Raw genomic sequence first — 115,343 nt, 5'->3', positions numbered from 1 at the left:
AGCAATATGAGCGAGGTAAGCCGCGATAAGCGCTACTTCCTGCACTGTGCAGGGGGCTACCGCTCCATGATCACGGCTTCCATTCTGAAGTCCCGCGGCTACAACGATGTAGTTAACATCAAGGGCGGCTACAAGGCACTGGTGGAAACCAATCTGCCAATGACGGAATTTGAAGAGCAAATCACAGAACTGTAAGGCAAGCTTTTTAAAGATTGTTTTATTGTGAATTAGCTATGGCCCGGTGCAATCCTTTTGTGCCGGGCCTTTGACATTTTTATTGCCCATATAATTATCGGTTTTCTTAATTTTGTACAAAATGAACACCGGTAAACTATGGAAAATTTTCTCGCATTTTTTGAAACGATGCCCGCCTGGCAAAAGCTGGCCTGGGTTTTCGCCTGTTTGTCTGTCAGTTGGGTACTGGAAGGTGCCGTACCGCTGGTCACCCTCAATTATAAAAAGTGGAAGCACGCCGGGGTCAACCTGATCTTCCTCAGCACTTCCCTGGTGATCAATTTGTTGTTTACGATTGCCACAGCAGGGGTGTTTATCTGGGGCGCACAGTATGAGTTCGGGCTGCTGTACTGGCTGGATTTGCCGGTTTGGGCGGAGCTGCTCCTGGCGGTGATGCTCCTGGACCTGGTCGCACAGTACGTGGCCCACTACCTGCTGCACAAGGTGAAGTGGATGTGGAAATTCCACCTGGTCCACCACAGCGATACGAAAGTGGACGCCACCACAGGCACCCGTCATCATCCGGGCGATTATGTGATCCGGGAGGTCTTTGCGTTGTTTGGTGTGATCGTCTTTGGCATCCCCCTGGCATTCTATCTGTTCTACCGCATCGCTACCATCCTGTTTACTTATCTCACGCATGCCAATATCACCGTGCCGGCCTGGTTGGATAAGCCGTTGAGCCTGCTGTTCATTACGCCCAATATGCATAAGTTCCACCATCACTTTGAGCGGCCATGGACCGACTCCAACTACGGCAATATCTTCTCGCTTTGGGACCGCATGTTTGGTACTTTTGTCTATGATGACCCCCGCAAGGTACGCTACGGCGTGGATGTGCTCAGCGATGATTTGGATGAGAATGTGGGCTATCAGTTCAGAGTTCCTTTTGACAAAACCATCAAGACTGACTATTAAAGCCGTTCAGGTGTGGCAATAAGATCAAATGCCCGGGGTGTTTTGCCAAACATTCACCGGGCATTTGCAGTTCGGGATAGTATGAAGACACTAAACTTTTCCCACAACGACAAAATGCCCATCATTGGACTGGGTACCTGGAAATCCAAGCCCGGAGAGGTATACAAAGCGGTGCTGACCGCCCTGAAAACCGGGTATCGCCACATTGACTGTGCACCCATCTATGGCAATGAGAAAGAAGTAGGCAACGCGATTAGGGATGCGATCAAAGCGGGCGTCCTGACCCGTAAAGAACTTTGGGTGACTTCCAAGCTTTGGAATGATGCCCACCGCAAAGACGACGTCATTCCGGCATTACGGAAGACCCTGTCTGACCTGCAGCTGGATTACCTTGACCTTTTCCTTGTGCACTGGCCTGTTGCCTTGCAGCCGGGGGTGATGTTCCCAAAAGGCAGCGATGATTTTCTGAGCCTGTCCGAAGTGCCGGTAGCCGAAACCTGGCAGGGCATGGAAGCCGCAGTAGATCAGGGGCTGGTACGCCACATTGGCGTATCCAACTTCAAATTGGAGCGGGTGAAGCACCTGGTGGAGAACAGCCGGATCAAGCCCGAGATGAATCAGGTAGAATTGCACCCTTTCCTGCCACAGGATGAACTGTTGAAAGGCTGCAAGGAACTCGGCCTGCACCTGACAGCCTATTCGCCCCTGGGGTCTAAGGACCGTTCTTCAGCAATTAAGAAAGACGACGAGCCTCTGCTGCTGGAGCACCCGGCAGTAAAGAAAGTAGCCGAAAAGCGCGATTGTACGCCCGGGCAGGTCCTGATCAGCTGGGCGGTGCACCGTGGCACTGCAGTTATCCCGAAGTCGACCAACGCAGGGCGCATTGCGGAGAACCTGAACGCTGCTAAGGTAGAACTGAGCGTAGAGGATATACAGTTTATTGCCCAGATTGGCCCGGAGTACCGCTTTGTGGACGGGAGTTTTTGGGCTATGGAAGGCAGCCCTTACACGCTGTCAGATTTGTGGGGGTAGTCTGTGCACTATTCCAGAATCATCCTGGCCTCTTCAAAAAGAACCCTTGCTGAATCCAATTGGCTGGCCCAGGCTTTGGCCTGTTGCTGGCCTTCCTGTTTGAGTTGCTGCAGTTCCTTCAGGTCGGACGCAGAGAGGGTTCCGTTTCCGCTTTCTTTGATGGCATTTAGGCGGGTAGCGCCTTCCTGCCAACGGTTGACAAAAGCAAATGAAGCTTCAGATGCTTCGCCAAGTGTTTGCAATTCCTTTTCAAGCCGCGTTTTAATATCCGTCACAGGAGCCTCCGGCAGCGAATCAAGTGCCATAAGTAATTCCTGAGCGCTTTCCTGAGCTTTAAGAATCCCCGTAACCTGATCGGTTACCAGGGCTGTCGTGCTATCCCAGTCTGATGAAAACAAAGTCACCTCATCCTCTTTTGGGGGCTTTTCTCCTGAGCAGGCGCTCAAAATCAATAACGTCAGGCAAGCAATCAAAAAGCGCATAGGTAATTTTTAAGCTAAGATAGGGAATTGGTGCCCAATCGTGGAACACTTTCTTTATTGTAGATATTACACTAAGTTCTTACCTTCGTTGGGATCAACTCAAGCTATTAAGATGACCACCTCCAAAAGATACGTGTGCATTCACGGCCACTTCTACCAGCCACCCCGGGAAAACCCCTGGCTGGAAACGGTGGAAGTACAGGATTCGGCGGCCCCCTTCCACGACTGGAACGAGCGCATCAATTTTGAGTGCTATGCGCCCAATGCTACCGCCCGCGTGCTCAATGGTGATCAGCGCATCATTGATATCGTCAATAACTACGCCCGCATCAGCTTCAATTTTGGGCCTACCTTGTTATCCTGGATGGAAAAAGCCGATCCTAAGACCTACGCCCGTATCCTGATGGCGGACCGCGAAAGTCAGACTATCTTTGGCGGGCATGGTTCCGCTATGGCGCAGGCGCACAGCCACCTCATCCTGCCGCTCTGCAACCGCCGCGACAAGGAAACGCAAATTGCCTGGGGCATCGCAGATTTTAAGCACCGTTTTCAGCGTATGCCTGAAGGAATGTGGCTGGCCGAAACCGCGGTGGATACGGAAACCTTGGAGGTCTTAGCGGAGCAAGGGATCCAATTCACTGTCCTGGCGCCCCGACAGGCCAAAGCAATCCGGAAAATCGGCGCAGCAGACTGGGAAGAACAGGGGCATGCAGCTGTGGATACCCGCCGGCCTTACCTTTGTCAGTTGCCTTCCGGCAAAACGATCACCTTATTTTTCTACCACGGTGGTATTGCGCAGGGCGTAGCGTTTGAAGGGTTGTTGAATAACGGTACCGCCTTTGCGAACCGCTTTCGGGAAGCCTTTACAGATACCGAAGAGCCACTGCTGGCTCATATCGCTACCGATGGCGAAAGTTATGGTCATCATCACCGGCACGGCGAAATGGCGCTGGCTGCCTGTCTGCGCTCTATCGAAGAGCAGGGCATCGCCACTGTGACCAACTACGGTCAGTATATGGAGCTCCATCCGCCCACTTATGAGGTGCAGATTCATGAGAATAGCTCCTGGAGTTGTGTGCACGGGGTGGAGCGCTGGCGGTCCAACTGTGGCTGCAATACCGGCGGACGGCCTACCTGGACACAAGACTGGCGGGCACCCCTTCGGGAAACACTCAACTGGTTGCGCGACCAGTTGATGCCTGTCTACGAAGCAGAGGCCGGGAAACTGCTCAAAGATCCATGGGCAGCCCGCAATGACTATATTCAGGTGCTCCTGGACCGCAATGCGGACTCAGTGGATGCTTTTGTAAGGGCACACGCCAAAAAAAGCCTGGACGAGGAAGCATTGACACAACTGCTCCGGCTGATGGAGCTGCAGCGCCACGCCATGCTCATGTTTACCAGCTGCGGTTGGTTCTTCGATGAGGTATCAGGTATTGAAACCAATCAAATTCTGCAGTATGCCAACCGCGCCATCCACTACGCCATACAGGTGGCAGCAGTAGATTTGCACGATGAATTTGTCTCCAGACTGGAGCAAATACCCAGCAACGTTTACAAAAATGCAGCAGAAAGTTACCAAAAGTACGTGGCTCCTGCCCGGGTTGACCTTATGCGGGTAGGTATGCACTACGCTGCTTCCTCTATTTTTGAAGAGTATCCGGAGCACCTGGAGTTCTTCAACTACATCGCGGATAGCGAAAGTTTCTACCGGCTTTCTGCCGGGAAATACCGGCTGGCTGTGGGCCGGACGATGGTGCAGTCCAAAACTACGCTGTCCCGAAAACACTTCAGCTTTGCGGTGCTTTACCTGGGGCAGCAAAACATCATCGGCAATATTTCCCTGGACATGAGCCTGGCGGATTTCGATCAAATGGCAGAGGCTGCCAAAGCAGCCTTCCGGAGCACCAATCTGGGTGAAGTGATCGGGCTAATGCAGACCTACTTCGGGCAAGAGAAATTCTCTATCTGGGAACTTTTTACCGATGAAAAGCGCAAAATACTGCAGCAAATCACCGAGGATAGCCAGGGGCAGGTGGAAAAAGCGCTTCGCGATATTTACGAAGACAATTATCAGTTAATGATGGGTATGGCGGTAAGTGATATTCCGGTGCCCGAATATTACCGGAGCGCAGTTGCTTTTGTGCTTAATCATGACCTCCTGGAGGTTTTTGAGAATGGAAGCCTTAACCGCCGGGAATTGCGTCGTATTTATGCCGAGTTCCGTCGTTGGAACATCACTTTGTCTAACGAGCAGGCTTTCAAGCTAGTGGTGGAAGAACGCGTGTTCCGTGAGCTGCAGCAGCTGCAAAGTGGAGAAACCGGTTTGGATCAATTGCAAACCCTGGTAGCTGTTTTGCAAACCATCAGTCAGCTGGATATTTCCATGGAATACTGGCAAAGCCAAAACCTGTACTTCTCACTACTGAAAGATTATCAATCTGGGGCCCGTTCCTTCCAGGACGAAGACTGGGAAGGCGCTTTTATGGCTTTAGGAGAACTACTGAGCGTGGAGGTTTAATTCAGCTGCAACGGACCGTATTTCAGCCCAGGCTGCTTCCACATGCCGGGCTTCAACGTAGGTTTGCCCGATGACCATGCGCAAAACGTACCGGTCCTCAATTTTGGTGTGGGTCAGGAATAGCTTGCCCCGCTGATTCACCCTTTCCACCAATGCCTGGTTGAGGGCGTTGAGGGCTTCTTCCGTCTGACCATCCGGCCGGAAGCGGAAGCAGGTGAAGTTGAGAAAGGGGGGGAGAAGCAGCTCAAAGTTCTCTGACTGTTCGACCCATTCTGCAAACTGGGTATTGAGTACAATATGTTGCCGTAGCCGCTCCTGCATGCCTTTTAGCCCAAAGCTGCGCATGACAAACCACAGCTTCAGTGCCCGGAACCGCCGCCCAAGTGGAATACCCCAGTCCCGGTAGTCATTGACCTGCCCGCGGGTGCGGGTCTTGAGGTACTCCGGCAGGATATCAAAAGTACGCACCAGCATATCGGCATCTTTCACATAGTAAGCCGTGCAGTCGAAATTGGTAAACAGCCATTTGTGCGGATTGAAGACAAAGCTGTCGGCCTGTTCCATCCCCTCAATCATCCATTGGTACTCTGGTAAAATGAGGGCAGAACCAGCATAGGCCGCATCAATGTGGTGCCATACGTTATGCCGGGCGCAGATAGCGCTGATCTCAGGGATGGGGTCTACGGCAACGGTGCCGGTAGTGCCAACAGCAGTGACCACACAACAGGGAAGGTAGCCCGATTCCATATCTTGCTGAATCTGTGCATCAAGGGCATCCGGCCGCATCCGCATTTGCTCATCCACAGGGATTTTGACCAGGTTTTTACGGCCGATACCGGCGATTTTTACTGCCTTTTCAATCGAGGAGTGGGTTTGTGTGGAGCAATAAACGCGCAGGTTGGGCGGCACACCATTTTCATTGGCTTCGAAGTTGGTCACCTTTTCCCGGGCCGTCAGAATAGCCACGAGGGTCGCGGAAGAAGCCGTATCCTGAATGACCCCTTCCCAGTCTTTTGGGATGCCCATCGCTCGCTGCAGCCATTCCATCATACGCTCTTCCAGTTCCGCGGCAGCCGGGGAGGTTTCCCAAATCATACACTGTGCGCCCATGGCAGCGGTCATCATTTCGGCATAGACCGACTCCACTGAGCTGTTGGCGGGGAAGTAAGCGTGGAAGTTGGGGTGTTGCCAATGGGTCATACCGGGCAGGATGATGCGGTCCATATCTTGGAGGATGCTCTCCAGCGGCTCCCCGGATTGAGGCATTTGATCCGGGATTTGCTTATAAATAGCACCGGGAGCTACCTGTGACTTTACGGGCAGTTCCTCCAATTGGTCGAAGTACTGCTGTATCCATTTGGTAATATCAGGTGCGTGGCGGTGGAAGTCTTTGCGGTCGATCATGTGTTTCGAAAAGCAGATTTTAGAAAGCACTATTATACGGAAAAGCGCGCTACACGGTGGTGTTAACGATATGGTAATTGTGACTTTTTATCCGCCTGGTGGGTGGCAGTAGTCTATTTTTATCCCAAAATCACCTGACATGAAAAACTACCTTACCCTGGCTATCCTATCCGCCAGCCTTTTCGCTTGTAAAACGCCTTTACAGGAGTACGATTTTGAAACTATACTCTGGACTGCCGCGTGGAGCCCGGACGGGCGATATGTAGCCTCGGGCGGGAATGCTGAAGCCCTTACGATCTGGTCTGCTGACACCTGGAAAGTCGCAGAACAGCATTCCTTTCCGCAGACCATCACGAATACGGCCTGGCACCCCACACAGCCCAAACTGGCCGTTACCCTGCACCTAACGAACAAAACCAGCGTGATCATTGATATGGAGACCAAGCAGAAGACCGAATTGCCTAGCGTATCACCTGAAGGCGCAAGAGCCATTGCCTGGAGCCCGGATGGCCGATGGCTGGCACTGGGTGACAATGAAGGTTACCTGAGTCTATACACGCCTCAGGGCGGCTTGGAGCGACAGGTCAAAGTCGACCCCAAAGCCATTACGGGTTTAAGCTGGCATCCGGATGGACATCAGGTCGCTACTGTAGGTTCTAAACTGGGCTTCTACAACCTGGAAACTGAAGGTGTGGAAACGATAGACCACCGCGATACGCCGGTATTAATGCTATCTGTAGCCTGGCATCCTTCTGGTGCTTTCCTGGCATTGGGGGACTATGGCGATGCTGAGCAAAAACTGGCCCCATTGTTGCAATTCCGTAAACCCAATGGAGCATTAATAAAATCCATCCAAAAAAGCCGGGCGGAATACCGCAATCTGCGCTGGTCGCCTGATGGTAAGATGCTGGCTTCCGCAAGTGATGGTATCCGCCTCTGGTCTGTTGATGGGAAATTGCTCGGTCATGCCCTGAAAGACCAATACCTTTGGGGTTTGGACTGGAGCCCTGAGGGGGAACAGCTGGTGGTGACTACCGCTGGGGGATTAGTGAAGGTATTGGGCCAGGACCTTAAAGTTTTGTTTAGCCGGCCCTAATATGTTGAGTGGGAAACAGATTGGACAGATTCCCGGCAGGGGCGGGCGCGGAGGAGCCTAATCAGTACAGCCTTGTTGTGAGAAGAGGAAACAGCCGCCGGTTCGTCTCAGCTGTTAAGAGAAAGCAAAGAGGAGTGGCCTTTTAAGCGGGATTCAATACCTTTACCGCAAAAAGCATGCGCCAATTATTACTGGGCTTAGCGGCCCTGGCTATTTTCTCAGCCTCCGGGTGCTACTCCTTTAAGGGTATAAGCATCGACTATTCGCAGGTGAAGACCTACTTCGTAGACCAATTTGACATTACCGCACTCAACGCGGAGCCTACGATTGCCATACGCCTGACGGAAGACCTGAAAGAAAAAATCCGGACCGAATCCCGCCTTACACTGGAGGAAATCGATCCGGATATCTCTTTTGAAGGTACCGTGACGCGCTATACGGTGACGTCTGAAGCCCCGCAGCCCGGGGAAGTAACAAGTATCAACCGCTTAACTATAGAAGTAGCGGTGCAGTACATCAATAATGTCAATGAAGAAAAAAGCTGGGAACGCAAGCGCCCCTTCTCCTTTTTCTTCGACTTCGGTACTTCCCAGGCCCTGGCAGATGTAGAGGAAGAGGCCATCAGCACCATCAGTCAGCAGATGATGGAGGATATTTTCAACGCTGCCTTTACGGACTGGTAGTTAAGCCGTCACACTGGCATACAGCTCGTCCCGTTGCGCATGTATCGCATCTGACCGCAGGTAGTCATCGAAGTTCATCAGGCTGTCGATAATGCCGTTGGGAGTGATTTCGATGATGCGGTTGGCTACGGTCTCCGTCAGTTTATGGTCGTGAGAGGTGAAAATCATATTGCCCTTGAAGTCTGTCATGGCGTTGTTAAGTGCCGTGATGGACTCCAGGTCAAGGTGGTTAGTCGGCTCATCCATGAGGATAAAGTTAGGGTGGGTGAGCATGATCTTGGACAGCATGCAGCGTACCTTTTCCCCGCCCGATAGGACCGAGGCTTTCTTAAGCACTTCTTCACCTGAGAACAACATGCGGCCCAGGAAGCCCCGGATAAACTGCTCGTCCGGATCTTCAGAGTATTGCCGCAGCCAGTTGATAAGGTCGAGGTCGCCCTTACCGGTGAAGTACTCGTCGTTTTCGTTAGGCAGATAGCCTACGTTGATGGTTTTGCCAAATTCAATCGTGCCGCTATCCGCCTGCGCTTTACCTGCCATCACATCGAAGAAAGCCGTCAGCGCTGTGGCATTGCGGCCCAGGAGGGCAATCTTCTCTCCTTTGTTCATCGTGAAGCTGACGTTGGCGAAAAGGGGGGTGCCATCCGTACCCTGAAGGCTTAGGTTCTCGACCTTCAGGATTTGGTCGCCCGGCTCGCGTTCCATTTTGAAGTTGATGTAAGGGTATTTTCGGCTCGAAGGCTGAATGTCTTCCAGGTTGAGTTTTTCCAAAGCCTTTTTACGAGACGTGGCTTGCTTGGATTTTGAGGCATTAGCGCTAAAGCGCTGAATGAATTCCTGCATCTCCTTGCGCTTCTGTTCGATCTTCTTATTCTTATTGGCCATCTGCTGCGCCATGAGCAGGCTGGACTCGTACCAGAAGGTGTAGTTGCCGGTGAAGATTTTGATGCGCTTGAAGTCGATATCCACCACATGCGTACAGACCATGTCCAGGAAGTAACGGTCGTGGGATACCACGATCACCATATTCTTAAAGTCAGCCAGAAAGTCGGCCAGCCAGGTAACGGTTTCCGCATCGAGGTCGTTGGTAGGCTCATCGAGCAGGAGGATGTCCGGATTGCTGAACAGGGACTGCGCCAGAAGGACCTTCACCTTTTCCCCACCGCTGAGGTCTTTCATTTGCCGGTAGTGGAGGGACTCGTGTATGCCCAGGTTGCTCAGCAGTTCTGCCGCATCGCTCTCGGCATTCCAGCCGCCCATTTCCCCAAACTTGTTTTCCAGCTCAGCCGCCAGCAGGCCATCGGCTTCTGTGGCATCGGGATCCATGTAGATAGCATTCTTGCGCACCATGATGTCGTACATCTCCCGGTGGCCCATGATAACGGTATCGAGCACTTGCTCTTCCTCGTATTCAAAGTGGTTCTGTTTCAGAACAGCCATACGGTTGCCCGGCTCAATATCCACACCACCCCGGTTGGCAGCGATTTCCCCGGAGAGGATTTTAAGGAAAGTGGATTTGCCGGCGCCATTAGCACCAATGACACCGTAGCAGTTGCCACGGGTGAATTTGAGGTTGACCTCATCAAAAAGGACGCGCTTGCCGTATTGCAAGCCAAGGTTATGTACGGTCAGCATGAATGTTACGCTTGGGGCATAGAGGTATGCCATGAAATAAAGCCGCAAAGGTAAGGGTATTTTCTACTTTAACCCCCCTTGGGCAGCTTCTTTTAATATTGGAAGGTGTTTTTTGACAATTGCCCAGACGATAGTCATATCTATACCATCATAATTGTGGATCAACCGGTTCCGGAATCCAACAATTTCATTGGTATTGGGTAGTTTTGGCTCAATTTCCAGCTGGCGATGTTTATTCACCGCTTCTCCAATTATACCTAATTGTCGCTCAACTGCACTTTGCGTTTTTTTATCATTGATATAATCTTCAAAGGTTGTTGTCTCAGCCAGGAAGTCTTCAACCAGACTGATGGCTAGCAAAATATCAGCAAGATACTTCTTTCCTTTGTCCATCAAATATCAGTTGGCGTGTTGAAAAAACTTCAGATCTAAAGTAAGGATTCTGAATAGGTTGGTCTGTTAGCAGGTCGACCTTTCTTCCGAATAGTTGTTCTAATTCATTCCAGATTGCCATTAGGTATTCTCCTTTCTGAATGGGGGGCATATGCTCAAGTTCTACCATGAGGTCCAAATCGCTTTTGTCATAATCGAAGCGAGCCGTCGTCACTGAACCAAAAGCAAATAGTTTCGATACACGGTACTTTTCGCATATCGATTGCAAGGCTGTGCGGTTGGTTTCGAAGATTGAATGTTCCATATCAGGTAGTAATATAGATAATTTCCTTTGCAGTATGATGGTTCACATACAACTATTTCAACCGCTCGAACATCTTCTCCGTTCCCGCTTTCCTTAGTAAAAGACTACTTTGACGCTTAGCACTGCCATTTTTGCCTTACTGGGGCTCGCTGCCCTCATTGCTACTGCCGGTACTGTCCTTACCCGTGCCGGGGACCGGATTGCTGATCTCACCGGACTGGGAGAGGCCCTCATTGGTGGGGTGCTGCTGGGGGGTATCTCCTCTTTGTCCGGCGTGATGACCTCTGTGACGGCAGCCTGGGACGGGCACGCGCACCTGTCGTTCAGCAATGCTGTGGGCGGTATAGCCGCTCAAACGGTGTTTTTGGCGGTGGCTGACCTAACCTACCGGCGGGCGAACCTGGAGCACGCCTCGGCCTCACTGTCCAATCTGATGCAGGGCATTTTGCTCATGTTGATGCTCACTTTCGTACTCCTGGTGGTGGCGGGCCCGGATCTTACACTTTGGCATATACACCCCGCTTCGGTTTTGCTCCTGTTGATTTACGTCCTGGGTACCCGCCTGGTCGCCAAAGCCAGCAAGTCGCCCATGTGGAAACCCATCCACACCCGGGAAACCGTGGAGGATGAGCCGGATGATGACCTGGAGCAAGTCAATAAGCCCCTGCTTTTTACCCGGTTTTTGCTCTCGGCGGCTGTGGTCGGGGTAGCGGGGTATTTCGTGGCGAAGGTCGCTGTGGTCATTGCCAATCAATCAGGACTGTCGCAGTCTTTTGTGGGGGCTTTGTTTACCTCGGTAGCGACTTCCCTGCCCGAGCTGGTTATTTCCATTGCGGCCGTACGTCAGGGGGCGCTGACTTTGGCTGTAGCCAATATCATCGGCGGTAACAGCTTCGATGTGCTGTTTCTGGCTTTTGCCGATACGGCTTATCAGGAAGGCTCTATTTACCATGAGGTGGGCAATGCGGAAGCCTTTGTGTTGTCCCTTGGGATTTTGCTCGCCGGCACCCTGCTTTTGGGTATGCTGCACCGGCAGCGGGAAGGGCTTGCCAATGCGGGATGGGAAAGCATCACGGTGATCGGGCTGTTTCTGGGGGGATATATAGTGCTTTATTTTATGTAGTTTAGGTGCTCAAATACGAGCACTATGCGACACCTGTTACTGCTGTTTTTTATCCTGCCCCTTGGTCTTTCCGCACAATCTACCTTTCAGCATCAGGCGCCGAGCCTTCAGATTGGGCTGGGCGGGCTGAGTTTTGGAAAGGGCACCCTGGACGCTGAGGTCATCGCCTCGGTCATCGCTGACAAGCAGGCCGAAGTGCGTGTCCGGCTGATCAAAAATATGTTCCTGGGGCGGATAGAGGAAGCAGGCGGATTAAATTACATCTACCTCGATAACATCATCAATACGGTACTGGAAGAGCGCAATGCCGAGACCCGCACCCGCAATATTTATGAGAATACGGTCAACCTGGTCTTCGTCTACGCGCTTTCCGACTACTATTTCGCTCTCTGCGATCCGGAGTTGGTGGCTTTGGCCGAAGCCTACGGTGGGCAGAAGACCGGGGCGGCGATGGCCGGGCAGACCTTTGCCCGTTTTCAGCTGGCGGCCTCCGGGGAGCGGCCCGGACAGGGACTGGTAGCCAGGTCTTCCGCTATTACATTTTCGGAGGATAGCCTGACCACAGCCTTCAAGGCACTGTTGCTGGATATCGTCAGCGAGGCTGTCCGCAATGAACCGACTTTGCAGGAGTTGGGGCTGCTCCGCACTATGTATCGCAATTCCGGCAGTGAAGCGCTAAATACTTATCTCACTCTAACCGATACGGTCAGAAAACCATTAGCAAATGCGGTATACGATCGCGTGCAGGGTCGGTTATCCAATCTGATTGACTACATCGGCCTGATCAATTACCTCTTCCGTACGACCAACTTTAAGGTAAACGGAGCTTCCATGGGGTTGGATTTGGAAAGCGCTGCCGGGCTGCGCAACAATGATGCTATTGGCGCGCAGCTCGATAGTGTGCGGCAGTACATTCGGCGGGCGATAGGCGAACAAGGCAGGGCGGAGCTTTCGGCAGAGGAACTACAGGTCTTGCTGTCCTTTCTGGGGCAATTGCAACAGCTCGATTTGGATAACATTAGCCCCGGTGCGCTGTCTGATCTCATCTTTGAGCTTTACAACGACGTGCTGCCGGTCCTGGAGCGCCTGGCCAAAAACTCACAATACTTCATTGACACCTACTTCGAGCTGAACACCCTGCTGCAGTCGCTGGTCAAAACCGCCTTTGAGCAGGGCTTCCCCTTTGATTACGAAGCACTGCGCGACCATCTGCTGTTCCGGCTCATGGCTAAGTTGTACGAATTTGATCAGGCGGCCACCTACGATGACTACCTGAATGCCCTGGCCGGGCTGAGCGATATCTTTCCCAATCAGGACACCAAAGCCGCCCTTAACAAAATTATCAGTCTGTTGCGCAGCTATACCGAGATCATCGAAGGATTTCAGGAGAATGAAGCCCTGGATTTTGATGTGGAAAGCTTTCTGGTCTCTTTGCAAAATATTAATTATGACCGGTGGCGGCCACTGTCTTTTATCTTCAACGTGGGGGTGAACAATGCCCACTTCCCGGACGGGCTATCACTCGGGAACGGAGAAAGCCTGCGCAATTACACCTTCGCCGGCGAGAAGATCGGCCTCAAGGTCAATCTGCTGGATTGGGCTTACATCAACAGCTTTGGGCGGCAGGAGACTTTCCGGTACTGGGGTAAATCCTACGTGCGCCTGGAACCAGCCACGGAGCCAACGGTGAGTAACCTGCACCTGCTGCTTTACGGCACCGGCCTGCTGTACAATCTGGCCAATACCGGCACCACTCCGGATTTCAACCGCCCCATGATTGCCGGTGGCCTGGGGCTCACCTTTTTCAATCAGCTGGACCTGAATGCTTCGGTAGGGGTTCCTGTCAATGCCACCGCTGCGCAGGCCACGCCACTTTTCCTGAATCTCGGCTTTGACATCCGCTTCGATGAGTACCTGCAGGCTTTGAATGAACGGCGCCGACAGCGCCGGTATGAGCGCCGGGTGGATGCGTTGTTGCTCGCCCCTTCGGAGGATTAATGCTGGGGATGGGGTTGGGAAGTAGTAGTTTTTATCAAAAGTAAAAGCTTTTGATGGCGTTGCTCGTGGGTTTCGGCGAAGGGTAAAAATTTAATCTGGTTAGAGGCAGATCCGCTGTATCTTAAGGCAGGAGTAAAAAAAAGTGCCTCCTGATATTTTCAGAAGGCACCCATTAGTATTTATTCTGTTATCATGAAAGGGAAAGCCTGTGCTTTATCCTTTCTGTTTGTCACGCCGAATGACTTCCTCAATCTGGTTGACCTTGATGTTTTTAGCGATAATCTTGCGGTCAGGTCCGATGACGTAGATTTCAGGAGTGACATCTACGTAGTACTTGCCGTAAATAGAGCGATTAGTAGGGTCGAAAACATTGGTCCAGTTCATGCCTGTTTTCCTGATGTAATCTGTCCATTCCTGTTGATCGGTATCCAATGCAATACCGTAGACATCAACCCCTTTACTTTTCCACTCCCGGTAGAAGTTGACCAGTTTGGGGGTTTGCTCCATGCAGTGTTCACAGGTAGGATTATACATATAGACAATCAGGTAAGGCGCTTTAAGGTCAAGCAGTGTTTTCTCGGAACCATCAGGAGCAAAGGAAGTCACATTGGGCGCTTTATGGCCAACCAGACTGCCTGCCATTTCCTCGGCCCGCTGCTGCAAGCCGTATATATTCATGGAGTCTGACCAAAATGCCCGCTCCCTGGTAAAGTAGTTTTGTACCATAAAGACGTACATTGCCTCCGCATCCATAAGGGTGGTTTTGGTCGGCTCGTACTTCAGTGTAATCCAGTTGGCGAAGAATTTGAGGTATTCTTTGGTGGCCTCATTATCTACCACTTTCTCCATCAGATATTTGGTTGCGGCTTTGAGTGAATCCGGGTTTTGGGCCGTCAGTTCTGTGATGTACCGGTTGAGCTTGTTGAAAATGACCGGTGTGCGCAACAGTCGTTCATCGGTGAAATCCACGCCATTCCAGAAGTCCTGCCGGAAGTAGTATACCTGTGCTTCGGTGTCAATGCTGCCATCCGGGCGTTTGGGCTCGCGGAGGTCCGGGTTTTGGCCGGCACGTTTGTAGCTGGTGAAGAAGGTGTTGGGATATTGCTCAAACAGGCCTTGCAGGTGTGCTTTACGCTCCTGTATCAGTGCGCTCCGTTCGGCGGTAAGGCGTTCGTATTCTGCAGACCCTTTCTGCAGCCCCTGCAGTTGACTGGAAATCGCATCAAACTTTGGCGATTGATTCTGCTCAAACTGCAGGTTTTGGTACAAAATCTCATTTTCGAGATTCCCTTCCACCTGCATGGTGCCAATCACATCCGTAGCATCAGCCTGCAGCTGCATCGTCTGGTCCTTGTCAATCAGGAGTTGGACCACTGCCTGCTGGGGAATAAGAATGTAGTAGAAGCCAGGCAGATAGGGTTCTGATCTTTGAAAATGAATGACGCCACCCTGGCCCACCACTGTAGAGTCGGCGCGGAAGCGTTGTTCGTTGAGGTGACCGATGAGTGATACCGGGCTGCCGACCTGTACGCCGGAAAGGGTGAGCGTAATATCAGGGGATTCGGCAGGAGAATTATCCCGGACCGCTCTTGGAGTGGCTACGGGTGTATTACTCTCACTATTGCTGGCCCCCTGTGAGTCAGGAGAGTTACAGGCTATAGCCAGAAGGGCCATGGCTGCTACAAGTAGTTGTTTCATATTTTGCGAATTAGGTCCGTCAATAATTTGCAGGGCAAAAGTAATAATATCCATGCAGGAAAACCCAAAATCCAGGGTTGGTAATCTAACATCACATCCATCACTACTCCAGTTAGGGGCATACCGCCCAGTGCGATGCTGATTTTTGAGATTGATCTTGTGGATTTTAAGCAGTTTAGAACAGTATTCTCAGCTACTCTTTGCCGGAAATAACCCAGGCAGTAGCAAGTTCTTAATAGAATAGGTGAACAAGACCGATCGCCCTGCCCACCTTTTCTGTTTTACGTTCTTTAATAACTTATTGTTTCAACAACTTCAGCGTTTCCTGATACCCATCACTTGTGGCAGTTCGGAGGAAGTAGAGCCCCGGAGGGAGCCCTGAGAGGTCGCCATCAATTTCCAGGTCGCCTGCATACAGGTCAAATTGCCGAACCCGCTGCCCCAGTTCATTAAGCAAGGTTGCGGTGCCGGCTACATGCAGCGGCTTGCTGAACGAGAGTGTGAACTGCCCGGATGCCGGGTTAGGGAAAATCGTTGCACTACGCACAGAAACTGCGGTCACCTCATTGCCCCAGTCCGGAATGGAAAAGTTGCTGCTGACCTGGCTGCGCGTATTTACATTGCTGAATACGGCACTGGCATCCCCATTGGGATCGGTAGTGAATACCGCCAGCCCCATTTCGACACACTCGTCTATGGGGAGGTATGCCTTATGGAAAAGTTGCCAGTTACCAGTGTTTGTGTTGCGGTAAAGGGCGCGGATATAATCGCCATTTCTTCTTAAGCGTAGCCAGGTAGCGAAAGGTGCCCATGAAGTGTTGGAAGTGCGCGGCCCATTATCCACGGTGCGCAGCTCCCGCCGGAGAAGGCTGGACAGATTGGAATATGCTGCTCTCAATGGCATCAAAGACGTCGCTTTCCTGCAGCGTGTAGGTACCGTTGGGCCCTAATTCTACAGTGGATTGGAGGCAGGCCGCAACTGGCGGCACGGCATCTACCAAGACATTATCGGTCGCTCCCACGCCCGATAGAGCCAGGTCTGCATCAGACCCCCAAACGCCTGTCATAGTGCCTTCGTTCAGGCCCAGGGTAGGGGTAACGGTGATGCCGTCTGTGTCTTCATCACCGTATGCGACCATGTAGGTAAAGGTCAGTGCTTTGGTGCCTGTCCCTGAAGCATAATCTGCCTGTACTGTTGAGCCATCCAGGCTAATGGATAGCTGAGGCGTGCCCGATACGATGACGATCCTGTTGAAATTCACAACAAACTCCAGAACGGTACCTAAACCGTATGTAGAATCGGCAGGAACGCTTACAATTATCACCTTTGGATTACAGGAAGTGCCCCAGTCTGGCTTATTGGAATCGGTAAGGGCTCCGTTGAAGGCTGAAGCCTGGAAGAACATGCCCGCCATGTTGGTGACATTTGCGACGTTCCAGTCCCCGATGTCCTGATCAAAGGCAGAGGCCCCCTGGAACATGCCAAACATATCGGTTACATTCGATACCTCCCAGTTGCCAATAGGTTGATCAAAGGAGGAAGCCCCCAGGGACATGCCAAACATAGTGGTAACGTTAGATACATCCCAACAAAAAAATGTCAGGTATGGAATAATCCTGGCCGTAGCTTTTAGTCTCTTCTCTGTCAGATTTGCAGCTACTACGGTTTTTGCAAGTACCTGTCCGGCACCTTTACTATTTTTGTAGTTTTACATTCAAACTTATCATTTTGAAGATGAAGCTAAAATATGTGTTCGCGATGCTTTTAGGCATTGCGCTGATCGCCTGCAACAAGGAGACCGATGACCGGCCTGATGAAGAGAAAATCCTGGACTTCCTGGCAGAGAATAACCTGACGGCTGACCGGCACGAGTCCGGCTTGTACTACCAAATTCAGACGCCGGGTTCGAGTGAACGGCCTGAGCTCACGGATTCTGTCACCGTGCGCTACAAAGGCACCCTGCTGGACGGGCACGTTTTTGATCAGACACCGGGCAGCAGTACCATTACTTTTCCGCTTAGAAACTTAATTCCCGCCTGGCAGATCGGCATCCCACTAGTAGGGAAAGGAGGAGAGGTTACCCTGTATTGCCCATCCAATCTGGGCTACGGCAACCGGGCTGTCGGGACTATCCCGGCCGGGTCTGTACTGATTTTTGAGATTGACCTTGTGGATTTCAATTAAGGAACGTTAAAAAAATAGATTCGACATTTTGAGTCGGTTATTTTTGTGCTGGGCAAGGCGCGAAGAAAGAAGATAGCCAAAGCTACCTGACTGATGAGCAACGCAGACCAGCGCAAAAAGAAGCAGTCATAAATGGTGAAGTTATTATTTAAACGTTCCTAAGATAGTCTAACCGGGAAAACGTCTTGTCTTCTCAGCCCCATCATTGATATGGCAGTAGGCTTTTTGCCAATAAACCTAAATAATATTGTCGCCAAAACCAGTATACCAGGAATTCTGCCAGGACCAGGCCGTTCCTGCCTTCAATCACCCCTGGTGGCTGGATGCGGTATGCGGCCCGGACAACTGGGGTGTAGCGCTCGCTGAGGATAAGAAAGGCGAATTGGCAGCAGCATTGCCCTACCATATCCGGCGTGTTAAAGGCATACCTTTCCTGCTAACGCCACCACTGACGCCCTACCTTGGCTTGTGGCGGTATCGGGCGTATGATTCCCTTGCTCCGGCGGATCAGTTCACCTTCGACCGGCAGGTCATTCCGCAACTCCTGGAACAACTGCCCGGGCACTGGGGGCACATTCAGAAACTGCACCATGGGACCAAAAACTGGATGCCCCTGCTTTGGAAAGGCTTTCAGGCTCAACTGCGGTATCACTTTGTGGTGCCGGGACTTTCGGATAGGGAAACGGTCCGCCGCCGCTTCAACCGCTCGGTAAAGTACAGCATCAAGGAAGGAGAGAAGGTCTTGGAGTTGGAAGAGAGTTCAGATCTGAATGCATTGGTGTCTATCATCGAGCATACCTTTGACCGGCAGGGGCTGTATGCACCGGTCACCTTGTCTTTGCTGCAGCAAATGGATGGGCCCGCCCGGAAGTTTGGCGATGTGCAATTGCTCCTGGCACGTCATCAGGACGGAACGGTCCACAGCGGGGTGTACCTGATGCATACCGAAGGCGTTACTTACCCCATCACCGCGGGTAACGGGAAAGGTGCCCGGGAGAGCGGGGCATTTCCCTGGCTGATGTGGCAGGCTATACAAGCCGGTGCTGAGCAGGGGAGTGAAGCCTTTAATTTTTGCGGTAGCACCATGCCTAACGTAGCCCCGGTCCTTAATGGGTTTCGGGCGCTTCCTGTTCCTTATTTTGAAATCTATCGTGCCCGTTACCGCTGGGCGACGCCTTTTTTGCAGTGGCTTTTGTAAATTTGCCATAAAAAAAGCCATGAAAACACTGCTTGTCTTTCCTGCTCTGATTCTTCTCCTGTTAAGTTGTGGGAATAACCCTCAGCAGGCACCGCTCCCGCAGGCATCAGCGCTGCTGGCCCTGGAGACCATTCAGGAGACCGTTCAGGAGCCAGTCCGCAAGGTGACGCCGGTTGCCGCCGGGCGGAACGAAAAGTCGGCCTGCATTTTCACCATGCCTGCACGGGCAGAGATCCAAATGCTGCATTTCTATCTTTACGATCCGGCACCCGCACAAGACATTCCACAGTTGCAAATCATTGCCGGGGAATGGCAGGAGCACAATGCCGGCGCTGGCTATGAAATCCTGCAGGGGACTAGTGTGCCAATGGCCTGGTTTCCCGGTGAAACCGGCGTTTATCCAGCTACTACGATCGCGCTGTTCCGGCAGGCTACACTGGTCCTTACCGGTGTAAGTCAGGAACATGCCAAATCTCTGATCTATCAGATCATGCTGCAACATAACTGGAAATAATTTGTAGCGCACCTTCAACACTTGACAACACCAATTCCATGAAGCAATTACTACTCTCTACACTTGTTACGCTCTTTTTTGTCGGTCATCTTAACGCTCAGCTGGGAGAGTTCCGCGTGGAATGCACTACAGGGGATTCCGTGCGGGCTTTGGCGGCGACAGCCGGGCCCGACGGTAGCATTTACGTGCTTAGCTCTGTTGCCAATGGCTTCAATAACCCTGCCGGCAATGCCAACGATGCAATAGTCACCCGTATCGATAATACCAACCAAATGGTGTGGTCGCGGGAATATGACCCCGGGACTTTTCAGTCCATTACCGATATCAGCTCAACGGAAGATGGCGGCTTCATGCTTTCCGGCACGTCCACAACCGTCTATTTTGATGGCTTTCTGGCCAAAGGCAATGCTGATGGTACCCTGCAATGGTCACAGTTCCCGGGCAATCCTGACCTTTTGGAACGGGGGTTTGCCGGGCTTCAGACCTCTGATGGTGGCTATATCTTTGCCGGTCATCACAGCCCGAGTTTTGAAACAGCGCTTTATCTGGTCAAGTATGATGCCTCAGGAGCTGTGGAATGGGGGCAGTATTATCCGGTAGCCGGACAGGGTGCTACCGGGTATGATGTGGCGGAGGTGCCTGCGGGTGGATATCTGGTTACCGGGAGCATCGGAGGGATTGCTGTAGGCGATAAAGCATTTGTACTTCGTCTCAATGAGCAAGGATCTCAACTCTGGGCCAATACATACCAATATCAGGATTTTGTTGGGCAAGGAGTAAGTGTTGTTGCGCTAGAGGACGGAACATTTGCTCTTTTGCAGACTACCTTTGTTGATGATCAGTTTACTGGAGCTAGAGGGGCGTTAATTTCACGAATCAATCTAGATGGAAGTGTGATATGGTCTCGTTTAGTCGTTCTTTCTAATCAGGCAGTTACAGTTGAATATAATGGGCTAAACTTTGTTCTTTATTCTCAGCCTGAAGATTTAGTGTTTACTCCTGATGGAAGCCTGCTATTCGTAGGAGCATCGGATGTGGACAACTCCGGCGACATCCGCCCCGCGCTTGCAAAAATTAGTAAGGATGGGGAAATGCTGTGGGGGCTTGAGCTTGCAGAAGAGGGCTTTTTGAGCGGCCCTTTCCGGTTTGGTGGAAGCCCGCTCACGGTCACTTCCGAGGGCTACTATGCTTACGTTTATGAGGATCTCTATGACCGCGATGGGTTCCGTTTGGTGAAGGTGGACGAACAAGGGCAGGGCATCTGCGCCGATCCTCTGCCGGATGCTTTTCTTACTCCTGTCAACCTGGACGTGGCCCCAATCTCCTTCGTTGGCAGTACGTTGACAGCCTCTACCGACCTTGATGTGAATGTTTCCGATCAGGATTTTTCCATCAATCCAAATAACAGTTCCTTTACGCTGGACCTTGGCAACGACACGCTAATTTGCAGCGGTGCGAGCTTGTTGCTCGATCCGGTGCTGGACAGCACCGCCGTCTATCAGTGGCAGGATGGTTCTACGGATTCCACATTCACCGTGAATGCCTCTGGAATTTACAGCGTGACGGTCACTCAGGACGAATGTACTGCTGTAGATTCCATTTCGGTGGTGACGCCGGAAGATGCTGTAGCACTGGGGCCAGATTTGGAAGTGTGTGACGGCGAATCTGTGACGCTGGGCCCTGTCTTTGAAGTGCCGGGTGACTATACCTGGAGCAATGGGGCCACTACGCCGCAAATCATGGTGACTGAAGATGGCACCTACACATTGGAACTCACCACCACATGTGGAGTAGTCACCGATGAGATCAACGTGAATATTCTCGAATTACCGGATGTCGGGGCGGAAGTTGTGCCGCCAAATTGTGGGGAAAACAATGGTGCTATCACCATCAATCTGTCAGGGGGGGATCCCGCGAGCGCTATTGAGTGGTTCGATAGCGAGGGTAACCTCATTGCAGAAGGCGTACAAACAATCGAAAACTTATCAGATGGAAGTTATGAGGCCATCATTACAGTAGGAGCGGATTGTTTTTCGACCTCCACTTTCTTTTTGGCCGCTCCTGATGTACCTCAGGCTGAAGTAAATGTGAGCCCGCCTAACTGTCAGGGGCAGGCATCTGGTATTTTGACACTGGATGTAACTGGCGGCATCACGCCTTATCAGTTCGAATGGTCCCGCAACGGGCAACCTTTCAACGAAAGTACAGCGACCATAAACGGGCTACTGCCCGGCTTGTACGCCTACACCGTAACAGACGCTACCGGTTGTGCCATCTCGCAGGATAGTATCGCTTTACCCGATGTGCCGCCCATTAATTTTCAGGTGGAAACGGTGGACCCGGCTTGCCCGGGAGAAGCTACGGGCCTTATCGAATTCTCAGGGCTTAGTGGCAGTACTTCGCCTTATACCTTTGCCCTCAATGGCAGTACAGAACAAACCGAGCCGGTATTCGAAGGCTTAGCGTCGGGGCTGTACGAAGTAACCATTACCAACAGCAACAACTGCGATACAACAGTCTCACTGACCCTGGCAGAGCCAAATGCCCTGTCAGTTGACCTGCTGGCTCAGCCTAATCCGGCTTCCTTTGGAGATTCCGTACAGTTGGAAATTATTTCCAGTGCACCAATTGATCCTGCCTTATCAACTTTTCAGTGGGTGGCGGACTCCGGTGCTGTGTTGAGTTGTACAACCTGCCATGACCCCAGGTTGCTGGCTACTAGCTCTGTTGATATTGAGCTGACCTTAACGCTGGACGGTGGCTGTACCTACTCCGCTGAGCTGTTCCTGCAAGTGGATGGCACCCGGCAGGTATACATTCCCAATGCCTTCTCCCCGAATGAAGATGGCATCAACGACCGCTTCGAAATTTACCCGGGAGCTGGACTGGCTGAGGTGCTCAACTTCCAGGTATACAATCGTTGGGGCGGGCTGGTCTTCGAAGCCAAAGATGGCGTATCAGCATGGGATGGCACCACGAGGGGGGAAACGGCAGCGGCAGGCGTTTACGCTTACATCGTACAGGTCCGCTGGGTGGATGGATTTACCACACTTTACGAAGGAGATGTTCAATTATTCCGATAAAATCAAGCCATGCATCTTTCAATAAAAACACTAGTCTGGGCATTCCTGAGTGTTGCCCTTATAGCCTGCTCAGGAGGAACAGGTCAGGATGTGTCAAAGGCACCTGCAACCGACACAGATACCGCCGAAATCATTCAGAAGCAGCCTGAAACCACTTTGCCGCCAACCAATGAAGCTCCGGAGCCTGAAATTTCAAAGCGCAAGAACGTCCTGGACTACTACCGCAGCCTGGAGCCACCCTACAACAGTCCCTACGAACTGACTCAAAAGGGGAATAAATGGATAGCAGAATCCAGCCTGGAAATGGAACTTGAGGCAACGGTAGACCTAAAGAATGGCTTTATCGAAATCATTGACGAAGGCACCGGCGGCGGCACCTATCACGTACAGGTCGTCCTCTTTCGCCTGGCCAACGGCAACCCCATGATCGCGGTGAGCAAAAAAGCCTATGATGGGTTCGGCGCTACCCAGGAATACCACTTCCTACGCCCGGAACATCCCGATCAGTATGACTGGACGGAGTATACACTCGGGGCGCTATCGGTTTTCGATTTCCTGGAACCGGACTACGCCGAGGAGCCGGCAATCCTGGAAGAAGCGATGCCGGTCTTGCTGGATTTACCGCAGCGGGGCACCACGCTTACCGCCTCCGTCTTTACCGGTAAGCGGTTTTACTACTGTGGGGATTCGGCCAGCCCGGAGGAGCAAATCGCCTGCCCGGCCTTTGACCGCCTTCGCCGGGGGGAGATCAAGCTGCACTGGGACCGGGCGTCCGGGCAGTTCCTGTTCCCTCCTGAGGAGTAATCCTACAGAAAAGTTTCCCGGATGTTACAGCTCGATGCCACGCCAACTTGATCGCTGTGCCGGGCAAGCCAGGCTTCTGCCTTTTCCCGGCCAATGGCTTTGAGCCGCAGGAGGAACTGCCAGTTGGCATTGAGCTTGCTGGAGAGGTTCAGCCCCTGCACTTCGGCTTCCGGATTGATGTGGTGGATGAAGACTTTGTGGAAGGGCGCTCCGAGGTCTACACCAGATGACAATAGTTTGTCCACAAACGCGATGCGCCGCATCTCCAGCATCAGGCTGGAATTAAAACTCAGCTCGTTGACCCGGTCCCGGATTTCTGAGGAGGTCTGAGGCGTCCGGTCGATATTGATAGGATTGATCTGCACCAGCAGGATATCCTGACAGCCGGCATCAATGAGAGGGTAAATGGGGGGATTACCCATGAAACCGCCGTCCCAGTAGTCTTCGCCATCGATGGTAACGGCTTTGAAAACTTCCGGCAGACAGGCTGAAGCCATTACGGCATCCACCGAGATATGGGGCAGGTCGAATACCTTGGCCCGCCCCCGCCTTACATTTGTTGCACAGACAAACAACTGCGTGACCTTGCAATGCCGCAGGGCTTCAAAGTCGACAATATCTGCCAGGATATCCCGCAAAGGGTTGATGCCCATCGGATTGAACTGATAGGGCGAAACAAACATACTTGCGGCTTCTGCTGCCATAAAGCCCGGGGAGTAATCCATATTTCCACCACCAAAGAGCAAATCCCAGAGAGCAGGCTGTACCGGAGACAAAGCCGCTGATTCCGCTACCCGGCGCCAAAACTGGTCGAGCAGGGATTTCGCCTTCTCCCGCCCGGAGATGTGGAGCCCGTAGGCCAGCACTGCCGCATTCATGGCCCCTGCGCTTGTGCCCGAGAAGCCTTCCAGGTCTATATGCTCTTCTTCCAGCAGCCGGTCCAGCACGCCCCAGGTTATGGCCCCATGCGAACCGCCACCCTGCAGGGCTAATGCTAACTTCTTCCCTTCCATATTGTGTCGTCTTTATCTTAGTTTCCTGATGTCCTGTTACTTTGCCGCCCAGCCTCCATCTACCGGAATGGCGGTACCGGTAACGGTGGCTGCGCCTTCACCCGCCAGAAAGAGAGCCAGCGCGCCCAGGGTTTCCACCTTTACAAAGTCTTTGACCGCATGAGCTTTGAGGAAGACCTTTTCGGTGACCTCTTCCTCCGTCATGCCGTGGGATTTGGCCTGCTCCGGAATCTGCTTTTCAACCAGCGGGGTCTTGACGTAGCCGGGGCAGATGGCGTTGGCGGTAATGCCGTGTTCTGCTCCCTCTAATGCCAGCACCTTGGTCAGGCCGACCATGCCATGCTTGGCTGCTACATAAGCTGTTTTGAAAGGAGATGCCTTAAGCCCGTGCACAGAAGCGATATTGATAATCCGCCCGAAGCCCCGGCTTTGCATACCCGGCCAGACGGCTTTGGTGGCATGAAAGGCCGCACTGAGGTTGACCCCAAGGATGAGGTCCCATTTGCTTTCCGGGAATTCCTCTATGGGGGCGACGTACTGCACACCGGCGTTGTTCACCAGGACATCCACTCCGCCGAAGCGGGACTCCGCCTCTTCAACCATCTTCCTGATGGCTGCAGGGTCCATTAAATTGGTAGGGGAGAAGTAGGTTTCAATACCAAACTCCGATGCAACGCCGGCGGCAATTTCTGCGCCATTGTCTTCCAGCCCGTTAAATATGAGATTGTACCCTGCCTCCGCGAAGGAGCGGGCAATACCGAGACCGATACCGCTGCTGCTGCCGGTAATCAATGCTGTTTTTGCCATGTCTACGCTTTTCAGAAACGGAAACAAAACGGTCTGGCTTATTTCCGTCAAACTACTCTGTTAAAAAAGCGTTAGGGCTGAGCAGGAAAGAATCCTGATCGTTTGTTAAGTAATCCTGGTTGCCTGCATCAACCGATATACTGACGATTAAGTGGTTTGCCACAGCAAACCTACTCAATGTCAGCATTTACACTGGGAATGTGGCTTGCGCCTACCCTGACAAGCTATGCTTCGTCATGGGCCGATGTCGCAAATCCAAGATCCCGACATTTATCGTCGGTGACAACTTCGTATTGCGTATATACAGTCTTGCAGGCAGCCCGAAGATAGTGGATTTACTTCGCTTTTTCTTTTTTAGTCGCCTTTTTAGTGGTTTTGGGTTTGACAGCGGCTTTGGCAGGGGCCTTCTTTTTAGCCGCCGTTTTTGTTGCTGTTGGTGCAATAGCTTTGTCCAGTTCCAGCACAATAATACCAAGGGGCGGCAGGGTCACTTCCGCACTGTAGGGCCGGCCGTGGTACGTTTCCTGCGTTGTTTTGATGATTTTGGTATTGTGGTGGTCTCCTGATCCGCCGTAGGCCTTAGCATCACTGTTCAGGACTTCCTTCCAGTTGCCATGCAGTGGCAGACCGATTTTATACCCCGGGCGGGCTACCGGCGTGAAGTTGCAAATAACGGCCAGTGGCTGATCCTTGTCTTCTCCGTAGCGGAGGTAGGAAATGGTGCTGTTTTGATTGTCGTTGTGATCAATCCACTGAAAGCCTTCGGGACTGAATTGTTTCTGGTGCAGGGCAGGGGCATTGCGGTAGTAGCCATTCAGTGCTTTGATCCAGGCTTGTACTCCTTTGTGGAAATCATGCTCCGTTAGCCACCACTCCAGGCCTCTTTCAATATTCCACTCGCTGGTTTGCCCGAACTCATCGCCCATAAACAAGAGCTGTGTGCCCGGGTGGGTGAACATGTAGCCGTACAACAGTCGCAGGTTGGCAAAGCGCTGCCATTCATCGCCCGGCATACGGTCCATGATGGGGCCTTTGCCGTGAACGACCTCATCGTGGGAAAGGGGCAGCATGAAGTTTTCACTAAAGGCATAGACCAGGCTGAAAGTAATCTCCCCGTGGTGGTATTGCCGGTGTATAGGATCGTTTTTGAAATAACTGAGGGTGTCGTGCATCCAGCCCATCATCCACTTTTGCCCAAAGCCTAGTCCGCCATCAAAAGTAGGCCGGGACACGCCCGTCCAGGCGGTTGATTCTTCAGCGATGGTAATCGTATCCGGAAATTCCTTGTAAACCGTTTCGTTAAACTCCTTGAGGAAGGCAATCGCTTCCAGGTTCTCATTGCCACCGTGAATATTTGGAATCCATTCACCTTCTTCCCGGGAGTAGTCGAGGTAAAGCATGGAGGCCACCGCATCCACCCGCAGCCCGTCTATATGGTAACGGTCCAGCCAGAAAAGGGCATTGGAAATCAGGAAAGCCTTAACCTCGTGCCGGCCGTAATTGAAAATGGCGCTCTTCCAGTCAGGATGGAAACCCTTGCGCGGATCGGCATGATCGTAGAGGTGCGTGCCGTCAAAATCGGCCAGTCCATGGGCATCAGTTGGGAAGTGGGAAGGCACCCAGTCGAGAATCACCCCAATGCCCGCCTGATGGAAGGCATCCACCAGGTGCATAAACTCCTGTGGCGTACCGTACCGGCTGGTCGGAGCAAAGTAGCCCGTGATTTGATAGCCCCAGCTCGGGAAGTAGGGGTGCTCCATGACCGGGAGGAATTCCACGTGGGTGAAGCCCATTTCCTTTACATAGCTGACCATCTCATCAGCCATTTCCTTGTAGCTCAGGCTGCGCAGCCCCCCGTGGGTCTTTTTCCAGGTACCCATGTGGACCTCATACACGGAGTAAGGCTTATCCAGCCCGGAGATGTCTTTGCGCTTGTCCATCCAGGATTTGTCCTGCCAGGCATAGTCGCTGATGTCCCAGACCACGGAAGCGGTATTCGGTGGGATCTCCCACAGCAGCGCAAAGGGGTCGCCTTTTTCAAGATGACGCCCGTCTTTGGCGTGGATGTGGTACTTATACAGTTCTCCCTTGCCGATACCCGGGACGAACCCTTCCCAAATGCCGGAACCATCCCATCGGGGCATAAGCGCGTGGCTGTCCCGGTTCCAGTAGTTGAAATTCCCGATCACGGAAACCGCCTGTGCATTGGGTGCCCAAACGGCAAAGTAGGTGCCAGCTTGCCCATCCACTTCAATGGGGTGGCTGCCCAGTTTTTCGTACAGCTTAAAATGTGTGCCGCTTCGGAACAAATGGATGTCAAATTCGGTAAAAAGGCTGTGGGTAAGGACGTTGGCCATGTGGGTCAGTGGTTTGTTGGTTGGCACCCAAAATAGGAATGTTTTTTTGAATCGGAAAATCCTATTCATCTAAAGCCGGAGCCAACGTCCTTACAGCCTGATTTTATACCTGTCTCAGGGCATTCAGCCGCCGCCAAAATACCATCAGTAAACCAGAACCTGTGGCAGCTACCCCAGTGGCAACTATTGCGGAAGCAGTATTGCCGTAAATCCAGAATCCAGTGGCAAAAAGCGCGGCATAAACAGTGAAGCAGGCAATGACCATAGCTGCAATTTCCATAGGCAGTTTGCTTGGCACAACATCGGCTTCCGTCAGCGCACCCTCAGCTTTGGCCTGATCGATGACCGGGCGCCAGCCACCGGGGGAGGGCTTGATGAGTTGGTAAAAAGATAACAACGTCTTATGGTCAGTAGGTGGCGTAAGGAACGTAACGATTATCCAGCTTGCCGTTGTCACACCTACTCCAAGCAGTAGTTTGGTATGGCTGGCCAGCTCACCGGGGTGCAAAACTTCCAGATAAATGGCCATTAGGAAAGAGACGACCATCGCTGCAATTTCGCTGTATGCATTGATCCGCCACCAGAACCAGCGCAGAATGAAAATCAGACCGGTGCCTGCGCCAATTTGCAAGAGAATATTGAAGGCCTGAAGGGCATTTTCCAAAACCAGTGCAAAAAGCGCAGTAAGCACCATCAGCCCCACGGTAGACCAGCGCCCCAGGCGGACCAGTGTTTTTTCGGAGGCTTTCTCATTGATGAACCGGCGGTAAAAGTCGTGCACAATATAAGAGGCGCCCCAGTTGAGATGGGTGGATAAAGTCGACATAAACGCTGCAATCAGTGAGGCAATAACAAGCCCTAAAAGGCCACTGGGCAGGTAGGTCAGCATGGCTGGAAAAGCCAGGTCGTCTTTGACAACTTGCTCATTTATATTGGGGAACGCCTGACGAAGGGATTCCAAATCAGGAAAGACAATAATTGAAGCCAGTGCAATGAGAATCCAGGGCCAGGGGCGCAGGGCGTAGTGGGCAATATTGAACAACAGGGTAGCCCCTACGGCATTTTTCTCATCCTTGGCAGAAAGCATACGCTGTACGATATAGCCGCCCCCGCCTGGTTCTGCACCAGGGTACCAAACGCTCCACCACTGCACAGCAAGTGGAAGAATGAATAATGGGATAAGCTGGCTGCTGTCGTTGAAATCGGGCAGCAGGTGCAGCTTGGTGCGCACCTCCTCATGGCTGAAAAGCTTGTCCAGCCCGCCAACTTCAGGCAGGTTGACGATGACTATAGCCGCCCAGATGATGCCTACCATCGCCAGGATAAACTGGAAAAAGTCGGTCAGAATCACTCCGCGAAGTCCGCCCAGTGAGGTATAGACCACCGTCACAGCTGAAGCAATCAGCACGGTCTGAAGCGGGCTCAGCCCCAGCATGACGCCACCAATCTTAATAGCCGCCAGCGTCACCGTAGCCATGATCATAATATTGAAGAATACCCCCAGATAGATGGCTCGAAAACCTCGTAGGAAAGCAGCTGTTTTGCCGTGATAGCGCAGCTCGTAGAATTCAAGGTCGGTCATGATACCAGACCTTCGCCATAGCCGGGCATAGACGAAGACCGTGAGCATACCGGTAAGCAGAAAGGCCCACCACACCCAGTTGCCGGCTACGCCGTTGTTGCGGACGATGTCCGTGACCAGGTTGGGGGTATCTGCCGAGAAAGTGGTAGCAACCATAGAGATACCGAGCAACCACCAGGGCATGCCCCTGCCCGAGAGAAAAAATTCCTTGTAATTCTTGCCCGACTGCCTTGAAACAATCAGGCCAATAGCTAGTGAAATCACAAAAAAGGCACCAATAATGCCCCAGTCAAGTCCTGCGAGATTCATAAGTCGTGTGCGTTGGTTTCGTTTTGAAAAATAGAGGGCAGCCCGGTTTTTGTCCGGGCTGCCCCCTTTGGCTAATCTATTCTGATTTCATCGACGAAGAGCCAGGCTTCGTGGCCGGCGCCTTGCTTGCCGGCTTCGATTTTGCCGTGGTTCCTGATTTCCACCCGGAGCTTTGAGGTACGTACCGACCCCAGGTCGATTTCGACCGTGGCGATCTTGCCGTCCGGAGCCTTAACGGTACTGCTGCCTATCGCTTTCCAGGTTTGGACCGTTTCATCCCAGGTGCTGATTTTTACGCTTTCGGGCACATAGATCCATTGGCCGGGACCATGGAAAAAGCGGAGGCTGGCGCTATTAAGCAGTTGCAGTTTTTCCCACTCGATGGTGCCAACAAAGTCTTCTCCCTCGAAGCCCAGCCATTCTGAATCGCCATATCGTTCGTCGCTGCCATTCACGCCATTGAGGACCACTTGTGGTTGACCGCCGTTGTATTTGGGGTGTGGCTTGCTCTCCAGCGTAAGCTTCTGGCCGGCTGCGAGGTGCCCTTCAAACTGAAGGGTTGCGGGGCGGCCTGTCTTAACGCCCTTCACGTAGCCCTGTACGGTATACATTCCGGATTCCGGTTCAAAGGGCTCCGTGTAGGGGAAGTCGGCATTGCCAGTTGCTGGCGCTTTGGTAACCGCAAACCGGCCTTCTTCCGCCGCATTACTTACCGATATTCTGAGGGGGGCTCCCTGGCCGCCTACCACCTTCAGGTCTACATCGTAAATGTGGTTGGCAGCGTTGATGCCTTCTTTTTCCATCCATTTGAGATGGTGGCTGAGGCGCTTTACGAAGTTGCTGTAGCCTGGCTTTTTCTTACCCGTCCAGACCACTTCAGACAGTGCCTGCATCCTGGGGTAGGCCATGTACTGCAGTTTGGAAGGCGTGGGGATGTACTCCGTCCAGACATTGCCCTGCGCACCAAGTATGTGCTTAGCCTCCTCCTCGCTCAGTTCTTCCGGTACCGGATAGTAGTTGTATACTTTATCCAGGGGCAAATATCCGCCGATGGCCAGGGGCTCATCCGGATGGTTAGACTGATAGTAGTCGAAATAGCAATAGGTAGTAGGCGTCATCACCACGTCATGCCCCTGCTTAGCAGCTTCGATTCCGCCAGCTTCGCCCCTCCAGCTCATGACAGTGGCATTAGGGGCCAGGCCACCTTCCAGAATCTCGTCCCAGCCGATGATCTGCCGGCCCTTGCTGTTGAGGAAGCGTTCAATCCGTTGGATGAACCAGGACTGCAATTCGTGTTCGTCCTTCAAGCCTTCCTCACCGATGATTTGCTGGCAAAGCTCGCTCTGTTCCCACTGTGTCTTAGGGCACTCATCGCCGCCAATATGGATGTATTCGCTTGGGAAAAGGGCCATGACTTCTGTCAGGACATTTTCGAGAAAGGTGAACGTCTCTTCGGAGGGGCAGTACACATCTTCAAAAATCCCCCATTTGGTAGCGACTTCCACCGGTTTGCCCGTACATCCCAGTTCGGGGTAGGCCGCAATGGCAGCCTGAGCGTGTCCGGGCAGTTCAATTTCCGGAATCACGGTGATAAAGCGTTCCTGAGCATAGCGGACAATTTCTTTGACTTCTTCCTGTGTGTAGAACCCGCCGTAGCGCTTTCCATCAAACTGATGGGGCTGATCGCTGTAGTGCCCTTTCAGCGTTTCCTTGCGGTAAGCAGCTACTTCCTGCAATTTGGGGTACTGCTTGATTTCAATACGCCAGCCCTGGTCTTCGGTCAGGTGCCAGTGGAAGCGGTTCATCTTGTAACGGGCCAGCATGTCGATGTAAGACTTGACTGACTCAACGGGGAACATATGCCTGCCAACATCGAGGTGCATGCCCCGGTAGCTAAATGCTGGTTTGTCCTGTATAAATGCCATGGGAAGTTTCAGCAGGCGTGTCCGCATGATTTCCCAGGGCTCGCTGAGTTGTATGAGGCTTTGAATACCGTAAAAGACCCCTGTAGCATCAGAGGCTGAAATATTGACGCCATTCTTATTGACTAACAGGCGGTAAGCCTCCTGTTGTTCCAGGGAGTCAACAATCCGTATTCTGATTTTTGCTGCCTTCTGCCCGCTGGGTGTAGGGTCCAGGCGCTGCCCGGTAAGCCACCGCTCCAGATGTTGCACAGCTGTAGCAAGAGCTTTGTCTTCTTTGTCAAATTCGATCGTAACGTCATTGCCGATGATCGCAGCCTGGTTTTTAGTCACCTTTATGGTTTGCGGTTGTGGAATGACTGTGGGCTCCACAAGCTGCTCCGGGGGGATGTTTTTGATCCGTTCCCGCATTGCTTTTTCTTTTTCTCTTCTTTTATCTTCCTGAGTGGTTTTATCCTTGTTCTTCTGGTCCTGCGCAGAAGCCGGCAATGCTATAGCCAGCATGAGGGCAAGGAGAGGGATAAAAATGGGAATAGTACGTTGCATGAAATGTTATTTTGTTTCGTGCTGCCAATTTACAAAAGAAGGAAGGCGCAGGGCCTTCCTCTCTGAAAAATAGTGTATGAAACTTAAATTCTTAATAGTGACTTAGACCTTTGCTTTCGCTTTTTTTCGCTTTGAATCCGGCTCAGGGGCTTCCCTGGCCGCTTTGACAGGCTTTTCGCCAGTCTGCCAGTCAAACTTCCAGCGGCTAAAGGCTTCCATGGCTTCATACTCTGCCAGGCCCAAAGCGCGGTACTGATTGGCCAGGTGCTTGTTCCGGTCTTCGGCACGCTGCCAAAACTCCCGGGAGTCATTGCCGGGGAATGGCGGGCGGTCTTTTTGGGACTGATGCATGAAGATGGCATCCCGCTTCTTAAGAAGTTCCACCGGGCTGATAGGCACGGCCATTTCGATTTCATGTACCGGCCATTCATGCCATGCGCCGCGGTAGAGCCATAGCCATGCGTCCTGCGCCCAGTCTTTTTCCTTGATCCGGTCATAAGCCTGGAAGATGGCCTCCAGGCAGGTGGCATGGGTACCGTGTGGGTCTGCCAGGTCACCTGCAGCATACACCTGATGGGGCTTAATCTTTTCCATCAGGTCTACGATAATCTGAATATCCTGTTCGCCCAGAGGCTTTTTACGAGTACGGCCGGTTTCATAAAACGGCATATCCAGGAAGTGGATTTGCTCATCCTCCAGCCCGCAAAGGCGGGCCCCTGCACGGGCTTCCCCTCTTCTGACGAGCCCTTTGACCAGGCGGGTTTCCTGCGCAGCAATGCTGTTGATATCTTTGGTGATCACCTGCTTCAGCATCTGCCGCACCCGGGTGTCGAGTTCTTTGTAGTCGCCATTTTCAGCGTCCATCAGCTCAATGCAGAATTCCAGAAAGTGGCGGGCATGGTGATCGTGCACGGCAATATTTCCGGATGTCTGGTAGGCTACATGCACTTCATGCCCCTGCTCAACAAGCCGCTGAAAAGTACCGCCCATTGAAATGACATCGTCATCCGGGTGTGGGCTGAATATAATGACCCGCTTTTTGGAAGGCGTCTTGCGCTCGGGGCGGGTGGTATCGTCTGCATTCGGTTTTCCACCGGGCCAGCCAGATATGGTATGCTGCAGGCGGTTGAAAATCCGGATGTTGATGTTGTAAGCCGAAGCGTGTTCTATCGTGAGGTCGCTCAGGCCATTCTCAGCGTAGTCTTCTGTAGTGAGTTTGAGAATAGGCTTTTGCACTTTTCTGGACAGCCAGGTTACGGCTTTGCAAATGAGGTCTTCGTCCCAGTTGCAAATACCAATGAGCCAGGGTGCCTCAAAACGGGTCAGCAGTTCTGCTGCGCCGTAGTCCAGGTGTACGCTGACATCCTTGTGCTTTTGCAGGAAGGTGGAAGGGATATTTGGCGTGATTTCCTCCTCGACGGCTTTCTGAAGAATGGCAGCTTTGTGCTGCCCCCAGCCCAGCAGGAAGATTTTGCGGGCTTCCATGATGGTCTGAATGCCCATGGTGATAGCCCGGTAGGGAATGTCTTCTTCCCGGTCGAAGTCCTTCGCGGCATCCCGGCGGGTCAGGGCATCCAGGCGTACCATGCGGGTAACAGAGGTCTCCCAGGAGCCCGGCTCGTTGAACCCGATATGCCCCGTCCGTCCTATACCCAGAAGTTGGATATCAATGCCTCCGTAGTATTTTATTTTACGCTCGTACTCTTCGCAATAGGATTCCACATCGTCCATTTCAAGGGTGCCATCCGGAATGTGGATGTTTTTCTTTTGGATGTCAATGTGGTCGAAGAGGTGTTCATTCATGAAGCGCACGTAGCTCTGCCGGGCATTGGGCGGCATAGGATAGTACTCATCCAGGTTGAAAGTGATGACATTTCTGAAGCTCAGGTCTTCTTCCTTGTGCATGCGCACCAACTCCCGGTATACCTGAATTGGGGAGGAGCCGGTTGCGAGCCCGAGCACAATGTGCTTGTTCTCCTGTTGGCGCTGCCGTATGGCGAGGGCAATCGACTTAGCTACATGAACGGAGCCATCTGTAGCTTTGGGCCAAACCGTAGTCCGCATCTTTTCTACAGATCGCAGCTGGTATTTCAGAAAATTCCTCATAAGTGAACTTGAGTTTTCGGTTTTGATTTCTTCTATTCTGTTTGTCTGTTTAGGTGACCGGGGCGCCAAGATAGACTTGTGCTGCTGCTCCCAGTGTGCCTGCGGTATCTGCGCCTAAACGGGAAACTTCTACTTTCACCTTGCCCCGGAAGGCTGGCAATAGCTGTGCATTCATATGGTGCGCCACCCGCTCAGCCAGCATTGGGCCGGCATTGGAAAGCCCTCCTGATAAAAAAATGCCTTCGGGGTCAGTTTGCAAAACTATAGCCGCCAGAGCATTGCCCAGTCGCCGGGATAAATCCTCTAGAGCCATTTGTGCCAGGGGATCACCTTCCTTTGCTGCCAGGGAAATAGTCTTGGCGGTCAGTGCCGATTGGGGCAGCTCCCGAAGGGCACTGGGGATGATTTCCTGGCCCATTAGAGCCTGGCAGGTCCTGCGCAGGCCCGTTGCGGAGACGTAGGTCTCCAGGCAGCCGTGGCGCCCGCAGGAGCACTTCCGGCCATCTGGCACTGCTATGGTATGGCCCAGTTCGCTGGCCAGCCCGTGCCCGCCTTCCACTATTTTTCCGTTGATATAAAAAGCACTGCCCAGCCCAGTGCCCAGTGCCACCAGGACGAAGTTCTCCATTTGCCGGGCACCGCCCCACATTTTTTCGCCCAATGCAGCTGCGGTAGAGTCCTTTACTAATACTGTGTGCGCACACAGTTTTTGGGACAAAAAATCCCTTATTGGGAAGGGCGTAGAAAAAGGAAGGTTGACCGCATAGCTGATATAGCCGGAGACGGGATCGCAACCGGGAGCACCTACACCAATACCTTCAAGGGGATAAGGCGCGTACTGCAGCAGTTTTTGCATAGCCTCTACCAAAGTAGTTGGGTAGTCTGTTTGCCCGTTACTTTGCGTGGGAAATACAGCACGCTGTAAGATGACGCCCGAGCGGTCCACCAAGCTTAGCTTGGTGCTCGTTCCTCCTATATCTACGCCTAGCGCAAGAGTGCTCAAGATGCTATTGGATTAACTGCCCAAACATGAAGGGCAATACTTGAAAAATTATGCTTACGTCTACAAAAGTATAATTTTTTCTAGTTTTAAGCGAGTAATTTGAAATATTTTAACGCTGTGTTCGGACACATATCCAATTTTATACGTATTATAGCCCCTGCGCCTGCTCACCCGGCTGTTGAAATTGCAGCGATTGCAGTTACACGTTTTAATAGGCTACAACCTAATAGGACTAATGGGAAATCGAATTCGAATAAAGGACATTGCTAAAAAAGCAAAAGTCTCCACGGGCACTGTTGACCGGGTCATTCACAACAGAGGGAACGTTTCGCCGGAGAAACGGGCAAGAGTGAAAGCCGTGATGGAAGAGTTGGGCTATGAGCCCAATATCATTGCCCGTACCCTTGCCACCCGCAAAATTATGCGTATCGCGCTGTTAATGCCGGACCCCAGCATTGACCCTTACTGGGAGTTGCCCAATGTTGGGGTGAACAAAGCCTGGCATTCAGTAAAGCATTATGGGGTGGAGCTTGAGCATTTTTATTTCAACCTTTTTGACCAGGCTGACTTTGCCCAAAAAGCCAAAGTCGCGCTCAAAACCATGCCCGAAGCTCTTGTCTTTCCTCCGGTATTCCTCAAGGCCGCCAACGAATTGCTCGAGGCCTGTGCCCGGCTTGGAATTACGGTGTCTCTGTTCAATACGGAGCTCTCGGGTGAGAACGTGCTGACTTACGTTGGCCAGAATTCCTACCAAAGCGGGGTGCTGGCAGGCAAACTGCTGAGCTTCAGCATGGGGCCGACCGGACGGGTAGCTGTGGTCAACCTTTCCAAGGAACCCGCTAACGCAAAGCATCTTTCTGACAAGGCTCAGGGGTTAGAAGATTACTTTCAGGCGCAGGGCATGGGCGACCGTAACCGGGTGGAAAAGGTGGTTTTTGAGGCTTTTGAAAACAAAAAAGCCCTGCGGGCTTTCCTGCTTGAACTCTTAAGAGAACAGCCTGAGCTAAAGGGCTTTTTTGTCACAAACTCCCGGGCGTATAAAATTCTGGACGCATTGGGGCAGGAGGCACTTCAGGATATCCGTATCGTAGGCTTCGATCTGCTGCCGGAAAATATCGCTTACCTGAAAAAAGGCGCCATACAGTTCCTGATCAACCAAAACCCGGTGGAGCAGGGCTATCTCAGCCTGACGAGCGTCGTACAGAAACTCATTTTCGATAAGGAAGTGGATGCCATTCAGCACCTGCCCCTGGATATCGTAGTGGCCGAGAACGCCAGGTATTATCTGGAGCGGGAGGATAAGTACGCACTCGTGGTCTGATCAGGCTTTAATAGTGATCAGGATGGCAGTGGTTTCGGGTGGTGCTTCCCAGACGAGCCGTTGCAGGCGGGCCGGCAACAGCACAACTTGACCAAAGAGCAGCTGGTAACGGTCGCCATCACCGTAAGTAAGCCATGCTGTAGTGCCTTCCACCACGCATATTGCCCGCACTTGGTTGGCAGCTGCCAGTTCCAGTCTTTCACCCCCCGACAACTGTTGCAGTTCCAGGAAGTGGTCTTCATAGGGAGCACTTTCCATTGAAGCAGGCTGAGCCAGGGCAGGAGCCAAGGGGTAGAGGTGTCCGGTCATATCTTTCTCGGGCGCGCTCAGGTGCGGCCTTTTACCCGTCTTTTTGCTGATCAGGTGTTGCCTGAAAAAAGGAGAAGCGATCCCGATATTAAGTAGCTGGCAACCAGTACCTGTGCTATGCACCACACCCGCTGCAATACAGGCAACCGAACCTTTTTCGAGAGGGAAGGCTTGGAGTAATTTTGCCCACTCCTTGGCGTCTATATATTGTTTTTGGTCGGCAATCGCTTCTGTGGGTATGGCTCCAGCCAAAAGTGTGGCATTTTTGCGCGCCTTTACCACATAGTAGTAGTCTTGGTGCCGGGCAGTTTTGCCAAAATACCGGGCCATGGCCGAAGGGTCAGGATAGTAATTGATATCAGGGAGTTGCTGCTGAAGGTGGTCGAAAAACTGAATGTAAAAGGGCAGCCGGTCTCCATAGATTTGGCGGATGCCGGCCCCGAGGAATTCTTTGGACTTGTAGAACAAGAGATTAACAACGGGAGCTTCGATCAACTGGTCACATATTTTAAAAAGCAGATTGTCCTCTTCTACCCGCAGGTGGAAATTGACGCCCAGCTCACCCGGTTGTTGTCGTGGGCTGGTTTCATCCCATAGCTCCGGGTCGAAAAAAGGAGAAGGATAAACCGGGCGCTCAAGGGCCAGCTCAAATCCTCTTCTGATGGCATCTCCTGCCACCATTTTCGGTCGTTGCCAGTTGTTGGTCTCCAGTATGTAGTCGCAGGCAGGTAAAAGTTGCTGCTTGATGTGGTCGCCCAGGGACCAGTCAATGAAATAGCTCCAGGCATATTGCAAATCGTAGCCCAGCTCCCGGTTATCCACGCCGATATTGGTGATGTCTTTCCGCCTGAGCCGCTGAATCAGTTCGTAACGGGAAACATCCGAATAGACCAGCACATCGGGCTGCGCGATCAGGTGGGCCCCCACACCGTGGACGAGGATGATGCCGGTTTCAATCTCCGCAATGGTCTCCTGAATGGAGGTCAGCTTCTGAGGGTCAAAGTAGGAAGCAATGGTTGTTGGCAGGTTGGCATCTGCTCTCGGTGTTTTGGCAAAGCCCGGCCCTATGCGCTGCCGGATTTCATTTTCCTCCAGGAAAAGGTCCTCTGCCCGGCACACCACATTGGGCGAAAGCGTTGACTTCAGGAAGCCCATATCTATATTGGCGTAGGTGCCGGGGTAGCACTCTACAGCCAATATGGTTTTAGCCTTGTCCAACTGCTGAAGATGCTGCTTCAGTGCCTTGCCAATGGCAGGCCAGCTGCCCCAGCAGGCGCCTTCCGATTCCGGTACTTCTATGTAGGGCGATTGTAGCATTCGTGGTTCGTTTATTCCTCGTCTTCCTTTGGCTGTATATGGTCCAGTTTTCCATCTTCCCGGATCCGCAGTTTCAGGTCGCCCAATTCGTAAGTGGCCAAAAAGAAGTCCGCTCCGGCGACAACCTGAATGGGCTCGCCTTCCAGCCCGAGCTGAGCAGGGTCATCGGTGAAAGTGCCATTGGCTTCCTTCCAGGCATGCTGTTTATAGTACAGCTGCCGCAGCTGCCAGCGGATGGCTTCCAGATTGGGCTGCCCGTTGAATCGTGCCCGCTTGCCTGCAGGTGTAGAGGAAAACTGTACCAGCCCCCAGGTTTCCGGTTGATGCATGGCAATAGCGCCCTGTGGGGACCACACCCAGTTGTGCTCCGGGTAGGGCTGTCCGGTGGCCGGGTCTTTTTCCTTTACATATTGGCCATCTTTCGCTTCGGTGCGCCATTGCACTCTTGAAAAGTTGACCCGCCAGATTTCCTGATCGTTGGGGGGGCCAGGGTGTGGAGCCAGCTCTTCAAGGACCGACCATGGGAAGGCCAGTTCCACCGTCCAGCCTTCATCTTCATCATCCGGGTTGTTAAGGGTGCCGTTCAGGTGTACGCCGGATTGCAGCCCTTTGATATCCCAGGCATCAACAGGCTGTCCGCCATCGCGGTAGGGGCGGGTGAGAATGAGGTCCCACAGCGTACCCAGAGCGTTGATTTCCAGCTCATAGTAGTGATGAGTGTCCCCATCCGGATCAATGAACACTTCAAAGTCATTCTCATGAAAAATGACCATGTCTCTTTGGTCGTAAGTCGCCCAAAGGTGGGGCTCCTCCAGCTCTACGGCAATGTAGAAATACTGGGAGTCCCAAAGCATTTTTGCCTTCGTATCGTAGTAGGGCAGGGGCCTGATGGTGCCTTCTATGTCCATGAACTTATCCGTGGACTCGGCTTGCTTCCAGGCTTTCTCATCCAGTTTGCCATCAATGGTAAGCGGGCTTTCCACGTATTGGCAAACGTACTGCCGGGGGCTGAATTGGTAGAGTTCGTGCTGTTGTGCCAGCAGACTGGCAGGCAGGATTAATGCGGCTATCCAAAAGTAAATGTGCTTTATCATTATTGTTTCTTTTTAGGTTTGGTCGTAAGGTCAAGTTGGAGCGTACCGCCTTCCACCAGCTTCTGGTGGCTCAGGAACAGCCGTTCGAGCGGTTGCCCTTCAAAGCGGGCTTTTTTGATGTAAATGGCGCCCGGTGTTTTGCGGGGCGCCTGTATCACCAGTTCCCGGCCCGGGTAGTAATCCGGGTGTAATTGCAGGCGGACTTCCTCCATAGCGGGGGTGAATACCGCGTAGTCCATATCGGCAGGACAGACCGGATAGAGCCCTATCATGCTAAACACGAGCCAGGTGGAGAGGGTGCCGGTATCGTCGTTGCCGGGAATGCCGCCGGGTGTATTGGTGTAATGCTTGTCAATGATGTCCAATACTTGCTTTTGGGTACGCCATTCGGCACCAGGCACATAGTTGTAAAGGAACGGGTAGGTAATATCCGGTTCGTTGGCCACATCGTACTGATCATCGGCAAAGCAGGCCGTCAGGGCTTTAACAAAGGCATCTCTTCCGCCGAGGGTGTCAATCAGGAAAGGGATGTCATGGGGTACATAAAAGCGGTACTGCCAGGCGGTGCCCTCTACAAAGCCTGTCACTGGCTCGAAGTTTTTACCTTCTTCGGGATCAAAGTTTTCGTAGAAGCGCCCATCTGCATATTTGGGACGCAGCATGCCGGTTTCGGGGTCGAAATAATGCAGGTACCCTTTTGCCCGGTTTTCCAGCAGGCTGGCATCGGCTGTTTTGCCCAGAGCTTTAGCCAGTTGGGAGAGTGTCCAGTCTGAAAGATAATATTCGAGAGCGGTAGACACACTGCCACCGTACAGATCTTCCCCGTCCATAGGCACATACCCCAGCCGGGCATAGGCATCAAAGTCCGGGCGCAGCGGGTTGTCCGCTTCCGGAGTGGTGGCGGCTTTCCAGGCAGCGGCATAGGCTTTCTCAATATCAAACCCTCGGATGCCCCGCAGATAGGTATCGGCAATCACGGGGGTGCCGGGGTCGCCTACCATTACATTGGTTTCCATGCTCAGGAGCTCCCATTTAGGCAGCCACCCGCTTTCTTCGTACATGTCCACCATCGTCTGTACCATCTCTTCCTGCAGGTCAGGATAGAGGAGGCTGAGCAGAGGATGGACATTCCGGTAGGTATCCCAGAGAGAAAAAACAGTGTACCTGTTTCGCCCTTCTTCCATTTTGCCCACGCCGGGCTGCTCCATGAGGGGGTATTCCCCGTTCACGTCCTGCAGGATATTGGGGTGGATAAGGCTATGATAAAGAGCGGTGTAGAACAAAGTTTTCTGCTCATCTGTGCCTTTCACCTGCGCTCTGCCGAGGAGTTCGTCCCAGCGGTCCCTGCTGGCTTTTCGGACGCCCTCAAAGTCAAAGCCAGGTTGTTCGGCTTCCAGATTGGCCCGGGCATTCTCAATGCTGACGTAGGAAATACCCAGCTTGACCTCGATGGTCTCGCCTGCCTGCGTTTCGAAGGAGAAGTAGGCACCAACATCATCGCCGGCCATTTCCTGTGTAAAGCCTTCATAGGGTTTCCAGGTGTTGTTGTACTTGGTCCACGCGCCTTCGGGCCCCTTGTATTCAGGCATTTTCTTCCAGGTACCAAAAGATTGTGCAGGCCGGCTGAGCTGTGCTACGAAATAGACCGGGCGCACGTCTTCCGGGTTATAGCAGAAGGTACCAATCATGCGGTAGCCTTCCACTTCCTGAGGGGAGTTGACTTTGACCATGCCGCCGGTTTCGTTAGTCAGCCCGAGGCCGAGGTTGAGCAGGATGTGCGATTCTCCTACAGGGAAAGTATAGCGACTGATGCCGGTACGTAGTGTGCTGCTTACTTCAGCCTTGATGTCATATTCATTAAGGTAGCAACTGTAGTAGCCTGGAGAGGCTTCCTCGTCCTGATAAGTACTGCCGTATGCTGCCGGGTCGAAACGGCGCTCGCCGGTGGTGGGCATCAGGAGCAAAACACCCAGTTCCGGGCAGCCCACCCCACTAAGGTTGGCGTGGCTGAAACCGGTGAGGAAGCCATTTTCCTGAATGTAGGACCGGGAGTTCCAGCCTGCGTCCTTTTCGATAGGGTTTTCGGCCCCTTCGCGGAAGGCTACATTGAAGGGAGTGACGGAAGCCAGTGCATGCGGGTACTGTGCACCGGGGTGAGTGGCACCAAAGTTAGAGGTGCCAATAAACGGATTGACCCAGTCTGACGGGGATTGTGCAGTCGTGCTTATGGCCCCGGGAAGAAGAGCGATGAAGCAAATGTATTTCAGGAGGTACCGTTTCGTATACATGTAGCAGGTGGTTTTTAGTAGATTATAGCATTTGCAAGTTCTGCCCATTCATGCCCTCCAGGGCGGAATCTTCGGGCAACAGATCAGTGATCAGGGTTGAAAACCCATTAAGTTTGGCTACTTTAAAAGGCTGTATCTGGCCCAGGTGCTCAGAGGGGCAGCATACTGCGGTGTGGGCAGAGGAGGCGATCATGGCTCGTTTGACGGTTGCGATGTCCCGGTTGTTGCTCGTTAGGCCTATTGTTTCGTGCAGGCTTGAGGCATTGATGAGGCAAAGGTGAGCGTGCAATTCTTCAATAGCCCGTACGACTTCCACACCTGCGGTGAGCCGGTTGCGCCCCGTGATTTTGCCGCCCAGGAGGTAGGTGCTGATGTTGGGAAGCGTTGCCAGGCGTTCGGCAGCAGCGATGGAATTAGTGAAAATCGTGAGTTCCAGTTCTGCCGGGATTTGGTCGATGAGAGAAAGGGTAACCGGCCCTCCGTCCATGAGCAGCACCATGCCATCACGAAGCAGGGTGGTTGCTTTCTGAGCAATAAGCGTGGCTTCCGGGCTTGGAGTGCCATTTTGACGATGGACAGCCTCCGGCGTTTTAGGATTGGCCAGTGCACCGCCGTGCACCTTTTTTATAAAGCCGCCTTCTGCCAGTTCACGGAGATCACGCCGTACAGTATCTTCTGAGACCCCCAGGTGTTCACTCAGCTCCGTTGACTTGATTTTATTCCGCAGATTAATGATTTCCAGAATCATGCTCTGCCGTTCTTCCTTTAGCATAGTTTCTGTGGTTGCGGCAGGTTTTGTTTGGTTGGTGGGGCTGCCGGTTAGCACGGACTAAAGTACGTAAAAACTTGCGGTTTTTTTCTTGTTTGTGCATTTTTGAGTTAAAATCGGCAAAAAATATGCGCTTTATTGCTGGTTTTTACTTTTTTTAGTAATTTCAGAGCCCAAATATCTCAAACTACGCAGTGGGCCTAATGAAAGCTGTAGCTGGCTATCGGACCGATTGCACTACTACTTAAGAACGACATGCCTCACACAAACTATCAACATCAAACAACCTCTTCATCAAGGCTGGTGCGCACCCCCTTGTTTCAGAACTGGGCTTTTCGAAAAGCAGGTGATATGGAGTGGCTGCCTGCACAAGTGCCAGGGAATAACTTTTCTGACCTCCTGCGGCAGGAGCGTATCCCGGACCCCTTTTATCGTACTAATGAAAATGAACTGCAATGGATAGAGAAAGAGGACTGGGAGTACCAAACCACTTTCGAGATAGAGGAGGGCAGGCTTGAATTGGGCCGGCATATGATGGTCTTTCATGGATTGGACACTTATGCAGATGTTTTCCTGAACGGGCAGCTCATCCTGAAAGCACAAAATATGTTCCTTGGTTACGAGGCAGAGGTTGGCACTATACTTCAAATCGGTACCAATGAGTTGCATATCCGCTTTCGTTCGCCTATTCGGGAGGTGCAGGCAAAGGCAGAGGCAGTTGGTTTTACCTACCCGGCGGGCAATGATCATGCTGAGGAGAAGCTGAGCGTATTCACCCGCAAGGCACCTTATCATTATGGATGGGACTGGGGCCCAAGGTTTGTGACTTCCGGTGTCTGGCGCCCGGTGGAGCTGATTAGTTTTGATACGGCCCGAATGAAGACGGCCAATCTGGTCACTCAATCCCTTACCGAAACAGGAGGTGTGGCGCGGGCAGAGGTAACGGTAGTCACTTCGATAGCCGGCGCATATACTGTAGCGCTGAATATCGGTCAGGGTCGCTGGGTTTTTGAGCATACCGTTCAGCTGCAGCCCGGTGAGCATACGATTGCTTTTGACGTGGCCTTGCAGGGCGCAGACTATTGGTGGCCCCGCAGTTGGGGAGAGCCGGTGCTTTACGATTTGAACTGGCAGTTGAAGCATGCTGCTGAGACCATCGATCAAAAGCCGGGCCGGTTTGGTTTGTGCACTATACAGCTCATACGAGAGGCCGATGAGGAGGGCCGCAGCTTCCATTTTGAGGTCAACGGGCAGCCTCTATTCGCCAAAGGAGCCAACTATATCCCGCAAGACAGTTTTCTGGACCGGCCCACGGAAGCTCATTACCGGCAGGTATTTGAGGACATGGCGGCTGCCAATATGAATATGGTACGCATTTGGGGCGGCGGTATTTATGAATCTGACCTCTTTTACGACCTGGCCGATGAGTACGGCATTATGGTGTGGCAGGATTTCATGTTTGCCTGCACCATGTATCCGGGCGATCCCGATTTTCTGGACAATATCCGGGCGGAAGCCATTTACAACATTCACCGGCTGAAAGGGCATCCCAGCCTGGCATTATGGTGTGGCAATAACGAAATCGCCGTGGGCTGGCAGCACTGGGGCTGGCAAAAAGAATATGGCTACAACGAATCGGACTGCCAGCTTATGGCTGATGATTACGAGCGGCTGTTTGAAGCAGTTCTGCCTGAACTTGTAGAGGGGAACGATCCGACACGCGATTACCTGCCTTCTTCACCGGTATACGATTACTCTGACCACGATAATTACGATAAAGGCGATGTCCACTATTGGGGTGTTTGGCACGAAGAAGCGCCATTTTCCACCTACAAATGGGCGGTGCCCCGCTTCATGAGCGAGTATGGGTTTCAGTCCTTCCCACTGCTGGATTCGGTCCGGCGTTATGCAGAGCCTGAAGACTGGTCGATTGAGTCGCCGGTCATGCAGCTCCACCAAAAGCATCCCCGGGGCAACGGCATTATACGTAAGTACCTGCTGCAGCACTACCGGGAGCCTAAAGACTTTGAAACCTTCCTCTACCTCAGCCAACTACTGCAGGCGGAAGGAATACGTATTGCTATCGAAGCCCACCGCAAAGCCAAGCCCTTCTGTATGGGCACGCTCTACTGGCAGCTCAATGACTGCTGGCCGGTGGCGTCCTGGGCAGGCATCGACTACTACGGGCAATGGAAAGCCCTGCATTATGCGGTCCGGCAGGCGTTCAGCCCCTTACTGGCGGTATTGGAAACAGATGAAGAGGAATGGTCGGTCACGGTGGTTTCCGATGAGCCTCAGGATAAACGCCTGCGCCTGAGCATCGGGCTCTACCGCCTGACTGGCGAACGCCTGTGGCTGGAGGAAAAAAGCCTGAATGTGCCGGCTAACGGTAAAGCGCTGGTCGGGCTGGAAGACTTGAAAACAGCAACAGCAGACTACGATGCCGCTGATTTGTGGATACGAGTCCAATTGTCTGATACCAAAGGGGTGGCCTACGACCACACCGCCTATCTGGTGCCGGCCCGCGATTTGCACCTGCCCGCGCCCAAGGTTAAAGTAAGTACAGAGGCCAATGGGGCGCAACTCAGCGTTACCTTACAATCCAGCGTGTTGGTGATGGGGCTGTACATCAGCCTGGAAGGCCTGCCGGGCAATTTCTCCGACAACTTCTTTGATCTCTGCCCGGGGGAGCCTAAAACAGTGAAACTCACCTTGCCCGAACCACCGGAGCAGGGCTGGCCGCCGGTCCGCCTGCTGTCCGTCTATGATTCCTATACCGAATAATGCCATACTCAACGATGCAGAAAAATCTAATCCTTCTCTTGCTTATAGTTATGATGGCTGCCTGCAGTGGCAGCTCAAATGAGCAAGCTGCACCATCCGGTGAAAAGTACCTGCCTTTTGTGGACCCCATGATTGGCACGGGCGGCACCGGGCACACCTTTCCAGGAGCGACGACGCCCTTTGGGATGGTACAGCTGAGCCCTTCCAATGAGTATAAGTCCTGGGACTATTGCTCCGGCTATCACTACAACGATACCATCGTTAAAGGCTTTGCACATACGCACATTAGCGGGCCGGGCTTGTCCGGTCTGGGGGATATCCTGGTAATGCCTGCCCGGGAGGCGCATACGAGCTCAGGGGAGGACGGAAAGGCGGATACAGGTTACCGTGCCCGGTTTTCCCACGATAACGAATCGGCCTCAGCCGGGTATTATAAACTGCTGCTGCACGAGGAAGAGGTACTGGTGGAGCTTACAGCGGGTACGCGCATGGGCTACCACCGCTATACCTTCAATGGGGAAGGGGAGGATTACCTGCTCTTCGATCCCAATCATCAAATCAACGAAAACATACAGGACACTTACCTGGAGCTGATCTCTGATACTGAGCTGGTTGGCTACAAAGATTGTGATGGCTGGTCGGCAGGAGACCGGACGCAGTACTTCTATGCAAAATTTTCCCAACCGGTGGCTGGCTTTAGCCTGGTCCGCAAAGGAGAGCTTGTAGAAGGCAAAAAAGGCAATGGGAAAGGCCTGCTTGGGCAGGTCCGCTTCGATCTGGCACCCGGGGAAAGCGTGGAAGTCCACCTGGCGCTGTCCTCCATTTCCATAGAGGGCGCCAAAGCCAATTTTGAAGCCGAAGCGGTGGACGGATTCGATCTGGCCCACGAAAATGCCCGCCGCGAATGGGCGAAGGTCCTGAGCAAAATCGAAATCGAGGGCGCGACCGACCGTCAGATGAAGTTGTTTTACACCGGGCTCTACCACGCCTTTATCTCTCCCAACCTCATCTCTGATGCGGACGGGCGGTACTACGTTGAGGGAAAGGTGCGCCAAAGTGATATCCCGCAGTACAGTAATTTCTCCACCTGGGATACTTACCGCGGCTTACACCCCCTCTTTACCATCATTGAAACGGAAAAGACAGCCGGGTTTGTAAACAGCCTGTCCTCGCGGGTAGCCGTGGATGATGTAGGCCTGCCAAGCTGGGAGTGCCTGGGCTACGACAACCGCTGCATGATCGGTTACAGTGCGGTATCGCCCGTAGCGGATGCCGTGCTGAAGGACATCCCCGGCGTGGATGTGGAAGCTGCTTACGAAGCCATCCGCTATGCTGCTTTTGACCGCACCAAGCACAGTCAGGTGAGTGACCTCAACGGCATGGACGAATACCTCAAATACGGATATGTGACCGCAGAGACCGGCGTATCGGTCTCTAAAACCACAGAACAGAATTATTGCGATTGGGCGATAGCCCGGGTAGCCGAGAAGCTGGGCAAAACGAAAGACCAAACTTTATTTGACCGCCGTGCAATCGGCTACCGCAATTTTTTCGACCCGCAAACGGGCTATTTTATGCCCATCACGGCTACCGGGGAGCACCTGCTGCTGGATACAACGAAGTGGAATTCCCTCAAAGGGCATTACATCTCGGGCAACATCTGGGCGTATTCGGCTTACTCCCCCCACGATATGAAAGGCGTGATGCAGCTTCACGGCGGACGGGAGGCCTATGCGCAGTGGCTACAGGGTGTTTTTCAAAATGAATCGCCCCTTGAAGGGCATCAGCATGTGGATATTTCCGGATTTATCGGGAAGTACGGGCACGGGGATGAGCCCGGGCACCATATGCCTTACCTGTTCAACTATGTGGGCAAGCCCTGGCTGGCGCAGCGCTACATCAATGAAGTACTGACCACCATGTACCACCCCAATCCGCAGGAAGGCTTCATCAACAACGAAGACCTGGGGCAGATGTCGGCATGGTATATGCTCAGCGCGCTGGGAATGTATCAGGTGGCACCTGGCGATGGCGTTTTCCAGCTGACCGCGCCCCTTCATCCCAAAGCGGTCATCCACCTGGAGAGTGGCGATGATTTCACTATTCTGGCCAACAAGGTGTCGCCGGAGAACATCTACGTGCAGTCCGTCACCCTCAACGGGGAGCCCTATGAAAAGAACTACATCGATTACAAAACGATCATGCAGGGGGGCGAGCTGGTCTTCGAACTCGGCCCCGAGCCCAACAAGCAATGGGGCAGGGACCCGACAGCGACCTTCCCCGGCGACTTTGAGGACACCGCTGTGGCGGAAATTCCGGTGGTGGGCACGCCTGCGCCCTACGATGTGGCGCCCGGTGCCTTTTTCCGGACCGAGCGTACCATTGAGCTGGCTTCCAAAAACAAAAACGCTAAGATTTACTACACCCTGGATGGGAGCGAACCGGACAACAATAGCACGCCTTACAACGGCCCATTCACCATTCGGGAAAACACCACGGTAAAGGCCATCGCCTACGAGGAAGGGCTCAATCCAAGTGCCTTCTTTGAAAAGCCCTATTATCAGAGCGTTTTGGCAGGATTGCCGGCCGGTTATCCCAAATACAGCGTAGCGCAGCACGACTTCCCCTACGGAAAGGAAGGCGCAGAGCTGATTTTTGATCAGGAAATTGGTTCCGAGAGCTACAATGACAACCGCTGGACTGGCATCAAAGACAACATCTTTCTGGATATTGACTTCGGGGAGCCTACTAATGTTAAGGAACTGGAAGTGGGCGCCCTCAAGGATACCAAATCTTACATTTTTCCACCGGATAAAATCGAAGTGCTGGCCGGGAATCAGCCCGGCGCCCTGCAGCCCATCGGCAGCCTTGACCTGCCGCCTCAGGAAGAGCATGAGCTTAAGGTTTACCGCTACAAGCTGGACCTCGAACCCGGGCAATACCGATACGTGAAAGTCAAGGTGTACAACTACGGGGCTCCTCCGGAATGGCACGGCGCTCGGGGCAATGAATTGTGGACTTTCCTGGACGAAGTTATTCTCAACTAAACGAATATGAAGTATATCATTTACATCTCCCTTTTTTGTATGGCCGGGCTGGCTTTGATGCCAGCCTGCACTACTTCTGAGGCGGCTGAAAGCCCTGCCAACGAGCCCGTAGACTACGTGAGCTACGTCAATCCGCTCATGGGCACCGATTCCGAATTCAGCCTGTCCAATGGCAATACCTACCCCGCGATTGCGATGCCCTGGGGCATGAACTTCTGGACCCCCATGACCAACAAAATGGGTGATGGCTGGACCTATCAGTACGATGCGTATAAAATCCGGGGCTTCAAGCAGACCCATCAGCCCAGCCCCTGGATCAATGACTATGCGTCTTTCTCCCTCATGCCGGTGACGGGCACGCTGAAATTTCAGGAAGAGGAGCGGGCGTCCTGGTTTTCGCACAAAGCGGAAGTGGTACAGCCACATTATTACAAGGTATACCTTGCCGACTACGATGTGGTGACCGAGATGGCCCCAACGGAAAGGGCGGTGCAATTTCGCTTTACTTTCCCGGAAACAGACTCGGCGTACATTCTGCTCGATGGCTTCTTCCGGGGCTCCATGGTGAAAATCTTACCGGAAGAGCGGAAGATCATCGGTTACTGCCGCAACAACCACGGCGGGGTGCCTGATAATTTCCACAACTACTTTGTAGCGGAGTTCGATAAGGATTTTTCCGTCCACCACACCTGGGGCGATGGCTGGCAGCTCATGCCGAATACCCTGGACAGTGAAGGCGATCACGTTGGGGCAATCGTAGGCTTTGCAACGGAGCGGGGCGAACAGGTAAACGTGAAGGTGGCGTCTTCCTTCATCAGCCCCGAGCAGGCACAGCGAAACCTCGATCAGGAAGTGGGTAAGGCTACCTTTGAAGCCACCAAACAAGCCGGTCACGACCGCTGGCAGGACGAGCTGAGCCGCATCAAAGTGTCAGGCGGGAAAGAAGCCGATATACAGACCTTCTACTCCTGTCTGTACCGGTTGCTCTTGTTCCCGCGCCCTCTGCACGAAATTGATGAAAACGGGCAAATCATACACTACAGTCCTTATAACGGAGAAGTCCGCCCCGGATACCTCTACACCGACAATGGTTTTTGGGATACTTTCCGGGCGGTTTTTCCTTTTTTCAACCTTATGTACCCTGAGCTGAACAGCCGGATCATGCAGGGGCTGGAAAACACTTACGTGGAATCGGGCTGGCTGCCGGAATGGGCAAGCCCCGGGCACCGGGATTGTATGATTGGCTCGAATTCAACGCCCATTATTGCTGATGCCTACCTCAAAGGCGTAGAAGGGTATGATGCGGAATTGCTGCTCAATGCCATGCTCAAGAATGCCAATGAAGCCGAGGGGCGCCCCGTACAGTCGGTGGGCCGGGCCGGTGTGGATTATTACAACAAGCTGGGATATGTGCCCTACGATGTAGGGATCAATGAAAATGCTGCCCGTACCCTGGAGTACGCCTACGCAGACTTCACCCTGGCGGAGATGGCCCGCGCCATGGGCAAGGAAGACGTTGCACAGCGCTTTTATCAGCAAAGTCAGCGTTACCGAAACCTCTTTGACCCGGAAACCGGATGGATGCGCGGTAAATTGGAAAATGGTGCATTCCAATCACCCTTCAATCCGCTTAAGTGGGGCGATGCCTTTACGGAAGGCAACAGCCTGCACTATACCTGGTCGGTCTTTCACGATATTGCGGGCCTGATGGAATTGATGGGCGGGGAGGAAGCCTTCGCAGCCCGGCTCGATGAGGTGTTCACCATGCCTCCTAAATTTGACGACAGCTACTACGGCTTCACCATACATGAAATCCGGGAGATGCAGATTGTCAATATGGGCAATTATGCACATGGCAATCAGCCGATACAGCACATGATTTACTTGTACAATTATGCCGGTCAGCCCTGGAAGGCACAAGCCTGGTCCCGCGAAGTCATGGAAAAGCTCTATCAGCCCGCACCCGATGGGTACTGTGGGGACGAGGACAACGGGCAGACTTCCGCCTGGTTTGTCTTCAGCGCTATGGGCTTCTATCCGGTATGCCCGGGCACGCCTCAGTATGTGCTGGGCAGTCCCCTGTTTGATTCGGTGGAGCTGCAGTTGGAGAATGGCAATACCTTCCAAATCCATGCCCCGGGCAACAGCCCTGAAAACATTTATATACAGCAGGCGAGCCTCAACGGCAAGCCCCACCCTTACACCTGGCTGGACTACGATGCAGTGCAGGCTGGAGGAGAACTGCAATTCCAAATGGGCGCAGCGCCCAACCGGGAATGGGCTACCGATGCTGCCGCCCGCCCGTACTCATTATCTACCGATCCGAAACTGGAAAACTACCTGAAATGATACGCTTGTTTATAGCCCTCCTGGCACTAGGGATTTGGAATACTGCGAAAGCTCAGCAGCGCCCCAACGTCATCCTCATTTACACCGATGATCAGGGTACCCTCGATATGGGCTGCTACGGCGCCCCGGATTTGTACACGCCCAATATGGATGCGCTGGCGGCAAGCGGCGTGCGTTTCACGCAATTCTATGCGGGCTCCTCGGTCTGTTCTCCCTCCCGGGCATCCCTGCTGACCGGGATGACGCCCACTAAAGCCGGGTTGAACAACAACGCCACCTCACAGCCGGGCGCTCACGAAGGGCTGCCCGGCGAAGCCTTCACGCTGGCAGAGGCCCTGAAGGCAGAAGGCTACCAAACCGCCCACATCGGCAAATGGCACCTCGGCTATCAGCCTGATAAAATGCCAAACGCCCAGGGGTTCGACTACTCTTTTGGGCACATGGGCGGATGCATTGACAACTATTCCCACTTTTTTTACTGGAATGGGCCTAACCGCCACGATCTCTGGCGAAACGGAGAGGAAGTCTGGCACGATGGGGAATTCTTCCTCGACCTGATGGAGCAGGAAGCCCACGATTATATCCGGACGCACCGGGAGGTGCCTTTCTTCCTGTACTATGCCATCAATATGCCGCATTATCCGTTACAGGCCAAGTCCCAGTGGCGGGAATACTATGCGGATTTGCCATCGCCCCGGAAAGAATATGCCGCATTTATCAGCACCATCGATGAGAGCCTGGGCCGCCTGATGGATCAGTTAGACCGCTACGGGCTTCGGGAAAACACCATCGTTATTTTACAGTCAGACCACGGGCACAGCACCGAAGTCCGCACCTTTGGAGGCGGAGGCTATGCAGGCCCTTATCGAGGCTGTAAGTTTTCCTTATTCGAAGCAGGCATCCGCGTGCCGGCTATGATCAGCTACCCCAAAGCGGTCCCTGCCGGGCTGGTACGGGATCAAATGGCGGCGGGCATGGACTGGTTTCCGACCGTACTGGATTATGCAGGCGCGGAAAATATTCACGGTCACCTGGAAGGCCGGTCTCTACGAGATGTCCTTGAAAAAGATGCTCCCTCACCCCATGAACATCTGATTTGGGAAGGCCCCCACCGGTGGGCGGTCCGCAAAGGCGACTGGAAGCTGCTGTATGCCCCCATTGACCCGGCAGGCAACACAGATGCGCCCTGGGAGCCGGTTGCGGATGGACTTTTCTTAGTCAATCTGAAGGAGAACATCGGAGAGTCGGAAAATGTGATAGAACAATATCCGGAGAAGGGTAGGGAGCTTGAAAAAATTTACCGGAAATGGTCGGTGGGGGAGTAGCCGGTCTGCGCGGCCCCGGCAACGAAGTTGCAGAAAGAATCACTCAATCGGGCAAGTCCACCGGTACGCTGCACCAGCCCCCTGCCGCAAGGATGACAAATCCCATATAATTCCACCAAATTTCTTTGGGAGCATCGGTAAAATTCATACTTTTGATTAATCGCTAAACCGGTTTAGCAAAAATTAAAGACTGGTTTGGTGTGATGCTAAAGAAGCATCATGATACAAGTCAAAAAAGCCATCCGAAATGTCAACATTGAAATCCTGTTGCTTTGCTGTTTTTTTCACCGTCCTGTTTTTTAGCTGTGAGCAAGCGTCTACTACAGACCCAACGCTGACAACCGCCACCCTGCCGGAAGTAGTAGATTTCAACTTCCACATTAAGCCCATCCTGTCCGACCGCTGTTTTAAGTGCCACGGGCCGGACGAGGCTACCCGGGAAGGCGGGCTGGGGCTGCATACCGAAGCCCATGCTTTCGCAGCATTGGGCAAGGCGCAAGACCACTACGCTCTGGTGCCTGGCAATCCGGAGCAGAGTACCCTCATACAGCGGATTTATACCGATGACCCGCAGGAAATCATGCCGCCCCCGGAGTCTAACCTGACCCTTACCGAACACGAAAAAGCGCTGCTGCGCCGATGGGTGGAGCAGGGGGCAGCGTGGAAAAAACACTGGGCGTTCCTGCCTCCGGAAATGCCCGAAGTGCCTGAAGCCGGGGCGGGCTGGGCGCAGAATGAGATCGATCACTTTGTTTATGCCAAACTACAGGAACAGGGGCTGCAGCCTTCCTCAAAAGCGGAAAAAGCCAAGCTCATCCGCCGTCTTTCCTTTGACTTGCGGGGCTTACCACCTACATTGGAAGAAATCGACGCATTCGTTGAGGACGACCGCCCGGATGCCTGGGCGCGCCTGGTGGATACCTTTCTCAACTCCACCGCCTACGCCGAGCGTATGGCCCTGGACTGGATGGACATCGCCCGGTATGCCGACACCCACGGCTATCAGGACGACTTCGAGCGGGTGATGTGGCCCTGGCGTGATTGGGTTATTCATGCTTTCAAGGAAAATATGCCCTACGATCAGTTCGTCACCTGGCAGCTGGCCGGTGATCTGCTGCCGGAGCCTACCCTCGAGCAGCGTATCGCCACCGGTTTCAACCGCAATCATAAAATTACGGCCGAAGGGGGCGTTATTGATGAAGAATACCGGGTAGAGTATGTGGCGGACCGCGCACAGACCTTAGGCACTGCTTTTCTTGGACTGACTATGGAGTGTGCCAAATGCCACGACCATAAATACGACCCTATCAGCCAAAAGGACTATTTCAGCCTCTACGGTTATTTCAATACCATCCCGGAGAAAGGCTTTGTAGGGCAGCTCAATCAGAACTTCCGCTATGCGCCCAAGCCATCGGTCCGGATCACGCAGGAAGAGATAGAAGGCATTGTCACCTTCATCAACAACCGGGACAGCCTGCCGTACATTGACCTGATGGTGATGGAAGAGCAGGAAGAACCACGCAAGACCTATATCCTTAACCGGGGCAAATACGATCAGTACGGAGACGAGGTACAACCTGCCGTTCCTGAGCAGCTACCCCCAATTCCGGAAGGGGCGCCCAATAACCGCCTGGGCCTGGCGCAGTGGCTGTTTAGTCCGGAGAATCCCCTCACGGCCAGGGTGACGGTAAACCGGCTTTGGCAGCAGCTGTTTGGAACGGGCATCGTAGCCACCCCTTTTGATTTCGGCAATCAGGGCGCGCTGCCTACGCACCCGGAGTTGCTGGACTTCCTGGCCATCAAGTTCCGGGAGGAGGGCTGGGATGTCAAAGCCATGCTTCGCTATATGGCGCTTTCGGCTACCTATCAGCAAACCGCGGCGGCCAGCCCTGAACTGCTGGAACAGGACCCCGAAAATCGCTGGCTGGCCCGTGCGCCCCGCCTGCGGCTCCAAGCCGAGATGATCCGGGATCAGGCATTCGCAGTCAGTGGCCTACTCAATGAGGAAGTGGGCGGCCCAAGTGTCAAGCCCTATCAGCCGGAAGGGTTGTGGGAAGAAACCACCGGTGGCGGCGGCGGAAGTACAGCCCGCTACATGGTCAGCGAGGGCCCCGACCGCTACCGGAAAAGTTTGTACACCTTCTGGAAGCGTACCGTCCCCCCGCCTGGCATGCTGATTATGGACGCCCCCTCCCGTGACCTGTGCTCCGTTAAGCGGCAGGAAACCAATACGCCCCTGCAGGCTTTGCTGCTGCTCAATGACCCGCAGGTGCTCGAAGCCAGCAAAGCACTCGCGCTGCAGGCCTGGGAACAGGGTGGGGCAGATGCTGCAGAGCGGATTGCCTTCATGTTCCGGGCGGTAACTTCTGCGAGTCCGGAAGAGGCTGAGCTCCAATTGCTGCTCGATTACTTTGAAGAAGAGCGGGCAGCTTACGCTGAAAAGCAAAAAGAGGCGAAATCTTATCTGGCCACAGGGGCTTACACCCTGCCGGATACCCTCCCGCTTGCTGATATGGCCGCCTACACCCTGGTGGCGAACACTATTTTTAACCTGGACGAGGCGATCACTCGTGGCTAAAATATTGAATAATGAATCCTTTTGAAGAACGATCCTTACAACTGAACCGCCGCGCTTTCCTCTCCAAAACCGCTTTAGGGCTTGGGTCTGCCGCACTGGGCTCTTTGCTCGGGCTGCGCTGCTTCCGGGCCAATGACAAAGGCATTATTACCGAATCCGGGCAGGGGATAGAAGGCGTATTGAAAGCCCTGCACCATCCGGCGAAAGCCAAGCGGATTATCTACCTGTTCCAAAGCGGAGGGCCTTCACAGCTCGAATTGTTTGATTATAAACCCTTGCTGCAAAAGCGGCGTGGTGAAGACCTTCCGGAATCCGTCCGGCAGGGGCAGCGCCTGACGGGCATGACCTCCGGGCAGGACAGCTTCCCGTTGGTGGGCTCTCAGTTTGGCTTTCAGCAGCATGGGCAAAGTGGTGCAATGATTAGTGATTTATTGCCGTATACTGCTAAAATTGCAGATGAGTTGTGCATCGTAAAGTCCATGTACACGGAGGCGATCAATCACGACCCGGCCATCACCTTCTTCCAAACCGGGTCTCAGCAGCCGGGGCGGCCTAGTATTGGCTCCTGGCTGAGTTATGGTTTGGGCAGCGATAATGAGAATTTGCCTGCCTTTACCGTACTCCTGTCCCGGGGTACCGGCCGCCCGAACGGACAGCCGCTCTATTCCCGCTTGTGGGGCAACGGCTTTTTGCATTCCCTGCATCAGGGTGTGCAGTTCCGGGCAGCGAAAGACCCGGTGCTTTACCTCAATGACCCGGCGGGGCTGGGGCGCTCCGGCCGCCGTAAAATGCTCGATAAGCTGGAAGCCCTCAACAGCATGCACCACGAAGAAACACAGGATCCGGAAATTCAAAGCCGGATCGCGCAGTACGAGATGGCCTACCGGATGCAGACTTCCGTGCCTGATGTGATGAGCGTAGAGGACGAGCCGGACTACATTTACCAGATGTATGGCCCGGATGCGATGACGCCCGGCACCTACGCAGCCAACTGCCTGCTGGCCCGGCGGCTGGCCGAAAAGGGCGTCCGCTTCATTCAGCTTTACCACATGGGCTGGGATCAGCATGAAAACCTACCCACCGCCATCGCCAAACAAGCCAAAGATGTGGATCAGGCATCCGCTGCACTCGTGATGGACCTCAAACAGCGGGGCATGTTGGATGACACTCTGATCATCTGGGGCGGAGAGTTCGGCCGCACCAATTACTCACAGGGCACACTCACCGATACCAACTACGGGCGCGACCACCACCCCCGCTGCTTTACCATGTGGATGGCGGGTGGCGGCATTAAGCCCGGTATCGTATACGGTGACACCGATGATTTCGGCTACAACATCACTGAAAACCCGGTGCATGTCCACGATTTTCAGGCTACGATGCTACACCTGCTGGGCATCGATCACGAACAACTGACCTATAAATATCAGGGGCGGCGCTTCCGCCTCACTGATGTGGAAGGGCATGTGGTAAAAGACTTACTGGCATGATGAAAAGACGGGAATTTCTCAAAAGCAGCCTCTGGGCAGCGGCTGGTATGGGGCTGGTTTCCTGGACGAGCCGGGGCGAGCTTGTACTCGGGCATGGCGACTTCAGGTATAAAGTTGACCTTAACTGGGGCGCGCTGAATGCACAGTTTTACCCGGTTAAAGACTGCCACGAACTGGTACAGGACAAGCAGGGGCGGATCATTTTGCTGACCAACCATACCCGCAACAACATCCTGATCTACAATCGCGATGGCCGGCTTTTAGATGCCTGGGGTACCGATTTTCCCGGAGCCCACGGCCTGACGCTCAAAGATGAGGGCGGGGAGGAGTTCCTCTACATCACCGATACGGAGCGGCACGAGGTGATTAAGACTACGCTGAACGGGAGAGTCGTCTGGGCCTGGGGGTACCCTAAAGCATCCGGTGTTTATGATTCCCCTTCCCAATATATTCCCACGGAAACAGCAGTGGCGGATAATGGCGATGTGTATATAGCCGATGGATACGGCAGTCAGTACATTTTGCATTACAATCAAAAAGGCGAGCTGCTGAATGTCTTTGGAGGCAGAGGAGAAGGCGAGGCGCAGTTCCTGAACGCCCACGGCATCTGCATCGACCAACGCGGGCAGGCTCCGGAATTGCTCATCACCGCCCGGCAGCAGAATCAGTTGAAGCGCTTTGGTATGGATGGCGCGCTGAAAGGGGTCATCGATCTGCCCGGCGCGTACATTTGCCGCCCCGTGGTGCACGGCTCTAATGTGTACCTGGGCACGATCTGGTCGGGCGATGGCAGCAGCGGTACCGGGTTTGTTTCGATTTTGGATGAACATAACCGGCTGATCTCTGCACCCGGCGGCGTGGCTCCCGTCTATGAAGAGGATCAGCTCCGGCCGATGTATCAGGTGCTTCGGGTTTTCACCCATCCCCACGACGTATGTGTGGATGAGGACGAAAATCTCTACGTAGCGCAGTGGAATGCCGGATTTACCTATCCCATAAAACTTACCCGGGTATGAGGCGCATGTACTTTATATTTTTGATGCTATGCAGCGGGCTGGCTTTAGCGCAGCCCCGGATACAACTGAGCCCGCCTCAGGCTGTAGTGGATTCGGTGTTTTTTACTGAAACCACAACGGTACGCCTTGAACTGGATTACCCCGGCGTGGCGCTCCGGTATACGCTGGATGGAAGCCCGGTGGGTTCAAACAGCTCTGTTTACAAAGGGCCGCTTGCCTTATCTCAATCTGCTACCGTTAGCGCAAAAGCTTTTCACCCGGACTTTGAAGACAGCCCGCAAGTGAGTATAGCTGTTCGCAGCCTGAAATATAACCAGCCGCTAAGCATTACGAATGCCACCCCAAAGCCCGCGCCTCAATACACCGGAGCCGGCTTATCTGCTTTGACCGACCGCCAAAAAGGCGCCCTGAATTTTGCAGCTACCCCCAAGGCATGGCTGGGTTGGGAAACAGATACCCTGCGCATGCAGTTGAATGCCCCGGAAGCCGGAAAAGTCAATATGCTGGTATTCAGTCTGCTGGACAATGCCGGTGCCTGGATTATGCCCCCGGCGGTTGTAAAAGTTTATGATGCCGGAGAACAGATTGGGCAGTTTGAAACTGCACGCCCTGAGCCTGGTGGGCCTACACAGTATCACTTTTTGGAGGTGCCACTGAAACCCTGGAGCTCTGATACCCTGGAGGTCCTCGTGCTTGCCCGGCAGTTGCCCGATTGGCACGATGGTGCCGGCCGACCTGCCTGGATTTTCCTGGATGAAATTTTGCTGACTCAAAAGCCCTGATCATGGACGTTCTTTCCATCAATTTAGCCCGTTTGCACCCCCTGATTGTTCACCTGCCTATCGGCTTCCTGTTGCTGGGAATACTAATGGAGGGGCTGCAACGATGGCAGAAACACAATAACTACCAACCGGCCATTGGGCTTTCCCTGCTGCTGGGCACGCTGGCTTCCATAGTGGCAGCGGCTACCGGCTGGTGGCTGGCAGAGGAAGGAGGGTATGAGGAAAACCTCCTGCAGTACCACCGTTGGTTAGGGATTGCAACTACAATCAGTGCCCTGCTGCTTTATCTTGGACATCTGGAATATACCCGATTGCTGACCAAACTGTACCCTTACCTGCTTTGGGTTTGTGGCGTGGTCTTGTTCGCCGCCGGGCACTTTGGCGGAGCAATGACCCACGGTACCGATTACCTTTTCGAAAAACCGGCAGCGCCCCAAACGGTGGAAAACATCGAAGAAGCGCTGGTCTACGACCTCATCATACAACCCATCATGGACCAAAAGTGCACCGGCTGCCATAAGCCTTCCAAATCAAAGGGTGGGCTGGTCCTCACCGATCAGGCGGGGCTAATGGCAGGAGGTGATAGCGGGCCGTTGTTCAATACCGCAGTGCCGGCTCAGAGCCTTTTGCTGGAGCGCGTGCATTTGCCGATGGAAGTGGAGGAGCACATGCCTCCGGAGGGCAAACCTCAATTGTCAGCTGGCGAAATCCAACTGCTGGAATGGTGGATGGGCAATGGTGCCTGTTTCGACTGCAAGGTGAAAGATATGGAGGACAGAGCCGCAGTAGCCGCTCTTCTGGAAGCCTATCAGACCCCGGCAGATCACTGGGCGAAGCTGGACCTGCCACCTATGCCGCTTGAAACGGTCCAACAACTGAAAGCACAGGGCCTGCGCGTGGCAGTAGCTGCGGAAGAAAGCCCCTTTTTGCTGGTGGATATGGCGCGGGATACGGCGATCAGTGCCCGTAGTTTTGCGCCCCTTCGCAAGTATGCTGACCGGGTCATTGAACTTCACTGTGGGCACAGTAACTTTTCGGATGAGCTTTCGGGTCAGCTTGCGGATTTTACCAACCTGAAAAAGCTCCAACTGCAAGGCACCCGGATTACGGATGCGGGGCTGGGATTTCTGGCGGAGCTGCCTCACTTGCAGGTACTCAATCTGTATGGGACGGCAGTGACCGATCAGGGGCTGAAGGCAATCGGGCAATTACCGGAACTGAAGCAAATCTACCTGTGGCAGACGGCGGTCTCTGATGCCGGGCTGACCAAATGGAAAGAGGCGCACCCGCAAGTGGTTGTGCAACAGGAGGCAGACCGGGAAGTCTTCGGGACGGCTGCGCTCAACCCACCTCTGCTGGAGGCGGCTTCCACGCTGTTCCATGACTCCATCGTCGTACGGGCTATCTCCAACTTTAAAGGCGTAGAGGTGCGCTACTCCATTGACGGAACGCCTCCAGGGCCGGATTCTCCCCTTTTTCCGGATTCTCTTATCCTGCGAAAGACCGCAGAGGTGCAGGCCTTTGCCGTAAAGCCAGGCTGGAATGACAGCGAGGTGTCCTCCGCCCGATTTGTGAAAGCCGGGCTACGGGCGAAAACAGGGCGACTGCTCAACCCCCCTTCCGGAAAATTCCAGGCCAATGGCGGAGCATCCCTGGTCGACTTGCAAAAAGGCACAGCGGTATTCACAGCCGGCAGTTGGCTCGGATACGAGGGGGAGCACATGGGCGCGGTTATGGAGCTGCCAGAGCTTACTCCCGTCAACGAAGTGACCATCAGTGCCTTGTCCAGGCCGGCTAGCTGGATTTTCTTCCCGAAAAGCGCCATCGTTTCCGTCTCCGCGGATGGGCAGCAGTTCCGGGAGGTAAGCAGGGCAGACTGGCCAACGATTGATAAGGAAGTGGTTGAAACAGAGCTGAAGTACTTCCCGATTGCATTTGATCCGGTGGAGGCCCGCTATGTGAAAGTGGAAGTCCGCAGCCCCTTGCGCAACCCGGACTGGCACCCTAATCCGGGTGGCAAAAGCTGGATTTTCCTGGATGAGATTTTATTGTCCGGTCCTGAGGAAGTTTTTGACCATGGAGGGATTAGCGCTTCCACCGATTATAAAACCACGAAGTAAAACTACTTTCGGCTAAAAACTTCCGCAACCGGTATCTCCAGTTCCTTCAGGATCTCCGAAGTGAGCTGGCTACCGGGTGCGAAAGGGCGTGACCCCGCGTATCGGCCACTGCTGTCCGGACGGTAAACGGTAATCGTTTGCTCGAAAGGGTGAACAATCCAATATTCCGGGACGCCAGCGGATTCGTAAATGGTGAATTTCTCTTCGGTATCCTCCTTGTTATTGCCCCGGGAGAGGATCTCAATGATCAAATCCGGAGCGCCCAGGCAGCCCCGGTCATCAATTTTTGCGGGGTCGCAAATCACCAGGATATCCGGTTGGACCACAGTTTCTATCTCTTCATCGGACAAGGAGGTGGCGCTTTTTCTTCTCCGGCTGGACAGGGGCGTATCAGACGGGATGATGAGCCGGACATCATAGGGCGCATGCCGGACTTCACATTCCTTTTGCCGCAAGTGATACCAAATTGTGCCATGAAGAAAACTGCTGATCCGCTGATGTTCATCGCTGGGGGCAGGCGCCATTTTGCGTACATACCCCCTTAAGAGCTCCACCCGCTCCCCGAGATTCCAGGTCAGGTAGTCCGCGTAAGAATACTTTTTGTGCAAATCCAGTTGGTCCAATGAGGTAATCATAGGCGTGGGTTATGCTGTTCGCAAGATATTACGATCCTGTTTTATTAGCAATACGCAAATCTACTCCACCTTCAATCGCACCCCGGCTGAATGGCTACTGAATTCCGGCGCGTACATGCACTGCAGGCGCGCCATGCCGTTGGTGAAATCCCCGCGGTGGCTGACCCGCAGCGGATATTCCAACGTAAAGGTGCCCTGTGGTAAATACGAAATAAAGAAGTCCGTAGAAGCATCCCGGGTACTTTGGTAATAGCCGAGTCCCCCCTGCCATTGATACCGGCTAAGTACATTGACCGGCTCCAGGCCACTTGCCCGCATGTCCTGCAGGTGGACGTACTCCATAGCCCGGTCCACCTTGATGTCGATGCGCACCACAAGCTTATCGCCGGGTTGCAGCGCCATTTTGGGCGTGACCGGTACCAAAATGGGGCCGGTGTCGCTTAGCTCTTCCCGGTATAGCGTACGGTTCATCACCAGCGGTGTGGACTTGAAGGTTTCCACTTTATCCAGGTCTTCAAAGTACTGCCAGTAGGCGGCACCCCAGGCAATGCCGGGATTGGGGTTGTCCACCTTAATTTGACGGAAGCCCGGCTGAACGGCTTTGCCATCCCATTGGGTTTTGAAATAACCAGTGCCTGCCTCAGCATTTTTTTGCGCTTCTGTGAGTTGAGCCTGATAGACATCTTTATCCAGCTTCGGGAAGGAGACCTGCACGGGATCGTCGTAAGCCAGCCAGTTTTCGCCGAAGCGGAGCATGGCATAGACCGCACTTGCCGTGGCCTTGGTGGTCTCCCAGTGGTTGGTCTGTTTGTTTTTCAGCAGCCACACTTTGAGTTGCTCCACCGCTTCCTCATCCTTAGCAACGGTAGCGAAGGCCTCGATGAGCATGGCGTGGGTTTCAATCGGCAATTGGTACCAATAGAAGCCATAATCGTACTTCCAGTACATGCCCATTTCCTCGTTGTACAGGGCACGCTCGCGCAGGGACTTCATGATTTTTGTGGCTTGTTTCGGCATATCCTGCTTTTGGAAAACTACCGCCAGCATAGCTTGCTCGTATAGGTTACGCTCCAGCCACTTATCCTCAGCCAGTTTCAGGTAAAAGCCAAACGCCTCTTTTGCAGTCCCAGAAAGCTCCTGATCAGCGGTAAGGGAGCGGGTATAGAGGTAGTGGATGGCAATATTTGGCAGCAGGCTATCCTTTCTGGCCATAGCCTTGGTGTAGTAATCGGCCATTTCTTCATCCACAAAGGCGAGGCCGCGCTCCATGATGTTCCGGGCGTTGCGGTCATTCGCAATGTCTTCTACGCCAAGCAGCTGCAGCCGTGCCAGCCCTTCCATCAGGTACTGCGTGATGTACCAGCTTTCGCGCCCGCCGGGGAACCAGGAGAACCCACCGTTAGCAGATTGGCGCTCTTTGAGTTTATTCAGGGCCTCCGCTTTTTCGTACCCCATGCGGTTGAGGTCGAACAGCAGGCCGATGCGTTTGCGCTGTGCGGTTTCGCTTTGGGCATTGCGTACCCAGGGCGTCTGCTCCAGAATGATGTTTTTCAGGTCCTGGTTTTGCTCCAGTTCGCTTAGCAAGGCATCGGTTGAGCGCCACTGCTCGAACACACGCTGCACTTCCGGGTACTGATTCGCCACGGACGAGGCCAGGCTGTTGGCGTAGTAGCGGCTGAAAATTTGCTCAGTGCATTCGTGGGGGTACTCCATGAGGTAGGGGAGTGCCTTCACTGCGTACCAGGCCGGGTTGGAGGTGAACTCCAGGGTGAACTGATGCTGCTGCAGTGTTTTGGACTGCTGCGCTTTTTTCATGGCGCTAAAGTCGAAGGTCTTGCTTGCTGCCCCACCGATGGGCAGGGGCATCGTTTCCGTGACTAAGGTTCGGTTGGTCAGCACCGGCAGGGCACTTTCTTCCCCATCGGCATAGCTGCCTGCTTCTGCTGTGACCCGGTGGACAATCGCGCCGGTGAAATCTTCTGGTACTTCAAGCATCCAGGATACCCCCTGTGACTGCCCGGCTTCGGCCGTAAAGGGCTGCTCCTGATCGGTATTCCCAAACAACGCATCAATGGGCTCCATGCTCACCGCATCGAACAATTGAAGGCGTGCGGTGCCCTGCAATGGTCCTTCCGACAGGTTGCTCACCTTAGCGGTAAAGGCAATGCGGTCGCCCTGGCGCACAAAACGGGGCGCGTTGGGCTGTACCATCAACTGCTTTTGTGTGACTACCTCCTGCTCCGAAAGAGCATACTGCAAGGAGGTCGTATGGGCAAAGGCCAGGAATTTCCAGCGCGTAAGGGCTTCATTCATTTTGAACTGCAAGATGACATTGCCCGCTTCATCGGTACGCAGTTGCGGAAAGAAAAAGACCGTTTCCTTTAGGTTGCGGCGGATGGCTGGCTCTGGCTTAGGGGCTTCCGGTTCGGCATTAGCCATCGTATCGGCTTCCGGAGGAGGGGGAGCAGCCATCCCGGCGCGTGGGGCTGCTTCTTCTCTTTGAGTTGATTTAGCAGCATAGGACATCAGGGCATCAGCCTCTGCGCTGGCGGCATCATCAAAAGCCTGCGATTCGGCCATTACAGGTACATTCCCCCGGGCAAATCTATACCAGCGGTTCCAATTGTGCCAGTCGAGCTCCCGGTACTGCCGTGCATCAGCGCTAAAGTAAGCCCCTCTGTTGTAGAAAAAGGAACGGCCATAGTCGGCTGAAAAACCCTGCTGTGCCCAGTTCGAACGGCTGTAAGCACTTGGGAAAGGGCTGAAGTGCCAGTTGTGCATGCGGTAAGCATCCAAAGAAGCATCGTACATACCGGCAACTAACTCTGCAGCCACTGCTTCCTTCTCCGGGCCACTGATTTTGAGCTCCCAGGTTTCTTCCGCTCCGGGCAATAGCTTATCCCGGAAGGTCTGATAGGTGATTTTTAGTTCCTTGTTGCTCCAGGGCACCGTGATTTGCTGCTGAATCTTGAAGAAGCGGTTGTACTGCATCCCCTGAATATGGAGGAATAAATTGCCCCGGTCTTTTTCCTCAATTTTCTGGCTGATCCGCTGCCAGCGCGCTGCTTTCAGCCATTCCTGCCGGATCATTCCACTGCGGCCTTCCACTTCGATCAGGTAGGGGATTTCCGCTGTGGCGCTGCCCAGGAGGTGCTGATAGGTTTCACCGGGTTGGAAGGGGCCTTCTTTGGCGGGTCTTTCCCAGGCTACGGCACCATCGGGCAGGTGTTGTTTTTTGCTGTCAAACAGCGCAAAATACTTGATGGACTCTACCATTTCGCCGCTTTCGTCCCGCAGACGTAGCGTGGCGCGGTAGTGGCCGGTCTTCCAGCCGGAAAAATTAAGGAAAAGGGTGTCTTGGCCATTGACTTCTACCGATTCTTCGAAAACGGTACCCGTAGTTTTCCAGTTGCGCTGCTCATTTTCATCTGCATAGGGCAGGTGAGGAAAACGCTGTACAAATTCTGCCTCCTCCAGCAGGTAGTAGTCCGGGCGTTCCCAGTAGCGCTCCACCAGCGCGCGCGGTGGCGGTGCCAGGGCGGTTATGGTTAGATCGCCACCGGCAGCAGTAGGGTTGCCATCGAGGTTTTGGGCATAGAGCTGTACGGCCATCATTGGATCGGTCAGGTCTGCCTGAGCCGGGAGGTCCATTTCAGCCTTGAGCTGCAGGTAGCCCAGGCGCACGGATCGGGTAGCGGATCGGGTTTCGCCATTGGCATCGGTGACATCCACCGTTACGGTATAGGTGTATTCCGGGCGGTTGTCCGGGCTGATGGTGGGGTCAGGCAGAGCAGGGAATTCGATGGAGAAGCTGCCGTCAGGACCTGTTTGTGCAACGCCATTCGCGATTTCCATACTACTGCTGCTTGGCATACGGTACCACCAGGAAGACCAGGGGAAACGTGCATTGCGCTCCACCCGGTAGGTGACTTTCGCTCCATCAATTACGTTGCCGGCGTAGGCTTTGGCCAGACCGGAAACCGTTACAGTATCCCCCAGTTCAGGCTGCCCGTCCAGCGGTTGGAGTTCCACTTCAAACTTGGGGCGTTTGTATTCTTCAACCGAAAAATACCGGGTACTTCCGCCCAGGTTGGACTGTATCGACATTTGTCCCAGCAAGCCACCCTGGGGAGCGATAAAGTTGCCCTGTACAGTACCAAATTCGTTGGTTTCCAATTCCAGGGTTTCCACTTCCTGCCGGTTGGCATCCCGGAATGTCAGCGTGATGGACTGATTGGGCAGGATAGCCGGGAGGTCATTCGCGTCTTTGGTTAAAGCGAGGGCTTTGAAGTAAATGGTTTGCCCGGGCCGGTAAATGGAGCGGTCCAGGAAAAAATGAGTGGTTTCTGTCCGGATATCTCTGTCGTAAGACTGGTAATTAGAGAAGCCCCGGCCCAGGGTTTGCACATCTGCGCCGCGTGTGAGCTGTATGACAAATGACTGCCTGTCGTCACCGGGAAGGGAAGCCATGCCCATGGCGTTGGTTTGGGCTTTGCTGTGGGGGACCAGTTCCTGCTGGTTTTTCCGGCGATTGTACCGGGTGGTGAAGAACTGTAGTTCCACGCCAGCCAGGGGCTGCCCATTCTCCCGGTGGGCGACCAGTATTTGGTTGTCGGCACGTTGATAGAGTGCGCCCAGTTCAGAAATGCTGAAAAAAGCCGCACTAACTTCAGCAGCCTCATCAAAATCTTCATTGGTAGCATAGAGGAGGGCGTAACTGCCGAACCCCTGCCCGTCAAGTGCAAATTCGGTTCGGTGCTGCTGCAGGTCGCCTTCGTCCGGCAGCTTGAAGTGCCCCTTAAGCCGGGGCGCTTTGTTTTTCAGGATTTCGAGCGTTTCTTCCCCCCGGTTGCGCTCTAGTTGGAAGGCATCTTCCGGGGCAAGGGGGATGAGCCGGTAGTATAACGAATCCGTATTTCGGTAGGTGAGGGAGAAGAGCATCGACTGGTTAGGAAGGTAAACTTCTTCAGCCTGTAGGGTAAGTTGTTGGTCCAGAAGCTTGGCCTGTAGGTTTTTAATGGGTTGAGCCCAATAATGGTCGGGGTAGTTCTTGAGCGCCTGGGTTGTCAAATCCAGGGCCTCCTTTGCTTTCCAGCGGTGCGTGGTATCACCAAAGGGTTGGTAACTTTGCCCAAGCTGCTGATAATGCTGAGCTAAAGCATACCAGGCCTGCATAACTTCAGGCGTGCCCTGATATTGCTCAATAGTGCGTTGCAGGGCCTGGGTATACAGCGATTCTTTTTCAGCATTGACCAGCTTTTGGTAAGCAAACTGCAGGCGTTTGAGGTCCAGGTCGAGCAAAGCAGCGGCATTGTCATTCTTCAGCCGCACACGCAGTAAGTCTTGCAGGAGGTGGAGTACCTGAAGGGTGTACGCTGCTGAGTCTTGTCCGCTGAAGGCGGTTTCGACAAAATCCTGGGCAGGAGCGAGGGCGGCTTCCTCCCGGAGTAGATACTTGTACACCGGTTCGTTGAGGTACGACTGGTCGTTGGAGAAGTAGTCAATAGCCCGGTGCATGAGGAAGTCGTAAAGCGTGGGGCGCAGCCCTTCGGTTGCCGGGCTGTTGGGGGTGGTGATGGGCGCCCACTCCTCAATGGGGATGTTGAGTAAGCCCTGGTCCTGTACAGACAAAAGGTACTGTTTTCCGGTTTCATCCAACAGGTCGCGGGTAGTCCATAGGCTGATATCCTCCGGGCGCTCTCCGGCCACGGTTGTCCGCTGACTAATCTGCCAGCGGTTTTCCTCCAGGTAGCGCTGATACAGGCCCGCCAGCAAGGTATGGAGTACCGGTTTTACAGGAAAAGAAGCCGAATCGGCTTCCGATTGCACACGGCGGATGGCTTCCGCCAAGCCTTCCTCTTCGATTTGGCTTTGGAATTTATTGAGGTAGATGATGGTTTTGACCCATTCGGCTGGTTCATCATCCGCTTTAGCTTGCTGGTAGAGTGCTTCGGTGGCCTCAAGTGCCGACCGGGGCAGGCCATTCTGCTCAAGGGAGTCTATTTTGGCCCAGGCATCGGCGTATGGGCTGTTGTCGTTCATAACTGGTTTTGGCGTTTGGGAAAATAAGGGGGCGGAGCAAAGCAGTGCGGCGAAAAGCCCCGAAATGATACGGTTTAGCATAGAATTTGTCTTTTGGGAAGGCGGCGTACTGAATAAGACCGCCCGTTACCTTACTAATACGCAGCAAGGCAGGGTCGAATTACATAAATGTAAGGAAAATGTGGCGAATAGCCTGTGGAAAAGACAGGGAAGGAGGGGAGTGAATGTAAATAACCGGAGCGGCGTAAACCTTTACGCCGCTCCGGTAACCGAGATATTAACGGATCATCGTGACCAATCCGTCAATCATAAAGGACCGGCGCAGGTCGTCCAGGTAGTTTTGTGCAGCTGCCTTTTGGGGGAATGCAGCAATGACTACTTTTTGGAGCCCGTTGGAATCCATGATAAAGACATTGCTTAATCCTTTAGCTTGCAACTCTTCTACCTGGCGGGCAGCATTTTCTGCATTTCGGTAGGAGCCGACTTGTACAGCGTAGCCCTGAGTGCCGCGTGGTAGGGTCGTGGCTGAGGTGCTGCTACCGGAAGAAGTTTGTGCCGCGCCCGGCGCACGGCTGGCGAGTGAGCCACCGACCTGTCCGTATGATTGGGGCTGATTAGTGGGGTAGCCACCCTTTGCAGTCAGGTTCACATTGTTGCTGTAAGGCTCGGTGTAGGTCCTGCCCGATTGTGTAGGCTGGCTGTAAGCCATGTTTTCATTGCTGTAAGCCCGCCCAACCGGTGGTGCGGAATTGTAAGCGGAATAACGGTTAGTACCCCCCTTCGCTGTATAGTCAGAAGTATTGGTACTGCGGCTGGCATAGCTGTTTTGAGTGGCAGTTGCCGGGTACTGAGGCTCATAGGAAGAGGAACTGTAAGCGGGCACACGGTTACTCCGGCTGGCGTAGCTATCGTAGGATTGGGGGGCTGACCGGGCGGTGGTTTGAGCAGTCAGCTGGCCCCCTCTGGGGTTTTGGTCAGAATGGCCGACCGGCTCTATGCGGACCTGAGCTTTACCATCTCTGAGCAGCCCAATATCCATTGCTGCCGCTTTGGAAATATCAATCATAAGGCCCTCTACGAACGGGCCGCGGTCATTGACCCGCACGACGGTAGACAGGCCGTTATCCAGGCGGGTTACCTTTAGCAAGGTGCCTTTAGGGTAAGTTTTGTGCGCAGCCGTGTATTCTTCGCGCCGGTACACCTCACCCATAGCGGTAATGCGGCCGTGGAGATAGTCGGCATAGTAGACCGCTGTGCCGGTCTCGCTGTTGTTGGAGGAAGAAGCGTAACGGCTGCTGTATTGCTGTGCCGATAAGCCTGTCGTGAGTAAAAACAGGCCGAAAATCATGTAGAAGCGCATATGCGTTTTGTTTAGTGGACTTTGTTTTAAGAGCTTGTTTGGATTTTACACTTCGGGCTGCTCTTGCCAAATTTTGTCCTGCTCTTCGTTGTTCTTCGGTCACGTCCGTACGGATTCTCCCTCATCACGCCCCCGACGATGAATGTCGGGATCAAAGACTTGTTCAGAATAAAATTTGGCTTCGTTCGCTCCAAAAGCAAAATCCCAACAAGCTCTTAACAAACAAGAAGTTGGTTAAGATCATATTAACATTCAAAATCGGCAATAAATTGTTGAGGGTCAAGTTTTTTAATACGTTTTATTCCAATTTCAGCGTTTCCTGCACGGTCTGCTCTCCAAATTGAATCTCCACGCTGTAATTCCCCCTGTATAAATAGGCCTTGCCGTTGTCCATGACTTTGATATGGACCGGTTTCTCGTCTGACTTTCTGTCTTTATTTAGTGTTTCATTATACTCATCCAGAATTTCCTCGCTAATTGTAAGACCGTAAGCAATATAGTTTAGCCCTTTTGAAAGTTGAACCTCAAAATTTTGCAGCTCCAGACTGTCCGGGGTGGAGACTGTTACGGAAGCCTTACCTGGCCTGTTGGCATACACCGGAATTTGCGCTTTGGGTATGGTTTGCTCCCAAACCGACTTTTTGCCCCAATTGGAGCGGTACCGGATGGGGTCAGGCGGGAAGGCGTGGAGTGCCTTTGCCATCAGGCTGCTGTCCAGTTGCTGGAGCTCTTTAATGCGCCCGACGTAAATGGACCGGCCGTGGGTGCCCACCACCAATTCCTTAGCAGTATTTTGAATCGCCAGGTCATGGACGGCTACGGCAGGCAGGTTGTTGTCGAGCAGCATAAAGTGCTTGCCTTTGTCCAGGGAAATATACAAGCCATGATCTGTACCTACGTAGAGCAGCTCAGGGTGCTCCGGGTCTTCCCGAATGATATTTACCGGCTCCAGAGGCAGGTCTGTTCCAATACGCTGCCAGATGCTTCCATAGTCTTCAGAGACGTACAAGTAAGGCGTGAAGTCATCCCACCGGTAGCCATTCAGTGCTACATACACCCGGCTTTTCTGATGGACAGAGGCTTGCACCCGGCTCACCCACAAATCTCCGGGCAGGTTACTGGTGATGTTGGACCAGCTAAAGCCTCCGTCCCGGCTCAGGTGCACCAGCCCGTCATCAGAGCCAGTGTACAACAGCCCGAATTGCAGGGGCGATTCATGAATGCTGCTGAGGGTACCATAGGGCACATCGCCGGTAACTCCGCCCTGTGTGAGGTCTCCGGAAATTTCTTCAAACTGCTCACCCTGGTCCATAGAGCGCAGCATTTTATGAGCGCCCATGTACAGAATATCGGGATTATGGATGGACAAGTGGATAGGCGCCTGCCAGTTCCAGCGGTAGGGGCGCTCTCCCAGGTTGGGCTTAGGCGTAATGTAGGTGGTTTTTTCTGTGGAAGTGTTGATGCGGAAATAGTTGCCAAACTGGAACCCGGTATACACGGTTTGGTTGTCTCTTGGATCAATGGCGACCTGCATGCCATCCCCGCCCATGATTTCCTTGTAGGGATACTGCCCGGTGGCGTGCCAGCGATCGCTTGCTTCATAAGTGCTGGGGCCCATCCAAACACCGTTGTCCTGTAGTCCTCCGTAAATCCGGTAGGGCTCGGCATTGTCAACGGCAACCGTATAAAATTGTCCGACAGCCGGGCTGTTACATTTGGCCCAATGCGCACCGTTGTCGTAGGAAATATTGATGCCACCATCGTTGCCCAGAATAAGGTGCTCCGGCCGGTTGGGATTAATCCAAAGGGCGTGGTGGTCGGCATGTACGTTGTCTTGCATGATATTGGTCCAGGTCTTACCGCCATCATCGGAGCGTAGTACGGGTACGCCCATCACGAAAATCTGATTAGGGTCCTGTGGGGCCACCCGGATTTGCCCAAAGTAATAGCCGTAGGAATTATAGACCTGATCGATATAATCGTTGTGGGTTTTCTTCCAGGTCCGCCCGCCATTATCGGAGCGGTAGACTTCCAGCCCGACGACTGGGGTGTCAAAGAGCAGGGAGTTGGCATCCTCCACGTAGGCCACCAGGTCCTGTGGAGTGATTTCATCCGTTTTGACCATTTCCAGTACCGTCTCCAAATCGTATTTTTTAGGGAAGCCATTGCTGCGCAGGTAGGCTTTGATTTGATAGGGTGGGAGTTCGAGGAAAGCTTCTTTGGACATCGTGCGCAGTTCAGCCTTAGTCAGTTCATCTTCTTTTTCCTTTGCGGGGCGGCGGCCGTAGTTGTCGATAGCGGCGTAGAGTATGGTGTTGCTATCTGCCTGTACGATATCAAGGCCGATGCGCCCGGCACCTTCGCCGGTAGGAAATCCGCTGTTGATGTTCGTCAGGCGGGTCCAGGTATTGCCTCCGTCTGTACTTTTGTAAATGGCAGATGCTGCACCGGACTCCACGAAGTTCCAGGCGCGCCGTTCCCGTTGCCAGGTGGCGGCATAAAGTATATTAGGGTTATCCGGCTCCATGATGAGGTCAACCACACCGGTTTCCGGGCCGGCGTAGAGGGTGCGGTCCCAGGATTGGCCACCATCAGTGGTTTTATAAAGACCCCGTTCGGGATTGGAAGAATAGAGATGTCCAAGGGCCGCCACCCAGGCGATATTCGGGTCATCGGGGTGCAGGAGGATGCGGCCAATGTGGTGGGTCTCCGGCAGGCCGAGGTGTGTCCAGGTATTGCCCTCATCGGTACTTTTGTAAATGCCGGTGCCTGCATAGGAAGAGCGGCTGGAGTTGACCTCTCCGGTGCCTACCCAGATGGTGCCGGTTTTCCAGTCCACTGCGATGTCTCCAATCGTCATGACCATTTCCTTTTCAAACAAAGGCGTGAAAGAAAGGCCGTTGTTTTCCGTTTTCCAGAGCCCCCCGGAGGCATAAGCGACGTAAAAATGCGTGGGGTCTTCCTCCCAAACGTCAATATCGGCCACGCGCCCGCTCATCACGGTTGGGCCCACATTGCGAAATTCAATAGCATTGGCGATGGAAGCGTCCCGAAGAGACTGCCGTTGGGCATAACTTTGGATACGGGATTGGGCGGGAGTGGCAGGAACCGGGTTTTGGGCAAACACCACATTGAGGGCAAAAAGGCAGAGGGTGAAAAGGGTAAACCGCATGTTTTAGGCGAAAGATAAATAAAATCTCTGCATTCAGGGGCAAATCAAAATACCCCGGACAACTAAGGTTGCCCGGGGTAAGGGTCGGGTGAATGATCTACAAGAACGGATTACACACGTGGAATATCTTCCTTTTTGTCTGGCAGGTTTTCAAAGTGCTCCATGCCTTCAATGTCCAGATGGAGGTCATTAAGATCGCTGAACTTCAGCAGGCCTTCCAGGCTAAGCAGGATGAAGTTGTCCTGCCCGTGAACGGTCAGCAGGACGTTGGTGACCTTTTTATTTTCCTCCCGGATGTAGAGCCCCACATCTTCATGGCCTTCGCGCACCCGGAAGAGCTCTTCGAAGCCGTTTTTGCGCATATTCTTCAGCAGCTTTTGGTACTCCTTCGGCGTGACGAGGTTGCCATCGTCCATCGTCAGGATGCGCAGCTGAGTGATTTTATCAATGATTTTTTCTGCACCTTCTGCTTCCTCCGCATTGATTTTCAGCTTGAGTAGCCAGCCTTGTATGTCGATATGGCTGACCTGATCCTGGTCTTTGTACTGATCATAAAACTCAGAGATGAAATGAGTTTGGCTCATGCCAAATACCGGAATGAGGGCCAACAGGCACAATAGAATGAAATCTCGCATGATATAGAGTGGTTTCGGGTGATTTAAATAGGGTTATACCCTTGGGATAACAGGGGCAGGCTCGGGTTGCTCTGCTTCTTCCTTTTCCTCTTTCTGCTCGCCCATTTTGATGAAATAATTGATGAGGTCTGAAATCTCCGAGTATTTGATCCGGGACTTCATATCCATAAACACAAAGCCATCTTCATCACGGACCAGTAGCAACAGGTTCTTGATCTTATTCCTGTTGTCTCGTGCCATGATCCGGACGGAAGAGCCTTCACTGTCCACCTGCAACAGGTCTTCGTACCCATTGTCCTGAATGTTCCTGACAAAAGCTTTGAGTTCGGACTCTGGCAGGGCTGCCCCCTTTTCAGAAGCCAGCATACGGAACTTGCCAATCTTACGGGCATAGCGCAGGGCTACTTTGGTCTCCTCGTCTTTCACACTGTTGTAGACAATGCCTCCACCCAGCCACATGACCCAGCCGGGTAGCTTGAAGTTGACTACTCCGGGCTGCTTTTTGTGGGTTTGGTAAAACTGAGCCGTCGTTTTAGGGCTGCTGCAGGAAGTAAAAGCAAAAGCTGCTGCACAAAAAATAAGAATGGGCAGTCTCATAGCGGTCGGGTTTGTGGTGGAGTAAACAGCATTGGTGGGGTACAAGACCCCAACCATGGCTCTGACAGACTAATTTACTGTTTTTGCTCGGCAGGCTCTTCGTTATCATCAAACTCGTTGATGAGCCTGGATATTTTCTCCATGTCGATTTTGCCTACAAAGCTCATGAGTACGAATTCTTCCCCACCGCCGACCAGCAGCAGGAGTTCTTCCATAGTGCCGGCGGCGTCTTCCTTGACCAGGAAGTCGACGTTTTGCTCGTCGGCATTGCGCACAGTCATAAGAATTTCGTATTCGGTGGTGTTGATCTTCTGCTTGGCTTCCTTGTAAAAGCCGGCACCATTTTCCTCTGCGACGAGGATTCGGATGCCCTTGAGGTCGGAGGCCAGGTCAATAATGGCAGCGGTCTCGTTGTCGTCCATTTCCATAGATTCCACATCCAGCTTCCCGAACATGCTCATCAGTTTGGAGCTGATATAGACCACAGTGAAGCGGTCATCATCGAGGTATTGCTGAAAGTACTTATCAATGGCATTAGCGTTGGAGGTCTGTGCTGAGGCGATGCTGACGATGCCCAGCATCAAGGCGGTAAAAATCCACTTTGAGGTCTTCATGATTTAAAATTTACGGATAAACAATCGGATGAGTAAAGGTTGGTTATTCAAAAAAGCGGCTGATCTCTTTGAGGTTGCGCTCAAAGCCCTGAGCAGCCACGTCTGTTCCCTGATTGAGTTCTAAGGAAGCCCTTTTCAGTGCGCTGCTGGTAATCGCAAACGCCTGTTTGGGGTCTTCCACTTCGTATTTGGACCAGTCAACGCCGGCCACTTCCTGATGCTGCGCGGGCTGATAGCCTTCGTACATCCAGAAAGCGCCGATGGCAAGGGCTACAGCGGCTGCTATCCGCAATCCCCAGGTCCTTGCAGAAAGGTACCGGACTTTGGCTTCCTGAGGCTGCAGTTCCGCCAGTAATTTGGCGTCAAAGGCATCACCCAGTTCCGGGGCGGCATTTTGCTCCAGGTACCCAAACAAGGGGCGGTACCCCTTTAGATCTTCCGGCAGGTCTTTGCGCTGAAACGCACGCCGGAGTTGGGCTTCTTCTTCAAGGCTCGTCTGCCCTTCGAAGTAGCGGTCTAGTAATTGCCGTATCAATTGGTGGTCCATAAGGCGGTTAATTTATTTCGGATGCTCTTCCGAGCTCTGAAAATATTCGTTTTTACCTGTGCCAGGGGCATTTCCAGGGTGTCAGAGATTTCCTGATAGGTAAACCCATCCACATCCCGGAGCTGCATGGCCATTCTTTGATTGTCGGGCAGTTCCTGCATCAGTTTTTGAATTTGCAGGTAGCTGTCCGAGAGTTCCGCTTGCTGATCGGGCGTATGTGCTGAGCTGCTCAGCCTGTAGGCACCGTCCAGCCCTTCGTTTTGGTTGAACCGAAGGCGGCGCTTGTCGATGGACCGGTTTTTGGTCAGCTGCATGCACCAGGCTTCGATGTTGCGGACTGTACTCAGCTCCTGGCGTTGTTCCCAGACTTTGATCAGGGTTTCCTGCACCACATCCTCTGCCTCCTGTGGGTTCCCCGTTATGCGAAGGGCGACCCGGTAGAGTTTGTTTTTGATGGGCAGTATGTCTGATTTGAAAGTTTCCAGGTTCATTACGCTCTCTAAGTAGTTTGACGGAAATAAGTTAGACCGCTTTCTCTTTAGGTTTTTGTGTCCCGGTTAACCGGGATCACCTCAGCTTCCAGGTTTTCAGCTGCTAATGAAATTGCCCAAAAACTCAAACGGTCTAACTTATTTTGTTTCCGTCTCTAAGCTGCGTTCACTAAGGTGACGGCAAGGGTTAACGGAAAGTTACAGCCGGGCCGGAAAAAATTTAAAGTTAATATAAAGTCAACCTTTGGCACACCATACAGAGTTGTTATGAGACGTTGTACCTTTGCGCAACGCAGAAAGTCTATTTGTGAATCTATGAAGATTGTCGACCGCTTACTGATCAAGAGTTTTATCCCACCTTTCATCGTAACATTCATGATTGCGATGTTCGTTTTGGTGATGCAGGTACTGTGGCTGTACATCGACGATATAGCGGGCAAGGGGCTGGGGTTGTTTCTCATCCTGGAGCTAATGGGGTATAAAAGCCTCTCCCTGGTGCCAATGGCCCTGCCGCTGGCGGTGCTGATTTCCTCCGTGATGGTAATGGGGAACATGGCAGAGCGGTATGAGCTGTCCAGCTTCAAGTCTGCGGGTGTGTCCCTGGCCCGCATCATGCGGCCCATGATTGGGTTTGGTTTTTTTGCCGTTCTGGCTTCCTTTTTCTGTTCCAACAACCTTATTCCGGTAGCCAACCTCAAATTCGGGTCCCGGATGTACGATATCCAGAAACAAAAGCCGGCACTGCGGCTGGAGGCTGGTATTTTTAATGACGACTTTGACGGATACGCCATTCATATTGGCAACAAGCCAGGCGATGGGAAACGGATAGAAGACGTACTCATCTACGACCACACTGACGCCAACAAAGGCAAGCTGTCTCAGATTATAGCCAGTGAGGGGGAAATGTATGCCACTGAGGATGGGAGCTACTTTATGATGAACCTCCACAACGGCCATCAGTATATGGAAGGGGATCCATCCGGTTCTGGCAACAGCCGGTCCTATCCGTTTGTGCGCACCAATTTCAAAAGCTGGTACAAAGTCTTCGACTTGAGTGAGTTCAACCTTAACCGGACCAACGAAGACCTTTTTAAGTCCAACCGGAGTATGCTGACAAGCGGTCAGCTGGCCGATGCAGTAGACTCGCTGGAGCAAAAGATCCGGCGCCGAGAGGTGGGCATTTCGAATCAGTTTAGTTCCTACTTTGATTTGCTGGAACTGGACAGCACCTTCCTGGATAATCCGGATGAAGAAGATAAACTGGCCGCAGCAGAAGCCGAACGGATCAGAGCGGAGGAGGAAAACCTGGAAGCCAAAGCGAGTGAGGCTGCAGAGGAACAGAATGAGGAGGCTGACTCTACTGAGGCTGAAAACGTTGTCGGGGATGCTCAACCCGATGATCAGCAACCGGCATTCGCACCCGATGAAAAAATCAACCGCAAACCCATAAAGTCCTTTGAAGGGCGGCCTATCAAGCAAGTCATTGAGAAGCCGGTGGAAGATTATGAGAGTATTCTGCTGCTGTTCTCAGAAGCAGAGCGCCTGAGGCTGGTCAATAAGTCCAAGTCCTTTATCCGAAGTATTCAGGCACACGCCGAATCCGCCACCCGATCCATCGACCGGTTGCGGGAAAGCCGGGTCAAGCACATTTATGAGCTTCATACCAAATACAGCATGGCGCTGGTGTGCTTCATCTTTGTGTTCATTGGCGCACCCATGGGCGCGATTGTACGCAAGGGCGGCTTCGGGTATCCTATCCTGATATCGATCATCTTTTTCATGATATTTATTGTGCTGACCATATTCTGCCGGAAAATTGCGGAGACCTTCGTTGTGCCTGCCGCAGTCGCTGCCTGGGTGCCCTGCGCAGTGCTTTTTCCCATAGGAGTATTGCTGACGCGCAAGGCGATGAACGACAGCAAACTGGTCAACATCGATCAGTATGCGAATTTCTTCAAAGCGATCTTCAAACTCTTTAGAAAACGCAAAGCTGAGCATGACCCCGCTGTCTGATTTATGGCAAACGAACCGCTGGTTTTTTTCCGGCATGGTTCAATTTCTTTTATTTGGAGCTGTACTGCTGGCACTGATGGAAACCGGAGCGTTCGTCTGGTTTTTTAGCCGGCACCGCAGCGTGGGGCTGGATTTGCTGTTTGTGAATGGTACCAAGCTTGGCGAACCCGTTGGGTTTATGCTGGCCGGGCTGGTGCTTCTGTTCATCCGGTTCAGGCATGCTATTGCCCTCCCTTTCCTGGGTTTTAGTGTGTCGGTTATTTCTTACCTTTCCAAGTCTTTTTTTGCGCATGACCGCCCCTTCGCCTATTTTGAGAAGCTGGGCATTGCCGGGCAGCTCAACCTGGTGGAAGGAATCAAAGTGCACTCGGGCGCTACCAGTTTTCCAAGCGGCCATACGATGGCAGGCTTCGCTCTTTTTGCCTTTATGGCCTTCTGTGCACCAAATAAAAAGTCTACCGGTGCCTTGTTTTTCCTGCTGGCACTCATCGTAGGCTTGTCCCGGATTTACCTCACTCAGCATTTCTTTAAAGACGTCTACCTGGGGGCATTTTTGGGGGTTTTAATTGCTATGTTTTGGTACTACATTCAGTATCTCCCAAAGGTGTCATGGCTTGATAAAAGCCTTAAAATGCCCTGGGGGGGAACTTCATAACACAGGTGAGGGTTTTTTCAAAAACAATAATGGCATGCCTGATTTGAATTTGCCTGCACTAGAAACCGGGCGGCTCCTCCTTCGTACGCTTAATCCGGTTTCCTTTAAAGCATTGACTTCCAAACATGATGACGAGACGCTGGGGGCAGCCCTCAATTGCCTCACACCAGAAATGTATGCTGGCATTAAAGAGCGCTTCCTGACCTATGGCCTGGACAATCCGCGTCTGAGCATGCACAACTGGTTGTTGTACCGTAAAGATACCGGGAAGCTGATCGGAGACTTTTCCTATCACATTATCTTTCGTCGGCACCTACGGGCAGAAATTGGCTACAGTCTGTACGATACGGAAGACCGTGGGCAGGGATTTATGCAGGAGTTGCTGCCGGTCACCCTGAAGTTTGGCTTTGAAGAACTCGGGCTGGAGCGAATCGAAGCCTTGACTGCGGTTGACAACTGGGCATCTATGAGGCTGTTGGATAAATTTGGCTTTCGCAGAGAAGGCTATGCCCGCCGGCATTACCGGTTCGAAGGTAAGAATACGGACTCATTCAGTTTTTCGCTGGTACCTGAGGAGTTTATCCCGGAACCAGAGCTGCCTCCTGTTGAAAAGTTAGTGCGTGGTTTTGAAAGGCATACCATACCGGAAGAAGGATGGACGCATGAGGCACATTTGAAGGTGGCGCTTTGGTACTTGTTCCATCAAGGAGAAGAGGAGGCGCTTTGCCGGATGCGAACTGGCATTATTGCCTACAATTTATACCTCGGGCATCAAAACACTCCCGAAGCGGGCTATCACGAAACGCTCACTGTATTCTGGATCACTGTTTTGAAGCACTTCCTGGAGGCGCATCCACATCTGAATTATGATGAGGCTTTGAGTGAGTTCCTACAGTCCCCCCAATCGGCATCCGCCTATCCAAAAACCTTTTTTAGCGAAAGTTTGCTACAGTCGGTCAGGGCCAGGTCACGGTGGGTCGCACCTGATTTGCAGCCGCTGTAAAGCAAAAGAGCGCATCAGTTTTAGTAGCTGATGCGCTCCTTGCTATTTTACTTTGTAGTTGCTATTTCGCCGGACTTAATCCGTCTCATATAATCCTTGTAGGCCCGCATCACATTGGGCATGAGTACATAAAGCCCCATCACATTAGGGAAGCACATCGCAAAGATCATCGCATCGCCAAAGTCGAATACGCTTTTGGCAGAGATCGCTGAACCAATTACTACGAAGGCACAGAATATTGCCTTGTAGATCAACTCATTGGTTTTGTTCTCCCCGAAGAGGTAAGTCCACGCCTTCAGGCCGTAGTAAGACCAGCTGATCATCGTGGACAGAGCGAAAAGAATAACCGCCACGGAAAGAATAGGCGGGAACCAGGCCATCACCGTTTCGAAAGCGGAAGAAGTCAGCGTGATGCCATCCAGGTCGCCATTTTGGTCGCTCAGGAAAGCCTGCTCAGCGCCAATGCCGCCGTAGTTGGTGATAACAATAACTAAAGCGGTCATCGTGCAAATGACAACGGTGTCAATAAAAGGCTCAAGAAGCGCTACAACACCTTCCGAGATCGGCTCGTCTGTGCGTACTGCCGAGTGGGCAATAGAAGCAGAGCCCACACCTGCTTCATTTGAAAATGCGGCACGCCGGAAGCCCTGTATCAGCACACCGATGAAGCCGCCGTAGAGGGCATCTGAGTTGAAGGCGCCACCAATGATTTCTCCAAAGGCAGCAGGAATATCTGCGTAATGGTAGGCCAACACGACAATTGCGCCCAACACATAAATGCCCACCATGAATGGGACAATCTTGTCGGTCACCCGGGCAATAGATTTGATACCCCCGATGATAATGATGGCTACAATGACGGCCATAACCGCGCCGAACATCCAGGAGCTGTCCGCAATAAAGCTCTCCTTTCCGCCGGTTACGTCGATGAATTGCTGTGCAGCCTGATTGACCTGCACCATATTTCCTCCACCGAATGAACCACCAATACAGGCAATCGCAAAAAGCACGGCCAGCACTTTACCGATGACGCCCATAGTGGCCCCTTTTTCCTTAAAGCCTTTATCGAGGTAGTACATAGGGCCACCGGAAACGGAGCCATCGACGTTGTAGTTCCGGTACATAACGCCCAGGGAGCATTCCACGAACTTCGACGTCATCCCGAATATGCCGGCAACGATCATCCAGAAGGTGGCACCAGGCCCGCCAACCGATACTGCGATGGCTACCCCGGCAATATTGCCGATTCCAACAGTGCCCGAAAGTGCGGCTGTAAGTGCTTGAAAATGAGAAACTTCGCCTGCGTCATTCGGGTCGTCATACTTGCCGCGTACCACGTTGATGGCGTGACCAAAAGCCCTGATATTCACAAAGCCAGTATAAATCGTGAAAATGAGTGCGCCGGCGATGAGCCAGACGAGCACAAAAGGTATGGTAAAGCCCGCTACCGTAATGGGGACGAACACGACGCTTTCCACCACTTGGGTGAGCGGCTCCATCACAGCGTTGATTTTGTCATCAATAGTTGAGCCACCATCTTGCGCCCAGATTGCAAAAGGGGCAAAAAGGCTGAGGATAAAAAAGAGAAATTTCTTCATGGTTGTGAGTGATTTGCCTTTGCCGGAGAGCCATTTATTAAGGACCAGCTCAGGCATCTTGCTTGCAGGTGTAAAGTTTGGTTTAAAGTCGTTATCGGTATCTACAAGAAGTTTTTAGAAGCACTTAGTTGAATAATGCCGACTAAGGTATTCGATTATTTTTACTTATTCAAAAGATCAAGCTGAATATTTGGCAGCGTTCAAACCAGTACCGTCTATGTTCTGAGGATGTATTATCTTGTGGTTGGGAATAAGTAAGCAGCTTTTGCAGCTGTCCTGGCCAGGTACTGGCTTACTATCTTAAAAGCATGATTTAAATTGCAACAGCAACCGACAGATCAGGCGTTACTGGATTTGCTGAACCAGGGGGACGAAAGAGGCATCGAGCTGATATTCAGGCGGTACTACGCTTATATTTGTAAAGCCGTGTATAAGATTATCCCGGATAGCAATCTCGTGGAGGACTTGGCGCAGGATGTGTTTTATGAGCTTTGGCGAAAGCGGGGCCGTATCCAGGTCGCCTCCTCCCTGAAAGGCTATCTTCGGCGGGCAGCTGTAAATAAAGCCCTGAATTACGTCCGGGACCAGCGTATTAAATTTACGGAGGAGGAGCAGGCGCCCGTACAGAAGAGTACAGAAGCCTCGGCTCCTGAACTTATGGCTGCGGATCATTTGCAATCAAGAATAGATGAGGCTATTGATGCATTGCCAGAACGGTGCCGTATCATATTCATTCTCAGCCGGTTTGAAGATATGAGCTACCGGGAAATAGCGGAGCAACTGGAGATTTCTCCAAAGACGGTAGAAAATCAGATGGCGAAAGCGCTGAAGATACTCCGGGAAATGTTAAAATTCAATCCGGGGAAGGAAGCCTGAAATAGGCAGGAAATATCCCGTTTGGGCGGGCAGATGACATTTTGAGCATTATTCGAAAAAAGGAAAATATCAGATAGGGGAGGGCGGTTATGCCTGTGTCCTATTGACGAATGAATCAAATGAGAATGAAATTATCACAATATATATCATTGTTTCACCGGCAGCAAACTGGTCAGCTGCGACCGGAAGATGAAGATGCCCTTCGCAATCAGCAGGACCCCGGGCTGCATCGGGAGCTGGAAGAGCTGTGGTCGGAGAGCCTGTCCTATCAATCCGGTTATGAGCCGGATGTGGACAAAGGGTTCTCCCGACTGAAATCCCGCATGGATGCTGATCAGGCCAGGGATACCCAAACCGTCCGGCTGACTTCAACGTCCCGAAGTTGGATGAGTATTGCTGCAGCGATCGCATTGGTAATAGCCTTGGGTACGTTCTGGCTGGTCAACCGTGGGCAGGGCGCGTTCGCCCTGGCGTTCACTACCGGTCCGGCAGAACAACTGGAGGTCGCTTTGCCTGATGCCTCCGTCGTTTACCTCAATGAGGACTCTTACCTGAGCTTTGATATTGCTGAAGGCACAAGACAAGTTTCCCTCACCGGTGAAGCTTATTTTAAAGTGGCGCCTGACCCTGATCGCCCCTTTGTGATTCAGTCTAACGGAGTGCGTACAACAGTTCTGGGTACGGCATTCAACCTACGGGCTTATCCGGAAGAACCTACCGTTGAGGTGGAAGTAACCGAAGGCCTGGTGCGCATGGAAAATGCACAAGCCGGGCAGCAGGTGGAACTAAAGCCTAAGGAACGAGGTGTTTTTAGCTCCGATGAGCTAAAGCTGGTCAAGAAGCCTGTGTCAGAGCTCAACGCGCAGGGATGGCATAGCCAGAAACTAGTCTTTCGCAATGCAGAGCTGGGCAATGCCCTGCAGGAAATTGGCCGGTATTATAAAGTCGAATTCAAACTGGGCAGCCAAGACCTGCAATCGTGTGCATTATCTACCGAAATTGCAGGAGATCCTTTGCCAGATTTTCTACAGGTTTTGGAAACCATTTACGGGCTCGACGTTGAGCAAACCGGAGCTTCCAGTTACCACCTGAAAGGAGGGCGTTGCCGCTAAGGATTGCTCTGATACTACGCAATAGGCTCAAGCAGCCGCAGTTCTACTCGGCGGTTGCGCAAGCGTCCGGACTGCGTATCATTAGAGTGGCTGGGGTATTTCTCTCCCATGCCCCGGGAGTTGAGCCGTTTTGGGGAGATGCCTTTTTGCTTCAGGTATTCCGCCACCGCTCTCGATCGTTTTTCTGATAATGATAAATTGGTCGCAGCTGAGCCCACGTTATCGGTATGCCCGATGATGTCCAGCTGCATGTCCGGATGTGCCCTCATAATCCGCGCCAGTTCATCCAGTTCCTGACGGGATGCCGGCGTCAGCTGGGCTCCACCGGACTCAAACTGAATGTGGTCCAGGGTGATAAATCGCCCGCGCATCAGTTCCTTTAGCTTTTGCCCCTGTAGTTCCAGCGTGGGCAGTTCTTCCACCAGCTCAAATTCCAGCTTTTCAAAGCAAACAGCCTGACGGTTGTTGTAATTGCCGGTGGCGGAGGTAACGCCCCAGTACACCTTGTCTTTGCCCCTGAAGATCGTCCTGACCAGGTCACGCTGCAGCGAAATCACCTCTTTACCGTCTATGCGTACACTTAAGGTGCGGGAGTCCGCATTCCAATTGATGTTTAGGTCATGCTCCCGGCAATCTTCAATGTTGGGTATACGGTTGGGGCCAGCCAGGTTGAAGCCATGATTCACACTGCCGTCCCTGAGAATAGCCACATGGTCTTCCCTGGGGTCGCCCAGGTGCTCATTTTGCCAGGTGTCAATTTCGATGCCAATAGCCGGATTCAGCCCCGCAAAGCCCATGCCTTCCCCCCGGTACCCGGTCCGTTCGGCATAAGGGTGGAAAACGAAGACCATGCCATCAGCCCCGTCACGGTCTTTACACCCGAGCATAACGCGTAACTGCATGTCAAAGGAAGACTTGAGACTGATGGCTTTCTTGTACCAAATTGATCCGGAAGACCACTGATAATCAGGGGTTAGGATAATGCAATTGTTGCCTGATTGGCGGGCATCGCCGTCCAGCCTGAAATCTGTAATCTGGGGCATCTGAGCAAGCAAAGGGAAACCCGGACTGAATAAATACAACAGGAAGGTGTAAAGGGCAAGGTATTTCATAGCTATCGGGTTTTGCGAAAACAAATATGTTGTCAAAACGCGAGATTGCCTGCTTTGGTTTTTTAAACCCTGATTTTAGCAGGGGGTGCTTCCGGGGGATAAAAAAGCAGCCTGCCTGAAACTAAGGTTCAGACAGGCTGCAAAGGTTGAAATGGGAATTGTACCTTCGGGTTTAAATAATCATGCCCGCACCCACTGTTTCATTTGTCCCTTCATCCACGAAGATTACGCTGCCGGTAATGCGGTTCTTGCGGTAGGCATCGTAATAGAGCGGCTTGGTGGTCCGTATCACCACACGTGCGATGTCGTTCATACCGATCGTCTTGTCTTCTTCGTTGCGGTGGAGAGTATTGATGTCCAGTTTGTACCGAATCTCCTTGACAATACAGCGCACCTCTTTGGTGGTATGAAGAACAGCGTACTTTCCCCGGGGTTGCAGCGGGCGGTCAGCGAACCAGCACACCATGATTTCCAGGTCCTGCTCCACTTCAGGCTGATTGTTTTCCCGCACAATCATGTCGCCCCGGCTTAAATCCAGGTCGTCCTCCAGCAGGAGGGTCACCGACATGGGCGGGTATGCTTCATCGACTTCCCCGTCAAAGGTGTCAATCTTTTTGATTTTACTGGTGAATCCGGAAGGCAGCAGCATCACATCATCTCCTTTTTTGAAGATGCCACCGGCGATGCGTCCGGCATAGCCCCGGTAATCATGGTAGTCATCAGAGTTGGGCCGTACCACATACTGTACCGGGAAGCGGCAGTCGATGAAGTTGTGGTCGCTGCCGATGTGTACATTCTCCAGGTAATAGAGCAGGGTGGATCCGTCGTACCAGGGGGTGTTTTCGGACTTGGTCACTACGTTATCCCCCTTTAGTGCAGAGATGGGGATGAAGTGGACGTCGTTGACATTCAGCTTGTAGGAAAACTCCTCGAAGTCCTGCTTGATCTTTTCGTAAGTCTCCTCCGAATAGTCGACGAGATCCATCTTATTGATACACACGACAAGGTGCGGGATTTGCAGCAGGGATGCGATAAAGGCGTGCCGGCGGGTTTGTTCCAGTACGCCCCGGCGGGCATCAATGAGGATGAGTGCAACGTTGGCAGTAGAGGCACCAGTCACCATATTCCGGGTATACTGAATATGGCCCGGCGTATCGGCGATGATGAATTTGCGCTTGGGTGTTGAGAAATAGCGATAGGCCACGTCTATGGTAATGCCCTGTTCGCGTTCAGCCTTTAGGCCATCGGTGAGGAGGGCCAGGTTAACGCCTTCTTCCCCCCGCCTTTCACTGCTTTCCCGTACCGCATCGTACTGATCTTCAAAAATAGATTTGCTATCGTACAGCAGCCGCCCGATGAGGGTAGACTTGCCGTCGTCTACACTGCCCGCTGTGGTGAACCGGAGCAGTTCCATATTATCGTAATTATCCATTTCTTTTGTTTTTCTTTGATTGATCGATTAGAGAGTCTAGAAGTAACCTTGCTTCTTCCGGTCTTCCATAGCTGTTTCTGAGCGCTTATCGTCAGTCCGGCCGCCACGTTCTGTTTTACGGGCAATGGAGACTTCCTTGATGATATCCTCAATGGTTTTGGCCTCAGACTCCCAAACGCCGGTGCAGGTCATATCGCCAATTGTCCGGCAGCGTACCATGCGGGTTTCCACTGCTGCTTCTTCTTCCGGGCGCTTGTGGATGTATTCGCAATCTGCGAGCAGGGTACCTTCCCTGGCAAAAACGGGGCGCTCATGGGCAAAGTATAGGCTTGGCAGCTCTACGCCTTCCATAGCCAGGTACATCCACACATCCAGCTCCGTCCAGTTGCTGATGGGGAAGATGCGGAAGTGCTCCCCGTAGTTTTTCTTACCGTTGAAGAGGTTCCAGAGCTCCGGGCGCTGATTCTTGGGGTCCCATTGCCCAAACTCGTCGCGGTGGGAGAAGAAGCGCTCTTTGGCACGGGCTTTCTCTTCGTCCCTGCGGGCACCACCGAGGGCTGCATCGAATTTGCCTTTCTCCAGCTCTTCGAGCAGGACATGGGTTTGCAGGTAGTTGCGGCTGGCGTTGTACCCTTTTTCTTCTACGATAGCGCCGCTGTCTATGGCCTCCTGCACGGAGCCAACAATCAGGCGGGCACCCGTCTCTTCGACCAGTTTATCCCGGTATTCGATCGTTTCCGGGAAGTTGTGCCCGGTATCTACATGCAACAGAGGGAAAGGAATATTAGCCGGGTAAAAGGCCTTTCGGGCCAGGTGCACCATCAAAATGGAATCCTTGCCACCGGAAAACATGAGCACGGGGCGCTCAAACTGAGCAGCGACTTCGCGCATAATGAAGATGGATTCTGATTCCAGTTCTTTGAGGTGATTGAGATGATAACTCATAATATTAAGGTTATTCGCAATGATTGATCAGTGCTCCGGTTGCAGAGCGCCTGCGGTTATGCTTTAGGTAATTCAATATGTGGTTTTAGAAACTGGAAGACCGCCTCCACGCTCTCTTCCAGGGACTGTTCGTCGGTTTTGATTTCAAGTGCCGGGTGGAGGGGGGGCTCGTAGGGCGCGTCAATGCCGGTGAAACCTTTGATCTGCCCTGCTCTCGCTTTTTCGTAAAGCCCTTTGACATCGCGGGACTCACAGACTTCCAAAGGAGCATTGATGTAAATCTCCAGGAAGTCTTCCGGCCCGATAATCTGACGAGCCATCTCTCTGATTTCCACAGTTGGGCTGATGAATGAGTTGAGGGTGATAATACCGCTGTCCAGATACAGCCGGGCTATTTCCGCAATGCGGCGGATATTTTCCTGCCGGTCTTCCGGGCTGAAACTGAGGTTGTTATTAATGCCGCTGCGGATGTTGTCGCCATCAAGCACCTGGGCAAAGAAACCATTATTATAAAGGTAGCGTTCCAAATGCTGAGCAATGGTGCTTTTGCCTGATCCGGACAAGCCGGTGAGCCATAGGACTTTACTCCGTTGGCCAAGCCTTCGCTCCCGGTCACTGCGCTGCAGCAGGCGGTCGAAAATAGGGTGGATATGTTCTGTCAAAACGGGTCCTTTTTGTACCCGGAGTGGCCACCGTACAGGTGTTTCTGGAATTGGCGAGTGCTTGTCAGCCTTGTTGCTGATGTTGGCCGCCCCGGAATACGTTTAACAATTGACACACAAATGAATCGCAAAGAAATAGGTTTTTTACTATTTGCCCAAACCTTTGCCCGCTTGTGTCTGCTGCCCTCGCTTTTGCCGGTGCAAATTTGATAAATTATTTTTACTCTATAGGTTTTATAGGAAATTAAAATCGCTTATGTCCTCTAACCATTTTGAAACCAATGCCATCCGCGGGCAGATGAAGCGCACGGAGCAACGGGAGCACAGTGCGCCACTTTTCCTGACTTCCAGCTTTGTTTTCCCCGGTCCGGAACAGATGGAGCTGGCTTTTCAGGGCGGTACCGATGATAACATCTACAGCCGCTACAGCAACCCGAATACTGACGAGCTGATCCAAAAGGTCTGTGCAATGGAAGGTGCAGAGGATGGCTTTGCGCTGGCTTCCGGTATGTCAGCTGTATTCGCAAGTATGGCCGCTTTTTTAAAGGCGGGCGATCATGTGCTGGCATCCCGGGCAGTTTTTGGCTCGACTCATCAAATCCTTACAGAGCTCCTGCCGCGGTGGGGCATCACGCATTCTTACGTAGACCCGCTCGATGTGGGCAGCTGGGCAGCGCATCTGCAGCCATCCACTAAGATGCTGGTCCTGGAAACGCCTTCCAACCCCGGCCTTCAGCTGATAGACCTTGAGGCAGCGGGCGATTTCGCGAAAGCGCATGGCCTGATTTTCAACGTTGACAATTGCTTTGCTACGCCGTATTTGCAGCAGCCCGGCCGATACGGCGCTGGTCTCATTGTGCATTCCGCCACCAAATGGATGGACGGGCAGGGGAGAGTCCTTGGCGGTATCGTCGCAGGGAAGGCTGACTTAATCGAAGAACTGCGGTTTTTCTGCCGGCATACGGGTCCTGCCATGTCCCCTTTCAATGCATGGGTGTTATCGAAAAGCCTGGAAACCCTAAGTGTGCGCATGGACCGGCATTGCGCCAGTGCGTTGGAAATAGCCAAATGGCTGGAAGCACGACCGGAAGTGGAGCGGGTACACTATCCGCATCTCGAAAGCCATCCACAGTATGCGCTGGCTAAAATGCAGATGAAGCAAGGAGGCGGCATCGTCGCATTTGACCTGAAAGGAGGGCTGGAAGCTGGCCGGCAGTTTCTGAGCCGCATTCAGATGTGCTCCCTGTCTTCTAACCTGGGGGATACGCGCACTATCGTCACCCACCCGGCTACAACGACCCACTCGAAGCTTTCTGAGGCTGACCGGGCATCCGTAGGCATAGGGCCGGGTATGATCCGGATTTCTGTAGGGTTGGAGCATGTGGAGGATATCCGGCAGGACCTGGCACAGGCACTGGAAGCGTAGCTTTTGGCCTACTTTTTTTTCGCTTGGGCAATAGTTCGCCTATGGCACTCGTTAATGCCGTGTTTAGTAAGTGACGCCCAGCATGGCTTTGCGTCTCAAACCTGACACTTCTAACAAACTAACGATTCTATTATGTCAACCACCAATCCAACGCCTAATCCTTCCGGCCCAACGCCTAATCCCGGACCTGGCAAGAAAGATGACGGGCAACAAAAGTTGAAAATTGCAGCAATCGCGACCATCGCAGTGCTGGCCATCGTGTGTATTGTACTGGTGATTAGCCTGGTCAACAAAAACAACGCCAACGACAGCCTGACCTACGAGCTGAATGAATCGGAGCAGCTGAAGGCTGAACTGGAAAAGCAGTACTACGAGGCCCTTTCTGAGCTGGAAGAGATGCGCGGCAGCAATGAAGAGCTCAACGCACTCATCGAAGCCCAAAAGGCGGAGCTTAAGGAGTCGAAAGACCGTATCGATGTACTCCTCCGCGATAGCCGTCAACTGGCAGAAGCCCGTAAGCAGATCAACGGTATGAACGCTAAGGTTGAGCAATATCTGGCCGAGATCAACCAATTGCGGCAGGAGAATGAAGAGCTTACAGAGCGGACTGCCGCCCTGAGCCAGGAGAACTATTCTTTGAACTCCAACCTCGACTCCGCCCGCATGCGCAATATGGAACTGTCCTCCGCCCGTGCGGCACTGGTTAGCGAGAAGGAGGCTGTTGAAGCCGACCGGGCTCGCCTGGCTAAGAAGGTAAATATCGCCTCCGTGGTCAAAGTAACGAATGTAGAGGCAGAAGGCCTGAAGCTTCGGGACAATGGCAAAACGACTTCCCGCCGGAGCGCCAAGAACGTAGATCAGCTACAGGTATGCTTTAATACCACTGCCAATCAGGTAGCGGAATCCGGTGTTGAGGAGTTTCTTATCCGCATCGTCAACCCACTGGGAGAAACGCTTGCGGTGGAATCTATGGGCTCTGGCGTTTTTGTCAACAACGCCAACGGGGAGCAAATCCGTTACACGATGATTAAGGAAGTGGATTACGACCGCGACGAGCAGCGCCTCTGCCTCACCTGGGCTCCAAGCGAAGCATTTCAGGAGGGTAACTACGAGGTGGAAATCTACAACAAAGGCTACCTCGCCGGCACAAGCAGCTTCCAGCTGAGATAGGAACCGCTTATAGACAGAGCAAACTACGCAGCAGCGCCCGGGCATTATTCGGGCGCTGTTTTTACTTGAGGGCAAATGATTTTGAACAATACCCGGACCAAATTGATTTTTACGTTTATATAATCTGAAAAAGCTTGTATGAGCGAAAAGAAGGAAGAATTTGTCAACCCTATTGACCCGGACAAAATTGCGGAAAACCCGCACAACCTGCCCTATGCCCACACCGTAAGCGGTGTGGAGATCAAACCCATCGACAAAGGAAAGGTGAAGGGCAGGGCGGTCAAAGCCATGTATAAGCAATCGGATATGCAACTGGAGCAAATCCGCAAGCAGATAGAGCTGCTGGCGCAACAGGCTAAGGGTATTCAGGACCGCATCTCCATATCCGAGCAAATCTATAATGCTCAAATGAATTTTGAGCCCTTGATTGGCTTTGTTTACCACCTGTACGAGCGCCGGGACGGGAGCGAATACGTGCTCTCTATGGTCAGCCCGGAAGAGTGGGGCCCCAACCCGCCTTATCGTTTTGTAGCTACAGTTGAGCTCCTGGCTGATCATACCTGGGATGTTTTGCGCAAGGCTTCTGAAACGGACGAGGACGAAGTGTAAGTTTCCCCTGACGTTCTTGCTGGTATTCCAGCCCCAAAAAAAATACTTATGCGATTGTCGATACTAATGGTAGCCTGTTTATTCCTCACGGGGGCTGTAGTCGAGTGGGAGGGGGACACTTCCCATGAAATGGGCGACCTGATCCGGAATCAGCCTGCTACTCATGAATTTGTTTTCCGGAACGTTAGCGGTGAGCCTGTGGTCATCGATAATGTCCGGACTTCCTGTGGCTGCACAGTACCGGAATGGGACGAAGTGCCAATCGAACCGGATTCCACAGGCGTCATCGCTGTCACCTACGATGCCCGCGACCTGGGCTATTTCAAAAAGAAAGTCAAAGTCTACTTCAGCAATCAGCGGAAAGCGGAGGTGCTCTTCATTGAAGGGTGGGTGGAAGAACTTTAGTGTGTTTTCAACTGCCTGATCTGATCATAGACCGCTATCCCCGCTGCCATTGCCACATTCATTGAGGTATTGACCCCGTACATGGGCAGGTGCATGGTTTGACGGCATAACTCCAGTATTTCCGGTGGGATACCATGCGCTTCCTGTCCGACCACCAAGACGGTTTCCGCCTGCGCTTCCACCTGCGTATAGGGCAGGCTTTGATCTGTGATTTCCAAACCCAAAAAAATATGGTCTTCGGCGAGAGCCTGAGCGCTTTCGAGGTCCAGCACGCTATGGGGTACATAGTCTAATGTAGCCCGGGCGACCCGCCTCACTTTGCGGTGTTCCAGCAGCTCCGCCGGCCCATAGAAGTAAAGGTGGGCCAGGCGTGCCGCATCAGCCAGGCGGAAAAGGCTGCCGATATTCCGCACGTCGGTAATGCCTGCCAGGAGCAGGCTCAGGGGATGCCGGTTGTTGCTAATATTTCGGATATAGGCTTGCAAATCTTCCGGACGGTCATCGTAAAAGGTAGATTGTTTCGGCATAATCACTGCATCAGTTGGTGCGGAAAGGTAAGGCTTCCTGATTGAAATTAGGTTGGGCGATTGAAATTGGGCTTCTTAACTTTGGCACTACCACTTGGAAATACGCGTTCTTTTTTCGAGCAATACCTATTTCATGAAAGCCCCGTTATTAATTTCCCTCCTGTTTTTTTGTGGTTTACCTGGCTTCGGGCAGACCGATATTCAGGTGCTGGGCACTGAGCGCCCTGAAACGGGTCAGCGAATAGTCTGGCACAACAACGCCTTCTATCTCCTGCTTCAGGTGCAAGCCGAGATTGGTGGGGAGAATGCCGTGCTTCTTAAGCTGGATTCGAGTGGCAATATGCTTTGGGCCAGAGCTGTAGGTACGCCCGGGCGTGATCTTGTCAACGATCTGGCGCCCCATCAGGATGGTGTCCTGGTCCTGGGCCGGATGGTGGAGCCTGGTAATCCCAATGTGATTGATGATGTTTTTTTGCATTATTTTGAATCCGATGGCACCATTGGCTGGAGCCGCTACTTTGGCCGTACCACCGGCGGGGACGATGAACATGCGGATGCTGTTTTTACAACTGAATCCGGCAATATCGTTGTGGTGATGCATGAGGCCGTAGGACAGGACCGCCCGGCATACGTCACGCTGCTGCAGGACAACGGTAGTCCCATCTGGGGGACACAGCTTCGTCATGAAAGTCTGGACTGGATTTTTCCGGCACACGGATTGGAGCACGACGGCCGGTTTTGGATTGCGGGGGCTGCTTCTCTTGCGGATGGCACCGAGGAAGCCTTTTGGGTTACGCTGAATACGGCTGGTCAGCCCTTGTCCTGGTATTCTATGACGGTAACGGACAATCAGCCCTGCAGCTTCCGCCAGATTATCCCGCTGGAAGAGGGGTGCCTTTTGGTGGGCACTGTAGGTGTGGATACCCCTGATTTATTACTGGTATGGGCGGATGAGAATGGCAATCAGGTCCTAACCCGGCGTTTCCACGATCCCGAGGGGGCAAATTTACTGGCGGCCTCCGGAGGGTATCAACGGGCAGATGGGCGGGTAGTAGTTGCCGCCAATCGCTTCGAAGCATCGGGTGGGGTAGAGGGTACGGGCCTTTGGTTGCTGATTGAAGAAGGTGGAACGCTTGCCGAATGCCGAAGAATTGGGCAGGGTAAGGAAGTCATTCTGCAACTGATTCCCGGGCCCGCAGGTACCATCGCTGCAACGGGTAGTACCTTCTCAGTCGGTAGCACTGCCGGTGATGCCGCCTTTTTGCAATGGCCGGAAAACTGGTGGGAAGCCCCTGAAAATTGCTTGTCCTTATCCGGTCAGCTGGAGCCAGCGGCTATAGCCTGGAACAGCCGCTCCGGTGGGGCATTCACGCAGCCCTGGCTGGCAGAAGCCAATCATCAGATGGTGGATGTGCCGTATTTTCCGGATGAAAAATCACCCCTTTGCTGCCCGGATAAGGATACACTCTATGCTTCCATCTGTGCAGGGGAGGCATTTGAAGGCTTCACTACAGCGGGCATGCACCGTTACCAAATTGATAGTGCGGGAGACTGCGGGCTGGACCGGCTTCTGGTATTGGAGGTAAAGGATACAGCGGAGGTTCTGGGGCTGGAAGTGGAACCCTCGGATTGTGATCAGCCGAATGGGGAAATTTGTGTAGCGGCGGTAGGCGATAGCCTTCAATTTAGTTTATCGGGCGGTCCCTTTCAGGCTGAGCCAAAGTTTGAAGCGCTTTCGCCCGGGGTTTATACCTTGGTTGCAGAGCTGCCCAATGGGTGTACGGCCAGGGTGGATTCGGTCGTTGTGGCCGCAGATTGCCCGGTTTATCTGCCCACCGCTTTCTCCCCCAATGGTGACGGGCGCAATGATGTACTTCAGCTATATACCCCCTTGTCCGGAAATGCTGAGGTCCTGATCTTTCAGGTGTTTGACCGCTACGGTGGGCTGGTTTACGAAGCTGCGGGCCCGTTGTCAGCAGTGCAGTGGGATGGGCGGGTGAACGGGCAGCTGGTCAATCCCGGCGTTTATACCTGCGTGGGGCTTGTGCAATTGCCCCTAAAGAAAGTAGAGATCACTCAGGCAGTCACGGTGACGCGTTAAAAAAAGACCCGGAGCAACCATTGGCTGCCCCGGGTTTGTTATTGTTAGTTTGTCATCATTACGCTTGGGGCTAGCCCATGTAAGGATAGCGGTAATCCGAAGGCGGATTAAAGTTCTCCTTGATAGAGCGGGCAGAGACCCAACGGTAGAGGTTGATAATGGAGCCGGCTTTGTCATTCGTACCCGAACCTCTGGCACCGCCGAAAGGCTGCTGTCCGACCACCGCACCGGTAGGCTTATCGTTGATGTAGAAATTACCTGCCGAATGGCGCAGGCGCTCAATCGCCTTGTGTGCCGCGTAACGGTCGTTGGAAAATACTGCACCGGTAAGGGCGTAAGGAGAGGTGCTGTCCACGAGATCCAGCGTTGCCTCAAAGTCCTCATCTTCGTAAACATAGATGGTCAGTACCGGGCCAAAGATTTCTTCCTCCATAGTGGTGAAGTGCGGATTGCCGGTTACGATCACCGTGGGCTCTATGAAGTAACCTTCCGACTTGTCGTAGCCACCTCCCACGATGATTTCGGCTTCATCGCTCTTTTTGGCGATTTCGATGTAGTTGGCAATTTTGTCAAAAGCCCGTTCATCGATCACGGCACCCATGAAGTTGCTGAAGTCCTCCACGGTACCCATTTTCACCGTTTTGATGTCCCTGATCAGGGCTTCCTTTAGCGCAGGCCATTTGCTCTTTGGCAGGTAGGCACGGGAAGCAGCGGAGCATTTTTGCCCCTGATACTCATAGGCACCGCGTACTAAAGCGGTCACCACCTGCTGCACATCAGAGGAAGGATGCATAACCAGGAAGTCCTTGCCGCCTGTTTCCCCAACGATGCGTGGGTAACTGCGGTATTTGGGCAGGTTTTTGCCGATGGTTTGCCAAAGGCTTTGAAAGACTTTGGTGCTTCCGGTGAAGTGCAGCCCGGCGAAGTCCTTATGTTCAAAAATAATATCACCGGCGACAGGGCCGTCTACCAGCACCAGGTTGATGACGCCATCCGGCAGCCCGGCGGCTTCCAGTACTTCCATCAGCAGGCCTGCGGAATAAATCTGAGTTTCTGCAGGCTTCCAGACGACGGTGTTGCCAAGGAGGGCAGGCGCACCGGGCAGGTTGCCGGCAATGGCGGTGAAGTTAAAGGGCGTAATGGCAAAGACAAAGCCTTCCAGCGGCCGGTATTCCACGCGGTTCCAGATTGCGGACTCGGGCTCGCTCAGCGGCTGGTCTTCGTACATTTCGGTCATGTACTGCACGTTGAAGCGGAAGAAGTCGGCGATCTCCGCTACCGCTTCGATTTCAGACTGATGGGGTGTCTTGGACTGCCCCAGCATCGTGGCCGCGTTCATTTTGTAGCGGTAAGGGCCGGAGATCAGATCCGCAGCGCGCAGGAAAATGGCAGCGCGTTCCTGCCAGGGCATAGCCTCCCAGGCTGGCTTAGCTTCCAATGCAGCATCAATGGCCATATTAACATGCTCCGGGCCGCCCTTGTAGTAGTGGCCCAGGGTATGCTTTAGCTCATGCGGAGGGTGCATGGCAATTTTGGTGTCAGTTGTAATTTTTTTCCCGCCGATGGTCATGGGGACATCCCGCTGTTCTGCCTTCATGGCTTTGAGCGTCTCCTTGAGGGCTTCCCGTTCCGGAGTGCCGGGTGCGTAGCTCAGAGAAGGTTCGTTGACCGCAGGTGGCGGTGTGAAATATGCATTAGCCATATCACTGGTTTTATCGGTTATGTAATTTTGGCGCGAAGTTAGGGGTTTCCCTTTGCTATTAAAAATGGATCAGTAGGCCGTTTGGTTGAGGTAGGTCCGGATAAACAAAATGGTATCGTATTCGCCTACGTAAACTTTGGTGTCGCTATCGACGGCTTGCTGCAGGCTGACTTTGTATTCCTTGTAAATAGACCGTACGGCGGCAAAGTTGATTTGGGCACGGTCTTCACCGATGTAGAGGGTGTTTTCATCCTGAATGAGGCCCATGTCCCCGAAGATTTCAATGAGCAGGCGGTATACGGATGCTTTTTCTTCTGCCCGCCAGGCCAGGTTGATGAAGCCGCCGTACTGGCTGATATAGTTACGCAGCTTGGTGATTTTGGTATAAAACTGCTGCCCCAACTGTTTGAGTTCAGCCTCCAGTGCTTCGATTTCGGTATTGGCAGCCTTCAGCAGGGAGTCCCGCTCCTGCAACTGGGCGGCGAGCAGGGCCTGATCGCCCGTTGCGGCATCCAGGACGGACAGGCGTTTGAGTTGTTCCACCAAAAAATCTGAAGCGTCGGCAGCCTGCCCCGCCTGTGCGGTAAGGCCTGACCGGGTGATGACCTCCTCCAGGCAGGGGCCATCTGCTACCGGGCCTGTAAGAAAATCGGTATTCTGAAAGAGTAAGACCACCGCCGCTACGACCTCCAGGATAAGTGCGGTGAAGAGCGCATTCAGGTAGTTTTCCTTGATGGTTTTTATGACACCTGTAATCCCCAGCAGGGTGATGATCGCAGTGAGGGAGAAGATGATGATGAAAATCCAGAACAGTGCTTCTTTCATAAAGGGGCAGTAGTTTTCATCGAAACTACGGAAAAAAATACGAGTTTTGCCAGATAAACATTAATCAGATACCACATTTTCTCCGATATGGAAAATCTCGTTGACCTGTTACAGCGTCGTGCAAAAGAGGCACCTGAGTTCACGCCTTTCATTTTTTTGAGGGATGGCGTGTCTGATGAGCAGCCACTGAGCCACCGCCTCTTTGATGAACAGGCCCGGTGTGTAGCGGCTCATTTGCAGGCAAGGGGGCTGAAGGGGGAGCGGCTGCTTTTGCTTTTTCCGCAGGGGATAGAGTATCTGATTGCCTTATTTGGCTGTTTCTACGCCGGTGTGATTGCCGTGCCTGCCTACCCGCCCCGTAATAACCGGAACCTACTGCGGCTGCAGGCTATTATGAAGGACTGTGATGCCAGGTTTATTCTGGCAGACCAGAAAGGGGTGGAGTATATGGAAGGCATGCGGGAAGATTTCTCCGCTTACACCTTCCTGCCTATGGAGGAATTGACAGGCACGCCTGCCGAATGGGTGCCGCATCAGGTAGGCCTTGACGATGTGGCCTACCTACAGTATACTTCCGGCTCTACGGGTGACCCTAAGGGGGTCATCATCCGGCATGAGAATGTTATGGCCAATGTTTACGGCTGTATGCAGACTTTCATCCCTAACCTGAAGCGAGTGGTTTCCTGGATTCCTATGTACCATGACATGGGGCTGATTTCCATGCTTACCTACCTTGTGTGTGGCCAGGTGAAGTGCTACTTTATGGCACCCGTTCATTTTATACAACGCCCATTACGCTGGCTCATGGCGGCTACTCGTTATCAGGCTGAGTTTACGCTTAGCCCCAATTTTGCCTTTGACTTGTGTTGCGAGAAAATCACAGACGAGCAGCTCGAAGGGCTGGACCTCAGCAGTATTCGCAGTGTGGTTTCCGGCTCGGAGCGGGTACGGTGGCGGACCATTCAGGCCTTCTGTGAGCGTTTTGGCCCGGTGGGATTTCCCAAAACGGGCTTCCTGCCCTCCTTTGGGTTGGCGGAAGCGACCCTTATCGTAACGACTTCTGCCATCGACCAAAAAGCTAAGGTGCATTACCCGGAAGCCGGGCAGTCTCTGCTGGCCTGGGACGATGAGAGGCTTCAGGGCGCTAACCCCGAGCAGGTGCAGGTCAGCAATGGGAATCCCATTAATGGGGCAGAGGTGGTGATTGTAGATGCCGAGACTAAAGCACGGTGCCCGGAAGGTACGGAGGGCGAAATATGGGCGGGTTACCCTGGTTCTATCGCCTCTGGTTACTGGGAACGGCCGGAGGAAAGCAAAAAGACATTTGAAAATTATACAGCTACCGGCGAAGGCCCCTACCTCCGCACCGGTGACCTGGGCTTCCTAATGGATGGGGAGTTGTTCATTACCGGACGGGAAAAAGACCTGATCATCATCCGGGGTACCAATTACTACCCGGATGATATTGAAGAGGTGGTCGAACATGCCCACCCCGCCTTGCAGGACAACGGCTGTGCGGCTTTTGCCATGGAGCAGGCGGGCAGCGAGCGGCTGGTCCTCGTACAGGAAGTCCGCCGTACAGAGTGGCGCAATGCGAATGAGCAAGAGGTAGTGGATGCCATACGGCAGGCCGTGAGCGAGGTTTTTGAAATTCAGCCCTACGCGATCGCGCTGATCCGGCCTATGAGCCTGCCAAAAACCTCAAGCGGCAAGGTGCAACGCTATGCGGCCCGGGAGGATTACCAAAAGGGCGCTCTGAGGATGATGCATGAATGGACGCAGCCTGAAGCAATCGCTTCCGGTGCAGGTCCTGTTCCGGAGCCGGGAACGGCTGAATTTGGCGTACCAGCTATCGTGCAATGGCTGCAGCAGCAAATTGCTGAAAAAGTAAAAATGCCGGCAGCTCAGATCAAAGCCACCGACCCGGTCAAAGCCTACCCGCTGGAATCCGTGGATGCGGTCTTTATCTCCGATGAGCTGTCAGACTGGCTGAAGCTCCGGCTTACTCCGGATACTTTTTGGGCGTTCGATTCTATACAGGAGCTGGCGGAGCATCTGTTCAGGCAATATCAGGAAAACCACGCCTAAGCAGCAGCCATGTTATTTACATCCCTGGATTACTACCTCTTTTTGCCGATTGTTGCCCTGGTGTTTTTCCTTACGCCGGTGCGTTTCCGCTGGGCGTGGCTGCTGGTGGCCAGTTATTACTTTTACATGGACTGGAACCCCTGGTACATTTGGCTGATTGTGGGGTCCACGCTGATTGACTATACAGCTGCCTTGCAGATAGAGGGGGCTGCCAACCGGCAACGAAAAAAGGCATGGCTATGGCTCAGCATCGTGGCCAATCTGGGGCTGTTGTTCACCTTTAAGTATTTCAATTTTCTGAGCGGGGAGGCGGCTAAAGTGGCCCGCCTGTTTCAGCCGGAGTTCGAAGCCTACCATTTGGATATACTCCTGCCGGTGGGGATTTCCTTTTACACCTTTCAGACGATGGCGTACACCATTGATGTGTACAAGGGCTTTACGAAAGCCGAGCGCCACCTGGGGCGTTATGCGCTGTACGTGAGCTTTTTTCCACAGCTGGTGGCTGGTCCTATTGAGCGCTCCCGGGATTTACTTTCCCAGTTTCATTTTAACTACCAATTCGATTATCAACGAATAGTGGGCGGGCTTCAGCTCATCCTCTGGGGGCTCTTCAAAAAACTGGTCATTGCGGACCGCCTGGCGCTCTTTGTGGACGAGGTTTACGGGCACCCGGCGCAGTACGAAGGGTTTACGGTATGGCTGGCTTCGGTCTTTTTTCTGTTCCAGATTTTCTGTGATTTTTCTGCCTACACGGATATAGCCATTGGCAGCGCGCGGATACTGGGTGTGCGCTTGTCGCAAAACTTTGAAAATCGGGTGTATGTCATTACCTCTTTCAATAAGTTCTGGCGGGGCTGGCACATCACGCTGACCAACTGGTTCCGGGACTACGTATTTTTTCAGCTGACCCCTATGGGGCGGGGTATGGCGTGGATACTCGTCGCCACGGTCATTTCCTTTACGCTGAACGGCATCTGGCACGGAGCAGAGTGGACATTCCTGATCTGGGGCGGGTTGAATGGCTTGTTTGTGGCACTGGAAGCCTTGCTGTCAAAACCCGCCGACCGGTGGTTGAGCCAATTCGGATTGTCTAAGGGGAAACCAATACGCTGGCTGGTTGATTTTGCGTTGTTTTTTAACCTGGCGGTGGTAAGCATTATCTTTTTCCGGGCGGTGAATATTCAGGACGCCTTTATGCTCATTGGGCAGTTGCCGAAGATCAGCCCTATTCAACTGCACGAAAGCATAGCCGATATTGTTGGCGTAAGAGATTTTTTAATCGCAGCAGGTATGTTGATATTTATGGATGTGATGCACCGATTGTTTAGGGGGCAGGATATTGATGCCTATTTCCGCCAGATACCCTGGTGGGCACGTTTAGGCTTTTATGTACTGCTCATCAATTTGATTTTGTATCTGAGAGTACCGGAGCAACAGGCGTTTATCTATTTTGAGTTCTAACGAAATTGAAGTATGAAACAAGCATTGACTGTTGTATCTAAATTGACTTTTTTGTTTTGCTGTACCCTGCTTCCCTTCTTGCTGATTCAACTTCGGGAGGTGCCAGAAAATGATCCTTTTTACCGAAAACTAACTCAGCCTGCCGATCATTTTGTTGCGGGCGACTCAAGAGCATTCCGCGGGGTAGCGCCTACGGTAATAAAATCAGCTTTAGAGCTCGAAGGAACGTTTTTAAATCTAGCATTTACAGGGGTACATTCGCCCTATGGACCGTATTACAACCGTTTTCTGAAACGGAAGCTAGCCCGGGGCAACGCTGAATCATTGTTTATACTTGTTGTTTCGCCCTCATCGTTGATGGATTTCAAATTAGCAAAGGCGCCAAGAGAGTCGGATTTTAGGGTTTATGACCTCTACTTTGTCAATATGGACCCCAATCTGGAGTACTTGCTTCGTAGCGCAAATATGGAGGAGCCATTGCTCAATGTTCTGCTTGACAAGGGCAAAGGCAGGGGTGAAGTCAGTAAAACTAAAGAAGATGGTTGGGGGATTCGCATTGACCCTCCCCGGTTACTGGCACCGGAAGAAATAGGGCCGGCTTTTAAAAAGCGCTCAGAACGAAACGCACTTGTGCCCTCGCCGGAGCGCGAAGCAGCGTTTGAGCTACTGGTCCGTGAACTGCAGGAAAAGGGAGAGGTGGCCATTGTACGCATGCCGTTGCCTGGTCAGGTTTGGGCCTATGAACAGACTTTTGCTCCGTTTTTGGACCCGTTTTTGGAAAGGATTGCGGGGCAGGCTAATGTGCATTACCTGAACTACGCGCCTCTGGGCGACGAGTACACTTACCACGATGGACTCCACCATCTGGATAAGAAAAGTGCTATTCGCTTTTCGGAAAAACTGGCATACGATCTAAAGGCTACAGGCTTAGGCTCTAACTAATAACCGTTGTTGATCAAAAGTATGGTTAGTGGCTGTTTAACACAGATCGCCACTTACGTCTTCCACCGCCACCCCCAACGCGTCAGTGCCACCGTAGCCAACAGCGACAGCCCGGTAATGACGACGCCCCGAAGCAATCCCAGCAGCGCATTGCCATTCATACCCTCCACAAAGCCGGCAAGCCCGGAAATTTTTAAGATTGGCCACACCAGCAGCCAGGGAGCTACGTAGGCAATCATCGGGTTGCGGCCCGTTTGGGGCAGCCACTGCCAGCCCCGTGCCCGGTAGTGGTCGAGCAAGAGGAAGAAGGCCATAAACAGGAAGGTGGACAGCCCGGCAGTCACGTAGTAGTAGCTCATTGTGGCGTGATCCTTCCGAATGCCACCTTCGTAGGGCTCAAAAGCCATACCTATGATTAGGAAAGCACTGCCCCAGGCCAGCAATTGGCGCAGGAAGCGGGCGGTGGTAGAGCCGTCTTTTCGAAGCAGTAGGGCTGTAAGAGTCAAAATGCCTAACTGCAGCAGGAACAACGGAAAACCCCAGCGGCCAAATAGACCAGTAAGAGATAAAATGACCAGGGCGACCATCAGCCATCCGGTAGCAGTCAGAGAGGAAGAACCAGCGCCGGTCTCTCTTTTGGCAGCATAGGCTTGTGCTAAATCACCCACAATGGATCCGGCAAGCACGATATGCAGGTACTGTAAAAAGCTAAAATTGAAGAACCAGGGCAGGGGAGAGCCGTTCCAAAGCACAGCAGTCCAGTTGTCGCCGGCAGATTGGCTGAGGCGGAGAGCGAGCAGTACTGCCAGAAGGGCCAGCCGGGGCAGCACGTTGTTGCGGGTCAACAGCCAGGCCACTGCGCCAAAGAAAGCAACGTTGGACAAAATCAGGATGATAATATCGGTCCGTTCCAGTGATAAGTACCGGCTGTCGTCAGGCTTAGGCTCACCGGGTAGCAACAGCAGGTACGCAATGGCCAGTAAGAGCCCGAGGGTATTAACGTGTTCGTGGTACTTCCACTGCCGTATGCGCGGGTGGGTGCCGTAGATGGCAAACAGCAGCACAAAGCCCCCCAAAGCCAGCAGTTGCTCCACGGTGCCCGGGCTGCTTGTCATGTATTGCGGGATCAGATGCTGGTAGAACAAGGCAAAAAAGAACAACCAGCCCCACCGCTTGAAGGCCTGGAAGACGATACGCCACTCCGCCACGCCTTTCCCCAACCGGCTGCGCAGGGAAAACGGAAAAGCCATCCCCATGGCAAAAAGAAACATCGGAAAAACCAGGTCCACCCAGGTTATGCCTGCTATACCAGGATTGAACTGATGATCAGGAGGCGGTACCTGTGCGTGGTGCATCCATGCGGGCAGCACACCGCCGTGCGCAATATGGCCGGATAGGATCATACCGATAATGGCCAGCCCACGGAGGGCATCAAGGGCGGAAGACCGCATTGGAGTTATTGCTGTGCTCAATTTTTGAACTAAAATAGTAAAAAATGAGGCAGTTGCCCCTCTACTTTAGCTGATTCTCAAGCACCACAAACGGGATGCCCTTCTGCACCCAGCCTTCTATTTCTCCCCGATCCGGTACAACTTCAAAGGCGAGGGCTCCCAAAACCAGGTCCTCGTCCCCATCCGAGTCGATATCGGCACTGTCCATGACGATCCATCTTCCCAGTGTCGACTGCGGGAAGGTGGAAGCCCGCATGGTCCAGCCGCCCAGATTTTCAAAAAAGACAAAACCGGCTTCCGGCTGCCGCTTGAAATCCGGGAAAAAAGAGATCGTTGCCAGGTCAAGGTCTCCATCCTGATCAAAATCCCCGGGGATGGCATCGTAAGCACCGGGCAGTGGCTGAAAAAAGGCCTGCTCAAACCCCAACTCTCCATTATTTTCGAATAGATAGATACCATGGTAAGGCTTCAGCACAGGCGGGTAGTCGGCATTATCGCCAGCCGTGTAGAGAATGTCGGTATGCCCGTCCTTATTATAGTCGAGCAAACGGAAGGTGCTTGAGCCGTAGGAGGCCGGCAGGCGAAGGATTGATTTTTCCCGGAAGGTGGCATTGCCCTGATTTTCATACAGCCAGAACCCCTCATCGCCCTGCCCGAAGAGCGCCAGGATATCCGGCTGTCCATCCCCGTTAAAGTCCTGAATGGCGGTTTTGATGGCGCCGGGCTGCGCGCGCAGGGTGTGTGGGGTAAAGGTGCCATCCGGATGTTGTTCCCACCAGGCCAGCCGTCCGGTCCATTTGGCAAATTCGGCAATCACCACATCCATGCGGCCGTCACCGTTCAGATCAGCATAGGCACTATGCACGGGCCGTTGCAGGCTGTCGATGAGGATTTGGGGAGGCTGCCCACCGCCTTTTGGCAATTGAAGCAGAAAACCTTTGGGCGCATCCGTAGGGGAGAAGGAGCCCATGACCGTCAGGAGCAGATCGGTAGGGTTGTCCTGCAGGCTGACTGCCCCTTCCCGGACTTTCGCCTGTTGCCGGAGATTTAGATTTTGGTCGAAGACCATCAGCCGCTGCTTGTTGGCATCACCCAGGTATAGGCCCCCGGGGAAGGCATCGATTAGGGTGGTGGATGGAGGAGAGAGGAAATAGTCCGGAAAGCGGGCCTGAAAAAGTGAGGTGGTGTCCAATGCCAATGGAGCAGGCAGGTCCCATACGGCTGGTGCATTTTCCAGGTAAAAGCCCTGAATAGCCAGCCAGGTTGCCGAATCAATGAGCGGTTGTTCGGGAAAAACCCGGCGGGCTTTCACCGCCTGCCCTCCCGGTCCGCTTTCAATCATTTGCTGCCGGGTGTCGGCATCCGGATAATGCCCCAGAAAGTAGCCCATGCGGGGCAGGACGTGGGTTTCCCAGGTTGATTTGGGCAGGAGCTCCGGCTCCGGGTATTGATGGCAGGCAGCGCAGTGGATGCGGGCCCATTCCGCTCCGGTGAGATTAGATTGGGATGGCCCGGCAGTGGGCCGGCAGGCGTGAAAAACAGCCAAAGAACCAACTGAAAGCAGTAAGGAAAGCAGGTAGCCGCGCATTTTTCCGCAAAGGTACAGGGCTGGAGGTTAACAGTATGTTATTTCTTGGAATATGCCGAAGTGAAGGTTCCCGATCTCAGCTATTGATAAAAAAATATGAAAAGATGAAACATCGGGCTTGCCTACCCGTATCAAACATATCCCTCCCCCCGGTGAATCTCGAAACACAGCCTCCCACTCAGCACCATGAAAGCACAATCAAGACAAACATTAGCAATATTGGTGTTCGCTGTACTTGCCTTTTTTGTCGGCTGTACCAGCGAGCAATTACCTAATCCACTGGATACCCGTTTGGAGCGGCGGTTGGTGGAACTGTCACCGGACGGTTCATTGGATTACTTCCGTTTGCCCAATAGTGAAACGGAATTAGGTGCCGTTCCGGCAGGAGTGGGCAATCCATTAACCAGAGAAAAAATAGAATTGGGCCGGATGCTCTTTTTTGAGACCGGCCTGGCAGCCGATGCCATGCATGAAGGCGGTAAAGGCACTTACTCCTGTGGTAGTTGTCACGTACCGTCAGCCGGGTTCATGCCTGGTGCAAAGCAAGGCATCGCAGATGGAGGCGTAGGGTTTGGCCAAAACGGGGAAAGTAGAGGCAAACTCATTGACTACGCCGAAGAAGAGCTTGACGTGCAAGGCGCTCGTCCACTCAGTGTGCTCAACACCGCTTTTGTTACCAACTCCACCTGGAGCGGTAAGTTTGGCGCTAATCACGTCAACAGAGGCACGGAGCATGCCTGGGTGGGCGACGCCGAAGTCAACGAGCGGGGCCTGGATGGGCTGGAGGCTCAAATTATCGAAGGGCTTGCCCTGCACCGCATGCGGGTGACGATCGGCTGGCTCGACACCCTGGGCTATCTGCCGATGTACGATGCTGCCTTTGCGGATTTTCCGGAAGGGGACCGCTATTCTCCGCTCACCACGAGCTTTGCCCTTTCCGCTTACCTGCGGTCGCTGACCACTACAGAGGCGCCCTTTCAGCGCTGGGTGCGCGGTGAGGAAAACGCCATGAGCGATCAGGAAAAGGCAGGCGCCATGGTCTTTTTCACCAAAGCGGGCTGTTACCGCTGCCACAAAGGTGCCGCATTGAGCAGTAACGAGTTTCATGCCCTCGGAGTGCGCGACCTGTGGGAATCCGGCGCTTTTGCTACCGGCCCCAACGACATCCGGAATTTCGGGCGTGGCGGGTTTACCGGTTTTGAGGAGGATTTCTACAAGTTTAAGGTGCCTCAGCTCTACAATATGAAAAATTCACCCTTCTATTTCCACGGCAGCAGTCGGCATTCCCTGCGGTCTGTTGTGGAATACTTCAATGAAGGCGTACCCGAAAATGACCGGGTACCAGAAGCACAAATCTCCCCTTACTTCCATCCTCTAAACCTGACTGAACAAGAGATGGCTGATCTTGTGGAATTCCTGGAGCACGGGCTTTACGACCCCAACCTGGACCGGTTTGTGCCGGAAGCTGTCCTGTCGGGCAATTGCTTCCCGAATAACGATCCATTGTCTCAGGAGCAGTTGGGGTGTAATTAAGAATTTTAAATAGGCTTCTACAGCCTCGATATAATTGCAACTATACGCAATACGAAGTGGTCACCGACGATAAATGTCGGGCTTACAGTCCAGACATTCATCGTCTGGGATCTTGGATTTGCAACACCGGGGCAAGCCACTTCTTAGCGTGAATGCTGACCTGCCTGCCGAAGTACCGACACGCAGGCAGGCATTGAGTAGGTTTGCTATGGCAAACCACTTAATCGTCAGTATATCTTGGGAAGGTGGCCTTCGGGCTGCCTTTTTTTTGTGGTGTGCTAAACCCTTGCAATTAGTGAGAATTAGTTGTACTTTTCTGATTCATAAGTTTTGTATGCAGCTTAAACAACAACATATCGATATTATTCAACGATACTTCAGCCAACAACCGGTCAAGCGAGCCTATTTGTTTGGCTCTTATGCCAAGGCAGAAGCTGACGCTAATAGTGATGTTGATATATTGGTAGACTTAGAGTATAAAGAAGGTATAGGTCTTCTGTTCATAGAAATGCAACTGGCACTAGAAGATTTGTTAAAAAAGAAGGTGGACTTGGTTTCTACCAAGGCTTTATCAAAACATATTGCTCCGCTAATTGAAAAAGATAAGCGCTTGATCTATGAAAAGTAGATTGGGGGACAAAGTTCGCCTCTTGCACATCAAAGAGGCAATTATCGAAGTGCTGTCATATGTAGATGGCGTTAATTTCGAAGCATTTGAGGCGAACTCAATGATATACAATGCTTCCATCCGTCAACTAGAAGTAATTGGAGAAGCATCAAACCGGCTTTCCGAAGAATTGAGAAAACAGTATCCCAATATACCTTGGAGGCAGATAGTTGGTTTACGAAATATGCTAATACACGAATATTTTGGAGTAGATATTAATATAGTCTGGGATGTTATAAGAAACGAACTCCCACCTTTGCTTATCACAATTAATGAGATGATAGACCTTCTCGAAGAAGAATAATCTAGTGCGACTAGACCGAAATATTTGACAGTCTTTTCACGCTTGAGCGCTTACTGGTGCTGGGCGTAAACTGTCAAGCATCTACGGCTCAATCCACTAGCGGGTCGTAGATAGCTAAGCAGACAGACAGGGAACTCTGTTTCATATGTTCCATGTTACTTGCTGTAGAAAGAGAAGAAATGACCTATAAAGACCTTCAATCTAACCCTAATCTTTTACTCTACGACTGCATCACCGGCAGCCGCGCCTATGGTACCGACCTGCCCACATCGGATACGGACATTCGCGGTGTTTTCATCCTCCCGCAACCAGAATTTTACAGCCTTAGCTACACCCCTCAGGTAGCGGATGATACGAATGATACGATCTACTACGAGCTCGGCCGTTTCGTGGAACTCCTGGCCAAGAACAACCCCAATATGCTGGAGCTGCTCGCCACCCCACCGGCCTGCATCCGCTACCGTCACCCCATCATGGACCACCTGACACCGGAGCTGTTCCTTTCCAAAAAGTGCAAAGATACCTTTGGCGGCTACGCCTACGCACAGATCAAAAAAGCCCGTGGGCTGAATAAGAAAATCGTCAATCCCATGCCCCGGGAGCGGCAGACGCCTTTGGACTTCTGCTATGTGCTCAGGGGCAACGGCTCCGTCCCCCTGCGGCAGTGGCTGGACGACAATGGGCTGGAGCAGTCCCGCTGCGGCCTCTCTGCCATCCCGCACTTCCGGGAGGTCTACGCCATTCATTATGATGTTACCGGCGATTTGGGTTACGCGGGTATCCTCCGCAAGCCCACCTCCAACGACCTGTCGCTCAGCAGCATTCCCAAGGATGCGGCTATTCTTGGCTACCTCCACTTCAACAAGGACGGCTACGCCACCTACTGCAAGGACTACAAAGCCTACTGGAACTGGGTGGAGGAACGCAACGAAGCCCGCTACCAAACCAACCTCGCCCACGGCGCCGAGTACGATTCCAAAAATATGATGCACACCTTCCGCCTGCTGGAGATGGGCATTGAGATCCTGCGGGAGGGCATCATTCTGGTGCGCCGGCCAAACCGGGCCGAATTGCTGGACATTCGCCGGGGAAAGTACGATTACGATACCCTGCTCGGCATGGCCGAAGATAAAATGGCGGAACTGGAGGATGCTTACGCCCAAAGTACCCTGCCGCCGGCGGTGGATATGGAGCGGGTGAATGGGGTGTTGGTGGGGATGCGGGAGCGGTGGTACGCAGGGGCCTAGCACAGCCCGCCGTGCCGAAACTTCTTTGATTTCCAGTATGTAAAGTGGCCGGCAAATGCCACGAAATCTGACTTAAAAGGGATCAGCTCGTCCTGTTGCTTCCTGCGCCTTTCGAAAAGCATACGTTTTCTTTGGAATCTGCAGAAGGAGCGCTTATCGCTAAGCCAACTGAAGTTAAGGCTTTATCAGGTGGTCAGGTCCGGGTGGAAATGACGATGCTACAACCCGATTATCAGGGAGCGGCTGCTTTTATGCTAAAGTGGCTAAAGGAAGCGAGGTATCTGATTTTTTCGACGAGTACCCGGAAAACAGATCTATTTTTTGTCTACAGTTTGGGTTAAGAGTTTGATAAACAACTCTTTAGTTAAATGTGGTGGAGCCGCCTTTTCTTAGGGTATTCTAATATATTCTCCTAGATTTACGGTCTACTATTTGCACCTATACGCAATACGAAGTGGTCACCTACTGGCGCTGACGGCCAGCACGGGGAACGATAAATGTCGGGTCTTGGATCCAGACATTCATCGTCTGGGATCTTGGATTTGCAACATCGGCCCGTGACGAAGCGTAGCTTGTCAGGACAGGCCGCTGATGAAGTCAAGCTTATCAGGGCAAGCGCAAGCCACTTCTCAGCGTGAATGCTGACATTGAGTAGGTTTGCTGTGGCAAACCACTTAATCGTCAGTATATGTACCGTAGGTGTTATATTTTTAATTTCAAACAAATATGCAAAAATGAAAAAGACCTTTTGTAGTATTAATTCATGGGCACTGATTGCAGCTTGTGTGATGGTTTGCCTTCAGGCCCGGCAAGGCAGCGCTCAATCTACCACTTTCACTAAATTCCCTTTTATCATCAAAATTGACACCCGTGGGACATACCAGTCCATTACGGGTGACCCGAGTCAGGCGGAACTAAATAATATTAACTGGTCAGGAACAGGAACTCTTGGTATCGACTGGGAGCGTGACGGCACAATTGATACGTTATTTGAGCACCCACTAGGGTGGGGCTTATCCCTGGGACATGTTTACAGCACTCCCGGCGTTTATGAGGTTGCTTTTTACGGCGATGGTGAAGTAGAATTTCAAATAAAAGATGCCTCGAAACAGCTTGTCAGTGTCGTAGATTGGGGAGAAGTAACATGGAATAACTGTAGCTGGATGTTTTTGTATGCCAATCACTTAACGTCTGTTGATGAATACCATACTCCTGTATTCTCGACTCCAAACCTGGATTGCTCTAATATGTTTGACGGCTGTTCCTCCTTGCAGGTGAGCTCGCTAAATCACTGGGATATGTCCAACGTTGCAAAGATGAACAGCATGTTTGCCAATTCTTCTTTTAACGGAGCCATAGGCGATTGGGATGTTTCTAACGTAACTCAAATGTATCAGGTATTCCAGGATAACACCTCCTTTAATCAGTATATTGGCAATTGGGACGTATCGAGCGTGGAATTTGCTAACTTTATGTTTCAAGGTGCCACCGCATTCGATCAAAATCTCGGAAGCTGGGATATATCCAATATATCCAGTATGTTTAATATGCTTTCTTCAAGTGGCATGAGTACAGAAAATTATGATGCTACGCTCACCGGTTGGGCGAGTCTGTCTTCGCCACCGCAAGGTATTTCACTTGGTGCCTCGGACCTGACCTACTGTGATTCCGAAGCCAGCCGGCAGGTACTGATTGACCAATATAACTGGACGATTAGTGGGGATTCCAAATTTTGTGGCAATCCTCCTGTTGCGGTTTGTAAGGATTTGGATGCAGATATTTATGATGTCTACCCCTTTTGCTTACCAATTCCACCACCATTCGCACTATCATTTTTTGATTTCGATAACAACCCCAATCCGACTATATTCGGTCTTACTTTTTCTCTTTTGGAAGAAGATAGCTTATTTGATGTTGGCAATCATGAAGTCAATCTTGTTGTTGCCGATGAAAACGGTTTGTCAGATACCTGCCAGGCTAACTTGAATGTCACGGCTGATTCTATACCCTTCCCCAACTCTGCACAGGACATTGGTTCTCAAGGCTCTGGCAGTACCTACAGTTTTGATGGCTGCGGAACAGAATGGTATACGATCACGACCGGCGCCCAAACGACAAATGGAGCTGCATTTGATAATTTAGCTACAATAACCCGTTCAGTTTGCCACGGTGGAAATGGCTTTGTATTCACAAATATTGAACATGCAAGTGGTGGCTATGCAGGAGTAGTCGTTAGAGCTGGTGATACCCCTTCCGCCCCGGTTGTGGGTTTTTTTAAGGGTAATGGACTTGTCCATCAAAGAATAGTAAGAGGAACTGAAGGTGCCCCTGTTAGCGTAACTAACCAGATTGCTTCCAACAGTACCATAGTTGGCTCTGTGGGTATCATAAAAGAAGGGAACTACCTTCGGACTTACACTAGAGGGTACGGGAATATTTGGCAAGGAATTGGTAATCCTATCTATTTCCCATACTCTTGCTATAATGTCGGCATCGCAGCCTATAAGTTTCCGCATACAAGCAATGTTGAAGCCGTATTCCGTAATATTGAAGTTAGCCGTTCTCTCCCCGGTAATTATCTCAGCGAAGGACCGGCGCCAACCCTGGCTATTGCTCAGCAGGATAGCGCCATCAAAGCTAAGCTTGTGCCTAACCCCGCCACCCATCAGGTGCAGCTGCAACTGCCGGAGCCCCTCAGTGCACCGGCGCTCGTTAGTGTGGTCAATCAGCTCGGGCAGCCCCTTGTCGAAAAGCAGGTGGCAGATGGTGCTGCCACGGTGGACCTCCTCCTGGAAGGGCTCCCCGCTGGTATGTACTACGTGCATGTCAATACGGGCAGTCAGCTCGTCAACCTGCCCTTGGTAAAACAATAAAGAACAGCCTGTGGTAATTATGATGCCCCGGCAGCACCTCCTGGTGACAGCCGGGGCATTCCTGTGATTTAGGTGTGTTGATATGCTTTTCTTTAAGAGCACAAGCACAAAAACAGGAAACCCGCCAAACATGCGCATTCCGGTGAAACCGGAAGAGGCGGGGCGGGTCTTGATTATGCAAAATACGGTTTTCTTAATCTATTCGCAACAGGCAGTACTTCTGTGGCATTTACAAGGCTATCCACTTCGAAAAAAATAGACACGCCCAAGTGTATCGATCTCTGCTACCTTCTCCTTAGGACCTATCGGTACGCCAATAACGGCTGCTTTGCCATCTTGGAAGTTGTCGATACCAATGACTTTTAGAGCATCGGGAAATTCGATTTTATCACTTTGCATGCCGTCTGACTTTCTAACCAGTACCCAGGTTGATTGTTGGTCATAGGTACGACACAAGCAGTAGCCTTCCCGAAAACGAGTACATTTCTTAAATACTTCTAACAGCTTACTTCTGCTAATACCACTTGATTCAGATGTTTTACCATAATCAAATTTATCCCGGAACCCAATAAGTAACAGGGCTATGCCGAGTACGAATAATGAGTAGGTGCTGATTACCGATCTGCGTCTGACAACCCTGCTTTTACTTATTCTTGCCTTGCCATATTTCCCTACAGACACAGAAGAGCTTCTGGAAATAATCTTTGAAAGAACGGCAAACAATAGGAAAATGCTCCCTACGAATACAAAAGGGTTGTAGAAAATCCAGTTCGTAATATTGAATGACAGCATAAACCAGGGATTAGAGAACTGCATAGCCCGTTATTGAATATGTAGAAAAACCATATGCAATATACTCATTTTGTGTTTTTTGCTGACCACGTGAGGCAATGTTCTGCTGTAGGTCCCCTGCAAAGATGTGTAAAAGAGCATAAATGATCCTACACCCCAGCCACCACCGCCCGCACCCAATCCCCCAACACCACGTCCCGCCGCCCGGCCGCTTCCTCCAATGCCGTGCACAAACCCAGCAGTTCCTCCACCGCCTGCACGATGGCGTGCTGCTCGGGGAGGGGCGGGAGGGCTAGCGGCGTTAATTTCATATTGCTCTGCGAAATATTGACTTGGCTCTTAGCCATCCCTGATTTTTTCTCATCAAGGAAAATCTTTGAGGCGCCATTACCGAGTGCGAGGCTCAAAAATGGAGGGTGGATAAGTGATTTCTCAAAATTGATCCGCACAATTTTATCTGATAGCAAGAGTTTTCTACGCGTTGACTGGACGTAGGCCACAATACCGACTCGATTATAAGGTCCAGCCCTAGTAATAAGAACATCACCTACTTCTACTTCTGATAGACTACCGTTTTTAAAACCTTGCGGAAAAGCCTTGTGCTCACTTGGAATGAAAAGCTGATCTTGTATAGCAGTGGTCTTCAAAACGCCCCATTCGTCCTCTTCTGCTACTCTGTTAAGGCACCTTGGACTTTTCCCAGCCTCCGTACCGGTTGAAATCTCCCCCAACCGGCACCAAACCCACCCCTCCGGCACCGCAAACGGCACCTCATCCATATCCACCGGTGGCAGCGGCTTCTCCTTCCGGATTTTCTTCGCCTTCACCAGGGCTGCCTTTTCTGCCTGTATGCGGGACAGCAGCTCGGTGGCGGGCTCCACATCGGGGTGCGCCTTGCGCCAGTGGGCGGTGAGCTTGCCCTGTACGGCCAGCTGCAGGATGGCGGCGCGCAGGGATTGTACGTTGCCCGTTTCATCGAAGAAGGTGTGGAAGTACGGGGCCAGGGCCTTCCAGGCCGGGCCCACGGCCGGGGCGGTGGTGAGGCGGCGCAGGGCGGCGGTGGCGTAGTCGGCCTTGAGGTGCAGGCGGGTCTCGGTGCGCTGCTGTAGCTGGTCGAGCTCTTGCAGCAGGGCGTCTACGGTTTGGACGATGGCTTGTTGTTCGGGTAGGGGTGGGAGTGGGAATTCAAGTTCTTTTACGGTCGAAGTGTTTAATTCCGTCTGTTTTGTGCTCCCTGAAACACGGTCCTCTATTTGGCGCTGTACGTAGGGCGAAGCGGTATATACCCAAAGATATTCTGGCAATACTTCTTTTTTAAAGACTCTTACGACCGTAACATGGGAATCAGCAACGACTTTAGAATAAGTCACACTGGGGAACAAATTAGTACGGCCTACTGTGCCGTTTCCTGTAGAATTCCATAGTAAGTCCCCCTCTTTTAGAAATCTTTCTGGCTGGTATTTGTCTAAAACATCCTCATTTAGAAATCGTGCTTTAGACAAGTCAAACCCATCCCACTGAACGCATTTTTGAGATACAATTGGAATGTTAGAATTATCTACGTACTTGGGAGATTTTCCTCTTTGTATATAGGTTGAAAGACTTTCTAGCCTACACCAAGCCCACCCCTCCGGCAATTCAAACGGCACCTCCTCCGCACGCACCGGCGGCAGGGGTTTACTCTTTTTGATCTGCTTCGCCTTCACCAGCGCCGCCTTTTCCGCCTCAATGCGGGCTAATAGCTCAGCAGCCGGTTCCACATCCGGATTTGCCTTCCGCCACTCGGCGGTCAGCTTGCCCTCTACGGCCAGTTGCAGGATAAGGCTGCGCAGTTCGGGCAGGTTCTCGGGGCGCAGGCTGAGCTGCGGGAAGTATTGGAGCAGGTGGGTCATGCTTGCAGGGCGTTTTGGAGTACGGCTACGATTTTATCTTGCAATTGGCGGATGTCTTGTTCAGCTTGCTGGTATTCGGCCAGCAGTTCTTCGGGCGTGCCCAGGTCATCGGCTTCCTCGTGCGGGTTCTTGATGTCGAGGTTGTAGTTACGGTCGATAATATCCTGCAGGGGGACGCGCCAGGCGTGCTTGTTTTCCTTCCGTTGGCCCCACCAGGCTTTCTCCGCATCGAATTCCTTGATATGGATGGGGCGGGTTTTGTTGTAGCTCTTCACGCCATCCGGGTAGGGGTGCTCGTAGTACCAGATGTCCTTGGTTGGGCTGCCTTTCTCAAAGAAGAGCAGGTTGGTCTTGATGCTCGTGTAGGGGTTGAAGACGCCATTGGGCAGGCGGACGATGGTGTGGAGGTTGCAGCGGGCCAGCAGTTCTTCCTTGAGGCGGGTCTTGACGCCTTCCCCAAAGAGGGTGCCATCGGGCAATACCACGGCGGCCCGCCCGCCATCCTTCAGCAGCCGGATGATGAGGGCGAGGAAGAGGTCGGCGGTCTCTTTGGTGCGGAATTTCTGCGGGAAGTTGGTCTCCGTGCCGTCTTCCTCTACGCCGCCAAAGGGCGGATTAGTGAGGATGAGGTCCACTTTGTCGTTTGCGCCCCAGTCGCTGTAGGGCCTGGCGAGGTAGTTGCCGCGCTTGACGCCGGGCACTTCAAAGCCGTGCAGCATGAGGTTGGTGGTGCAGAGCAGGTGGGGCAGAGGCTTTTTCTCTACCCCGCGTACGGTCTGTTGCAGGGTTTTGCGCTGGCTGGGCTTGTTGATCTGCTTGTCGAGATGATCGATGGTGCAGGTGAGGAAGCCGCCGGTGCCGCAGGCGGGGTCGAGTACGGTTTCGCCCAGTTGGGGGTTGAGGATGTCGACCATGAATTGTGTGACGGCCCGGGGCGTGTAGTATTCCCCGGAGGAGCCGGCCGATTGGAGTTCTTTAAGAATGGTTTCGTACAGGTCGTTGAAGAGGTGGCGGTCTTTGCTGCTGTTGAAGTCGATCTTGTCGATTTCGTTGATCACCTGCCGGAAGAGGGTGCCGTTTTTCATGTAGTTGTAGGTGTCTTCGAAGACGGCGCGTACGATTTTGGCTTGCGGGCCGAGGTTGCGGTCGAGTTCCTTCAGGGTGGGGAAGAGCTCGTTGTTGATGAAGTCCATCAACTCATCGCCGGTGAGGCCTTCGTCGTCTTCGGCCCAGTTTTGCCAGCGCAGGGGCTCGGGGACGGGGCTTTGGTAGTCGGGGTTGAGGAGTTCCCACTCGGCTTCCTGGTCAGCGAAGATTTTGAGGAAGAGCATCCATACCATTTGGGAGATGCGCTGTGCGTCGCCGTCTACGCCGGTGTCTTTGCGCATGATGTCGCGCACGCTTTTGATGATGGAGGTGATACTGCTCATTGGTGTTAAAAAGTGTGCGACCTCGCTGAGGTCGGTTATTTTAATGGATGTTTTTTTAACTAATGTATGACCTCTACGAGGTCGGACTTTAAGCTTGGTTTTGGGGGTTAGTAAGGTGTGACCTCTACGAGGTCGGGTTTTGCTTGTTTTGGGGTTAGTAATGTGCGACCTTGCTGAGGTCGGTTATTTTAAGGGGTGTTTTTTTTGACTGATGTGTGACCTCGCTGAGGTCGGGTTTTAGGTTTAAAAGTGTACGACCTTGCTGAGGTCGGTTATTTTAATGGATGTTTTTTTTAACTAATGTATGACCTCTACGAGGTCGGACTTTAAGCTTGGTTTTGGGGGTTAGTAAGGTGTGACCTCTACGAGGTTGGGTTTTGCTTGTTTTGGGGTTAGTATTGTGCGACCTCGCTGAGGTCGGGTTTTGCTTGGTTTTGGGGGTTAGTAAGGTTTGACCTCGTTGAGGTCGGGTTTTGCTTGGTCTTTGGGTTTAGCAGGGTGTGACTTCTATACTAATGCGGATCCAGAATCAATCAGACCTCATAGAGGTCGAACATCAGTTGTTTATTAGCTGTGGTTTTTAGTCGACTTCAGCGAAGTCGCACATTGATTCCTGACCGGCAGCACTACCGAAATCAGTGGGCAAAGTGTTTAAGGCCTCATTTTTGTGTATTCCCAGGTTTGGGCTGTACAAAAAGGATAGGCTTAAGTCATGCGCTTTTGTACAGCTCGGCTTCGAGTTCCCGTACGGCGGCGTCAAAGGCTTTGGCGGAGCCGAAGGCGCGGACGAGTTCTATGGGGGAGCCCATTTCATTGAGCGGCTGTACCTGCAACACTTCGCGTTTTTCGAGCGGGAAGATACCTTCTGCTTCGTACTTTTCCAACAGTTTGCTGAGGACGTCTTTGGCCAGCCCGCTGTATTTGGCGAAGTAGTTGCGCTTGCGCACGCTATTGGCTCGCTCTTTGCGCGTAAGCGGCGGCTGATCGAAGGCGATGTGGCAGATGAGGTCGAATTCGTCCAAATCCTGCCCGACTTCTTCCCGCAGGGCTTCGATGAGGACGCCCTGCTCGGCCAGCTCTTTGACCAGGGCTTCCTTTTGGGGGCTGCTGTGCCATTTTTGCACGAAGGTGTCCAAAGAGGCAAACTCCCGGCGGACGTTTTTCTTGGTATAATCCCGCAGGGACTCGGTGATGAGCTTGCCGTCTGCGCCGTAGTACTGCACCCGCTCGTGCGCCAGGGTGACCTCCACGTTGTTGATGTGGAATTTGCGGCGCTTCTCCGGTTCGTCTTTGATGCTGATGTTGGGCCGGCTTTGCGCCTTTCGGGCGGCTTCGGTTGCTGCTTCTACTACATCCGCTACCACATCCGGTGGCACTACGTCCTCCTCCGGCCCCGGCTCGTAGATCTGCACGGGCTCCCCGTCAAAGTCAGGGTCCGCAAATAGGTTGGTCGCTTTGCGGAAGTCCATAATGGTGAAGTAAACCTTGCCTTCGGCTTCCCGTATGCGCGTACCCCGCCCGATAATCTGCTTGAATTCGGTCATAGAGCCAATATTGGCTTCCAGCACGATGAGCTTGACCATTTTGGTATCCACGCCGGTGGTGAGCATCTTGGAAGTGGTGGCAATGACCGGGAAACGCTCCTCCACATCCATGAAGTTGTCGAGTTCGCGCTTGCCAATTTCATCGTCTCCGGTGATTTTTACCACGTAATTCGGGTGCTTGGCCACGAGGTCGGCGTTCTCATTGATGAGCGCCTGCCGCATGCGGTTGGCATGGTAGATATCTACGCAAAAGACGATGGTTTTTGCATACCTGTCTACCTGTTTGAGGTAATCCGAAATGCGCTTGGCCACCACCTGTGTCCGCCCGTCGATGACGAGGTTGCGGTCGTAGTCCTTTAGGTTGTAAATGCGGTCTTCCACCTCGTAGCCGTACTTGTCGGTTAGCCCTTTGGTCGGTCGCCAGCTGTCATCCACGGAGGTCGACACTCGCACCACCTTGTAGGGGGCTAGGAAGCCATCGTCAATGCCCTGTTTTAGCGAATAAGTGTACACCGGCTCACCGAAGTAGGAGATATTGGAAATATCGCGCGTCTCCTTGGGCGTAGCCGTCAGCCCAATCTGCGTAGCTTGGTCAAAATAGTCCAGTACTTGACGCCAGGCCGAAGCCTCCGCCGCGCTGCCCCGGTGGCACTCGTCGATGATGACGAGGTCGAAGAAATCACGGCTGAATTCCTTATACGCATTCATGGATTCCTCCTTGCCCGTCAGCCCCTGATACAGCGCAAAGTAAATCTGATAGGACTTGTCGATGCGCCGGTTCTTGATAATGTGCATAATGTCATTGCCGAAAGGCGCGAAATCCCCGTTTTTGGTCTGCATCAGCAGCGCATTCCGGTCCGCCAAAAAGAGGATCCGCTTTTTCACGCCCGATTTCCACAGCCGCCAGATGATGTTGAAAGCCGTGTAGGTCTTGCCCGTCCCGGTAGCCATCACCAGCAAAATCCGGTCCTGCCCCTTCGCCACTGCCTCCAGCGTCCGGTTGATGGCAATCTGCTGATAGTAGCGCGGGCTTTTGCCACTTTCATCCTGAAAATAGTCCTGCGCCACAATCTCCTGCGCTTTGGGCTCCTCCAGCCCCTTATGCGCCAGGTACTTCTTCCACAGCCGCCGCGGCGAAGGGAAAGCTTCCAGGGGAATTTCCTGCTCCCGTGCCCCATCCGTCACCGTCTTATCGTGAAACACAAACGCATCTCCGTTGGAAGCAAACACAAAGGGGATATCCAGAATCTCCGCATACTCCAGCGCCTGCTGCATGCCCGCGCCCACCGATTTGTTATTGTCTTTTGCCTCGATAATCGCCAGCGGCAGGTTAGGCTTGTAGTAGAGGATGTAGTCGGCCCGCTTCCGCCGCCCCCGTGTATGCATGCGCCCCTGCACGATGATGCGCCCGTCGGTGAAAGTCACTTCTTCACGTACCTGACGGCGCAAGTCCCACCCGGCCTGCTGCACGGCGGGGGTGATGTACTGGGTGCAAATGTCGCGTTCGGAGAGGTGTTTTTTGTTCATGTGGCGTCGCTTGTGTGGGGGCTGAACATTGTGGGGTAATGATACGGAATTTTGGGGATATGAGGGAACTCCGGCAAAACTTAACCCCCAATTAACCCCAAACCCCGTATTTTAGCCGCAAAAACAACATGTACCGCCAATTTTGCCTCCTGACCTTCGCTTTGCTGATAACGGTATCCGCCTACAGCCAAAACTGCAC

85 protein-coding genes (2 of these 85 running past the window's edge) are annotated in these 115,343 nt (G+C 52.8%); 43 read left to right on the top strand and 42 right to left on the bottom strand.

The window, feature by feature from the left end:
- The 3 genes from IX84_RS27195 to IX84_RS27185 all read left to right on the top strand — a co-directional run.
- Positions 1-195: the end of an MBL fold metallo-hydrolase gene (locus IX84_RS27195; RefSeq protein WP_044228648.1), read on the top strand. Its footprint begins 1,212 nt before the window's first position; 195 of the gene's 1,407 nt are visible here — the last part of the coding sequence; the start codon falls outside the window, past its left edge; its stop codon occupies positions 193-195.
- A 138-nt stretch (positions 196-333) separates the two neighbouring features.
- Entirely contained in the window at positions 334-1,152 is an 819-nt protein-coding gene (locus IX84_RS27190) for a sterol desaturase family protein (protein WP_044228646.1), read from the top strand.
- A gap of 81 nt (positions 1,153-1,233) precedes the next feature.
- Positions 1,234-2,184, top strand: coding sequence for an aldo/keto reductase (locus tag IX84_RS27185; protein ID WP_044228644.1), 951 nt, complete (start codon positions 1,234-1,236; stop codon positions 2,182-2,184).
- Between the two features lie 8 nt (positions 2,185-2,192).
- On the opposite strand, the gene IX84_RS27180 is transcribed toward IX84_RS27185, so the two are convergent.
- Positions 2,193-2,666 (bottom strand): hypothetical protein, encoded by a 474-nt coding sequence (locus tag IX84_RS27180; RefSeq protein WP_044228641.1) that lies wholly within the window; start codon positions 2,664-2,666, stop codon positions 2,193-2,195.
- A gap of 112 nt (positions 2,667-2,778) precedes the next feature.
- On the opposite strand from IX84_RS27180, the gene IX84_RS27175 reads away from it, so the two are divergent.
- On the top strand, positions 2,779-5,187 hold the full coding sequence (locus IX84_RS27175) for a DUF3536 domain-containing protein (protein WP_044228638.1): 2,409 nt from the start codon (positions 2,779-2,781) through the stop codon (positions 5,185-5,187).
- Here IX84_RS27175 and IX84_RS27170 read toward each other — a convergent pair.
- Entirely contained in the window at positions 5,167-6,591 is a 1,425-nt protein-coding gene (locus IX84_RS27170; RefSeq protein ID WP_044228634.1) for a pyridoxal phosphate-dependent decarboxylase family protein, read from the bottom strand. The genes IX84_RS27175 and IX84_RS27170 overlap by 21 nt on opposite strands.
- A gap of 139 nt (positions 6,592-6,730) precedes the next feature.
- On the opposite strand from IX84_RS27170, the gene IX84_RS27165 reads away from it, so the two are divergent.
- Positions 6,731-7,687, top strand: coding sequence for a WD40 repeat domain-containing protein (locus tag IX84_RS27165; protein WP_044228630.1), 957 nt, complete (start codon positions 6,731-6,733; stop codon positions 7,685-7,687).
- Between the two features lie 176 nt (positions 7,688-7,863).
- Positions 7,864-8,370, top strand: coding sequence for an LPS assembly lipoprotein LptE (lptE, locus tag IX84_RS27160; RefSeq protein WP_044228627.1), 507 nt, complete (start codon positions 7,864-7,866; stop codon positions 8,368-8,370).
- On the opposite strand, the gene IX84_RS27155 is transcribed toward lptE, so the two are convergent.
- The 3 genes from IX84_RS27155 to IX84_RS34730 form a co-directional block, all read right to left on the bottom strand.
- A complete protein-coding gene (locus tag IX84_RS27155) occupies positions 8,371-10,005 on the bottom strand; it encodes an ABC-F family ATP-binding cassette domain-containing protein (RefSeq protein WP_044228996.1) in 1,635 nt (544 codons plus the stop codon).
- A gap of 63 nt (positions 10,006-10,068) precedes the next feature.
- Complete coding sequence (locus tag IX84_RS27150) at positions 10,069-10,398, bottom strand: HepT-like ribonuclease domain-containing protein (protein WP_044228625.1); 330 nt, start codon at positions 10,396-10,398, stop codon at positions 10,069-10,071.
- Positions 10,370-10,702 (bottom strand): nucleotidyltransferase family protein, encoded by a 333-nt coding sequence (locus tag IX84_RS34730; RefSeq protein ID WP_044228622.1) that lies wholly within the window; start codon positions 10,700-10,702, stop codon positions 10,370-10,372. Before IX84_RS34730 ends, IX84_RS27150 begins: the two co-directional genes overlap by 29 nt.
- A gap of 109 nt (positions 10,703-10,811) precedes the next feature.
- On the opposite strand from IX84_RS34730, the gene IX84_RS27140 reads away from it, so the two are divergent.
- Together IX84_RS27140 and IX84_RS27135 are read left to right on the top strand one after the other, a co-directional pair.
- Entirely contained in the window at positions 10,812-11,825 is a 1,014-nt protein-coding gene (locus tag IX84_RS27140) for a sodium:calcium antiporter (protein WP_044228619.1), read from the top strand.
- Between the two features lie 24 nt (positions 11,826-11,849).
- Entirely contained in the window at positions 11,850-13,823 is a 1,974-nt protein-coding gene (locus IX84_RS27135) for a hypothetical protein (protein ID WP_044228618.1), read from the top strand.
- Positions 13,824-14,036: 213 nt separating this feature from the next.
- On the opposite strand, the gene IX84_RS27130 is transcribed toward IX84_RS27135, so the two are convergent.
- The 3 genes from IX84_RS27130 to IX84_RS27120 form a co-directional block, all read right to left on the bottom strand.
- Positions 14,037-15,521: a redoxin domain-containing protein gene (locus IX84_RS27130; RefSeq protein ID WP_238578349.1), complete on the bottom strand. Its 1,485-nt coding sequence runs from the start codon at positions 15,519-15,521 to the stop codon at positions 14,037-14,039.
- A 298-nt stretch (positions 15,522-15,819) separates the two neighbouring features.
- The gene (locus IX84_RS27125; RefSeq protein WP_081968981.1) at positions 15,820-16,425 is read right to left on the bottom strand and encodes a T9SS type A sorting domain-containing protein; all 606 of its coding nucleotides are present in this window, start codon (positions 16,423-16,425) and stop codon (positions 15,820-15,822) included.
- Positions 16,358-17,125, bottom strand: a complete 768-nt coding sequence (locus IX84_RS27120) for a BspA family leucine-rich repeat surface protein (RefSeq protein ID WP_262501676.1) — start codon at positions 17,123-17,125, stop codon at positions 16,358-16,360. The genes IX84_RS27125 and IX84_RS27120 overlap by 68 nt, the downstream gene beginning before the upstream one ends.
- 131 nt (positions 17,126-17,256) lie before the next feature.
- Here IX84_RS27120 and IX84_RS27115 point away from each other — a divergent pair, with 131 nt between their 5' ends.
- From IX84_RS27115 to IX84_RS27095, 5 genes are all read left to right on the top strand, one after another.
- Entirely contained in the window at positions 17,257-17,706 is a 450-nt protein-coding gene (locus tag IX84_RS27115; RefSeq protein ID WP_044228612.1) for an FKBP-type peptidyl-prolyl cis-trans isomerase, read from the top strand.
- Between the two features lie 247 nt (positions 17,707-17,953).
- Positions 17,954-18,904: a GNAT family N-acetyltransferase gene (locus tag IX84_RS27110; protein ID WP_044228610.1), complete on the top strand. Its 951-nt coding sequence runs from the start codon at positions 17,954-17,956 to the stop codon at positions 18,902-18,904.
- A 19-nt stretch (positions 18,905-18,923) separates the two neighbouring features.
- Positions 18,924-19,418, top strand: coding sequence for a hypothetical protein (locus tag IX84_RS27105; RefSeq protein WP_044228608.1), 495 nt, complete (start codon positions 18,924-18,926; stop codon positions 19,416-19,418).
- 38 nt (positions 19,419-19,456) lie between these two features.
- Positions 19,457-22,501 carry a T9SS type B sorting domain-containing protein gene (locus IX84_RS27100; RefSeq protein WP_044228606.1) on the top strand — a complete coding sequence of 1,015 codons (3,045 nt, stop codon included), beginning with the start codon at positions 19,457-19,459 and terminating at the stop codon, positions 22,499-22,501.
- A 9-nt stretch (positions 22,502-22,510) separates the two neighbouring features.
- A complete protein-coding gene (locus tag IX84_RS27095; protein WP_044228602.1) occupies positions 22,511-23,305 on the top strand; it encodes a hypothetical protein in 795 nt (264 codons plus the stop codon).
- 2 nt (positions 23,306-23,307) lie between these two features.
- Here IX84_RS27095 and IX84_RS27090 read toward each other — a convergent pair whose 3' ends face one another.
- From IX84_RS27090 to IX84_RS27060, 7 genes are all read right to left on the bottom strand, one after another.
- Positions 23,308-24,318: a patatin-like phospholipase family protein gene (locus IX84_RS27090; protein WP_044228600.1), complete on the bottom strand. Its 1,011-nt coding sequence runs from the start codon at positions 24,316-24,318 to the stop codon at positions 23,308-23,310.
- Positions 24,319-24,354: 36 nt separating this feature from the next.
- Entirely contained in the window at positions 24,355-25,125 is a 771-nt protein-coding gene (locus IX84_RS27085; RefSeq protein ID WP_044228598.1) for a 3-hydroxybutyrate dehydrogenase, read from the bottom strand.
- A gap of 335 nt (positions 25,126-25,460) precedes the next feature.
- Entirely contained in the window at positions 25,461-27,482 is a 2,022-nt protein-coding gene (glgB, locus tag IX84_RS27080; RefSeq protein WP_081968980.1) for a 1,4-alpha-glucan branching protein GlgB, read from the bottom strand.
- 103 nt (positions 27,483-27,585) lie between these two features.
- Complete coding sequence (locus IX84_RS27075; RefSeq protein ID WP_044228595.1) at positions 27,586-29,373, bottom strand: sodium:solute symporter family protein; 1,788 nt, start codon at positions 29,371-29,373, stop codon at positions 27,586-27,588.
- A gap of 71 nt (positions 29,374-29,444) precedes the next feature.
- Positions 29,445-31,841: a beta-N-acetylhexosaminidase gene (locus IX84_RS27070; RefSeq protein ID WP_052516450.1), complete on the bottom strand. Its 2,397-nt coding sequence runs from the start codon at positions 31,839-31,841 to the stop codon at positions 29,445-29,447.
- A gap of 102 nt (positions 31,842-31,943) precedes the next feature.
- Complete coding sequence (gene nagB, locus IX84_RS27065; protein WP_394333440.1) at positions 31,944-33,974, bottom strand: glucosamine-6-phosphate deaminase; 2,031 nt, start codon at positions 33,972-33,974, stop codon at positions 31,944-31,946.
- A 22-nt stretch (positions 33,975-33,996) separates the two neighbouring features.
- Positions 33,997-34,950: an ROK family protein gene (locus IX84_RS27060; RefSeq protein ID WP_160213958.1), complete on the bottom strand. Its 954-nt coding sequence runs from the start codon at positions 34,948-34,950 to the stop codon at positions 33,997-33,999.
- Positions 34,951-35,185: 235 nt separating this feature from the next.
- Between IX84_RS27060 and IX84_RS27055 the strand changes: the two genes are divergently transcribed.
- The gene (locus IX84_RS27055) at positions 35,186-36,271 is read left to right on the top strand and encodes a LacI family DNA-binding transcriptional regulator (RefSeq protein ID WP_044228590.1); all 1,086 of its coding nucleotides are present in this window, start codon (positions 35,186-35,188) and stop codon (positions 36,269-36,271) included.
- Here the strand turns inward: IX84_RS27055 and IX84_RS27050 are convergent, their stop codons facing one another.
- Genes IX84_RS27050 through IX84_RS27035 form a run of 4 tightly spaced genes read right to left on the bottom strand, consistent with a single transcriptional unit; the run spans position 36,272 to position 42,051 of the window.
- Positions 36,272-37,897: a hypothetical protein gene (locus IX84_RS27050; protein WP_044228585.1), complete on the bottom strand. Its 1,626-nt coding sequence runs from the start codon at positions 37,895-37,897 to the stop codon at positions 36,272-36,274. It abuts the gene before it with no gap.
- Positions 37,898-37,908: 11 nt separating this feature from the next.
- Complete coding sequence (locus IX84_RS27045) at positions 37,909-38,991, bottom strand: carbohydrate-binding family 9-like protein (protein ID WP_081968978.1); 1,083 nt, start codon at positions 38,989-38,991, stop codon at positions 37,909-37,911.
- Positions 38,991-41,279, bottom strand: coding sequence for a GH92 family glycosyl hydrolase (locus IX84_RS27040; protein WP_044228581.1), 2,289 nt, complete (start codon positions 41,277-41,279; stop codon positions 38,991-38,993). Before IX84_RS27040 ends, IX84_RS27045 begins: the two co-directional genes overlap by 1 nt.
- A 22-nt stretch (positions 41,280-41,301) precedes the next feature.
- Positions 41,302-42,051: a DeoR/GlpR family DNA-binding transcription regulator gene (locus tag IX84_RS27035; RefSeq protein ID WP_044228578.1), complete on the bottom strand. Its 750-nt coding sequence runs from the start codon at positions 42,049-42,051 to the stop codon at positions 41,302-41,304.
- A gap of 252 nt (positions 42,052-42,303) precedes the next feature.
- Between IX84_RS27035 and IX84_RS27030 the strand changes: the two genes are divergently transcribed.
- From IX84_RS27030 to IX84_RS26990, 9 genes are all read left to right on the top strand, one after another.
- On the top strand, positions 42,304-44,832 hold the full coding sequence (locus tag IX84_RS27030) for a beta-mannosidase (protein ID WP_044228575.1): 2,529 nt from the start codon (positions 42,304-42,306) through the stop codon (positions 44,830-44,832).
- A complete protein-coding gene (locus tag IX84_RS27025) occupies positions 44,832-47,879 on the top strand; it encodes a GH92 family glycosyl hydrolase (RefSeq protein WP_081968977.1) in 3,048 nt (1,015 codons plus the stop codon). Before IX84_RS27030 ends, IX84_RS27025 begins: the two co-directional genes overlap by 1 nt.
- Before the next feature lie 6 nt (positions 47,880-47,885).
- On the top strand, positions 47,886-50,228 hold the full coding sequence (locus tag IX84_RS27020) for a GH92 family glycosyl hydrolase (RefSeq protein ID WP_173426324.1): 2,343 nt from the start codon (positions 47,886-47,888) through the stop codon (positions 50,226-50,228).
- Positions 50,225-51,553, top strand: a complete 1,329-nt coding sequence (locus IX84_RS27015; RefSeq protein ID WP_052516445.1) for a sulfatase family protein — start codon at positions 50,225-50,227, stop codon at positions 51,551-51,553. The genes IX84_RS27020 and IX84_RS27015 overlap by 4 nt, the downstream gene beginning before the upstream one ends.
- A 247-nt stretch (positions 51,554-51,800) precedes the next feature.
- Positions 51,801-54,131: a PSD1 and planctomycete cytochrome C domain-containing protein gene (locus IX84_RS27010; RefSeq protein ID WP_052516444.1), complete on the top strand. Its 2,331-nt coding sequence runs from the start codon at positions 51,801-51,803 to the stop codon at positions 54,129-54,131.
- Between the two features lie 11 nt (positions 54,132-54,142).
- Positions 54,143-55,621 carry a DUF1501 domain-containing protein gene (locus IX84_RS27005; protein ID WP_044228572.1) on the top strand — a complete coding sequence of 493 codons (1,479 nt, stop codon included), beginning with the start codon at positions 54,143-54,145 and terminating at the stop codon, positions 55,619-55,621.
- Positions 55,618-56,637 carry an NHL repeat-containing protein gene (locus tag IX84_RS27000; protein WP_202965303.1) on the top strand — a complete coding sequence of 340 codons (1,020 nt, stop codon included), beginning with the start codon at positions 55,618-55,620 and terminating at the stop codon, positions 56,635-56,637. Before IX84_RS27005 ends, IX84_RS27000 begins: the two co-directional genes overlap by 4 nt.
- Entirely contained in the window at positions 56,634-57,419 is a 786-nt protein-coding gene (locus IX84_RS26995) for a chitobiase/beta-hexosaminidase C-terminal domain-containing protein (protein ID WP_044228568.1), read from the top strand. Before IX84_RS27000 ends, IX84_RS26995 begins: the two co-directional genes overlap by 4 nt.
- Positions 57,420-57,421: 2 nt before the next feature.
- Positions 57,422-59,539 carry a c-type cytochrome domain-containing protein gene (locus IX84_RS26990; protein WP_044228565.1) on the top strand — a complete coding sequence of 706 codons (2,118 nt, stop codon included), beginning with the start codon at positions 57,422-57,424 and terminating at the stop codon, positions 59,537-59,539.
- 2 nt (positions 59,540-59,541) lie between these two features.
- On the opposite strand, the gene IX84_RS26985 is transcribed toward IX84_RS26990, so the two are convergent.
- The 9 genes from IX84_RS26985 to IX84_RS26945 all read right to left on the bottom strand — a co-directional run bounded on the left by IX84_RS26985 (position 59,542) and on the right by IX84_RS26945 (position 73,632).
- Positions 59,542-60,174 carry a Uma2 family endonuclease gene (locus IX84_RS26985; protein WP_044228559.1) on the bottom strand — a complete coding sequence of 211 codons (633 nt, stop codon included), beginning with the start codon at positions 60,172-60,174 and terminating at the stop codon, positions 59,542-59,544.
- A 60-nt stretch (positions 60,175-60,234) separates the two neighbouring features.
- The gene (locus tag IX84_RS26980) at positions 60,235-66,216 is read right to left on the bottom strand and encodes an alpha-2-macroglobulin family protein (protein WP_044228968.1); all 5,982 of its coding nucleotides are present in this window, start codon (positions 66,214-66,216) and stop codon (positions 60,235-60,237) included.
- Between the two features lie 277 nt (positions 66,217-66,493).
- Entirely contained in the window at positions 66,494-67,576 is a 1,083-nt protein-coding gene (locus tag IX84_RS31615) for a septal ring lytic transglycosylase RlpA family protein (protein ID WP_052516442.1), read from the bottom strand.
- 298 nt (positions 67,577-67,874) lie between these two features.
- Complete coding sequence (locus tag IX84_RS26970; protein ID WP_044228556.1) at positions 67,875-70,748, bottom strand: WD40/YVTN/BNR-like repeat-containing protein; 2,874 nt, start codon at positions 70,746-70,748, stop codon at positions 67,875-67,877.
- 110 nt (positions 70,749-70,858) lie between these two features.
- Positions 70,859-71,383, bottom strand: coding sequence for a DUF4252 domain-containing protein (locus IX84_RS26965; RefSeq protein ID WP_044228553.1), 525 nt, complete (start codon positions 71,381-71,383; stop codon positions 70,859-70,861).
- A 33-nt stretch (positions 71,384-71,416) separates the two neighbouring features.
- The gene (locus IX84_RS26960) at positions 71,417-71,980 is read right to left on the bottom strand and encodes a DUF4252 domain-containing protein (RefSeq protein ID WP_160213954.1); all 564 of its coding nucleotides are present in this window, start codon (positions 71,978-71,980) and stop codon (positions 71,417-71,419) included.
- Positions 71,981-72,054: 74 nt separating this feature from the next.
- Positions 72,055-72,594, bottom strand: a complete 540-nt coding sequence (locus tag IX84_RS26955) for a DUF4252 domain-containing protein (RefSeq protein ID WP_044228547.1) — start codon at positions 72,592-72,594, stop codon at positions 72,055-72,057.
- A gap of 43 nt (positions 72,595-72,637) precedes the next feature.
- Positions 72,638-73,141 carry a hypothetical protein gene (locus tag IX84_RS26950; RefSeq protein WP_052516441.1) on the bottom strand — a complete coding sequence of 168 codons (504 nt, stop codon included), beginning with the start codon at positions 73,139-73,141 and terminating at the stop codon, positions 72,638-72,640.
- On the bottom strand, positions 73,126-73,632 hold the full coding sequence (locus IX84_RS26945; protein ID WP_044228544.1) for an RNA polymerase sigma factor: 507 nt from the start codon (positions 73,630-73,632) through the stop codon (positions 73,126-73,128). Before IX84_RS26945 ends, IX84_RS26950 begins: the two co-directional genes overlap by 16 nt.
- 315 nt (positions 73,633-73,947) lie before the next feature.
- Between IX84_RS26945 and IX84_RS26940 the strand changes: the two genes are divergently transcribed.
- Genes IX84_RS26940 through IX84_RS32670 form a run of 3 tightly spaced genes read left to right on the top strand, consistent with a single transcriptional unit; the run spans position 73,948 to position 77,303 of the window.
- Entirely contained in the window at positions 73,948-75,645 is a 1,698-nt protein-coding gene (locus IX84_RS26940; RefSeq protein WP_044228541.1) for an LptF/LptG family permease, read from the top strand.
- Positions 75,629-76,300: a phosphatase PAP2 family protein gene (locus IX84_RS26935; protein WP_044228536.1), complete on the top strand. Its 672-nt coding sequence runs from the start codon at positions 75,629-75,631 to the stop codon at positions 76,298-76,300. The genes IX84_RS26940 and IX84_RS26935 overlap by 17 nt, the downstream gene beginning before the upstream one ends.
- Before the next feature lie 34 nt (positions 76,301-76,334).
- Positions 76,335-77,303 (top strand): GNAT family N-acetyltransferase, encoded by a 969-nt coding sequence (locus tag IX84_RS32670; protein ID WP_052516440.1) that lies wholly within the window; start codon positions 76,335-76,337, stop codon positions 77,301-77,303.
- A 47-nt stretch (positions 77,304-77,350) separates the two neighbouring features.
- Here IX84_RS32670 and IX84_RS26920 read toward each other — a convergent pair whose 3' ends face one another.
- Positions 77,351-78,901 (bottom strand): alanine/glycine:cation symporter family protein, encoded by a 1,551-nt coding sequence (locus tag IX84_RS26920; RefSeq protein WP_081968984.1) that lies wholly within the window; start codon positions 78,899-78,901, stop codon positions 77,351-77,353.
- A gap of 318 nt (positions 78,902-79,219) precedes the next feature.
- Between IX84_RS26920 and IX84_RS26915 the strand changes: the two genes are divergently transcribed.
- Together IX84_RS26915 and IX84_RS26910 are read left to right on the top strand one after the other, a co-directional pair.
- Positions 79,220-79,777 carry an RNA polymerase sigma-70 factor gene (locus tag IX84_RS26915; RefSeq protein WP_044228533.1) on the top strand — a complete coding sequence of 186 codons (558 nt, stop codon included), beginning with the start codon at positions 79,220-79,222 and terminating at the stop codon, positions 79,775-79,777.
- Positions 79,778-79,902: 125 nt separating this feature from the next.
- Positions 79,903-80,889 (top strand): FecR family protein, encoded by a 987-nt coding sequence (locus tag IX84_RS26910; RefSeq protein WP_160213952.1) that lies wholly within the window; start codon positions 79,903-79,905, stop codon positions 80,887-80,889.
- 14 nt (positions 80,890-80,903) lie between these two features.
- Here the strand turns inward: IX84_RS26910 and IX84_RS31605 are convergent, their stop codons facing one another.
- From IX84_RS31605 to cysC, 4 genes are all read right to left on the bottom strand, one after another.
- Positions 80,904-82,001 (bottom strand): lectin-like domain-containing protein, encoded by a 1,098-nt coding sequence (locus IX84_RS31605; protein WP_052516439.1) that lies wholly within the window; start codon positions 81,999-82,001, stop codon positions 80,904-80,906.
- A 172-nt stretch (positions 82,002-82,173) separates the two neighbouring features.
- On the bottom strand, positions 82,174-83,433 hold the full coding sequence (cysN, locus tag IX84_RS26900) for a sulfate adenylyltransferase subunit CysN (RefSeq protein ID WP_044228530.1): 1,260 nt from the start codon (positions 83,431-83,433) through the stop codon (positions 82,174-82,176).
- A 36-nt stretch (positions 83,434-83,469) separates the two neighbouring features.
- A complete protein-coding gene (cysD, locus tag IX84_RS26895; RefSeq protein ID WP_044228528.1) occupies positions 83,470-84,381 on the bottom strand; it encodes a sulfate adenylyltransferase subunit CysD in 912 nt (303 codons plus the stop codon).
- A 53-nt stretch (positions 84,382-84,434) separates the two neighbouring features.
- Positions 84,435-85,040, bottom strand: coding sequence for an adenylyl-sulfate kinase (gene cysC / locus IX84_RS26890; protein ID WP_081968974.1), 606 nt, complete (start codon positions 85,038-85,040; stop codon positions 84,435-84,437).
- 256 nt (positions 85,041-85,296) lie between these two features.
- Here cysC and IX84_RS26885 point away from each other — a divergent pair, with 256 nt between their 5' ends.
- The 4 genes from IX84_RS26885 (at position 85,297) to IX84_RS26870 (ending at position 88,650) form a co-directional block, all read left to right on the top strand.
- Positions 85,297-86,466 carry a trans-sulfuration enzyme family protein gene (locus IX84_RS26885; protein ID WP_044228525.1) on the top strand — a complete coding sequence of 390 codons (1,170 nt, stop codon included), beginning with the start codon at positions 85,297-85,299 and terminating at the stop codon, positions 86,464-86,466.
- A gap of 132 nt (positions 86,467-86,598) precedes the next feature.
- A complete protein-coding gene (locus tag IX84_RS26880) occupies positions 86,599-87,636 on the top strand; it encodes a hypothetical protein (RefSeq protein ID WP_044228523.1) in 1,038 nt (345 codons plus the stop codon).
- A gap of 138 nt (positions 87,637-87,774) precedes the next feature.
- Positions 87,775-88,245 carry a DUF2452 domain-containing protein gene (locus IX84_RS26875; protein WP_044228513.1) on the top strand — a complete coding sequence of 157 codons (471 nt, stop codon included), beginning with the start codon at positions 87,775-87,777 and terminating at the stop codon, positions 88,243-88,245.
- A gap of 48 nt (positions 88,246-88,293) precedes the next feature.
- Entirely contained in the window at positions 88,294-88,650 is a 357-nt protein-coding gene (locus tag IX84_RS26870; RefSeq protein ID WP_044228508.1) for a DUF1573 domain-containing protein, read from the top strand.
- On the opposite strand, the gene IX84_RS26865 is transcribed toward IX84_RS26870, so the two are convergent.
- Positions 88,647-89,177: a TrmH family RNA methyltransferase gene (locus IX84_RS26865; RefSeq protein WP_044228505.1), complete on the bottom strand. Its 531-nt coding sequence runs from the start codon at positions 89,175-89,177 to the stop codon at positions 88,647-88,649. The two genes, IX84_RS26870 and IX84_RS26865, sit on opposite strands and share 4 nt — an antisense overlap.
- A gap of 133 nt (positions 89,178-89,310) precedes the next feature.
- Between IX84_RS26865 and IX84_RS26860 the strand changes: the two genes are divergently transcribed.
- Positions 89,311-91,278: a T9SS C-terminal target domain-containing protein gene (locus IX84_RS26860; RefSeq protein WP_044228500.1), complete on the top strand. Its 1,968-nt coding sequence runs from the start codon at positions 89,311-89,313 to the stop codon at positions 91,276-91,278.
- Between the two features lie 70 nt (positions 91,279-91,348).
- Here IX84_RS26860 and pruA read toward each other — a convergent pair whose 3' ends face one another.
- Together pruA and IX84_RS26850 are read right to left on the bottom strand one after the other, a co-directional pair.
- Positions 91,349-92,980 carry an L-glutamate gamma-semialdehyde dehydrogenase gene (gene pruA / locus IX84_RS26855; RefSeq protein WP_044228498.1) on the bottom strand — a complete coding sequence of 544 codons (1,632 nt, stop codon included), beginning with the start codon at positions 92,978-92,980 and terminating at the stop codon, positions 91,349-91,351.
- Positions 92,981-93,049: 69 nt separating this feature from the next.
- On the bottom strand, positions 93,050-93,805 hold the full coding sequence (locus IX84_RS26850; protein WP_044228495.1) for a hypothetical protein: 756 nt from the start codon (positions 93,803-93,805) through the stop codon (positions 93,050-93,052).
- 87 nt (positions 93,806-93,892) lie between these two features.
- Between IX84_RS26850 and IX84_RS26845 the strand changes: the two genes are divergently transcribed.
- The 3 genes from IX84_RS26845 (at position 93,893) to IX84_RS33135 (ending at position 98,296) form a co-directional block, all read left to right on the top strand.
- Complete coding sequence (locus tag IX84_RS26845; RefSeq protein ID WP_044228493.1) at positions 93,893-95,893, top strand: AMP-binding protein; 2,001 nt, start codon at positions 93,893-93,895, stop codon at positions 95,891-95,893.
- Between the two features lie 9 nt (positions 95,894-95,902).
- Positions 95,903-97,354, top strand: a complete 1,452-nt coding sequence (locus tag IX84_RS26840; RefSeq protein ID WP_044228489.1) for an MBOAT family O-acyltransferase — start codon at positions 95,903-95,905, stop codon at positions 97,352-97,354.
- Positions 97,355-97,711: 357 nt separating this feature from the next.
- Positions 97,712-98,296, top strand: a complete 585-nt coding sequence (locus IX84_RS33135; protein WP_152605263.1) for a hypothetical protein — start codon at positions 97,712-97,714, stop codon at positions 98,294-98,296.
- Positions 98,297-98,349: 53 nt separating this feature from the next.
- Here IX84_RS33135 and IX84_RS26830 read toward each other — a convergent pair whose 3' ends face one another.
- Together IX84_RS26830 and IX84_RS26825 are read right to left on the bottom strand one after the other, a co-directional pair.
- The gene (locus tag IX84_RS26830; protein WP_152605262.1) at positions 98,350-99,768 is read right to left on the bottom strand and encodes a DUF5009 domain-containing protein; all 1,419 of its coding nucleotides are present in this window, start codon (positions 99,766-99,768) and stop codon (positions 98,350-98,352) included.
- 40 nt (positions 99,769-99,808) lie between these two features.
- Positions 99,809-101,335, bottom strand: a complete 1,527-nt coding sequence (locus tag IX84_RS26825) for an FG-GAP repeat domain-containing protein (protein WP_044228478.1) — start codon at positions 101,333-101,335, stop codon at positions 99,809-99,811.
- 222 nt (positions 101,336-101,557) lie between these two features.
- Here IX84_RS26825 and IX84_RS26820 point away from each other — a divergent pair, with 222 nt between their 5' ends.
- The 6 genes from IX84_RS26820 (at position 101,558) to IX84_RS26795 (ending at position 107,959) form a co-directional block, all read left to right on the top strand.
- Positions 101,558-102,868 (top strand): cytochrome-c peroxidase, encoded by a 1,311-nt coding sequence (locus IX84_RS26820; protein ID WP_238578347.1) that lies wholly within the window; start codon positions 101,558-101,560, stop codon positions 102,866-102,868.
- A 148-nt stretch (positions 102,869-103,016) separates the two neighbouring features.
- The gene (locus IX84_RS34225) at positions 103,017-103,496 is read left to right on the top strand and encodes a nucleotidyltransferase family protein (protein ID WP_238578346.1); all 480 of its coding nucleotides are present in this window, start codon (positions 103,017-103,019) and stop codon (positions 103,494-103,496) included.
- Positions 103,486-103,839, top strand: a complete 354-nt coding sequence (locus tag IX84_RS26810; RefSeq protein WP_044228471.1) for a HepT-like ribonuclease domain-containing protein — start codon at positions 103,486-103,488, stop codon at positions 103,837-103,839. Before IX84_RS34225 ends, IX84_RS26810 begins: the two co-directional genes overlap by 11 nt.
- 179 nt (positions 103,840-104,018) lie before the next feature.
- A complete protein-coding gene (locus IX84_RS26805; RefSeq protein WP_044228468.1) occupies positions 104,019-105,086 on the top strand; it encodes a DNA polymerase beta superfamily protein in 1,068 nt (355 codons plus the stop codon).
- A gap of 131 nt (positions 105,087-105,217) precedes the next feature.
- Positions 105,218-105,427 carry a hypothetical protein gene (locus IX84_RS26800; protein WP_044228465.1) on the top strand — a complete coding sequence of 70 codons (210 nt, stop codon included), beginning with the start codon at positions 105,218-105,220 and terminating at the stop codon, positions 105,425-105,427.
- 393 nt (positions 105,428-105,820) lie between these two features.
- Entirely contained in the window at positions 105,821-107,959 is a 2,139-nt protein-coding gene (locus IX84_RS26795; protein WP_044228462.1) for a BspA family leucine-rich repeat surface protein, read from the top strand.
- Between the two features lie 237 nt (positions 107,960-108,196).
- On the opposite strand, the gene IX84_RS26790 is transcribed toward IX84_RS26795, so the two are convergent.
- The 4 genes from IX84_RS26790 to hsdR all read right to left on the bottom strand — a co-directional run bounded on the left by IX84_RS26790 (position 108,197) and on the right by hsdR (position 115,144).
- Complete coding sequence (locus tag IX84_RS26790; protein WP_044228459.1) at positions 108,197-108,775, bottom strand: hypothetical protein; 579 nt, start codon at positions 108,773-108,775, stop codon at positions 108,197-108,199.
- 125 nt (positions 108,776-108,900) lie between these two features.
- Complete coding sequence (locus IX84_RS26785; RefSeq protein WP_044228457.1) at positions 108,901-110,643, bottom strand: restriction endonuclease subunit S; 1,743 nt, start codon at positions 110,641-110,643, stop codon at positions 108,901-108,903.
- Complete coding sequence (locus IX84_RS26780) at positions 110,640-112,073, bottom strand: type I restriction-modification system subunit M (RefSeq protein WP_044228455.1); 1,434 nt, start codon at positions 112,071-112,073, stop codon at positions 110,640-110,642. Before IX84_RS26780 ends, IX84_RS26785 begins: the two co-directional genes overlap by 4 nt.
- A gap of 710 nt (positions 112,074-112,783) precedes the next feature.
- Positions 112,784-115,144, bottom strand: coding sequence for an EcoAI/FtnUII family type I restriction enzme subunit R (gene hsdR, locus IX84_RS26775; RefSeq protein WP_044228453.1), 2,361 nt, complete (start codon positions 115,142-115,144; stop codon positions 112,784-112,786).
- Positions 115,145-115,272: 128 nt separating this feature from the next.
- On the opposite strand from hsdR, the gene IX84_RS31600 reads away from it, so the two are divergent.
- Positions 115,273-115,343: the 5' end (the start) of a metallophosphoesterase gene (locus tag IX84_RS31600; RefSeq protein WP_052516438.1), read on the top strand. It continues 1,744 nt past the right edge of the window; the window shows 71 of its 1,815 coding nt (coding positions 1-71); the start codon lies at positions 115,273-115,275; its stop codon lies beyond the right edge, outside the window.

Origin of the sequence: Phaeodactylibacter xiamenensis (assembly GCF_000759025.1) — a bacterium.
Taxonomy (GTDB): domain Bacteria; phylum Bacteroidota; class Bacteroidia; order Chitinophagales; family Saprospiraceae; genus Phaeodactylibacter; species Phaeodactylibacter xiamenensis.
This window is presented reverse-complemented; position numbering and strand designations above follow the sequence as displayed.

Coding starts and splice junctions, on each gene's coding strand:
- IX84_RS27190 (WP_044228646.1), top strand. CDS start 334: ATGGAAAATTTTCTCGCATTTTTTGAAACGATGCCCGCCTGGCAAAAG.
- IX84_RS27185 (WP_044228644.1), top strand. CDS start 1,234: ATGAAGACACTAAACTTTTCCCACAACGACAAAATGCCCATCATTGGA.
- IX84_RS27180 (WP_044228641.1), bottom strand. CDS start 2,666: ATGCGCTTTTTGATTGCTTGCCTGACGTTATTGATTTTGAGCGCCTGC.
- IX84_RS27175 (WP_044228638.1), top strand. CDS start 2,779: ATGACCACCTCCAAAAGATACGTGTGCATTCACGGCCACTTCTACCAG.
- IX84_RS27170 (WP_044228634.1), bottom strand. CDS start 6,591: ATGATCGACCGCAAAGACTTCCACCGCCACGCACCTGATATTACCAAA.
- IX84_RS27165 (WP_044228630.1), top strand. CDS start 6,731: ATGAAAAACTACCTTACCCTGGCTATCCTATCCGCCAGCCTTTTCGCT.
- lptE (WP_044228627.1), top strand. CDS start 7,864: ATGCGCCAATTATTACTGGGCTTAGCGGCCCTGGCTATTTTCTCAGCC.
- IX84_RS27155 (WP_044228996.1), bottom strand. CDS start 10,005: ATGCTGACCGTACATAACCTTGGCTTGCAATACGGCAAGCGCGTCCTT.
- IX84_RS27150 (WP_044228625.1), bottom strand. CDS start 10,398: ATGGACAAAGGAAAGAAGTATCTTGCTGATATTTTGCTAGCCATCAGT.
- IX84_RS34730 (WP_044228622.1), bottom strand. CDS start 10,702: ATGGAACATTCAATCTTCGAAACCAACCGCACAGCCTTGCAATCGATA.
- IX84_RS27135 (WP_044228618.1), top strand. CDS start 11,850: ATGCGACACCTGTTACTGCTGTTTTTTATCCTGCCCCTTGGTCTTTCC.
- IX84_RS27130 (WP_238578349.1), bottom strand. CDS start 15,521: ATGAAACAACTACTTGTAGCAGCCATGGCCCTTCTGGCTATAGCCTGT.
- IX84_RS27125 (WP_081968981.1), bottom strand. CDS start 16,425: ATGCCATTGAGAGCAGCATATTCCAATCTGTCCAGCCTTCTCCGGCGG.
- IX84_RS27115 (WP_044228612.1), top strand. CDS start 17,257: ATGAAGCTAAAATATGTGTTCGCGATGCTTTTAGGCATTGCGCTGATC.
- IX84_RS27105 (WP_044228608.1), top strand. CDS start 18,924: ATGAAAACACTGCTTGTCTTTCCTGCTCTGATTCTTCTCCTGTTAAGT.
- IX84_RS27100 (WP_044228606.1), top strand. CDS start 19,457: ATGAAGCAATTACTACTCTCTACACTTGTTACGCTCTTTTTTGTCGGT.
- IX84_RS27095 (WP_044228602.1), top strand. CDS start 22,511: ATGCATCTTTCAATAAAAACACTAGTCTGGGCATTCCTGAGTGTTGCC.
- IX84_RS27090 (WP_044228600.1), bottom strand. CDS start 24,318: ATGGAAGGGAAGAAGTTAGCATTAGCCCTGCAGGGTGGCGGTTCGCAT.
- IX84_RS27085 (WP_044228598.1), bottom strand. CDS start 25,125: ATGGCAAAAACAGCATTGATTACCGGCAGCAGCAGCGGTATCGGTCTC.
- glgB (WP_081968980.1), bottom strand. CDS start 27,482: ATGGCCAACGTCCTTACCCACAGCCTTTTTACCGAATTTGACATCCAT.
- IX84_RS27075 (WP_044228595.1), bottom strand. CDS start 29,373: ATGAATCTCGCAGGACTTGACTGGGGCATTATTGGTGCCTTTTTTGTG.
- IX84_RS27070 (WP_052516450.1), bottom strand. CDS start 31,841: ATGCAACGTACTATTCCCATTTTTATCCCTCTCCTTGCCCTCATGCTG.
- IX84_RS27055 (WP_044228590.1), top strand. CDS start 35,186: ATGGGAAATCGAATTCGAATAAAGGACATTGCTAAAAAAGCAAAAGTC.
- IX84_RS27050 (WP_044228585.1), bottom strand. CDS start 37,897: ATGCTACAATCGCCCTACATAGAAGTACCGGAATCGGAAGGCGCCTGC.
- IX84_RS27045 (WP_081968978.1), bottom strand. CDS start 38,991: ATGATAAAGCACATTTACTTTTGGATAGCCGCATTAATCCTGCCTGCC.
- IX84_RS27040 (WP_044228581.1), bottom strand. CDS start 41,279: ATGTATACGAAACGGTACCTCCTGAAATACATTTGCTTCATCGCTCTT.
- IX84_RS27035 (WP_044228578.1), bottom strand. CDS start 42,051: ATGCTAAAGGAAGAACGGCAGAGCATGATTCTGGAAATCATTAATCTG.
- IX84_RS27030 (WP_044228575.1), top strand. CDS start 42,304: ATGCCTCACACAAACTATCAACATCAAACAACCTCTTCATCAAGGCTG.
- IX84_RS27025 (WP_081968977.1), top strand. CDS start 44,832: ATGCCATACTCAACGATGCAGAAAAATCTAATCCTTCTCTTGCTTATA.
- IX84_RS27020 (WP_173426324.1), top strand. CDS start 47,886: ATGAAGTATATCATTTACATCTCCCTTTTTTGTATGGCCGGGCTGGCT.
- IX84_RS27015 (WP_052516445.1), top strand. CDS start 50,225: ATGATACGCTTGTTTATAGCCCTCCTGGCACTAGGGATTTGGAATACT.
- IX84_RS27010 (WP_052516444.1), top strand. CDS start 51,801: ATGTCAACATTGAAATCCTGTTGCTTTGCTGTTTTTTTCACCGTCCTG.
- IX84_RS27005 (WP_044228572.1), top strand. CDS start 54,143: ATGAATCCTTTTGAAGAACGATCCTTACAACTGAACCGCCGCGCTTTC.
- IX84_RS27000 (WP_202965303.1), top strand. CDS start 55,618: ATGATGAAAAGACGGGAATTTCTCAAAAGCAGCCTCTGGGCAGCGGCT.
- IX84_RS26995 (WP_044228568.1), top strand. CDS start 56,634: ATGAGGCGCATGTACTTTATATTTTTGATGCTATGCAGCGGGCTGGCT.
- IX84_RS26990 (WP_044228565.1), top strand. CDS start 57,422: ATGGACGTTCTTTCCATCAATTTAGCCCGTTTGCACCCCCTGATTGTT.
- IX84_RS26985 (WP_044228559.1), bottom strand. CDS start 60,174: ATGATTACCTCATTGGACCAACTGGATTTGCACAAAAAGTATTCTTAC.
- IX84_RS26980 (WP_044228968.1), bottom strand. CDS start 66,216: ATGAACGACAACAGCCCATACGCCGATGCCTGGGCCAAAATAGACTCC.
- IX84_RS31615 (WP_052516442.1), bottom strand. CDS start 67,576: ATGCGCTTCTACATGATTTTCGGCCTGTTTTTACTCACGACAGGCTTA.
- IX84_RS26970 (WP_044228556.1), bottom strand. CDS start 70,748: ATGCGGTTTACCCTTTTCACCCTCTGCCTTTTTGCCCTCAATGTGGTG.
- IX84_RS26965 (WP_044228553.1), bottom strand. CDS start 71,383: ATGCGAGATTTCATTCTATTGTGCCTGTTGGCCCTCATTCCGGTATTT.
- IX84_RS26960 (WP_160213954.1), bottom strand. CDS start 71,980: ATGAGACTGCCCATTCTTATTTTTTGTGCAGCAGCTTTTGCTTTTACT.
- IX84_RS26955 (WP_044228547.1), bottom strand. CDS start 72,594: ATGAAGACCTCAAAGTGGATTTTTACCGCCTTGATGCTGGGCATCGTC.
- IX84_RS26950 (WP_052516441.1), bottom strand. CDS start 73,141: ATGGACCACCAATTGATACGGCAATTACTAGACCGCTACTTCGAAGGG.
- IX84_RS26945 (WP_044228544.1), bottom strand. CDS start 73,632: ATGAACCTGGAAACTTTCAAATCAGACATACTGCCCATCAAAAACAAA.
- IX84_RS26940 (WP_044228541.1), top strand. CDS start 73,948: ATGAAGATTGTCGACCGCTTACTGATCAAGAGTTTTATCCCACCTTTC.
- IX84_RS26935 (WP_044228536.1), top strand. CDS start 75,629: ATGACCCCGCTGTCTGATTTATGGCAAACGAACCGCTGGTTTTTTTCC.
- IX84_RS32670 (WP_052516440.1), top strand. CDS start 76,335: ATGCCTGATTTGAATTTGCCTGCACTAGAAACCGGGCGGCTCCTCCTT.
- IX84_RS26920 (WP_081968984.1), bottom strand. CDS start 78,901: ATGAAGAAATTTCTCTTTTTTATCCTCAGCCTTTTTGCCCCTTTTGCA.
- IX84_RS26910 (WP_160213952.1), top strand. CDS start 79,903: ATGAAATTATCACAATATATATCATTGTTTCACCGGCAGCAAACTGGT.
- IX84_RS31605 (WP_052516439.1), bottom strand. CDS start 82,001: ATGAAATACCTTGCCCTTTACACCTTCCTGTTGTATTTATTCAGTCCG.
- cysN (WP_044228530.1), bottom strand. CDS start 83,433: ATGGATAATTACGATAATATGGAACTGCTCCGGTTCACCACAGCGGGC.
- IX84_RS26885 (WP_044228525.1), top strand. CDS start 85,297: ATGTCCTCTAACCATTTTGAAACCAATGCCATCCGCGGGCAGATGAAG.
- IX84_RS26880 (WP_044228523.1), top strand. CDS start 86,599: ATGTCAACCACCAATCCAACGCCTAATCCTTCCGGCCCAACGCCTAAT.
- IX84_RS26875 (WP_044228513.1), top strand. CDS start 87,775: ATGAGCGAAAAGAAGGAAGAATTTGTCAACCCTATTGACCCGGACAAA.
- IX84_RS26870 (WP_044228508.1), top strand. CDS start 88,294: ATGCGATTGTCGATACTAATGGTAGCCTGTTTATTCCTCACGGGGGCT.
- IX84_RS26865 (WP_044228505.1), bottom strand. CDS start 89,177: ATGCCGAAACAATCTACCTTTTACGATGACCGTCCGGAAGATTTGCAA.
- IX84_RS26860 (WP_044228500.1), top strand. CDS start 89,311: ATGAAAGCCCCGTTATTAATTTCCCTCCTGTTTTTTTGTGGTTTACCT.
- pruA (WP_044228498.1), bottom strand. CDS start 92,980: ATGGCTAATGCATATTTCACACCGCCACCTGCGGTCAACGAACCTTCT.
- IX84_RS26850 (WP_044228495.1), bottom strand. CDS start 93,805: ATGAAAGAAGCACTGTTCTGGATTTTCATCATCATCTTCTCCCTCACT.
- IX84_RS26845 (WP_044228493.1), top strand. CDS start 93,893: ATGGAAAATCTCGTTGACCTGTTACAGCGTCGTGCAAAAGAGGCACCT.
- IX84_RS26840 (WP_044228489.1), top strand. CDS start 95,903: ATGTTATTTACATCCCTGGATTACTACCTCTTTTTGCCGATTGTTGCC.
- IX84_RS33135 (WP_152605263.1), top strand. CDS start 97,712: ATGGATTTCAAATTAGCAAAGGCGCCAAGAGAGTCGGATTTTAGGGTT.
- IX84_RS26825 (WP_044228478.1), bottom strand. CDS start 101,335: ATGCGCGGCTACCTGCTTTCCTTACTGCTTTCAGTTGGTTCTTTGGCT.
- IX84_RS26810 (WP_044228471.1), top strand. CDS start 103,486: ATGAAAAGTAGATTGGGGGACAAAGTTCGCCTCTTGCACATCAAAGAG.
- IX84_RS26805 (WP_044228468.1), top strand. CDS start 104,019: ATGACCTATAAAGACCTTCAATCTAACCCTAATCTTTTACTCTACGAC.
- IX84_RS26795 (WP_044228462.1), top strand. CDS start 105,821: ATGAAAAAGACCTTTTGTAGTATTAATTCATGGGCACTGATTGCAGCT.
- IX84_RS26790 (WP_044228459.1), bottom strand. CDS start 108,775: ATGCAGTTCTCTAATCCCTGGTTTATGCTGTCATTCAATATTACGAAC.
- IX84_RS26785 (WP_044228457.1), bottom strand. CDS start 110,643: ATGACCCACCTGCTCCAATACTTCCCGCAGCTCAGCCTGCGCCCCGAG.
- IX84_RS26780 (WP_044228455.1), bottom strand. CDS start 112,073: ATGAGCAGTATCACCTCCATCATCAAAAGCGTGCGCGACATCATGCGC.
- hsdR (WP_044228453.1), bottom strand. CDS start 115,144: ATGAACAAAAAACACCTCTCCGAACGCGACATTTGCACCCAGTACATC.